The sequence below is a fragment of the Clostridium sp. DMHC 10 genome (assembly GCF_001270375.1).
GTDB lineage: Bacteria > Bacillota > Clostridia > Clostridiales > Clostridiaceae > Clostridium_S > Clostridium_S guangxiense.
The window spans coordinates 2,537,544-2,652,886 of sequence record NZ_LGVB01000015.1; the positions used below are offsets into that span (position 1 = coordinate 2,537,544).

Consider the following 115,343-nt stretch of genomic DNA (forward strand, 5'->3'; position numbering starts at 1 on the left):
TTTGGGAACCAAGGTGGTTGTAATGATATAAACAAAAGAGTTAAGGAATTAGGATAAACAGAATTAGTAGTTTTAGAAACTAAAAATATGTTCATGAACTACACTTTCCTAATGGAAGATGACACTTTTATACATTTTGAGTTCTAGACCAGTAATAAGGGAAAGGCAGATTTAAGAAGGTTTAGAGCCTATGAATTAATGCTGAGCCATCATAATGGAAAAAGGGAGGTAAAAGTAAGTCCTAAATGGACTTTTACGGATACTCTAGCGGGTGAGAGAACGCTGTTTTAGAGTACACTGTGTTTAGACGAAAGGAGAAATTGAAAATGACTTAACTCGGTAAGGAATTAATAGATGAAGGAAAAAATAAAAAAAACTATAGAAATAGTCAAGAAAGCAATAGAAAATGGTACGAATAATGAAACAATAAAGGAACTAACGGACTTAGATATTGATAAAATTGAGTTAATAAAAAAGTTTTAAAGTAAGATAAATTACGCTAGAGGAAAGTACAAAACTAGCTTATTATGGTTATAGTAAGTTAGTTTTTTTATTACACCCAATTAAATAGAAGTGAGGTAATAGAAATAATATGCATCTATGACAAGAAAATTACTAAAGGTAGTTTTGATAACAATGGTCTTGAAATTTTAAATGAAGCTATAAATTGATACATAACGGAAGAATTAAATGTACATTATTCCTTAGAGCTATAATCAATAATAGTGGCAATTCATAGATTGGTTTTACTGGTTCAAATGAGAAGCTTAGAATAAACAAAAGGGATGCAGGAGCAGATAATATTTACTATGCAAAACAAATGGTAAATGGCAGACTAACTTTTAGGATAAGATAGTAAGGTTGTACACCATTCAAGAAGATTTTTATATTCAAGCTAATATAAAAATACCTTATAGTAGACGGAAATAATATTAAACATTGAGATGCAAACACTTCAAGTTATTATGAATGTAGTAGTTACTTTAGAGAATACAGGAAGTGGAATCATAGTTTTTATAGTGAGTGCTGATTTGTTATATATTTACAAAATATGATATAATTAAACTATAATGGACAAAGGTGCAAAAATATTAGATTTAGATAAATAGTAAATTTGTAAAGTAACAATGCTTCGTCGCGTTAAAAAGATCCTATAAATCTAAGGTTCAAAAATCATAAAATACTAAGATATTTCAATAACTCGCTGGTGCTAGTATAATATTGTAGACACGAAAGACCGAACACATTAAAATATAGATAAGAGAAGGATGTGTTTATATGTTAATAGAGAAAAAGCAATATACGTAAATCTTAGAACTTAATAGTGTCAGCTACGCTGAGCACTATATTTTAAGCGCTTTGCGTGCATTAAGTTTAAGATTTTTGTAGCGACAGCGGAGAAAAATCATCCTTCACTGTACTCTGTCCTCTGTACTTTGTACTCTGAGTTAAATTCCAGTTTGTCGAGATAAACTTGGATTTGACAACTTTAAACTTTCAAGTTATCTATCCACACAACTTTATAAGGAGTATAAATATGAGAGCTTATTTATGTTTTTTTAAGATTCGCTTTATAAATGGTCTTCAATACAGAACCGCTGCCTATGCTGGAATTGTCACACAATTTGCCTGGGGCTTTATGTATATAATGCTGTATCAAGCTTTATATAAAAGTAATCCCTCAAAGGCACCAATGAATTTTTCTCAACTTTCCAGTTATATATGGCTTCAACAAGCATTTTTAGCACTTTTCATGACCTGGTTCTTAGACAATGATATTTTTAATTTAATAACAAGTGGAAATATAGCTTATGAATTATGCAGACCCTTTGATATATACAATACCTGGTTTGTTAAAAGCTGTGCTGTTAGACTTTCAAGAACACTTTTACGATGTTTTCCAATACTCATTATAGCTTTTTTCTTGCCAGCACCGTATAAATTTAACTTACCAAGCTCATTGGCTTCTGCTTTACTATTTTTAATTACAGCATTTTTAAGTTTTATAGTGGTTATTTCCTACTGTATGCTTGTTTATATATTTACCTTTTATACAGTATCACCTATTGGCGTACGACTTGCTCTTGTAATGACAGCAGATTTTCTTTCTGGAGGTCTTGTTCCGCTTCCATTTTTGCCCAACTGGCTCACAAAATATCTTTATCTTTCACCCTTTGCTGCAATGCAGAATGTTCCATTTAGAATTTACAGTGGCCAAATTCCAGTAAGTGAAGCACTTCTTCCAATAGTTTTGCAAGTTTTTTGGGCAGCAACTTTAATTATTATTGGTAAATTCATAATCTCTAAAGCATTAAAACGCGTAACGGTACAAGGGGGCTAACTATGAGACTATATTTAAAGTACTTTTCAATCCAACTAAAATCCGTAATGCAATATAAAATTTCATTCTTTCTTACAACTATTGGTCAATGCTTAACGACATTTTTCTCCTTCCTTAGCATGTATTTTTTATTTGAACGCTTTGGAAACATTAAAAATTACAGCTTTAATGAAGTTCTTTTATGTTTTAGTACAATTTTTATGTCCTTCTCACTAGCTGAATGCTTTGGAAGAGGTTTTGACAATTTTTCTTCAATAATATCAGATGGAGGTTTTGACAGAATACTTACAAGACCAAGAAACGAAGTGCTGCAAGTATTAGGTACAAAAATTGAGCTTACAAGAATAGGCAAACTTGTTCAAGCATTAATAATATTTATATATTCAATAAAAACCTGCGGAGTTCACTTTTCGCCCGATAAAATTCTTACACTTATATTAATGATAATAGGAGGAACCTTTTTATTCTTTGGCTTATTTATGATTTCCGCAGTCATATGCTTTTTTACCATAGAAAGTCTTGAAGTCATAAACATCTTTACAGATGGCGGAAGAGAACTTGCCCAGTATCCCTTAGATATATACAAAACTTCTGTACTAAGATTTTTTACATTTATCGTTCCACTAGCCTTTGTTAACTACTATCCTCTCCTATATATAATAGGGAGAAGTCACAATATTTTTTACATGTTTTCTCCATTGATTGCATGCTTATTTATTATTCCAAGCTATATTTTATGGAAATTTGGCGTAAGACACTACACAGGAACAGGATCTTAGAAGCAGAGTACAGTTGACAGAGGACAGTGATGGATGATTTGCCTTCCTTACGTCAGGTAAATCTTTAAACTTATAGCTTCAGCTTCGCTGAAAAAACATACCCAAAAGGCTTGGGCGCAAGCCCATTAAATTTAAAATTTTCTGCCACAGCAGAAAATCAACCTTCACTGTACTCTGTACTTTGTAATCTGTACTCTGAATTAAACGAGGTGATAAAATTGATAAAACATCCAGATTACAACTCCGAGCTTAAAAGACTCAACTACACACTTGACTATTTAAAAACATACAAAGAAGTTATTACTAAACAAAAATCCAGTTTAGACACACAAATAGATTCCCAGCTTAAATATTTTGATCCAGATAATAAAGAACAGTTTACTCAAGTTACTTTAAATACTTCTGTAAGAGACACACTTCATCAAAAAATTCAAAATTCTGAGCGTAGCCTTTTGAAACCATACTTTGCAAGAGTCGACTTTAAAGAAGAAGATAAGAATAAACTCCAGAATTTATATATAGGGAAAATGTCCCTTCTAAAGGAGGAAACTGGTGAATTTTTAATTATAGATTGGAGAGCTCCTATTTCTAACCTTTACTATGATGGCCGTATTGGGACAGCAAATTACACCTGCCCGGATGGAAATATTAAAGGAGAAATAAAGCTTAAACGTCAATATATGATTGAAAAAGGAAAACTTCAAGATTTCTTTGATATTGATATAACAACAAATGACGATTTTCTTCAAGCATGTCTGGGCTCAAGTAAGGACAACAGGCTTAAAGATATAGTTTCAACAATACAGGCTGAACAAAATAAGGTCATAAGAGCAAACATGTGGAGACCTCTAATTGTTCAAGGTGCTGCCGGCGGTGGTAAAACCACAATTGCCCTTCACAGGATTGCCTATTTAATATATACTTTTGAGAAAAAACTAAAGCCGAAAAACTTTATGATTATGGCTCCCAGTCATTTTTTCCTAAGTTATATATCTGACGTTTTGCCAGAACTCGGTGTAGAAAATGTCATGCAAACAACCTTTGAAGACTTTGCTCAAAAAATCATAGGTCGAAAACTAAAAATCATGCCAAGCACCAAAAAGCTTTCAGACCTTGTAAACTTAAGAGACAGCATAAACTGTGAAAATATAAAAAAGATATCCAATTTTAAAGCTTCCCTAGAATTTAAAACATCAATACAGAATTTCATTAAGCTAATAGAACAAAATTTCATTCTAGAGGAAGATTTTAAACTTCACACTTTTGTTCTTATTAGTTCAAAAAATATAAAAAAGTTGTTTCTTGAAGATTACAAAAGCTTGCCGCTTATGAAGCGAATCAATGAAATAAAAAAACATCTTACAAACAGTATTGAAAACAATAAAGCAAGAATTTTACAAAGAGTTGAGTCATCCTACGACGAAAAATTAAACAAGGTTAGAGATGAAGCTCCAGATTCACCTGAAAGACGCAAAATTATAATAAAAATAATAGATGAAAGAGATGCTCTGCTAAAAGGCATAAACAAAAATTCAAAAACACTTGTTAAAAATTATTTATCAAAGATTTCTGTTTTGTCTCCTCTTGAATATTATAAAAAACTGCTAAATGATAAAGCTTTATTTAATAAGCTAACTGAAAAATATATAAATCATGAGCTCTCAGAATTAATAAGAAAAACTTCAAGCGATATCTTAGACAAAAATGTCGTTGAGTTTGAAGATTTAGCTCCTTTAATGTATATAAAATATTTAACACAAGGTCTAGACGAAAAAATAAACGTAAGACACATAATCATAGACGAAGCTCAAGATTTTAGCCTTTTTCAATTTTCAGTATTAAAAGAAATAATAGACAGTCCTTCTTTTACAATCCTTGGAGACCTGTGTCAAGGAATATACAGTTTTAGAGGAGTTACAGATTGGAACAAAACTGCAGAACTTATCTTTGGCGGCAATGAGCCAGACTTACTAAAACTAGAACAAAGTTATAGAACCACAATCGAGATAATGGATGCAGCAAACTCAGTTATAAAATTTTTAAATAATAAGAGCCTTCCACTTGCAAAACCAGTAATACGCCACGGCGACCCTGTAACTGTAATGGAAAAAGGCTCTCTAGCTGAAGTAAAAAATGAAATTGAAAAAAATCTGTTAGCCTTACGTAAAAACAAATTAAAATCTGCTGCAATCATATGTAAGACTATGAAGGAGTGCAAGGAGCTTAAAAGCTTATTTAAAAATTCAAGCTATAAGGTACAAATAATAAGTGAAAAAGAAAATGATTATTCTAGTGGAATCTTAATAATCCCTTCTTATTTGGTAAAAGGACTTGAATTTGACATGGTTATAATAGCGAATGCATCAAAGGATCAATATACATCTGATGAACTTGATGTAAAACTGCTTTATATTGCAATGACGCGTCCACTGCATAAACTTTATATATATTCTGTGGGTGAAAAAGCAGAAATGTTAAAAGCAGTATCTCAGCAATAATAAAGGAGCAGGTATAGATCGTAATAAAATCTATACCTGCTTTTTTATTTATTAAACTATTGTTATAATTATTCTATAAAACAACAGCTTTACTAGGAGTGATTGTTATGGATAATGTTGATTATAAAATATTAGAATATTTAAAAGCCAATTCTAGAACTAAAGCATCAACAATAAGCAAAGAAATTCATTTATCAGTCTCCGCGGTCATTGAACGCATTCATAAGCTGGAGACAAGTGGGATAATAAAAAATTATACAGTAGTTTTAGATGAAAGCAAAATAGGAAATGATACAAGTGCCTTAATGGAGGTTAGCCTTGACCATCCAAAGTTTTATGAATCATTTACTAGGGCAATTAAGGAAAATAAAAATATAAATTTTTGCTATTATCTAACAGGTGATTTTGATTTTATGCTTAAAATACTTTGTAAATCATCAGAGGATTTAGAAAAGATTCACAACAATATAAAAAACTTAGAAAGGCGTGTCTAAAACAAAAACTTATTATATTTTAAAATCCGTGAAAGATTAAACGGATTTTATTTTTTGACTTCTGCATATCAAAATAATCATACCTCATAAAATTCGCTAGCCATAAATTTTTCGTATTATATAGCTAAAAACCGTAAATATTTTTGTAAAAAAGCATAATAAAAAAATAAAATTCCGCATAGTTCTCAGAAAGCATTGAAAAAAATTATTTATTAATATACCATATATTTAAATATCAATATGTTAATATAAAATATAATTTTATATTAATTGCATAATGTGTATCGCTTTTTAATATTATTTTTTAAATTTATAGGAGGTGCCTTTTTATGAAGAACTTAGGATATTATAACGGAGAATTTGATTTAATTGAAAATATGAAAATCCCTATGAATGATAGGGTATGTTATTTTGGTGATGGAGTCTATGATGCCACATATAGCAGAAATCATAAAATATTTGCCCTAGACGAACACATCGATCGTTTTTACAATAGTGCAGGTTTATTGAGGATCAAAATTCCATATACAAAGGAACAATTAAAAGAACTATTGGCTGATATGGTTACAAAAGTTGATTCTGGTGAACAGTTTGTATACTGGCAGGTTACAAGAGGGACAGGAATGCGCAATCATGCTTTTCCTCCAGATGAAGTAAAAGCAAATCTTTGGATAGTATTAAAACCAACAAATATAAAGGACATGTCTCATAAACTAAAGCTAATTACTTTAGAGGATACTAGATTTTTACACTGTAATATAAAAACTTTAAATTTACTTCCAAGTGTAAATTGCAGCACAAAAAACAGAAGAGGCTGGATGCAGGAAGCAGTATTCCATAGAGGAGATAGAGTAACTGAATGTGCTCACAGCAATGTATCTATTATAAAAGATGGAATTTTTAAAACAGCTCCAACAGATAATTTAATTTTGCCAGGTATAGCAAGAGCTCATATTATAAACATGTGTAAAAAATTTGATATTCCTGTGAATGAAACCGCATTTACTTTAAAAGAATTAATGGATGCAGACGAAGTTATAGTCACTAGTTCAGGTCAATTTTGTATGGCTGCATGCGAAATAGACGGAAAACCTGTAGGTGGGAAAGCCCCAGAACTTATCAAAAAACTCCAAGCTGCATTACTTAATGAATTCTTAGAAGCTACAAATTAAATTTAGGGGGAGATGTCTATATGAAGCAAGAAGAATTAACAATATTAAATATAGGCGAAAACTTGGATAATTTAATGAACTTAGATCCAAGAGGATATGGTGTCTGTAGAATTCTATACAGTGCCGCAAGAGAATACACTAAAGAACCTTTAACAATGAATAGTGCTAAAAAATTAGTAAAAACATTAAAAGAAGGCGACTTTGTTTATATAATGACAGGCTTTGTATTGCGCCCATTTAAGAAGGCAGAAATGGATGGGATTGTAAGCACAATGCTTTTGGCAAGAGCTTTAGTAAAAGGCTTCAATGTAAAACCTATAATTTTATGTCCTGAAGATAACATGCGAGCTGTAGAAAACTTGTCATATGTAATTGGACTTCATTTTCATGACAACATTGAAGGCTTAAAGGAATATCCTCTATCAATAGCAGGCATACCTTTCACAAAAAATGATAAAGATGCTGAAAATCAAGCAAATGAACTTATGTCAAAAGGTCTTCCAAGTGCAGTTATAAGTATAGAATGCCCAGGAGCTAATTCTCTTGGTGTTTACCACAATGCAGTTGGATTAGATGTAAGCGAATTAGAAGCAAAGCAGGATATTTTATTCACTAAATTAAAGAAAAAAGGTATTTTAAATATAGCCATAGGAGACCTAGGAAATGAACTCGGCATGGGAACTCTAAAAGAACATTTAGAAGAATATGTTCCATATGCTGCAAAAGGAAGCTGTAACTGTGGCTGTGGTGGTGGAATAATCGCAGATGTAGCAGCAGACAACATTATAACTGCAACAGTTTCAGATTGGGGTTGCTACGGACTTATAGCTGCATTAGCCTATTTAAAGAAAGATTTAAATATAATGCACACAAAAGAAATGGAAAAAGAAGCTATGATTACAGCATCTAGAAGTGGAATGATAGACATGTACGGAGATCTAATTCCTGCTATAGATGGCTGTAACCTAGAAATAAATGTTTCCATAGTTAGTTTAATGAGGGAAACCATAGAATCCTCTATGAAATTAGAAAAGACCTGCTCTACTTGGTTTAAAAAAGTAATTGAACTTGGATTTTATGACGATGATGCTTATAAATATGAAAAATTAAAAAATATAATTTAAGGTGTGGTAAAAATGAATTATTCAAGCATGAAGCCTTATGAGGTTCGTAAATTGATTCGTGAAGGAAAAGTTGTAACACCAACAGCTGGGATGTGTGCAGGGTATGCACAGGCTAATTTGGTTATTTTACCTAAGGAATTAGCCTATGATTTTTTGTTATTTACCCAAAGGAACCCTAAATCCTGCCCAATATTAGAAGTAAGTGACGTAGGTAACAGAAACCTTAAATATCTAGGTGAAGATATTGATATCACAAAGGATATTCCCAAATATAGAGTCTATGAAGATGGTATATTAACTGGCGAATACACAGATATATCAGATTTCTGGAGAGATGACTTTGTAAGCTTTTTAATTGGCTGCAGCTTTTCTTTTGAATCTGAGCTGATTGAGGCAAACATTCCTATAAGGCACATAGAGGAAAATTGTAATGTACCCATGTTTATTACAAATATAGACTGTACACCAGCTGGAATATTTAATGGAAAAATGGTTGTAAGCATGAGGCCGCTTTCTTATGAAAATATAGTAAAATCAGTTTTAGTAAGTGGTGAAATGCCTAAAGTGCATGGGGCACCAGTTCACATAGGCAATCCAGCTGTCATAGGAATAAAGGACATAAATAAACCTGATTTTGGAGATTCCGTAACTATAAAAGATAATGAAGTGCCTGTATTTTGGCCTTGTGGAGTCACTCCTCAAGCAGTGGTTATGAACGTCAAACCTAAGATAGTTATTACACATTCCCCTGGTCACATGTTAATAACAGATATAAAAAATATAGATTTGAAATATTAATCAAGATAAAATTTATTCAAGGAGTTGATAAAGGGGGACTAATACATGGAAGAATATCTTAGAACTTGCGCAATAATAGACTTAAAAGCTATAGAACATAATATAAATGAGGTAAGAAAAAAAATAGAAGACCATGTAAAGGTAATGGCAGTAATAAAGGCTGATGGATATGGTCATGGCGCTATAAAAATAGGCGACTTTCTTAAAGATAAAGTAGATTACTTTGGAGTTGCAACTATAGAAGAAGCTGTAGAACTCCGCAAAAACGGAATAGGTATACCAATATTAATTTTAGGTTATACCTCTCCAAAGCAATATGAAATTTTAGCTAACTATGATATAACTCAAACCATTTACAATCTTGAAATGGCAGAAGAAATATCAAAATGTGGAGTTAAACTTAAAAAGACAATAAAAGTTCATATTGCAGTAGAAACTGGAATGAACAGAATTGGATTTAAAGTAAGGCAAAAAAGCATCTCGGATATTGAAAAAATTATAAATATGGATAATTTAATTGTTGAAGGTATGTTTACCCACTTTTCTTGTGCAGATGAAAAAGACAAAAATTACACTAAACTGCAGGAAGAAAAATATGATGAATTTTTAAAAACTCTTGAAAAAAACAAGATTAATATTGCACTTAAACACATTTGCAATAGTGCAGGAATTATGGAACTTAATGATCACAGATTTGACATGGTTAGAAGCGGCATAATTACATATGGTTTGTATCCATCAGATGAAGTCAACAAGGCTTCTGTAAAATTGAAACCTGCCCTAACCTGGAAAGCTCATGTGATTAATATTTCTGAAGTTTATGAAGGTACTGGTATAAGCTATGGTAAAACTTACATTACAAAGATAAAAACTAAAATTGCAACTATTTCCGTAGGTTATGCAGATGGATATATGCGCGGACTTTCTTCAAAGGGAAGAGTTTTAATTCACGGACAATACGCACCTATACTAGGAAGAATCTGCATGGACCAAATGATGGTAGATATATCACATATAGATGGTGTTGAAATAGAAGATGAAGTAACTTTAGTTGGACAAGATGGTGAAAATACCATTACTGTTGAGGAATTAGCAAATATGGCTGGAAGCTTTAATTATGAATTTATCTGCGGAATAGGCAAAAGGGTAAAAAGGATTTATGTACCATAGCCTATTTTATTATAAATGTACTAACTAAAAGCTTAAGAATGCAAGTACCAAAACTATGCAAGTAATATTTGTTTAGTTCTCAGTTAAAAACAAAAGCAGACACGAATTTATGTCTGCTTTTAGTTTTATTAGGTAACGCGTATGGTTGAGCTTAATAACTCAATAAAAAAATTTCAACTATCTATTCATCAAAAGGAATTCTAACTAAATTATTATAAGATGCTTATATAAATACTAGTTATTTGTATTACAATTACTCTCATTTTTCTTTAAATCAAATCTATGTGAAACAAATCCATATAATGTCCATCCAGCAAAAGTAGCTATAGCACCATATGTCATTGCTTCAAGACCACAACCATAAAGAGCATATAAACTGTATATTGAAGCCACTAAAGCAATAATGTTAGTTGTCTTGATTTTCCCCTCTGGCACTCCCTCTGCTTTTTGTAGTACATTTAATGAACTCATAGATAACAAGTATGGAATAATATTCGTAACTACGGCCAAGTTAACTAGTACGTCAAATTGTTTACTAAGGCTTGGGCTAATTGTCATTAATGAAAGTAAAGTTTGCGCACAAGTAATAATTACCATTGCAACAATTGGAGTACCTGTTTTTGTAACTTTATTAAATATTTTAGGGAAATATCCTTCAACTGCAGAACTTCTAAATACATGTGCTATAGTGAATTGCCATCCAAGTAAAGAACCAAAGCATGACATAACCATAAGTGCAATAACTATTTTTCCTGCAATAGGTCCAAACATAGAAGCGAATGCTAATCCAAAAGGTGCATCAGATTTTAATAATGCTGAATTTGGAACTATACCAGCTATAACATTTGTTGAAATAATATATATAAGTGCGGCACCTATAGTTCCTCCTAAACATGCAATAGGAACATTCTTCTTAGGATTATCAACTGAATCCATGTTTGCAGAAGCTGATTCAAGACCTAAAAATGCCCATAAAGTTATTGCTATTGATTTTCCAATACCATTAAAAAATGAAAAATGATTAGGGTTCCATGCACTTGCATATTGCTTACCACTAAACCAGAACCATCCTATAGTACACATTACTAATACAGGCGCAATTACACCCCATACAGTAACTGATCCAATTTTACCTGTTATACTTGCTCCTCCAAAGTTAAGTACTGTAGCCAACCATAAAGTAAAAATTGTACATAATGCTACTTGAAGTGGTGAAAGTGTTATTCCTAGAAGCACAGCTGCATAACCTACAGCAGAAATTGCTATTGCTGCATTGGCTATTACAAGCGATAAACCATACGTGTAGTTACACATAAAGCTTCCTGCTTTTCCATAAGAATACTCTGCATATCCACCCATACCGCCAGCGTTTCTACTAAACATACCGCACTGAGCAAAAGCATAAGCTAACGCCATTGATCCAACTGCTGTAACTAACCATGAAAGAATTGACATTGTTCCAACTTGAGCTAATTTACTAGGAAGCATTATTATTCCAGAACCCATCATGTTTATAGCAGTTAAGATAGTTAATTGAAGAACGCTCATCTTATTCTTGGTTTTTTCCATAATTCATTTCCTCCCCCTATAACGTTTATTAATTTATTTACAAATCCAACACTTGCATATAGATGAACAACTTGGAACCTTAAAATTATAAATTCCAAGTTTATCCATGTACAGACTACAAAATTTATGTTACTTAGTTTTCTTATCTAACACGTATCCATAGGCATTAATAACGCCATTTTCTTCTTTCAAGTACACTCCTTGAATTTCCGGAGCGAATCCTGGGAACTGATTTATTCCGTCCTTTAATATCAAGAAATATTTTTGTGCTACTTCATTCCACTTTTCTCCTGGAACAACACAGAAAACTCCTGGTGGATATGGAAGTGCACCCTCTAATGCAACTTCACCCACAATATTTTCTAGCCTAACTAATTTAGCATTGTTTCTTACTAATTCCCAGTTAGCCTCTTGAGGGGTAATTGCTTGCTCTGGGAATGAAGCTGCTCTAAATAATTTCTTTTGATATGTTTTTGCATCGCTTTTCTTATAGAAATCATGCATTTCCTGGCATAACGTTCTAATTGTGTATCCGCTATAACGATTTCCATTTTTATTGTAAAGGTTTGGTAGTACTTCACTTAATGGTGCATCCTCTTTTACAAGGTGTTCAAATTTAACCAATAGTGATACAAGGTTACTCATCTTTGTCAAAGTTTCTGCTGGTGTTAATAGGAATAATATGGAATTCAAATCATTCTTTTCTGGTATAACTCCATGCTCTCTTAAATAATTTGCAAGAATGGTAGCTGGGATACCAAAATCTTCGTATTCGCCAGTTTCAGCATTAATTCCTGGTGTTGTTAACATGAATTTATTAGGATCAACAAAGTATTGATTTTCAGCATATCCTTCAAATGAATGCCATTTTTGTCCTGGATAAAACTTGAAGAATTCAATATTATTTGCAATTTCTTCTGTATCATGATCTTCCCACTTCTTTCCACCTACAACTGGTGGGATAAATGGTTTAAATAATGTGCAATTTTTTAGAACTAATTTTCTAGCTTCAATTCCTAGTTTTACACAGTCTGACCATAAACGCTTACCAGCTTCACCTTCCTGTATTCTCGCATTAACATCAAGTGCTGAGAATAGTGGATAAAATGGACTAGTAGAAGCATGTAACATATATGCATTGTTAAATCTTTTATGATCTACATAACGTTTTTGACCCTTGATATGCCTGTCTTTTTTATGAATTTGAGATGTTTGTGAGAATCCTGCCTGTTGTTTGTGAACGGATTGAGTTACAAATATTCCGGGATCGTCCTCATTTAAATCTAATAATAATGGAGAGCAATCTCTCATCATAGGTATAAACTGCTCATATCCAACCCATGCTGAATCAAACAGGATATAGTCACAAAGGTGTCCAATTTTATCAACTACTTGTCTAGCGTTATAGATAGTTCCATCATAAGTTCCAAGCTGGATTACAGCCAATCTAAATGGTCTTTGTGACTTAGCTCTTTCTGGATCAACTTTTGCTGCTAATTTTCTTAAGTATTCTTCATCGAAGCAGTGTGCATCAATACCACCAATAAAACCAAATGGATTACGTGCGGTTTCTAAATATACAGGTCGTCCACCAGATTGAACTAAAGCTGAATTGTATACGGATTTGTGATTGTTTCTATCGAATAAAACTAAATCTCCTGGTGCAACTACGGCATTTGTAACTACACAGTTAGAAATACTAGTTCCATTCATTACAAAATAAGTTTTATCAGCATTGTATACTTTAGCAGCATGTTTTTCAGCATCCATAGCTGGGCCTTCATGAATAAGCAAATCTCCTAATTCAACATCCGCATTACAAATATCTGATCTGAATACATTTTCTCCATAAAAATCATAAAAAAATCTACCTGCAGGATGTTTACGGAAATATTGACCGCCTTGATGTCCAGGACAATCAAATTGTATATTTCCCTTTTCGACATAATTGCTTAATGTTTTGAAAAAAGGTGGCAATACCTTTTCCTCATATTGGTTTGCAGCAGTCTCAATTTCCCTTGAGTAAAGTTTTTCATCAAATTTGTTTCCGTCCATTACATGATAAACTTTCTTAAGAAGTTCACCATCAAGTTTTTCTTTATCTTTTAGAATGACAAATACAGGAATACCAAACTTTGTATTATGTACATTGTTAATTAAGTCTATATCAGAATCAGTTAATACAACTGCTGATACATCTGTATAATCTGTGTTTTCAGCTAAAACTAAGTTTCTATCAGTTGAAAAATATTCTTTAGATTCTTCAGTACAAGCAATTTTTAAATGTTTCATAATTTTGTCCTCCTTTGAGATTTCAAATAAATTCGAAAACCTCTTTCCAATGAAATAAATTCATTCTAATCCAAATATGCCTATAATATACTTATTTTTACACAAAGAATGTATAAATGAATCAGGGGGTCACTATGTTAATCATTTTATTAACGACAGTAATCAAAGCAGTGCTTGTCAATCGCCGTCTAATTTTATTTAAATTTGTATTTTTCAGTTGAAATTAGTTTTCGCATTTATTTATTGTTTTCTTACATGCATATAATACACCTTAGGAGGATACTTCGGATTTGTAATAATTTAAATTGCAAAACGCATGCTTTTATAAAATTTACAAAGATATCTTTATCAAATTGTATATTCTAATGGCTACAGCTAGTTCTTCATAAAAGTGTTTGGTTTTACAATTTTCATTTAATATTTTATTTACTCGTTCTATTCTATATCTTATAGTGTTGCTATGCTGAAATAATTCTTCTCCAGTAGCTTTCATATCTCCATTATTCTCAACATACTTTACAGCAGTTTTTAATAATTCTGTTTCGTGATTTTTATCATAATCAATTAATGGTTCTATCATTTCCTTGTAATATTTCATTACCCATGGATTATCCAAAATTGGAATAATCATTTTATTTATGCCAATTTCACTAAAAAACGAAATTTGCTTTTTGTATATAATTGAATATTTAAAAGCATACAAGCTTTCCTGTATGGCCTTACTCAAACTACCCAAATTTTCATACAAACTGCTAATTCCTATAACATACTCCTTTTCACTAAATCCCCACCATTTAAGTCTTCTCAAAATAATTTTATCAATATCGTTTTGTTTTGCATCTTCAAAGGTATTAATGAGAATATATCCATCTTTATACGGTATAACCTTACTACAAGCTTCCTCCATTTCCTTATCAGAAAAGCTTTTTATGCCTACTAATTTGTTGTTCTTCTTCTTGCAAAACGCTACTATGTTTTGCTCTTTAAAATTTATATTTATCTTATGAGCAATTTTTTTTATGCTTATTTCATTTAAATTTTTATACAAAATATCGTCTATTTTTAGTGCTAGATTTTCATATTCCTTCTTCTCATCAATAGCTTTATTAACGATTACAATTACATCTTCAGTAAACGTATCTTTAAATGTCATAATAGGAAAATTATTTTTATCAGCAAGGTCAATTACTTCATCAGGAATATGATCAAAATAAATATTCTTAATCGCTAAACAGCTTATTCCTACTTTAATCATCATTTCAACAGCTCCATATAATTCATCGATCCTGTCTCTTATTGCAACTAGTGTAGTTAATGCAAAGTCTTCTGGACTAAAATTTTCCTCTATTAGTTTAGGCGTTTCATAATCCCAAACCGCTACATGATTTATTTTATTCGAAAGACCTTTTCTACCAGCAATAACCTCAAAGCCTTGCAATATATCAAGGCTTAAGGCTTCTTTTACAGTTATAGCCATAAAAATTCCTCCCTTAACTCCAATTTTTCATATTATCAAAGTAACAATTATAACAAAAATATGTTTCTGATAATATAAAAAATTTATTTCCTCATCATACGATTTGATATTATTCTTGTATTTAGTCTTTTTCAAATTAAGTTAAATTAAAATTTTTTAATAATTATTGGTTTTTTTTGATAATTGCATATTGTATGCTTAAAATATATGACTTTTTCGATTTTTTTTAGGTTATAAATCGAAATAAGTCATACTTTTAATTCACATTTATTCAAAATTAAAAATATTATTCATTTATTAGCTATATTTAATGACTTTCTCTTATCGTTTTACATTTTTTTTATAAATAATGAAATATCAAGCTCTAATTATTTATAATTTAGCAATTTAATAACGTTATTTGTACAAATACCGAATTAGTTTTTTATAAATTGTAAATAAATACCATAACTTATTAGAATATATTAAATACTACTTAATAAATTATGGTATTATTATAAATTTTTTGTTATTTTTATTCTATTATATTTGTTGACAGCATTTGCAACAAATATTTATTTATGCAATATACATTTTAAGTTATTTTACATTTTATATTTATGATTATAAATTTTTATAAAATGCTCCAATTTTATTTGAATTTATAAGTCCATATTTGTGACCATATACAAAATTTATTTGCCATGCTGTAAATTTGCAAAATAATGTTTGATCAAAGCTATGTATTTATATTCACATTTTTTATTGTTATATTTGCATCAAAAAATACTTAATGTATATTTTTTCATAATCCTTTTTACGGAATTTTTTACATAAGCAAGCCAAATTAATTCTGTTAAACTGGAATTTGTAAATCAGAGTAGGGAGTAGAGTGAAGGATATAATAATAACTAAGATAAGTAAAGTATTCATACCGTAATAATTAATAACATCATCAGGCCATACTATCCCTTTATCATTCTAAAAATAGTAGCTATTATACCCACGCCACACACAAACACAAGAATAATATATACATGTCTCATCCCATAAACAAAAACATCATCCCTTCCGAAAACATAATCCACTACTCTATGTCCCATTTTGATGCTCATGAAATTATATAAAATGGTTGTAGACAAAGTTATTCCAACCATTTGTCCTAAATTTCTTACCAATGAATTAATACTTCCTGCTATACCAAGCTTGTTTTTAGGAACTGTCGACATTATTAAGGAATTATTAGCTGGCTGAAAAAATCCCTGTCCTAAACCTATTAAAACTATACAAAACGCTGCGTCTATTAAAAGAGAATGCTCATTTAAAAATATCATAAATAGAAATCCAATCGTCATAAATATAATCCCTATAAAGGCCAGCAGTTCTGATCCTATTTTATCTGCTAAATCACCTGAAATTGGTGAAATTACAGCTATAATTAATGGCTGCACAATCATAAACATTCCTGCAGTTGAAGAAGACATTTTTAATGTATCCTGTAAATAAAAAGGGATTATAATTATCGAAGAAGCTATACATACAAATGATACAAGTGCACAAAACAAACTTAACAAAAACAGATTATTCTTAAAGATATCAAGCTGTAAAATTGGAAGTTCTATTTTTCTTTGTGATAAAACAAATATTATTAAACAAATTATTGATAAAACAAAGCTTACTATAATCATGGGGTTCTTATACCCAAATTGCTGCTCACCAATTAAAGAACCAAATAAAAATATAATTGCTATAAAATATAAAAAAGCTCCCTTTACATCAAGTTTTTCATCGATATTCTTGCCTTTTGGAAGCACCTGCAATCCTGCCACAAAAGCTATTATACCTATAGGTATATTTACAAAAAATATATAGTTCCAGCTTAAAAACCCTACAATAAGTCCACCCACTGGAGCTCCTATCATAGTCCCAAGTGCAACTCCTGATGCTAAAATTCCCAAAGCCTTTCCTCTTTCTTTTTGTGGGAAAATTTGAGTTATAATTCCTTGATTATTCGCCATATACGCACCTGCCCCTATTCCTTGAATTACTCTAAAAATTACAAGCATAATTAAGGAATTTGAAAGTCCACACATAAGCGATGCAAAAGTAAATATTATAGTGCCAATTTTAAATATCCTCGACTTCCCTTTTATATCCCCTAATCGTCCAAATATCAAAAGACTAGCGCAAATAATCATAACATAACTAGCGACAACCCACTCTATTTGAGCCATATTTACTGAAAGCTTTTTTGCCATTGTAGGCAATGCTACATTTACAATACTGCTGTCAACACAAGACATAAAAGACATTAATACTACTACAAACAAAATAATCCACTTGCTATGCTCCTTATTTTTTTCTGCCAAAATCATTATTAAACTCCCCTCTCTAAAGGATTATTAAGATAAAACCCAACTTATACATTTAGCATATTATTGATATATTAGGCTATAATTGCTATTATTATATTAGCAATATAGTGCTTGTATTTCATTAATTATATTGCTTAATATTAGCATTATTTTGCTATATTATAGAAAAGGAGAAATCCATGAAAAAAGTAATAAAAATTATTTTTATAAAAAAATGCCTGATGAAAATTTTTTTGTAGATATATTTGAAAAAAATCATTATAGCGTAGGAACAGATTTAAGGACACATTGGCATGAGCATATTCAATTTTTTTATTTTACTGAAGGAAAAGCGCTTCTTAGATGTGGCTCCAAAAAAATAGAAGCTTTTGCAAATGACATTGTTATCATAAACAGTACTGAGCTTCACTCTATAGAGAATTCATGTGTTAATTTAAAATACTATGTAATTAGAATTGATTTATCTTTTCTTTTTAGCAATCAAATTGACTCTTGCCAAATAAAGTTTATGACGCCGCTCGCAAACAATGTGATTTTATTTGAAAATTTAATTAGAAATGACACTGAATTTTTGAAGTATATTAATGAAATCATAAAAGAATATTTTTCAAAAGAGATAGGCTTTGAACTTTCCATAAAAGGTTGTACATTTAAATTAATTGCTTTATTATTACGTAATTATATTGCAAGAATTTATACGCCAAAGGAGCTTAACTCTAAAATAATTAAATTAAAACAATTTAGTGAAGCTTTAAATTATATAGAAAATAGCTATACCAAACAAATAACCTTAGATGAACTCGCCACTTTATCACATATTAGTACTTATCATTTTTGTAGACTTTTTAAAGAATCTACTGGGCAAACCGTAATTGAGTACATTAATAATCTTAGAATAAAAAAAGCTAAGGTGCTTTTAAAGGAAAGCAATCTTAATATGACAGAAATAGCTTTAAGCTGTGGATTTAACGATGCAAATTACTTTAGTCGAATCTTTAAAAAGAATACAAATATGACACCTTCAGAAATTAGAAAATATGGGCTTACAGCCAAGCCCCGCATACTTTAGTTTGTATTTACTCTCAGTTATTTGAATTTGCTAACAAAGAGGTTGTTTGAAGTTCTAGAAGGATAATGGGCTTACGCCAAACCCCGCGATTTTAGTTTGTATTTACTCTCAGTTATTTGAATTTGCTAACAAAGAGGTTATTTGAAGTTCTAGAAGGATAATGGGCTTACGCCCAAACAATGTCATCAACTTAAGTAAGCTTCCAATAAATTCAAGTAATATAAAATTTGATTTAAAAAATTATTTTATTAAAAAATAACAACACAAATAATCCATTAGATATTTCAATCTGTTTAAGCGTATGCGAGTATAAACATACGCGGGGTTTGGGCTTTGCCCATTATCCTTCTAGAACCCAAAGCAACCACTTTTTTTTTTAAATAACCACTTAGATTTATAGGATTTTTTTAACGTGACGAAGCATTGTTACTTCACAATTAATTATCTGTTGAATTTTGTTTTAATGCTTGTCCAATAATCGGTATTTTCAAGTCCAAGTCTCCAGATAGCTATGCCGGACAAATTATATGAATTTACTAAATTAAGCTTGTAATTTAAGCTTTGAGCGTTTTCAAACCATACACTATGGCTAATTCCAGTTGAGCTAATATAGTTGAAGTAAGGGGTTTGAGATATATAATCCCAATTTATTGTGCTACCAGTAGTTAAGGCTAAGTTATAGATTCCAGAGATGCCATAGGCTTTTGCTGTACTTGATGACCAATCATACCCATAAGCTGCAGTTCCAAGTAAGATTTTTCCTCTTGGTATAACTGAGGAAGCATATTTGATTACATTCTCTACCCATCCGATAGAAGCTATAGAACCATATGTTCCACCAGGATAATGTTCATCGTAAGTCATTAGTACGATTTGATCAGAAGCATTTGAAAGTGCAGCATAATCATAAGCGCCGCTCCAGGAAGCACTTGAACTATCACTGGTCTTTGCAGGAACTGCTATTGTTACATAAAAACCTTGAGTATGAAGAGTATTGTAAAGTTCATTCATAAAGGTTGTAAGGTAAGTTCTGTCATAGTAGTATATAGCTTCAAGATCTATGTTAACACCTTTATAACCATTGGTTTTTAATGCATTTGAGATGTTGGTTATAAGCCTTGTTCTATTTGAGGAACTTTCTAATAATGTTTTTCCTATTGCTCCATCAAAGTTATTTGTTATCATGGCAAAAGTTTTAATTCCGTAACTATTTGCATAGGTAATTTGATTTAACGGTACTAATCCTGAAATATTCCCATAACTATCTGTTGTATAGGTATTTGTTGCAACTTCATCCAAGGTTGAGGTATTTGATACCATTGAGTTATAAGAAGAAGTATCACCGGAATAATAATAAGTAGTATAGCCTAAAACTAGTTTTTCGAAGTAGATAGCCCAGAAGTTGTAAGGCTTATATGCTTAGAATCTAAAGAAGTACCATAAGAATTATAAGCCTTAACAAAATACCAGTAGGTTGTGTTTGGCTTTAAGGATACGTTTTTATAACTATTAGTAGTTAATGTGGCTATTAAAGTATAATTTGAATCATATGGGGTTGCTCTGTACAATTTATAGCCGACCGCACTATAGGAACTTGTCCAATTTAGCGTAGCTTCACTTGAAGTTAAGTTAGAATATGTAAGCAAAGTTGGAGCTATCGGAACAGAACTTGATTTGTTAGGAGACTTAGCTAAAATATAGTTCGGGTTTAAAATAAGTACAGCAATCACAACTAAAATCATAAAAAGTTTTTTGCAGCAGTTCATTGTAAATCACTCCTTTTTTATATATTAACAGATATATCGACTAAAAACGACAAAAAATTGCTGGAAAATAAGTGGTTATAAGCCTTAAATTTCATTAATAAAATTATTACTATGATAATTTATAAATTTAGTATAATATTATATATATAAGGTTAAGCGGGGGTTTTAAAAATGGGAATGAAAAAATTATTAGTCGTGGTTATTTTTGCTTTTTTAGTTCTTATGTCTAAAACTGTACAAGCAGTGGAAGTGGATACTTTTCCGACTAAAACAGAAGTTGACATGAATAAAGAATGGAAAATTACATTTAATAAACCGATAGATCCTGAATCAATTAATTCTAGCAATTTTAAGGTTATGGATAGTACTAGAGATGTTGGAGTAAAGGTAAAAACTGATAAAAGTGATTCAAGAGCAGTAATTGTTGAACTTCCAACACTTGGGTATGTACCTGGGAAAACTTACACTTTAAATGTAAGCCAAGATGTAAAATGTCAGGATGGAAAAGTTTTAAGCAAACCTATAAAAATGGATTTTACTGTGAGTTCAACTATGGTTGATGGTACAAAATACGATGGCGGTCCTGTGATTTATTCATGCAGTATCTTAAACAAAACGTTATCAGTAAATGACAAGCTTTTATTGAACATAAAATCTTCAGGGGATAAGGTAAAGTACAGAATATTTCTATATAAATTTAATTATGTGGGATATAGATTTGAAAATTACAGAGAGATTACAAATGGATATACAAATGCTGTTGATGCAGCTACCTTTAACTTTCAGTATGATAAACCAATTGATGAAGGAGATTATAAAGTTGTAGTATATGTTAAAAATCAAAACAATATGATTGGAACCCACGAGGATGGAAATACGGATTTTGATAATTACTACACAAATTACTTTAGATGTGTTTCAAACACGATGGTAAGCTCTGGCATGCAAAATATAACTAATAAAAATTACAGTATTGCTTTGGATAAAATAGTAAATGAACAGTTTACCTCAAATTCTTCTAAATATGAAATAAGAACTTACTGGACTTCTGCAAGCAAGAATATTATTTCATATTATATGAATCCAGATAATTTTATGGATGATGTTGGAAAGTATATGTTCATGAAAATCGATAAAACTTTGGATAATGTAACTGCTGATGATTTAAATGCAGTACTTAAAGGAAAAGGGACCTTGGAAGGAATGGGACAAACATTTATTGATGCCGCAAATAAATATAAGATTAATGTTGTATATCTGCTATATCATGCACTTCATGAGAGTAGCAATGGAACATCAAATCTTTCTTCTGGAAACATAAAAGTAAATGGTAAAAGCACATATAATTTTTTTGGGATAAGGGCTGATGACTCAGATCCTGAAAAGCATGGTTCCCAATATGCCTATGATAATGGATGGTTTACTCCAAAGGATGCCATAGAAGGCGGAATTAAATTTATAGCTGAAAATTATATTTATAGTGCAACCCCTGTGTATTCTGATAGAAAAACTCTCTATGCTATGAAATGGAATCCATCATATCCTGCATCTTATCAATATGCTACAGATGTAGAATGGGCTTACACTATTTCTAAATCAATGTATAATTCATTTAAGCAAATTTTGGATAAAAATGTAATAACTTATGAAATACCAAAGTTTCAATAATAATATATATAATAAAACATGGATATAAAGCTGCGTTATGAATAATTTCTTCCTTAAAAAATTTTAAAAATGTATTATATTTATCAATAATATGGGCAATATAAATATATTCTTAATATTTATTGATTTTTTAGGAGGGATTTTACTATGGCAGATAGTAACAATGACAATAAAAAAGTACAACGTTCAAGCGGTGGTGGCTTTGCACAATGGCTTGGAAGATTAGCTCTTACAGCTGTTATATTAGCTATAACTTCATTTTTGACACCTGGTTTTAGCATTAGAGGATTGTGGTCATTCCTGTTAGCAGCAGTTATTATAACAGTAGTAGATTATTTTGTTGAATCCTTTATGGGTGTTGATGCATCACCTTTTGGAAAAGGATTAAAAGGATTTGTAATTTCAGTTATAATAATATATTTAACTCAATTTTTAGTCCCTAACATGAGGGCATCAATATTAGGGGCAATATTAGCAGCTCTTGTTATTGGAATAATAGATGCAGTTATTCCAGGAAGGGCGATGTAGCAATTGTTAAAAGAAAGCTGTTACACTAAATATATGTAGTCAGAATTTAAAAAGAATACCAACTAACTTAATCAGAGTACAGAGGACAGAGTACGGAGTACAGTGAATGTTGATTTATCCTCCTCCCGTCAGATAAATCTAAAATTATATAAAAACACAGTATGATGCTTAGCCGACTGAATGAACGCAATAATGCATTATCTATAAATGGCATCAGCAATAAGTTTTAGACTTTCTGTAGCAAAGCGGAAGAAAATCATCCTTCACTGTACTTTGTGCTCTGTAATCTGTACTCTGGTTTAAGGTTCGCAATCTTTATAAATTATGGCTTATCAATTTTAGTGCAGCAGCCTTTTTTCTATGTTAAATCTACAAGTCTTGCATTTGGCACGTAATCCTCTACTATTTTTCGCGTAAGGTTAAACCAACTTTTACATTTGTCAAGTATTATTGAGTCAGAGGTTACAATTCTTCCCATATCACAAAGTATATTATCAGCATTTGGGACAAGATCAACACTTATATTGCAATTCCAGGAAATGGAGTGAAGGAGTATTCTTTCTTTAAGTCTGCCAGAATTTGAAACAGGGGAATCAAGAAAAAATTTGACATTTGTAGCTTTAAAATCGTCAAAAGCTTCACCTATTATTTCTAGAGCTCTATCTGTTTTATCTATTAGGTGATAGCTGCCTTGAATACCTGCAATATCTCTTACTGCTCCATCGTTTCCAACTACAAGTATACCACCTGAAAGGGCTACTTCAAGGGTTATTATGAGGTTAAAACCATCTATATAAATGTTATCATTTTTTATATTTTCACAGGAAATAATTTTTGAAATTCTTTTTTCTATATCTTTCTTTGAACCAGTAGAACGTTTCAATGCTTGACGCTGGCGAATAGAAAATTGATAATGTCCTCCAACAAAATTCATTATAGAATTTGTATTATAATTTCTATTGAGAAGCCAGAATATTTCCTCTTGAGCTTTCTTTAATCTTATGACTTCTTTTTCGGAGAACCATCTTGAATCCTGGAAATCAACTCCACGATTAGCTGTTCTCAATGAAAAAAATCGTTATCTTCATCCAATTTAAGACACCTCTTTGTCTTTTTCAAGTTCAATTATGGTCATTATGCTGTAATTTGCGAGATCCATAAGTGTGTCTATTATACTCTCATCCTTAACTTCAGCGTCGTTTTTTATAAGCTGCTTAAATCTTTGAAGTTTATCATCTAGTCTTATGGCGGACATTATTGGCCCATATTCATCAAAACCTTTACCAAAGCTATCACCATAGTCCTTATTTTTAGCAGCATAAAGCTTATTAAGTTTTTCACATATTTCCTTGTGTTTATCCACTTTATTCATATGTAAAACTCCTTTCCTTTAGCACTATTGCTATTTTAAAATATTATACAATAACTTTTTTCAATATGGTATAATAAATAATGAAATTTTAAAAAAAATTTTTATAAGTTGGAGGAGACAGTGTGGATAGCGATTTTAAAACCTTTACTTCAAAAAATGATTATAAATATTTGATAGCTGATGTCATCCTAATTATACTTTCAATAACTGTAATTTTAAAAAATAAGCAGTCAAAGGTTGCAATGATTTTTATAGTAGTAGTAATTGTATATGTATTATATGATGTTAGCTGTACTATATATAGATATAGAATGGTAAAAAATAAAAGCTTGCCAGATTTGGAGATTAACTGTGAAAAGGTAGTTATATATAGTGGTTTCCCCATAAGAAAAACGGAAATTAGGTTTAGTGAAGTTGAAAGCATACTTGTTCCAAAATGGGATAAGCTTATAGAAATCAAATTAAAGAATAATACTAAAGCTAATATAAATTTAAGCACGTACAGCGAAAAGGATATAAAAGAAATAAAAATGCATTTATCGAAATACAATCCACTGTTATTCTTAAGAATGTTGATGGAAAAGATAATGTTAAAACCTATCATAATGTAAATGGAAAATGTTACACAAAGTAACAATACTTCGTCACATACACTTATGCGGGGTTTGGGCGTAAGCCATTATCCTTCTAGAATAATATAAAAGCACTTTTAATAATAAATCCTATAAATCTAAAGTGAAAAAATCATAAAGTCCTAAGATATTTCAATAACTTGCTGTGAAAATGTTCAAGCAGATTGAAATATCTAAGTATTTATAATTTTTTACTAAGATTTATAGGATTTTTTTAAACTGTTCCTTCAGCATTGTTACTTTGCTTTTTTGCTTAAAATACTTTAAATTTTTATAAATTTGTATTATAATATTTACATCAATACGAATTATATTGTTTACTAATAAAAAAATGTTCGTAAAAGTTAAGGAGAATGTAGATTATGCTTGATAAAGAGATGGTTAGAAGAATATTTGTTGTTAAGAAGGACGGCTTTGATGTTGAAGCAAAAGGAATTCTTAAAGATCTTAAAGAAAATCTGGGCATAGATGGACTTGAAAAAGTATCCGTGTTTAACAGATATGATGTGTCTGGCATAACTGATAAGGAGTATGAAGCTGCGAAGAAAATAGTATTTTCAGAAAGCACAGTAGATGAAGCTTATGATGAAAAAATAAATGTGGAAAAGAATGAAAAGATATTTGCAGTGGAATTTTTACCAGGACAATATGATCAAAGGGCAGACTCGGCAGCGCAGTGTATGCAGATACTTACAGGCAAGGAAAATGTGACAATAATTTCTGCGAGAGTAATAGTATTAAAAGGAAATGTAAGCGAAAGTGATTTTGACAAAATAAAGAAATATTTAATTAATCCTGTAGATTCAAGAGAAGCATCCCTAGAAAAACCTTCTACATTAAAAGTTCAATATAATCTTCCAGATACTGTTGAAACAATTGAAAAATTCATGAATTTTAGTGAAAGCGAACTTGAAGCATTCTTAAAAGATAGAGGACTTGCAATGAGTCTTGATGATTTAAAGTTTACTCAAGAGTATTTCAAAAATATAGAAAAAAGAAATCCAACAATTACAGAAATAAAGGTTATAGATACGTATTGGTCAGATCATTGTAGACATACAACTTTCCAAACTAGATTAAATAATATAAAGTTTGAGGATGGAAAGTATACAAAGGTAGTTAAGGCTGCTTATGAAGATTATCTTGAAACAAGAAAAGAAGTTTATGGAGATAAAAAGAAAGAGTTATGCTTAATGGATATAGCTGTTATTGGCATGAAAGCTCTTAGAAAAAATGGATATCTTGATGACCTTGATGCATCTGATGAAATAAATGCCTGCAGCATTGTTGTTGATGCAGATATAAATGGTAAAGCTGAAAAATGGCTAGTTATGTTTAAAAATGAAACTCATAACCATCCAACAGAAATTGAGCCATTTGGTGGTGCTGCTACATGCCTTGGTGGGGCAATAAGAGATCCATTATCCGGAAGATCATATGTATATCAGGCTATGAGAGTTACAGGAAGTGGAGATCCTAGAACAAGAATAGAAGATACAACAAAGGGAAGACTTCCTCAAAAGAAAATAACTCTTGGGGCAGCTCATGGATACAGTTCTTATGGAAACCAAATAGGTCTTGCAACAGGGCAGGTTTCAGAATGTTATGATGAAGGCTTTATAGCAAAGAGAATGGAAGTTGGAGCTGTAATTGCTGCTGCACCTAAGGAAAATGTTGTAAGAGAAGAGCCAAAGCCTTCTGATGTAGTTGTTTTACTTGGTGGTAGAACTGGAAGAGATGGCTGCGGTGGAGCAACAGGTTCTTCAAAGGAACACACAGTAAGCTCACTTGAATCTTGTGGTGCTGAAGTTCAAAAGGGAAATGCGCCAACTGAAAGAAAACTTCAAAGATTATTTAGAAACAAAGCTGTAAGCACTATGATAAAAAGATGTAATGATTTTGGAGCTGGTGGAGTTTCTGTAGCTATTGGAGAACTTACAGATGGACTTGATATAAACCTAGATTTAGTTCCTAAAAAATATGAAGGTCTTGATGGAACAGAACTTGCAATTTCAGAATCTCAGGAAAGAATGGCAGTTGTAGTAACTAAAGAAAATGCTGAAAAGTTTGTAGAATATGCTGAAAAAGAAAACCTTGAAGCTGTAGTTGTGGCAAAGGTAACAGATAGTAAAAGACTTAAGCTTTTCTGGAAAGGAAATGCTATAGTTGATATTACAAGAGAATTCCTTGATACAAATGGTGTTAGGCAAAATACAGATGTATTTGTACAGGCGCCTTGCGAAAAGCAAAGCTATTTTGATAAGGAAGAAAATTCAATAGATATAAAGGAAAAATGGTTAAATACTCTTTCTGATTTAAATGTATGCAGTCAAAAAGGACTTTCTGAAAGATTCGACAGCACTATAGGAGCAGGAACAGTTTTAATGCCTTTTGGTGGAAAATATCAAGAAACACCTGCTGAAGGTATGGCAGCTAAACTTCCTGTACTTGAAGGGGATACTACAACAGGAAGCTTAATGACTTATGGATACAATCCTAAAATAGGAGAATGGAGTCCTTTCCACGGTGCCATGTTTGCTGTAGTTGAATCACTTACTAAAATTGTGTGTATGGGAGGAGATTACAAGAAATCAAGACTTACTTTCCAGGAGTATTTTGAAAGACTTAATAAAGATGAAGAAAAATGGGGAAAACCTTTTGCAGCACTTCTTGGTGCACTTTATGCTCAAAAAGAATTTAAAACTCCTGCAATTGGGGGAAAAGACAGTATGTCTGGAACTTTCATGGATTTAACTGTACCTCCAACTTTAGTTTCTTTTGCAGTTAATGTTTTAAATGTTAACAAGGTAATATCACCAGAATTCAAGAAAGTTGGAAATAGGGTAGTTTTAGTTAAAGCTTTAAGGGATGAAAATGAACTTCCTGTATTTGATAAACTTAAAGCAAATTTTGATAAGGTTCATGAACTTATGGAAAAAGGCTGTGTTCTTAGTGCTCAAAGTGTTAGAAATGGTGGTATTTGTGCAGCAGTAAGCAAAATGGCATTTGGTAATAGAATAGGCTTTAAATTAAATGAAGCTTCAAATGTAGATTTATTTACAGAAGATTATGGTTCAATAATACTTGAACTTTCTTCAGATTTAGATTTAAAAGAAGCTTTTGGAGAAACTAAGTATGTTGAACTTGGAACAACTGAAAGAGAATATGAAGTTGACCTTGGAAAAACTGTAATTGACTTAAAAGAAGCTTATGCAGCTTGGACAAATACTCTTGAAAAGATATTCCCTACAAAAGCTGAAGTAGAGGAAAGGATAGAAATAAATGTAGAGCCTAAGTATGATAATACAAAAGTAAGCATTTTAAACAAGATTGCAAAGCCAAAGGTATTTATACCCGTATTCCCTGGTACAAACTGCGAATATGATTCTAAAAAAGCTTTTGAAAAAGCTGGGGCAGAAGTCAGCACAGTTGTATTTAGAAACTTAAAGGAAAGTGATATTGAAGCTTCTATAGAGGAATTTGTAAAGGAAATAAAAAAATCTCAAATAATAATGCTTCCAGGTGGTTTTAGTGCTGGAGACGAACCAGATGGTTCTGGAAAGTTTATAGCAGCTGTATTTAGAAATGAAAGAATTAAAGATGAGGTTATGAAATTATTAAATGAACGTGACGGACTTATGCTAGGAATTTGTAATGGCTTCCAGGCACTTATAAAACTTGGTCTTGTTCCATACGGGGAGATAAGAGAAATAGATGATAAATGTCCTACTTTAACTTACAATACTATAGGAAGACATGTATCACAAATGGTATACACTAAAATTGTTTCAACAAAATCGCCTTGGTTCTCAAATGTAGAAAAAGGAGATATACATTGCATACCTGTTTCACATGGTGAAGGAAGGTTTGCTTGTAGCTTAGAACTTACGAAAAAGCTTATGGAAAGTGGTCAAGTTGCAACTCAATATGTTGATTTAGACGGAAACTTAAGTTATGATACTAAAATTAATCCTAATGGTTCTGTTTGCTCAATAGAAGGTATAACAAGTCCAGACGGAAGAATACTTGGGAAAATGGCCCATTCAGAAAGATTTTCAAGTAATACTTATAAAAATATATTTGGAAATCAAGATCAGAAGATATTTAAGAGCGGAGTAGAATACTTTAAATAAATTAAAAAATAGGGCTGTCGCACTAAATATAAAAAATTGCGAACTAACTAAAGTGAAGGGTTTTAACCTCACTTTGCTCGTTAAAACCCTTCACTATTATGATTGCTTCACAATTTTTTTTAGTGTGACAGCCCCATTTTTTTTATAGTATTACAAATATACCTTTATTACACTTTTGCAGAAATGGTGTATAATAATATAAATGTTTATGTTTTTACGTAAGAGGTTGATGGTATGAGTAAGTATAAAATACTTTTAGTTGAAGATGAAAAACAAATGGCAATGTTCATTGAGATGGAACTTGTTCACGAAGGTTATAATGTTGATACGGCGTATGATGGAAGAGAAGGACTTAAAAAGATTGAAAACGGAGAATATAGTTTAGTATTACTTGATATAATGCTTCCGGGTTTAAATGGTATGGAAATTTGTAAGAAGGTTAGGGAATTTTCAGATATACCTATTATAATGTTAACGGCTAGAGGAGATGTGGAGGATAAGGTAAAAGGGCTTGACACTGGAGCTGATGATTATCTTACTAAACCATTTGCGATTGAAGAACTGCTTGCAAGAATAAGAGTTATTAGAAGAAAAAATTCTCCTAAAACAAATAAAAATGAAATTAAGATTCGGGATATTGTAATGAATAGAGATACTCATGAAGTTACAAGAGCTGGCAAATTAATTGAGCTTACAAAAAAGGAATATGATCTTTTAGAAATTCTTTTAGTTAATAAAGATATAGTTTTAACTAGAGAACAGTTAATTGAAAAAATTTGGGGTTATGATTATATTGGTGGAGACAATGTTGTAGATGTATTTATAAGATATCTTCGCGGTAAAATAGATGATGGATATGAAGATAAGCTTATTACCACTGTAAGAGGAGTTGGCTATGTCATTAGGGGAGATAAAAAGTGAGATTAAATTTTATACGCAAAGCTAAAATATCTGTAAAAATAACTACTATTTACGCATTTACATTTTCATTTGTACTTTTAATATTGAGTGCAACTGTTCTCTATGGGATTAAGTACTATTTAAATAATCAAGCAACTAAGCAGGTAAATGACATTACAAATATTATTTTCCCTAAGTTAACATATAAGGCTGATTTAAAAGATAAAAATTTATTTTATGATGTACCAGCTAATGAAAATATGCATATAAGGATAATAGCTTCAGATGGTAAATTAATAAATGAGTCAAATAAATTTAATTATCAAGTAAAAATTAAAAAGCCTTACAACAAAGTACGCCACTTAGAAGAAAAGGATAAGCATCTTCAGTATAAAAATGTAGAATTTAAAAACAAAAGCTATGGAATAGTATTTTTACAAGTAGTTAAAAATATGGATAGCGAATATGACTTTTTAACGGTATTGTTTGTCTTTATGGCATTAGCAGATTTTGTTGGTATAGTTTTATCTGTTTTATTAGGATATATAACAAGCAGAAGAATGCTTAAGCCTATTGAAAACATAACAAAAACAGCAGAAGATATAAGTATTAACAATCTAAAAGAGCGCATAAACGCTGAAGGACCTAATGATGAACTTAAAAAACTTTCATGTACTTTAAATAATATGATTGATAGGCTTCAAGAATCCTTTGAAAAGCAAAATCAATTTGTATCAGATGCTTCTCATGAACTTAGAACTCCAATAGCGGTTATTCAAGGCTATGCGAATTTGCTTGATAGGTGGGGAAAAGATGATAGGGAAGCATTAGAAAAATCAATTAAAGCCATTAAATTAGAGACTGTAAATATGGCTGAATTAATTGAAAAGCTGCTTTTTCTTGCAAGAAATGACAACGGAATCTTAATGATGGAAAAAAATCAATTTAAGTTAAAACAGCTGATAGATGAAGTGGTGGAAGAAACTAAGGTAGCAGAAACAAAAAAAATAGCAATAACCAATGGTGAAAATGCAGATATTAAAGTTTTGGCAGATTACAGATTGTTAAAACAAATGCTCAGGATTTTTATTGATAATAGTATTAAGTTTACGCCACAATATGGGAAAATTGATATAAGCTCAGTAGTACAAGGAAATAACGTCAAGCTAATTGTAAGTGACAATGGGAGCGGTATACCGAAGAACGAAATTGGAAAGATATTTGATAGATTTTATACTGTAGATAAATCTAGATCGAGGGAGAGCAGCGGAACGGGGCTGGGTTTATCTATAGCTAAACATATAGCAGCTATGCATAATGGAACTATAGAGGTAGAAAGTAAAGATGGAATAGGCACAAAAATAATTGTAAATTTAAAGATATTATAAAGTGGATATACTTTTGTATGTTCGCTTTATTTTTTCTTTAATTTTAATGTGATTTTAATCTTTTGGATTGATAATATACATCATAGTGAATTTGAGGTTAAATGATTGTAAGGAAATTTTATTATGGAGAAGGTGTTTATATGTATTTGACTATAAAAAGAAGAGTAAACAGTTTTGATAATTATATTCTATTTTTTATTAAAAATCATATTCAGAATAAATACTTAGATAAATTAATGCCCATGATAACGAATATGGGGAATTTAGGTGTCATTTGGATAGTTATGGCTGCTGCTTTAATATTAAATGAACCATATGAGTTAATAGGCTACATGGTAATACTAACGTTGATTATAAGTTCAATTGTTGGTGAGGGTATTATTAAGCATATAGTAAGACGTGCTAGGCCCTATAATAAGCAAACTAGCATTAAATTGTTGATTGCAAAGCCAATATCTTATTCTTTTCCTTCTGGACATACATTATCCTCATTTGCTGTTGCAGAAGTGTTATCAATGTATTTTGTTAAATATAAATTGATATTTATGGCCATTGCATGTTTGATTGCATTGTCCAGAGTGTATTTGTTTGTGCACTATCCAACGGATGTTATAGCAGGGATTATACTTGGAGTATTATTTTCAAAAATAATTTTTGTAGTTCTACAAGATAATGGATATATGCAAAGATTTATTGCTCTATATAATAATATATTTTAGAAAGGATGTAAAAAATGAATATGACAATTTTTAGATTTATAAATAATATGGCAGGTAAAAATCATGCTTTAGATTTGACAATGATATTTTTTTCAAAATACGTACCCTATATATTTATGCTTGCTATTGTATTCGTATTTATTACTGGAATTAAAAATAATAGCTTAAATTATAGAAAAGCAGCTATTAGCACTTTAATTATTACTATAATTAATTTAATTATAAACTTTATAATTGGTGGAATATATTACGTTGATAGGCCATTTGTTCATAATAAAGTGAATTTATTATTTCCGCATGTAAAAGATGCATCGTTTCCTAGCGATCATGCGGCAGGCACAATGAGTATAGCTCTTGGGTTAAAGGGATATAGCAAAGCTTTTAGAATTATATTTATTGTATTATCGTTTATAGTTGGATTTTCAAGGGTGTATGTTGGACAGCATTATCCTTCAGATGTTATAGGGGCATATATAATTGTTTTTGTATCAACATATATTTATAATTTTAAATTGAAAGATAAAGTTGAAGAATTGTATGGCAAAATTGAAAGTAAGTTAATGGTGAGTTTTGGTAGCAAGTTATTGGAGAAAATAAGAAACAGTTAATGAAGTAAGGAACGATTTAAAAAAAGTTCAATAAATCTTGGTGGAAAAATTTGTAAAATGCTTAGATATTTCAATCTGTCTGAGTGATAACGAGTTATTGAAATATCTTAGTATTTTACAATTTTTTAACCTTAGATTTATGGATTTTTTTAATGCTATAGATAAACCGCTTCAACTATTGAAATTTATGTGCAACATAATGCCCAGAAGACGGTATTTTGTTACAAATAAATTTCAAGTTTCAAGGTGGATTATCTTTACAAAGCACTGTTAATTCACTACTCTCCATATATCTCTGGCGTATTTTCTGATGGTGTTGTCACTTGAAAATGCTCCTGAATGAGCTATATTAATAATGGACATCTCACGCCATTTGCTTTGATTTTTATAAAGTTCATTTATTTTATTTTGAGCATCTATATAGGAAGCAAAATCTTTAAGAACGAAGAATTGATCATTATTTGCAATAAGATATTTGTGTATATCTGAGAATTCAGAAGTAGGTACTCCTAAGGATCCATTTACCAAATTGTCAAGTATTTTCTTGAGTCTTGGATCTTTATTGTAGTACTCTGTTGAATTATAATTTTTCTTCTTCTCATATTCCATAACCTCATCTTTTCTCATGCCGAATATAACTATATTGTCATCACCAACTTGATCACGTATTTCAACATTTGCACCATCAAGAGTTGCAATGGTAATAGCTCCATTCATCATAAGTTTCATATTTCCAGTTCCAGAAGCTTCTTTAGTTGTGGTAGATATTTGCTCGCTTACGTCAGCAGCTGGTATTATTTTTTCAGCTAGAGATACAGAATAATTCTCCAAAAATATGACTTTGATTTTGCCATTTACTGCAGGGTCATTGTCCACAAGGTCAGCAACTGTATTAATAAGCTTTATTGTCTGTTTTGCAAGATAATATCCAGGAGCAGCCTTTGCACCAAAGAAAAATGTTCTTGGGACAATATCTAGATTAGGATTATCTTTGAGCCTATAGTAAAGATCAAGTATATTAAATATATTTAAAAGCTGCCTTTTGTATGCGTGGAGTCTTTTTACCTGTACATCAAAAATAGAATTAGGATCTATGGTAATATTGTGTTTGCTTTTAAAGTAATTTGCAAATTGAATTTTATTAGCTTGTTTTACTTCATAAATTTTATCCTGAAAATTTTTGTTTTTTGAATATGAAAGAAGGTTAATAAGTTTTATTGGTTCCTTTATCCAATTTTGACCTATATTTTTTGTTATTAAATTTGCAAGTTTAGGATTTGACTGTAAAAGCCATCTTCTATGAGTGATTCCATTGGTCTTATTATTAAACTTTTGAGGAAAGAAGTTATAGAACTTTGAAAGTTCTCTTTCTTTTAATATTTCAGTGTGCAGTTTTGCAACTCCATTTACAGAATGACTTCCTACAATGCAAGGTAAGCCATTTTTACATAACCATCGCATATAATAGCCATATCATGTACTATATTTAAGTCATCATATTTAGCATAAACATCTTTACAAAATCTTTCGTTTATTTCATTAATTATCATAAAAATTCTAGGAAGTAATTTTTTGAAAATACTAGTAGGCCATTTTTCAAGCGCTTCAGTGAGAATAGTGTGATTTGTGTAAGACATTATATTTGTAGTTATTCTCCAAGCTTCATCCCAGTCTAGCATTTCATCATCTACAAGTATTCTCATAAGCTCAGCTACTGCGACTGCAGGATGAGTATCATTTATTTGAATTTGAATGTATTCATCCAGTTTATTTATAGGCTTATGCATTTTTTTATAAGTTCTTATTATACTTTGTAGTCCTGCACTTACAAAAAAGTACTGCTGCTTTAGTCTAAGTATCTTTCCTTCAAGTCTTGTGTCATCAGGATAAAGTACTTGGGATATTGATTGAACAGAATATTTATGTTCAACTGCTTTGGTATATTCGCCTCTGCTGAAGGAGTCAAAATCAAAATCTTTATCAAGTGTTTCTGCACTCCATAATCTAAGTGTATTTACAGTATCATTTTTATATCCTACTATTGGAGTATCATAAGGAACAGCTAGAACAGGTTCAAAATTTTCATGCCTAAAAGTTAATCTATCATTCTCTAAAACAGGTGTAACTTCTCCTCCAAATTTTACAACCACTGCTTTATCTTCTCTTCTAACTTCCCATACATTTCCATTTTTTAGCCAATTATCAGGTATTTCAACTTGATATCCATTAACTATTTTCTGTTCAAAAAGTCCATAATCATATCTTATTCCACAGCCGTGACCTGGTATTCCTACAGAAGCCATTGAGTCTAAGAAACAAGCAGCAAGTCTTCCAAGTCCACCATTTCCAAGTCCAGCATCATGCTCAACTTCTAAAAGTTCATCTAAATTAATGCCAAGCTCTGCTAGAGCCTCCTTGCACATATCTTTTATTCCTAAATTTAAAAGGTTACTTCCAAGTAATCTTCCTATTAAAAATTCCATTGAAAAGTAGTAAACCTGTTTTTTCTCCTTGCGGCTATATCTATAATTACTATTCATCCATTTTTCAGAACTATAATCTTTTACTAAAGAACTAATAGCATAATATTTGTGAAAATCCGAAGCACTGGAAATATCTTCGGCATATAGAGCAGTAAGCTTCCTTTTAAAATCCTTCTTTAAGGTTTCCTTATCGATTTGCATATAAAATTACCTCCTTTAATCATAAATCCCCTTTGAATTTGAAGTGTAAAATGTAAGAAAAGATTAATTATTGATAATAGTTAAAATTATTTAAGTTTTTAAATAACTTATGATGTAATATTACAACTTTTGAGAATTTTAGTCAATGAAGTTTATCGAAGTATATAATACCTATATTTGTATTATATTTAATAAGTGGGAATACCAGAACCTGTCTGTATTATATTAAAGAAATGGGCTGTCGCGCTAAGAATTAATTCAATTGTAATATCTATATTTAGTGCAACAACCCCTTTAGCATAGTTTTACTAGAAATGAATTTTAACTAAAAAGGATTGTGCTACATCTTTTGAACGTTTGATGCTTGTAGTCCCTTTGAACCTTTTACAACATCATATTTTACTTCTTCACCTTGATCTAAGGTTTTTTAGGGCCATTTTCTTTTATGGATGAATAATGAACAAATACATCATCTTCTCCTTCAGAAGAAATAAATCCATAACCTTTTTCAGGATCAAACCATTTTACTGTTCCTATTTTCATTCTATACCTCCATTAAATTTAAAGATATACTTAGTATTAGCAAAAATGATTAAATTAATGTAAAATAATCTTAAGCAGAGTAGAGAGTAAAGAGTAGAGAGTAGAGTGATGGTTGATTTTTCTCCGTTATGCTTGGAAAAATCTAAATTTAATGCTTGCGCATGCCGTAAAAGATAGTGATCAGCGCAGCTGACAATATATAAGTTCAAAGATTTACCTGAGAGAAACGAAAGGTAAATCAACGCTTACTGTACTCTCTACTCTAAGATTTTTAAAATTACCTGTGAAATTATAGTATTTGTAATTTTAATATTTCAGGGACTACATTTAAAAGAAGGGTGGTGTTAGGTTGAAAATTGGATTGGCACAAATGGATATTGCTTGGGAAAATAAAGAGGAAACTAAAAAAAGGTGCATTAAATTTTTTGAAAAAGCATTAAAAGAAAAGGTAGATTTATTGATTTTTCCAGAAATGACGCTTACGGGGTTTTCTATGAATGTAAATAAAATTGGCCAGAAGAATTTGGAAACTGTAAAATGGTTCTCTGAAAAGTCAAAGGAATATAATATATGTGCGGGTTTTGGCTTTGTAGATATTAAGAATAACATGGGTAAAAATAATTTTTCAGTATGCACTCCTGATATAGGTGAAATATCAAGGTATACAAAAATTCATCCATTTTCATATGGAGAAGAAGATAAGTATTATATAAAAGGAGAAGAAATTAAATATTTTAATATAAATGATATAAATTTTTCTACATTTATATGTTATGATTTGCGCTTTCCGGAAATATTTACGGCAGCTTCTAAAAAGGCTGAAGTTATATTAGTAATTGCAAATTGGCCAGAGTCTAGGAGAGAACATTGGATAACACTTTTAAAAGCAAGAGCTATTGAAAATCAATGTTACATTGCTGCAGTAAACAGAGTTGGAGAAGGAGATGGGCTATATTATTCTGGTGATTCTATGGTTATAGATCCATATGGAAAGGTAATTTGCACCTGCAAAGATGAGGAAAAGCTTCTTACAGCTGATATTGATAAAGAAGAAGTTAGAAAGTGTAGAGAAAAGTTTAGATTTAAACAGGATAGAAGGGAAGAGCTGTATAAAAGGCTATTTTAGAGATGGACAACATGGAAGATTAAAACGGCTAATACACAATTCATGCTGACAAACTGGAATTTAGCTCAATGCACAATTCACAGTTCACAATGCACAATGAAGGTAGATTTACCTTTCGTTATTCTCAGGTAAATCTTAGAACTTAATAGTGTCAGCTACGCTGAGCACTATATTTTAAGCGCTTTGCGTGCATTAAGTTTAAGATTTTTTGTAGCGACAGCTTTCCCCTGTTTGTATTTCTTTAAAGACTAACATAATTCTCTCATGTTTTTTTACCATCAGAAGAAGCTCCTTTTTGCTTTAAATATAACATATAAAAAATATATTTAAAAAACAAATTTGGATTTTTATAAAATCCAAATTTTTTTCTTAAGTTGATGACATTGTACGCCCAAACCCCGCGTATGATTACTCTCCTTCGCAGATTAGGCATTGGGGAGTTAGTCTATAAATCATGTCTTTCCTTTCAACGATGATCTTTACTTTTTCTTTTAATATATTGTCTTCCATAACTTTACTTACAAGTTCCTTTGTTGGATTCATACATATTGGATTTCCAACTGCCTTAAGCATAGATAGATCCCCCGCTGTGTCACCGTATGCATAGCTTTTAGTTAAATCCAAATTATATTTCGTCTCCATTTCCTTTATAGCTTTGTCCTTACTTATACTATCCCACATAGGAATAACTTCTCCTGTATATATTCCATTTTTATCACCAAATATATATTCCGCTCCTTTATAATCATCAAACCCATATTTATTTGCCATCTGCTTTACAAGTTCAAGAGGACTTCCAGAAATAGTTATCACCTTATGACCATTCGCCTTATGCCATTTAATTCTATCTCTAGTATAAGTATATACCCTATCACCTTTTTGCCTAACTACTTGCCTTGCTATAAATTCTACCTGTGATCTATGGAGCCCCTTAACTGCATCGATATAAATTTCCGCCATTTTAAGGAGGTAATTATCATAATCCCCCTTCCTTGTATCCCATTTCTTAAATTCCGGCTGTACTTCCTCGTACCATTTTTTAGGATTTACAATTTCATATTTAATAAGTTTCTTAAAAACCTCCGTTATTAGCCCCTCTCTATACAAGGTCCCATCTATATCAAAAAAAGCTCCTATATTTTTCATTTGCACCCCACCAATTCAACTAACAAATTATTTTTTACTATATATAATATAACTTATTTGACAAAATTACCACTAAAATTTTTTATTCTTCAGTTAAACCGCTGCTTTTAAATTGCTTTACAAATCTTTCATTTATCTTATTTGCTCTTTCTTTAAATAAAATCCCGATGATCAAGAATACGACAAAATAAATAAGCAGCAATATTATATTATATAATAGTTCATAAAACACTATCCCGGCTACCAGTTCCCTCATACCTCCTATAGAATACGTGAACGGCAATAATGGATTTATATTTTTAAAAAATGGAGGTATTAATTCCACAGGAAATGTACCACCTGAAGCAGACACCTGAAGCACCATTAATATCATTACAATTGCCTTTCCTATATTATTAAGCACAGAAACTAAAGTATAAGTTATCATCGTAAATACAATACTCACATATACACTGAAAATCACAAATAAAATTGGAAACAATACATAAGTCTTAAGTAAAAGCATATCACCTATGCTAACTACAAGTGCCTGTGCAGTAGTAATTGTTGAAAAGGTCAAAAATCTACCTAAAAATTTTTCTCTTGAACTTAGTTTTGTGCCATTTTTTAATTCCATAGGTTCAACAGATAACAATGAAAGAAGTATAAATGCTCCTACCCATATTGCAAGCGTAGTATAAAAAGGTGACATAGCAGAACCGTAATTAGGAATAGGAAATATCCTATTTTCCTTAATATCTATTGGATTAGAAAGGAAGTCACTTTCTGCTATAGCATTTTTCTCAAGCATCCTTACAATTTCTTCGTATCGTCCGTCCGCATTAAGTTTTCTTAACCTATCAGCACTAGAATGTACATCACTTTCAATTGATGGAAATTTATTTTTTATATTTTGCAAAGCAATAATACCTGAAGAAGTTTGCCCACTTGCAATTCCAAGCAAATTGTTTAAAACTGGTAAATTATTTTGAGCTCCCTCTAAAATTGTTATTGTATTTTGAGATATTCCCGAGAAGCTATTCACAGCACTATTTATAGCAGGAGCTGTAACATTATCATATTGATTTATTAAACTATCTATTTGATTAGATATATTTTGAGCATCTTGAATTAAATCCTTAAGAGGTATATTTCCAACAGTGTTAGAACCATTCTGAAGTAACTTTACTGCATTGTCCGCATTATTAGCTTGGGAATCAATTTTATTTTTTATATTAGCTAAGCTTCCTTTAAATTGATTCAAAGTTCCTGATAGGCTTGATGCAGAAACATTAGGTCCGCTTGTCGATTGACTAAGACCTGTAATCATAGATTGAAGCATACTTATATCATTGCTTATCTTTGCTGAACTATTTACATAGTTAGTTTTTACAGTATTTAAAACCTGTATTAAACTAGGCATATCCAAAGTATTAATTTGCTGTGCCCCACTTAAAAGGCCTTTTATCGTATCCGATGAACCTCTGGCAATTTCCTCATCAGCCTTCACAACAGCAGCAATAACATTTGTAGACGCTCTAACCTGACTTAAATATTTATCATTGGTCTTTACAATACTTAAAGTTCTATTTAAAGTATCTGATATTACTGGTATGTTGCCTTGAACAGTCTTTATATAGCTTTTAAGAACTATTGCCCCTGAATAAGTATTATCTATATTTCTTGATATCTCAGGCATTTTATTATCAAGGTCAATGATTGTATCCGCTAATCTTTGAAGTGCAGGCTTATTTTTTTCCAGTTCTGTTCCAAATTTATTTAAAAAGTTAAAAATCATATTACTTGATGTTTTTATAAATTCCTTATTTATTTCATCTCTTAAGCTAGCTGCGCCCTTATCTGTAATTTTTGTCGCTATAGCATTTTTCTTCTCGTTTACCGAATAAATTAACTCTGCTCTTATTGGTTTTTCCTCAGTAACCACAGATATTAAATCCCTCGAAAAATTTTCAGGTATAGTTATCGTGGCATAATACTTTCCACTTCTTATTCCATTTAAAGCCTCCAAACCATCTGTAAACTTCCATCCTATTTTATTATTGCTTTTAAGCTGGCTTATAATTTCACTTCCTGCATTTATGCTTGTTTCTTTATAACTAGCTCCTCTATCTTTATTGACAACAGCTACAGATAACCCCTTGGTATTTGAATATGGATCCCAACAGGCTTTTATATTAAACCATGCATACAGTGATGGCAAAGCAATAAGGGCTAATATTATTCCGAATGTAACATAGTTAGTTAAGATAGTTCTAATATCTCTAAAATAAATTTTAATTATATTTCTAATTTCATCTTTTATCTTAAAATTCTTCATATGTACACCACCCTTTTAGACTTAGTATACACTTTTTAAATTAAAAGCTATGTTTAACTAAAACTCAAAAAATAAAACTTCGCAAAAAACCAAAATTTTGCGAAGTTTATCTTTTTTTCTACATTATATAGAAATTAAATTTATTTAATTTAAGATACAGCCAATATAATTAAAACTATAAATTCTTTTACCTGTACTCTTCCTGGTCTCCTGATACAAGTTCAGAATTTGATTTAATGTATTCTACAAGATCATCAATGGTAGTATAAGCAAGTGCAAGGAACGTATCTGCAGCTCCATAGTATATTGCAATTCTTCCAGTTTCAGCATCACAAAGTGTAGCACATGGAAATGTAACATTAGGAACAAATCCTCTAGTTTCATATTCTTTTTCAGGGGTTAAAAGATAATCTCTAGTTCTATATAAAACCTTAGATGGATTGTCTATATCCAAAATAGCTGCTCCAAAACTATATACAAAACCATTGCAAGTGCTTGAAACTCCATGATAAAATAAGAGCCATCCTTCTGAAGTTTCAATTGGTGCTGCTCCTGCACCTATTTTTACTGACTGCCACCAACTGCTTGCTCCACCTTTAGCCATAACTCTTCTGTGTTTTCCCCAATATTTCATGTCTGGACTTTCACTTAAAAATATGTCTCCAAATGGCGTATGCCGCTGTCACTTGGTCTGCTTAACAATAAATACTTATCATTAACTTTTCTCGGAAATAGGACGCCATTTCTATTAAATGGTATAAAAGGATTTTCAAGCCTTGTAAATTCCTTAAAATCTCTTGTTTTTCCTACTGCAAGCGATGCACCACCAAAATCCGTACACCAAATTATATAATAATCATCTTCTATCTTAACTAGACGTGGGTCATACGAATAATTCGGTTCATATGGATTTCCATTCTCATCCTTCCAGTGAATTTGCTCATCTTCTAAATCCCATTTTACTGCATCTTTACTTCTTCCAATATATAATTGTGGTTTCCCACTTTTTCCTTCAGCTCTAAAAATTCCTATAAAACCATCTTCCAAGGGAACAACTGCACTGTTAAAAACTCTTGCAAGCTTATTTGTAGGATTCCAATCTATTATTGGGTTTCCTTCATGTCTCCATACAACATGGTTACAATTTGCCGGCTTATCCTGCCATGGTATGTTTTTTAAATTATCTCCTATAATCTTCACTTTGCTCATAATAAAACCCTCCTATTATCAGTCCTTAACAGCTCCATCTGTAATTCCTGAGAAAATAAATTTTTGTAAGAATATATATACTACTAAAGTTGGAATCATAATTGCAATTATTGCCGCACTCATAAGATTATACTGAGTATTTTGATTAGTTGAAAATCTCATTAATGCTGTACTTACAACTGCTAATGATGGATCGTTCATATACAAGTTAGGTGCTAACATATCATTATAAACAGCTATGATTTTAAAAATAAGCATTGTAGCAATAGCTGGCTTCAACTGTGGTAGTATTATTGATCTGAATATCTTAAAATATGATGCTCCATCTAGAAATGCACTTTCATCTAAAGCTTTAGGTATTTTACTAATATATTGAACATACATATATAACTGCATTATATCTGCTCCTATATATGTTAAAATTCCTGCCCATCTAGTATTTAATACGTGAAGATCTTTCATTAAAACAAAAGATGGAACTTGTGTTAATACTACAGGAACTAATGTAGGTATAAAAAACATAACAAATACTACAGTTTTAAATTTAAAATTAAATCTAGCAATTGCATATGCAGCAGCTGCATTAAGTATAATACTTATAAAAGCTGAAACTACAATTAAAAAAATTGTATTACCATAAGCCAATAATAAATGTCCTGTACTAAAAACTGTTTTATAATTGTCAAAGTTTAAAAAACTTTTTGGAAGCTCAAAAGCTCCTGTATACATATACTCTCTGTTTGTCTTAAAAGATGCAATAACTATTATAGCAAGAGGAACAAGGATAAAAAGTACAAGGACAAACAATAATATCCAATTTAGAATTTTTCCTATTGGGCTTTGTATTTCAGTAGAGGTTTGTATAGGTCGCTTGTTCTTTTTTAACTTCACCATATCATTCCTCTTTAAATTTATCATATCATTCCTCATCCTTTCCTAATGCTAACTTTTGAATAGCTATTAAAATAATAACAAGAATTAATAACATAACGCTCATTGCTGATGCCTTACCATATTTATTATCGTTAAATGCCAAATATAAAGATTTAGTTACAAAAGTATCTGTTAATCCTGCTGGTCCTCCATTTGTCATTACATAAACCTGAAAATACGCTTGAAGTGAACCACTTATCCCTGTAAATAATAAGTATTCAAGAATACTTTTTATGTTAGGAATCGTAATATATATGGCTGTCTGCAAAAATCCTGCGCCATCAATACTTGCTGCTTCATAAACATCATTAGGTATTGACTGAAGTGCTCCTAATATTAAAACCATATTAAATCCTGTATACATCCACATGCTTATAAACGCTAATGAAAAATTTCCCATATAATTTGCAGGGAAAAAGGTTTTAACATGAACACCAAATATTGAAAGAAATTGATTTATAGGTCCTTTATTTGCATCATATAAATAACTAAACATAAATGCAACAGCAACGCCATTTAAAATATATGGTAAAAAAAGTACCGATTTAAAAAAATTCCTACCTCTTAATTTTCCATTTAATATTATTGCAAGATAAATAGCAAGTGCAGTTTGGATAAACATTACAATTAAATAAGCTCCATTGTTAAGCACTGCAGTTATCGCTTTGCTATCGTGAAATAAGTCCACATAGTTTTTAAATCCAACATAATGAAGTTTTGGATCAAGACCATCCCAATTTGTAAAACTATATTGAAAAAGTTTAAAAGCTGGATAATAGCAAAATACTATTAGCATAGCTATTGGAATTATTAGAAAGCTGACTATAACTATTTTTCTTTGTGTTTTAATGCTTGTACTACCAAACATATACTTCCTCCTTTTCTGATATTTTATAAATAGGGAATCTTTATGATTCCCTATTTATAAAAACAATCTTAGTCATTTCCAACGGTTTTTCTTGCCGCAGCAAATTTATCATTATCTTGTTTAATTACACTATTTGGATCATTTGTAATCATATATTTTTGTAAATCCTGTTCTAGATTAATTTCTGATTCCTTCCATGTTTTATCAACTTTGTCTTCTGTGGCTTTTTCTGTTATTATAGGCAAGTTAAATGAAAGTAATTCATCTAAACCTGGAACGCTTTGTTTTGCTCCTTTAATTGGAGAAGCAATATCTAATGCTTTTTGATATTTAGCGCCATCAAATAACCATTTTAAGAATGCTTTAGTTTCTGTTATATGCTTAGAGTTTTTAGCAATACCCAAGCACCAATCTCCACTCATTACCAATGCCTTTGATCCCGGGAATGGGAACATCCCTATATCTTCTGCTTTTGCACCATTTTGTACAACTTGTGGTGGAAACCAAGTTCCAAGATAAGTCATTGCTGTGGTTCCTTGAGCCATTGCTTTCTTTGAGTTATCCCAGCTAGTTGACATTAAGTCTTTTTCTAAGTAACCCTTTTCCTTCATTGTCCTCATAAATTTAAATCCATACAATAAACCATTAGGATCATCAAAGGGATTTTTTGTTGCGAAACTATTATTATAGTTTTCATCACCTGTTTGTGCACATGCAAGATCATGATTATTTGAGAATGGATCTAAAGGCCACCCATCTTTATAGTTACTTGCAAATGGCACCATACCAGCTGCTTTTAATTTTTCGCAATCAGCATAAAATTCATCCATTGTTTTTGGAGGAGTAGTTATTCCTGCTTTTTTAAATGATTGCTTATTATAGAAAACACCTGTATAACTTACAGTAGTATTTAAACCATACAATTTTCCATCATATTCACCTTTATCATAAACGTTTAAATTATCTTTGGTATATCCTATATCTGATATATCAGCATAATATTTTGGATAATCAGGTTTCTTCATTGTACCAATTACACAAGACAAATCTGGAAGTTCACCACCTGCTGCTTTTGTCTTCATAACTCCATCACTGTCTTTTTCAGATTCAATCTTTATTATTATATTGGGATGTGCTTTGTGATACTTATCAGCTAAATCCTTAAGAGTTGTACCTGCCATATCGGTTCTATTTGTTTCCCAAGTTAAAGTTACTTTTGCATCACTTGAGCCACTACTACTTGTACCACAACCTGCCAAGACCGATGTCATCATCACTGCACTAACAATAATTGAAAATATTTCTTTTTTTCTTTAACACTTTTATTCCCCCTTTTAGCGTTAATATATCATTTTCTAAAATGCAAAATGATAAAACACTAATCCTTTTAATTAATTATGTTATTTTCATCTGATACTTATATTATAATTTTATATATTGACCATTTAAATTACATCTATTCAGTTTTGTTAACATAAATTCAGCTCTTGAAAACGTTTTTCATTACATTTTCCATGACAACAGAAATTTTTATAAATAAAAAGAGGCATGTATCACAATTTTAAAAATTGCTAATGCAAAAGCCTCTTTAAATAATTTTAGTAAACTTTTTACAAATTATAAAATTTCTAAATTTCTTTTTATTAGTTCCTTTCTTTGTTTTACACAATCACTTGAACGAAGTGGATCAGAAGGAGTATTAAATGCGTAATCTAAAAGTCTATCAACAGTTGATACTGCCACATGAGTTCTTGTGTCTGATGAAGCATAATAAATGTATACATCACCATTTTCTTTAACTATTGCACCATTTGTAAACACAACATTTGAAACATCTCCAACTCTTTCTTCACCTTGTGGTGCTATAAAAAATCCACCTGGAGCTGCTATAACCTTTGTAAGATCTTTCAAGTCTGTTACAAAAACATATATTACATATCTAAGTCCTGCTGCTGTATTCCTTACTCCATGTGCAATGTGAAGCCACCCTTTTTCTGTCTTTATTGGAACACAACCTGCTCCATTCTTAACTTCCGTTATAGTGTGATATTGCCTTGGGCTTATTACAATTTCCTTGTCTACCACAGCATGTTCTATATCGTCGCACAAGCCGAAGCATATTCCACTTCCGCTTCCTGCATCTATGAAATCATCCATAGGCCTAGTATAAAAAGCATACTTTCCATCAACGAATTCAGGATGAAGAACTACATTTCTTTGCTGTGGAGATACTGTCTTTAAGTTAGGAAGTCTTTCCCATGTTTTAAGATCTTTAGTTCTAACTATTGCTGCTGATGCAACAGCTGATGATAAATCTCCTGCTGGTGCATTTGGATCTTTCTTTTCTGAACAGAACACTCCATATATCCATCCATCTTCATGTTTAGTAAGTCTCATATCATATACATTTGTTTCATCAGGATCTGTATCCGGAAGTTCTATTGGATAATCCCAAAATCTAAAGTTATCAACCCCTGTATCACTTTCAGCTACTGCAAAGAAAGATTTTCTGTCATTCCCTTCAACTCTTGCAACTAAATAAAATTTGCCATTAAGCTCAATTGCTCCTGCATTAAATACACAGTTAACACCAATTCTCTCCATTAGATATGGATTTGTCTTTTCATTTAAATCATATTTCCATATAAGAGGTGCATGTGCTCCTGTAAGAACAGGATATTTAAATCTGTTATATATACCATTTCCATCTTTTATTTCTACATTTTTTCTAGTAATCAATGCTTCATAACTGTCCGTTAACTTTTTTAATCTCTCTTTAAATAATTCCTTTTCCATTATTGATTCCTCCATTTTACTTTTTTACATAATAAAGATAGCCCTACTCTAAATCAAGTCTTTTTATAACCTCCAAACAAGCTCTACTATTATGGTATGGGCATTTCCATGGATCAACTTTCATCAATTTATCGTGGTCGTTGTTTTTACCCCTTGCCATCCAGAACCACTCTCCATTTTTTTTATCAATAATATGTTCATCTATAAAATTCCACATATTATAGGATGCTTCAAGAAAGTATTCCTTTCCCGTAAGCTGATATGCATTTAAATATCCTATAACTGCTTCTGCCTGCGGCCACCAATGCTTGTCTCTATCGAAATCTCCATTTTCATGTTTTTCATTCAAAAGGCCACCATCACTGTCCACAGCTTCTTTATAAGACACTTCTGCCATATTAATGGAAACTTTTTTAACTCTTTCTAAAATCTCCTTATCGCCAAGAACTTCTGCTGCTTCGAATAAAAGCCAGCTTCCTTCTATATCATGTCCATATGATACCGTTCCTGTTTTAGAGTTCCACTTTTCATCAAAAAACAATTTAAAATGCCAAGTGTTATTGTCTATAATATACTTAATTGTGTCATCTATAAGTTCTCTAAATTTATTTTCAAAATTTTTATCTCTCCATACTCTGTATAAGTTTGTATACGCCTCTAAAATATGTAAATGAGTATTCATAGATTTCTTCTCGTTCATATCTTTATCACTTAAACGAAGATCGTCTTCAAGCTTCCATCCTCTCGTATAAGCTTCAAAATATCCACCGTTTTCTCTATCATAGCTATACTTCTCTATTAATTCATAAATTTTTTTTTTGCCTTCTTTAATGCATCTTCTTCCTTAGTCGCCTTATAATATTCTGTCAAAGCATATATTGCAAAAGCCTCTGCGTATATCTGTTTTCTAGTTGCAATAGGATTTCCTTTATAATCTACCATCCAATACACACCTAAATACTCTTTATCCCAAAAATTATTTATAATATACTCATATGCTCTATTAGCTATTTTTAAATACTTTTTATCTTTGAATTTAATGTATGACGCAGAATATGCCCACAAAATTCTTGAACACAATATGGACCCCTTAGGTGCCTTCTTATGTATTTCAAGTTCATTAGTTATTTCACCATAAAAGCCTCCAAATTCATTATCTACATCGTATTTGATCCAAAATGGAAGTATGTCCTTTAAAAGCTCATCTTCAACCTTTCTGTTAAATATCCCTTTTAAGTTATCTGTATCCATTTATTTCAACTCCCTCGTGTAATTTTATTAGAAATCGTATTCATACTTAGTAAATCTAACTTATCATCTTTAGTATATTAAATAACTTTTTCTTTTAAAATTACAATAATTCAGTTTTGTTAACATAAATTCAGACCATTAACTTTATAACTTAAATTTCACATGTAAAAAAGATTTTATAAGCTTTCGGTGCTATGCTCTTTTTTGTAACTCGTTTATATTTCAACTTTTCTAATTAGCTATATTCAATTTAATAGTTGAATATATTCCTTGGGTGATACCCCAACTACTTTTTTAAATGCTCTGCTAAAAGATACTGGCTCCTTATATCCAACCATCTCTGCTATTTCATATATCTTCAATTTATTTTCTTTTAATAACTCCCTTGATGCATTTATTCTAGTTTCAATCAAGTACTCTATAAAATTTTCTCCAACTTCATTTTTAAAAAGCTCACTAAAATAGTTAGAATTTAAATACACATGATTCGCAACTTCTTTTAGAGTTATTTCTTCTTTATAATTATCTTGTATATATTTTTTAGCCTTCTCTATTATTTTTGTTCCACGTTCATGCCTAAGCTTGTCTATTTCCTCAGCTGCATATTGAAGTTTGGTAATAAAATAATCTTTTAATTCATCATAAGTATTTATTTCCTGTATATAATAAATTATATTTTTATCAGCGCCTTCAATTTTATCTGAAATATATTGAAAATCACTAATATTGCTGCTAATTCTTACTATAACATTTAGTAATAACTTTCTAAACTTATCTGGATCTAATTTTTTTTCATAAACAAATTTCATAAACTTTTCAACTGAAATCTTTACTTTAATTTTATTGCATAGCTCAACTTCACTTAATATAGAGCTTACAAGCATTTCCACCATTTTATAGTCAAATTCATGTAAAAAAATCGTTTCTTTACTGTAAACATATGTATGATTCTTTCCATAATAAAATCTACTTTTTAAAGCAGTCTCTGCTTGAATATATCCATCTCCAACTTTATGTAGATCATCGAATTTTTTACTTATTCCTATAGATATGGTGCTGTCAATCTTCTTGCTCACTTTGTCCCTAATTTCATTTAAAGCATTATCAAGCATTAAATAATTGAAATAAGCATTGCTATCGTACGAAGAAAATAAAACTACAATTCTATCATCTATTTTGCAAACTATAATGTGAATTTTCTCTAAATCTTTAAGCAAATTGTATACCACGGATTTTGCATTATTTAAATATATAATTTCATTTTTTTCATCTTGATGTTTCTTAAAAAAATCATCAACATCTATTATCACAAGATAGAAGCTACCTTTAGTTAAAATATTTAACTCACTAGCCCTCTCATTGAAATACTTATCACTAATATATTCATCCTTTAAAATTTCATTCAAAAACTTTTTCTTTTAGAAAACTTGTACTTTCCTTTATCCTATTTTTATATTTTTCTTCCTTTTCCTTTTCATACGTTTCATTCTCTATATCTTCTTTAATTTTCTCAAGTAATTGGAACAATATCTTATTATCTATCGGCTTTAATATATAATCTACAGCTCCATTTTTAAAAGTTTCCCTTATAAACTTATAGTCATCAAACCCACTTAAAACTATAGATCTTGTTTTTAGTGATAACTTTTTTATATTATTTATAAGTTCAATTCCATCCATAACTGGCATTTTAATGTCTGTGACGAGTATGTCCGGCTTAAGTTCTTTAATTTTTTCAAGTGCTGCTGAACCATTAGCTGCTTCCCCAACAATCTTAAACTCTTTCATATTGTTGTCAATAATCTTTACAAGCCCTTTACGTATTATTCTATCATCATCAGCTATAAAAACACTAAGCATTTAATCAATTCCCCCCATAATTACTTAATTTTTCAACTGAGTAATATATTTTTTATCATTTTGCACTGTGTTATAATTAATTATAAACATTAATTTTAAGAGGTCATGTCATGCAAAATTATTTTTTAAAATTTATTTACACATTAAAACACACTAAATTTAAAGATTTACCTATAGTTTATAAATTAGGCATATGTTTTTTGTGCGTATTTACATTTATGTTTGCATTATCCATAGTTAATTTTATTTATTACAAAAATGATAAAAACAACACAACTCTCTCAACTGTTAGCCAAATGAATTCTCAAACTACATCAGAAATTGATTCGGATTTACGAAACATGATAGATGTAACCAAATTACCTATTTTTTATTATAATTCATTGCAATCATATTCATCAAATAACTATGGTAATCCTCCATCTAATAAAAATGGTACTTACATTAACACTTATAGTCCCATATACAACATGATAGATAATATTTTCTTTTTAAAGGAAAATTTGCATTCTGTTTTTATATTTAATTCTAATGGAGAAAATTACTATAAACTTAGAAGTTCATCCTTATATGCTCCATTTGATCCTAGTAAAAAAAATATGGTACTCAAAAACTATAAAGAATTTTGGTTCTCCTGTAATAATTCCTACATATATTCTATCAAATGTATCTGAAGTTAAGGGAAATAAATCTTACATATATGGAGTTTCACGGGCAATAATAGATATTGATAATTCAAAAATGGTAGGAATAGTTTTAGTTAACGGAAACATCGAAACTTTGCAAAACATATTAAAAAAATCAATTATATATAAAAATCAAAGAATTATTCTCACTAATAGTAAAGGCTACATAATATGTGACACAAAATCATCTGAAATAACAAAAAGTTTAACCAAAAATCAATACAACAATTTAATATCTTCATCAAAAAATAATTCTAATCACTCAAAGCTTAATGGTGTAGATTGTTTAATAACTTCTTCCTCATCAACTCTTTCTGATTGGAAAATAATAAATATTATACCTGTAAATGAACTAAACAGAAACATAAATTTAATGAAATGTAGAACTTATTTTATAACATTTACTTTTATTTCTATTGCATTAATTTTAATTGCAATTATTGCAAAACAAATTGTTAATCCCATAAAAAAACTTTCTAGCGCAATGAAAGTGGTTGAAAATGGGCATTTTGATGTAAAGATAAATGTTACTACTAAAGATGAAATAGGTAATTTGTCTAAATCCTTTAACTCAATGACCCAAAAAATAAAAAATTTGATTAAAGAAGTTTATACAAACAAATTAGCTCAAAAAGATTTAGAATTAAAAATGCTTCAAAATCAAATAAATCCTCATTTTATATACAACACCATAGAATCAATACATATGATGGCAGAAATAAATGATGACAATGAAACAGCAAAAATGGCTATAAATTTAGGAAAAATATTGCGATACGGCTTAAGTAATAGCAATAAAAAAGTTACCGTTTTAGATGAAATAAATAATTTAAAATCTTATATAATGCTTCAAGAAATGCGTTACGATAATATAGAAAAAATAGATATTGATATAGAACCAATACTATTTTCTGCCGAAATAATGAAATTAACCTTTCAGCCTATAGTTGAAAATTCATTATACCACGGTTTAAACTCATGTGAAAGTGGAGGAATAATAAAAGTAATTGGAAGAAAATTTCAAAATAACATGGAGTTTGAAATAGCCGATAATGGAATTGGCATGAATATTGATCAACTTGATTCATTAAATGGTTATATAAATAATCTAAATAATGATTTTACAAGTATAGGATTAAAAAATGTAAATCAGCGAATAAAACTCCACTATGGCAATAACTATGGTATTAAAATATCGAGCAATCCCAAATGTCGGTACTACCGTAAAAATATCCCTTCCCTTCAAAAAAAGCAGCAAAACAGAATAACTTATATAAATTCATGCTACCAAACCATAATTTCTCTTATCGCATTTTCAAGTTTTTTAGCCATAATTTCATGAGTTTTTATGCTTGGATGCCCACTTACCCCGCATCCATCTCTTTCCTTATTCTGCATTTCAAATTCAAGAAAAGATACAAAATCTTGATTTCTAGCATAAAAATATCTTAAAATTTTATTATTTATACACTTCTTTATAACTCTTAATGCCTCGCCTTCCATTAAAGGTCCAACAGTACATATTACTTTTGCCTTCCTATAATTAGAGTGAATTCTTTTTATAAAGTTTATATAAGCTTCATTAAACTTATCTATATTAGGTATAGAACCAAATCTAAAATCATTTGTGCCTAAATTAATTACCACTACCTGGGGGATCCAACTTGTAAAATCCCATTTTATATCCTTTTTAGGTACAACCATGGAATATCTTGATGGTACAGTCTGTGAGGTATCTCCATCATAACTTTGCATAACTCCAAACCCTGAGCATCCAATTATTATTGTTTCAGCATCTAGGTTTCTTCCTAGCATAGCGCCATATGATAAATATCCATTGTCCATGCTTGGAATATATTCAACGCTTTCATCTTTTCCTTCATTGCCAAATCCACAAGTTATAGAATCTCCTATTATTTCTATTCTCCTCTCTAAATGCTCTGACACGGGAAGAAGTTTTCCATCATCAAAATCAAATCCCAAAAACTTTACATAACCAATATTAAACTCATTTCTTTTTATTATTTTTATTTCATGAACTCCCTTAGATAAATTAGTTGCCAAAGCAAACACTCCACCTTTGCTCACATCAAGCGAATTCATTATAACTTTATTATCTAATACGACAGTAAAATAATTTGGACCAAAAGACTGAAATTTTGCCAAAAACTTTTGTCCCTATAAATTTAGCAACTATAGTAGAACATGACCAACCAAAAACAGGTCCATCCGACTCTGAAAAATCAAATCTTCCAATATACTCCATGCCCGGTTCCCCATCACTTACCATAGGATTGTTAACAAAATTATTCATACTGAAAGCACTTCCTTATCTTATATCATATATACTTTTTATGCATAATTCACTTTTCAACATATTGACCGATATTTTATTAGATAAAGTATCCTTATTTAAAATAATACTCTTAATTTCTTCACCTGAAATATCAAAATAATTATCACTAAATCTACAATCCGTATCTCTCAAATTTAAGCATACATATTTTACAAAATTTTCACTTTTAATATTAATTATAAAATACTTATCCTTTTCTAATATTGAAAATTCAATTTGTGGTTTTAAAAATATAAAATATTTGGGCTTTGTAAATAATATGTTTTCTGAGCTTAATACTTCTCCATCCGAAACAACTTCACATTCAAGATAATTTCTCCTAATATCTACATTTTCATTTATGTTTAAAGTTTTAACTAATACTGAGGTAAGTGGAGAAACTTGAATTTCCTCACTGCCTTCATTTAAAATCCTCCTTCCATTATCTCTTATTTTCCAATTAACTTTAGCATTTAATGCACTTCTCTTTTCATTTACAACATATATCTGTGCCTTATCTTCACAAATATCAGCAGATATCAAAACAGGATTAAAAAACTTTTTAGCAAAATAATGCAGTGCTTTCCATCTTCCATAATAATCTATGCTTGACCAAGATGCAGTTGGCCAGCAATCATTTAACTGCCAATATATAGTTCCCATACACTGACCTCTGTTTCTTCTCCAATGCTCAACTCCAAATTTTATTGCCTCTGCCTGCATTATTTGAGATTCATACACAAAATTCTCCAAAGTCCATGGATATTTTAAATATTCAGATATATAATAAACCATCTTTCCATTTCCACCATCGCATTTCTGATGACTCTCCATAACATAAGAAAATGGATTTCTATCCTCTTTAAGAGTATAGCTTTCAACAGTTTTTATATCAGGCATAGCTTCAAATCCAAATTCAGATACAAATCTAAAATAATACTTTTTAAAATCTATAAATGGTTTAAGACCATGCCATACGTCCCAATAATGATTATCTCCCATATTATCTTTATCAAGGTTCTCAAAGTTTCCACCTTTAGAAGGGGATGAAGGCCAATAAAATGTATCTGGATCAAATCTGCTTACAACCCCTGGAATAACCTTTTCATACTGTTTTATGTATTCTTCAAAGGTTGTTTTTCTAACCTCTATTCCCCAAAACTTTATGGCACTTTCATTTTCATTATTTCCACACCATATTCCAAGACATGCATGATGTCTTATCCTTTTAACATTGTCTTCAACTTCTTTAGCTATATTTTCTTCAAACTCACTGCTCATCTCATAGTCAGCACAAGCAAACATAAAATCTTGCCAAACTACAAGTCCATACTCATCACAAAGCTCATAAAAATAATTATCTGGATATATTCCGCCTCCCCAAACTCTTATACAGTTCATATTTGCTTCTATACAATCTTCTATGAGTTTTCGAGTTTTTTCCTTGCTGCATCTTGCAAGTATATTATCTTCTGGTATATAGTCAGCTCCCATTGCAAATATTGATACGCCATTTACATTAAATTCAAAAGACTCACCCCATTTATCTTTTTCTTTTCTTATTTTTATCTTTCTAAGTCCTATTTTATACTCTTTGAAGTCCTCTTCTGAATTTAAAATTACTTGAACCTTATAAAGCGGTTGATTTCCATAACCTGACGGCCACCAAAGCTGCGGATTTTCAACGCATATATTAATATTGCTCTCTACTCCACTCACATTTTCCAATTTTTCAATAACCTTATTATCAGGTGAAATTATTTTAATCTTGAGTTTGCTGTTTTCTTGAAGTTCTTGAGATGTTTGTATACTTATTTTTAAATCTACCTTTCCATCATGATGCTGCTGCCTTATATATACATCTTCTATTCTTCCAGTTTTAATTCCTATTAAATAAATATCTCTCCATATTCCCATATCAGGAACCTGAGGACCCCAATCCCAGCCAAACATATAATGACCTTTTCTTATGTATGGGAATCCCTTCATTGCATTTGCTCCCCATATACGTTTTTCATTATATTTTTTAGCTATATAATTTACAGGTGAATAAAATATTATCTTTATTTTATTATTTCCTTCCACAAGTAAATCTTTAACATTAAACTCAAATATTCTGTGCATATTATTAGTGTTTGCTAAAAACTTATCATTTATTAATATCTTTGCCATAGTATCAATGCCATCACAATGAAGTAAAATTTTATTACATTTTAAAAACTCATTATTTACTTGAAACTCTCTTTCATATTCATAATCACACTTAAATGCTTCAAGAACTTTCTTTTCATTATCACGATAATACGGATCTTCTATCCGTCCATTATTACTTAAATCACTATATACAGAACCAGGTACAACTGCATTTAGCCATTTTTCTTCCGTAGTTTTCTTCATTCTCCATTTTCCGTTTAAATTTAAATTCTTCATAATTTCCTCCAAATATCAGAATTCGCCTATTTTATGACACCTGCAAATATAAGCCTAAAGTTTGTTCCTTTAGAAAAGCATAAAATGCAGAGTTCCTATTAAAGATACAGCAGTGTATGACTATATAATAAAAAAAGAATCAGAGGGTAAGGCAAAGAAACAAGCTAAAATAGCAGGACTAAATAAATTTTTGAGAATATATTATGCTAGGGTTTTAGAAGTTTTAAAAAACTAAAAGACATAAAAATAGGGCACTTTAAAAAATCTTCTGTAAGAAGGTTTTATTAAAGTTACCCTATTTTCTTAAAAAATTTCTTTGAAATTTTTTAAGAAAAACACTTGACTTTGCTTAGCAGGTTTGAGCATTTTTTCAGCGAGTTATTGAAATATCTTAGGATTTTATGATTTTTGAGCCTTAGATTTATAGGAGTTATTATTAAAAGTACTTTTATTTTATTCTAGAAGGATAATGGGATTACATCCCAAACCTCGCGTATGTGTATGTGACGAAGCATTGTTACTTCGCAATATTTTTAAATTATAAATGTGAACCTGTCTCCTATGCAGAGCTGCTGACAGAGGTTAGTGATAGTGTTGTCTGCATTGTGTATGACACTATTAATTCGTAAAAGTGGATATCCCCTAGAAATTCCTAATGTTTTAGCTTCTTTAGTATCTGCAAATACAATGTCTAGTGTTTTCCGGGAATGATCTAAAATTATATTGTGTTGTTCCAAAATCCCATATAAAGATGTATCGGTTAAATTTTCTCCAAATAAAAATGAAAAGGATTCGGGAAATTTATTCAATTCTAATAATACTGGTTTGCCATTTGCATAACGTACACGCTCTAATACCAGTATTTTTTCATCTTTATTAAGTGACATTTGCTGTATATCTTTTTCAGACGGCTCTTCAAGGGCAATCTTTATAATTTTAGCGCCCGGAATTGCATTCATCATTTTACACATTTCAGAAAAACCTAAAACACCGTTTGTTATGCCACGCTGAAGTTTTTTTCAGCAACAAAGGTACCTTTTCCTGACTTGCGCTCCAAATATCCTGATTCGGATAGTTCGGCAAGAGCCTTGCGGACGGTAACGCGGCTTACATTATAAGCTTTGCTTAATTCATTTTCTGTTGGAAGACGACTTCCAGCAGGTCTTTTACCACTATCTATTTCTTGCTGCAGCTTTTTTTCTAATTGTTTGTACAAAAGGTGTAGCAATTGTATTATTTAGTTCCATATATGACCTCCATACGAATACCTAATTGCAATTATGTATTTATTATAATACAAAGACAAAGCAATGTATATACCGTATACTAATAAAAAATAAAATTTTCCATTGACACAATGTATTACATTGTATTATAGTTTATATAGAGACAAATAAATACAATAACGTAAAGGAGAATGAGTAAAATGGATTATTCTAGCAAAGATATTAAAAATATTATTTCTGAAATTCTTGAGAAAAAGAAAGCAAAGGGCGGAGTAAAAAGTATTTATTTTGTAGGATGTGGAGGATCTTTGGGAGCTCTTTATCCAGCAAAAACTTTTATGGAAAAAGAATGTACTTCAATTAGATCTGCATGGATTAGCAGTAATGAATTCGTTCACAGTACACCAAAAGATTTTGGAGAAAATTCAATAATATGTTTAGCATGTCATAAGGGAAATACACCAGAAACAATTGCGGCTGCAAAGCTTGGTAAAGAAATGGGAGCGGCTGTTATTATTCTAACATGGCTTAAGGAATCAGAAATCATCGAATTTGGTGATTATATTATTCGTTATACCTTTGATGCTAGTCCAGATCATCTTAAAGGAGATATTGACTATTCAGGTGAAAAGACAATATGTGCCCTTTTGGTTGCAGTAGAGCTTTTAGCTCAGACAGAAGGATATGGAAATTATGATAAATTCTATGAAGGCATTGGAATGATTAGCAATATCATAAAAAAGTGCTCGTAAGCATGTTGGAGAGAGAGCAGAGGAATTCGCTGAGAAATATAAAGATGATTCAGTTATTTATACTATGGGAAGTGGTGCAGGTTATGGAGCTGCCTACATGGAAAGTATATGCATTTTCATGGAAATGCAATGGCTTGATTCTAGCAGCATCCATACTGGTGAATATTTCCACGGGCCTTTTGAAATTACCGATGCAAACCGTCCGTTTATGATTCAGATTTCTGAGGGTTCAACACGTGATTTAGATGAAAGAGCTCTTAAATTCTTAAATGCTTATGCAAAACGTATAGAAGTATTAGATGCTAAAGAACTTGGTCTTTCTACAATTGATGCAGCTGTTGTTGATTATTTTAATCATTCATTGTTCAATAATGTGTATCCTATATACAACCATGCACTTGCAACAAAACGTGAGCATCCTTTAGCAACACGTCGTTATATGTGGAAAGTGGAATATTAATATTAAAGCGGTAAATATTTACTTGAGACAATTGTGAAATCACTATGCGTATAAATAAAAGTATTATTCAAAATACTTTTATTTATACTGTGAAAATATGAAGGTTCTAGTTACGGTACAGTTTTTTATTTAGAGATGTTAAAAACGATTGCATGCGAATAGGGAGCAATAAGTAATGGCTTTAATGTATGCATTAAGTAAACGTTAAAATACAATTGACAAAAACACATATAGGGTATACTATTGTATTAGATACAAAACAATACATTATAATACAAATCAATACACAAGAAAGCTGAATTGATTTTGTACTACTAGGAATGTGCGCACCATTCTTAAATAATAATATTTTGTTATAACAAAGGATAAGAAAATAAGATTAACATTGAGGAGGATAAATCTATGTTTTGGGTAGAGTTAGTAATCGTTCTTGCTATTATTTTTATAGGTGTACGAATAGGGGGTACATTTTTGGCAATGGCTGGTGGACTTGGAATGTTAATTATGACATTTGGTTTACATGTAGCACCAGCTGATCCGCCTATTACAGTAATTTTGATTATGATTGCAGTTATTTGTGCGGCAGCTACAATGCAGGCATGCGGAGGATTGGATTTTTTAGTTAAGATAGCAGAGAAGATACTTCGTAAAAATCCTAAGATGCTTACAATTTTAGCACCAGTTATTGCTTACATTTTTACGTTTATGAGTGGAACAGGTCATATTGTATACAGCTTGCTTCCAGTTATTAATGAAATTGCTATTGATACAGGAATTCGTCCAGAACGTCCAATTTCAGCATCTATTGTTTCATCACAGCAGGCTATCACAGCATGTCCAATTTCAGCAGCTACTGTAGCGGTATTGGCATTTATGTCTAAATCACACTACACTTCGGTTAATATTTTTACGTTACTTATTGTCTGCATTCCAGCAACTTTAGTTGGAACCGTTTTATGTGCATTATCAGTGTTAAAGAAAGGAAAAGAATTAGCAGATGATCCTGAATTTCAAGCTCGTGTAGCTGAAGGAAAGATTCAAGATTTTTCCAAAGTAGAAAGAGATGAAAAACCTGCTACTAAAGAAGCAAAGATTTCTGTAGCAATCTTTTTAATTGCAATGGTTAGCATTGTATTTTTAGGAGCAGAAAGTAAGCTTCTTCCAGTATTCGCACATAATACAAAATTACCACTTACAACTGTAATTCAAATTTTCATGCTTACAGCTGCAGCTGTTACAGTTCTTTTAACTAAACTTGATAGCGGAAAAGTTTTAGAACAGCCAGTATTCACCACAGGAATGTTTGCAGTAGTATTAGCCTTTGGTCTTTGTTGGTTAGTAAATACCTTTATTGGTGATCAAGCTTCTTTTATTACTAAGAATATGTCTGTATTAACAAATAAATATCCATGGATTTATATAATAGCAGTTTTTGTAGTTGGTGCAATTACTACCAGTCAATCTTCTACAACAATGATTATGGTACCGATTGGTATTGCATTAGGTCTTCCAGTTAATATCATTATCGCAGGTTGGCTTGCTTGCAGTTCAAATTACTTTATTCCAGCATCTGGACAGTGTGTTGCAGCAATCGCATTTGATTCTGCTGGAACTACAAAAATCGGTAAATATGTATTGAATCATAGTTATATGCTTCCGGGATTGGTATGTACAATAGCATCTGTAGTAGTGGCTTTGGCACTTGGTGCAATCGTTTTTTAGTGTAGTATAAATATAATTTAATTATATCATAAAATTTAAGATATGGTATAAGAAGATAGAGGAGGCTATGTATATGAAATTTGTGCCTATGAGTTATCATTATTTGCGTTACCCAATAGAAAAATTTCTTGATAAGGTAGAAAGATCTCCATTTGATAGTATTGATCTTTATTGTTCAGCGCCGCAATTAAATATTTTTGACTATTCACTTGGAAAACTAATTGAACTAGATAGAAATATTAGAAGAAGAAAACTAAATGTAATGGCAATTACACCTGAAAACTGCACATATCCTGTTAACTTTTGTACACCAGATATTATTACAAGAGAATCAAGTATTCGTTATTATCAGAGAGCAATAGATACAGCTGAATTTTTAGGATGCAGCAATGTTCAAATTAGTACAGGTTTTGGATATTTTGATCAGCCAAGAGATGAAGCGTGGAAGTATTGTCAGGAGTCATTAGCTCAGGTTATAGCTTACTGTGAAAGAAAAAACATTAGATTAATCCTTGAGGAATTAAAAGCAACAACGACTAATGTGTTGATTTCAAGTAAGGATATTGCAAATATGATTCGTGAAATCGATTCCCAGAATATTGTAGGATGATAGATTTAGATCAGATGACATATGCAGGGAGACAGTTGACGATTATTTTGATAATCTTGGCGAAAAAGTTCAGCATATTCATTTTAATGATAGAGGGCATACGGTACCAGGAGATGGAGATTTTCCAATGAAAGAATATTATAGCGCACTCAAAAGAAGAGGTTATACAGGAAATGTTTCTTTTGAAATTTGTGACAGAAGATATTATTGTGATCCTGATAAGGCTATTGATGATATTGTTTCTTGGATGAAAGAGAATACAAATGAATTAGAGTAGATTTACTAGTTTCTCTTTTGAATAATTTAAATACTGCTATAGAAGGAGAAGAAAAATGAAGAATTATAAAATTGTTGCTATTGGCGATAACGTCTGTGATAAATACCTTTCAAGAGGAAAGATGTATCCGGGAGGACAGTGTGTTAATACTTGTGTATATGGAAAAATGAATGGAGCGGAGACAGCATACCTTGGAAAGTATGGAAATGATGAAGTGGCAGAATGTGTACAAAGTACATTGAAACAGATAGGAATTGATGATAGCCATTGCCGTCATTATGAAGGAGAAAATGGATTTGCTTTAGTTACTTTGAAAAATGCTGATCGTGTCTTCCTTGGTTCCAACAAAGGTGGTATTGCTAAAGAGCATTCTTATAATTTTGATGAAAACGATTTTCAATACATTAAAAAATTTAACTTGATTTATACAAATTTAAATAGTTATATTGAAAATAATTTGAAGGAGCTTCATGCAACAGGAGTACCAATTGCGTATGATTTTTCTATGAGATGGACAGATGAATATCTTTTGAAAGTATGTCCATATATTGATGTGGCAATCCTATCATGTGCTCATTTGACAGCGGAAGAACGAGAAAAAGAGATGAAGAAAGTTCAGAATTATGGAGTGAAAATAGTCCTTGGAACAATAGGTGAAGATGGATCATATGTACTTTATGATGGTGAGTTCTTGTATACCTCTGCTGTTATGGCTGCGAATATTATTGATACAATGGGTGCAGGAGATTCATATTTTTCAGCTTTTCTTTGCTCGCTTTTACAGACCTCCGAAACAGGAAAATTAGTTGAAGGGACAAAAGAAAACATGAAGATAAGATTAGAAAGTGCTATGAAAAGCGGAGCAATATTTGCAGCTAATGTGTGCGGCATGGAAGGTGCATTTGGCTACGGAGTTCCAATCCAAGGAAAAACTGAAATATAAAAATATAGATTTAGAAAAGGAGAAGTGAAAAATGAAACCAAATATATATGAGAATAATGAAGAAGGAATACTTTGTGTATACAAAAATGAAAAATGGCTTGTTTCTATTAAAAATTGGAAGCCAGATAATGATATTGAGGGAATAGCTCATTTGGAAATACATCACTCAACGGATGAACAGTTTATTTTGTCAGCTGGAAAAGCAATATTAATTACTGCAGAAAGAGAAAATGATAAATTTAAGATTGAACTAACTTTAATGGAAAAAGGAAAAGTGTATAATGTTCCTGCAGAGTGCTGGTTCTACTCTATCACACAGAAAGATACAAAAATGATGTATGTGCAAGATTCAAATTGCTCTATGGATAATAGTGACTTTTGTGACTTGTCTAAAAAAGAAATTGAATATATTCAAACTAATGCTCGTAAACTTTTTGAGAAATAGGCGAGGGGATTATGAACAAGAGATTTGTTTTGTTTGATTTTGATGGGGTGATTGTAAATACAGAGGAAAGTAATGCAAGATACTTTGAAAAGGCATTAGCTTCATTTGGTATTTACCTATCAGAAGAGGACAAGCATAAACTAATTGGAACAAAGGATAGTGAAAATGTAATCCGATTGCTTTCAAGAGCTCCTAAAAAGGTTACATTTGAAGAATTGCAACTAAAGAGAAAAGAAGTAGGAAACACGTATGAAAATGGTGATATTTCTCCTATGCCAGGTTTAATATCGTTAATTGAAAATTTCCGAGAAAAAGGCTTGAAAATAGGAATTGTATCTTCTACTTCTACACGACTAATTATTATTGCATTAAATCGTATGAAAATGATGAATTTATTTGATGTTATTATCTGCGGTGATATGTGTACAAAAGGCAAGCCAGATCCAGAAGGCTATAAAAAAGCAATGTCGCTATTAAAAGCAAAGCCAGAAGAATGTATTGTATTTGAAGATTCTAAAGTGGGAATCCATGCTGGAAAAATAGCAGGGGCTCAGGTTGTTGCATATAAGGGATCAGGAATTCCACAAAATGTTGAGGAAGCAGATTTTGCAATTGATTCCTATGAAGATTGTAAAAAAATTTTGGATGAAATAACTATATAGATAAATGTATTTTACAGACCTTTTGGAAAGTAACCAAGAGGTCTGTTTATTTTTGCGTTGATACCAAATTGAAAGTTTGAATTAATGATGTTAGGATAATATGCATATGCGAAAAACAGAGTATATGATTTTATAGACAGACAACCTGAAAGGTTAAAATAGTCAATGTTATAATTTTACAAGTAATATTTTAGATGCCTTAATCAGTTGACAATGGACAGAGGACAATTGACAGTTAAGGATGATTTACCTTTCGCTTTTCTCAGATAAATCTTTAATTATAACTAATGATGTTCAGCTTTGCTGAACTAAATAAATAGGAAGTTTTAAAAAATTGGCGTCAGCATTAAGTTTAAGACTTTCTGTAGCAAAGTGGAAGAAGGTCAACCTTCACTGTCCTCTGTGAATTGTACTCTGTACTCTCAGTAAAATACTAGATTTGAAAGATAACCTTGGTATTAGTCATTTCAAAACTTCCAAGTTGTCTATCTATAAGTAACATCTATAATGTGAAAAGTGTGGATAACCTTTGATTAAAAATGAGAAGCTGTGAATATTTATTGCGAAAAGCATGGAGGGATATAAATGCTAACATAAGATTGTAGGAAAATGATCATATAAGAATGTATGAAAAATAGCCTAGATAAGTTATAATTACCAAAAAGACAAAGGAAAAATTGTGAGGTAATTATGATTATAAAAACAAATGTTTATTCAGAAATTGAAATTAGTACTTTAGAAGATCTTCATAAGTTAAATCCAATTATGGAGGTAAATAATTTGAAAGTTAATAAGAGTGAAATTGCAAGAGAGCTTGGTGTAGATCCTCGAACCGTAGGAAAATACTTAAATGGATATATAAAACCTACAACTAGAAATAGAAAATCTAAAATTGATGAATTTGAACCTATAATTAAGGAACTTCTTAGTGATAAGTCCCCTCAAGTATTCTATTACAAGCGCGTTTTATGGCAATATTTAACCGATAATCATAATCTAGATTGCGCTCAATCTTCTTTCAGAAGATATATATCGGGGAAGCCAGAATTTAATAATTATTTTAAAGATAGAAAGAATGGACACATTTCAAATAGTTCTAATATGAGATATGAAACAGCAAAAGGGCATCAAGCACAATTGGATTGGAAGGAAAGTATTGATTTTCTATTATCTACTGGTGAGACGATCACAATTAACATTTTTGTTTTGTTAATGTCATATTCAAGATTTAGGATTTATAGACTTTCTATTGATAAGACACAAGATATTTTGTTATCGTTTCTTAATGAATCTTTTGAAATATTGGGTGGTGTACCTAATGAATTATTAACAGATAATATGAAAACTGTAATGGACGCACCTAGAACACAATATTCTAAGGGAAAGGTAAACAATAAATTTCAACAGTTTGCAGATGATTACGGTTTTGTTGTCCGTCCCTGCATAGCAGGAAGACCGAACACAAAAGCTAAAGTAGAAGCACCAATGAAATTACTTGATGAAATTAGAGCTTACAATGGCACATTAAATTTTGAAGAATTGCATGAACTTGTAGCAAAACTTAACAATAGAGTTAATAGTTCATGTCATACAACTACAGGGAAAATTCCTATATTACACTTGGAAAAAGAAAAAGATTTCCTATTTGAGCTTCCTAAAGAGCAAATAAGAAATCACTACAATATTATCACAACAAGTGTTAAAGTTAATCTCCAAAGCATGATTTCATACAAATCAAATCAATATTCTGTACCACCAGAATATATAGGGAAAAAACTTAAACTACAAGTATATGATAATCAACTACATTTGCATTATAACACAAAATTAGTTACTATTCACGAAATAAAAAATCAAAAGTTGAATTATCATTATGAACATTATTTGGGTATTAGCTCATTAACATTTACTAATTCTAAATTAGATATGAATGAGATTGCTAAAAACAACTTAAATTTGATTGGAGAGATATATAATAATGAATAGTACTTATACACAACTTATTAAAAATTTAGAATATTTAAAAATGAAGCAGATGATAAACCATCTAGATGAGGTTATTGATTTTACTACAAAGAATAATCTATCGTTTGTAGATAGTCTGATAAAACTGTCAACACATGAAATAGATTTTAAGGAAGCAAATATGATTCGTTCAATGGTTAAAGTAGGGGCATTCCCTCATACTAAGGAAATCAAAGATTTTGATTTTACATTTCAACCAAGTATAAATAAAGACCAAATATTAGATTTTGCTTCATTGAGATTTCTTGAATCTCAAGAAAACATTGTATTTTTAGGTCCCAGTGGTGTTGGTAAAACACATTTAGCTACATCTATAGGAATCGCTGCCGCGAAGCGAAGATACAGTACATACTTTATTAAGTGTAACGACCTTATACAGCAATTGAAAAGGGCTAATTTGGAGAATAGGCTTGATGCCAGGCTTAGGCATTTCAGTAAATATAAAGTCTTAATAATAGACGAATTAGGATATCTCCCAATAGACAAAGAAGATTCAAAGTTATTTTTTCAACTTATTGATATGAGATATGAAAAAAAAGAGTACAATATTGACTACAAATATAAATTTTAATTCTTGGGATGAAATCTTTTATGATTCTGTTATTGCAAATGCAATTTTAGATAGAGTTCTTCATCATGCTCATGTAGTTTCTATTGTCGGAAATTCATACAGGCTTAAAGATCATATAAAGCAGGAAGAACACTAAAACCTACAGCCTTAAATGATCAAAAAGTTACATTTTAATCTTGACATTTATAGAGGGATATTATGATATTTAAAAGCCTAGAAACAGAAAGACTAATTCTTAAAAATATAGCTGTGGAGGATAGAGAGTTTATATTCAGCCAGTTTTCAGACCCTGTAGTGACTAAATATTTATTTGACAGGGAGCCTTTAACTGATATAGGGGGAGCAGACGAAATACTTGAACTTTACTTATCACAGCCGGAACCACATTTACATCACAGATGGATTTTGGTGAGAAAAACCGATGGAATAAAAATGGGTACATGTGGAATTCACAGATGGGATCAAAAAACTGGTACTGCTGAAGTGGGGTACGACCTTAAAGAGGAATTTTGGGGAAAAGGTTATATGCAGGAGGCCATTAAAGAAATCATTGAATTTGCTATAGAGAATATGAATATAAAAGCGATAAGCGCATGTATTTATGTAGATAACGAAAAATCAAAACATCTTGCAGAAAAGCTTGGTTTTGTTTTGTCTGGTTCAACTTATGAAGCATTTAGAGACAAGGAATATCCACATAATGTATACACGCTTTATGTAGGAAAATAACAGGCTGTGGATATTTTTAAAAATTGAATTATTATATAAGTAAATTAATATTATATTTTAGAAAGGTAGTAACGTTAAGCTTAAAAATGAAAAAATAGAATGACTATTATGAAAAACAATTCACAAATTAATAGCGCAGTATCATATAAATGAATTGAGAAATTAAATTTATTTCTAAAGATAAAATTTGCAAAGGAGTAATTGTTATGGCTATAATTGTTCCTCCTATAATTCATAGAGGAAATCCTGTTGGAGTTTTATATAGAAATCCCGGATTAGGTCATAGCACATGTAACCAAAGTGATAGATGCCTATATTCAAACAATCAAGGTGCGTGCTATTGTGTTCATAATGGAGTTTTTTATGCTGCTTTGTATAGGAGAAATGGAGTATACCATTATTATAGCAGCATAAATCCAGCACATGGTACTCTTGTTCAGGTGATTTTAAGGCATTGGAGATTTAGAACAGGAACAACCACACCTTGTCTTGAAAACCTTGCAATTGGAATGATTGCAGAAGTAAGAAGAACTCAGCCTATACCATCTCCTTCTAATTTAGGTTGTGTTATGCATCCGGCTTCTGGTTCCCTTATTGCTAGGACTGGTACCCCGGTAGGTGTTTATTTTAACGAAGGAGCAGGGCGCGATATTAAAAATGGAGTTTTCCTGTACTGGACAAATGGAGTTAATAGATATTGTAGACTTTATAGTAATGACAAGCCAGTTAGCGTTAGATATGCCCATTGGATTATAGTTGCAAGTGGTAATGGAGTAGCTATGCGGCTTACTGGAAGAACAAGAACAGGCATAATAAGAGTGCTGCGAGTTTCTACAAGCCAAACTATTCCTACACCATGTAGTTAAAATAACTTTTATAAGGGGTAGAGTGAAGAAAGCTCTACTCCTTTAATTCAACCAAATACTTTATATCTAAATTATATATTTTTAAAAAGAGTTTTTTATAGCAATTACTAGGTTTAACTATAACTTTAATGGATGGCGATATTAAAATATTAAATTGGAGGTTTTTATATTGTTTTAATTGATATAATATAAAGATAAACCATTTGCAAGTGAGTGATTATATGAACATTAGTATTAAAAGGAATAGTAAAATTTCTGTATATATTCAAATTAAAAATCAAATAAGGGATATGATTTATTCTAAAATGCTGCCCAAAGCTTATGTGCTGCCATCAGAAAGAGAACTTGCAAAAACCTTGGAGGTCAATAGAAGCACAGTAGTTAAAGCCTATCAAGAGCTTAAGGCAGACGGACTTATTGCTTCGGAAATTAAAAAGTTAATGATAAACAGAGAAGTTAGGGTATCAACCGAGAATATAATGGTTACATCAGGCTCTCAGCAGGGGTTAGATTTGATTGTAAGAACTTTTGTAAATCCTGATGATGTAATTTTAGTGGAAGAGCCTACTTTCTTTGGAGCACTTCAATTATTTCAAATGTTAAAAGCCAAAGTTATAGGTGTTCCTCTTGATGAAAATGGAATCAGGCTTGATGTACTAGAATATTTAATAAAAAAATTTAATCCTAAATTCATATATACCATTCCAAACTTTCAAAATTCAACTGGAATTACTATGAGTTTGAAAAGAAGATATGAGCTTATAAAAGCTATTGAAAAGTATGGTATCCCTGTAATTGAAGATGATCCTTATGGAGAAATAAGATATGAGGGTGAAGAACTGCCACCGTTAAAAGCACTGGATAAAAATAATTATGTTATATATTTAAGTACATTTTCAAAGACTATATCACTAGGTTTGAGAGTTGGATGGATAGCTGCGCCGGAGAGGGTAATAAATAAATTAAGTTTATTTAAATAGCTAACTGATTTACATGTAAATACCTTAAGTCAGTACATGGTGTGCGAGTTTTTGAGACAAGGCTACTATGAAAAACATATTAAAAAAATAAGAAGTGAATACAGGTTAAAAAGGGATTTAATGATTAAAGAATTGAATAATAATTTTGAAAAAATACAATTCTATAAGCCTCAAGGTGGATTTTACTTATCCACAAAATGAAGAGATAACTTTAGGTATGAAGCGATTAAGCGATAGTTTAAAGGAGATGTTTTAATTGAAGACAATTGGACTAATTGGGGGAATGAGCTGGGAATCCTCACTTGAATATTATAAAATCATAAATGAAACTGTTAAGTTAAAGTTAGGTGACCTTCACTCTGCAAAGTGCATAATGTATTCCGTAGATTTTGAAGAAATAGAATTATTGCAACATCAAGGTAAGTGGAAGGAACTAACTGATATTATGGTTGCTGCGGCTAAAGCTCTTAAAAGTGCAGGAGCAGATTTTATTGTAATATGTACTAATACTATGCATAAAATGGCAGAAGATATAGAAATAGAAGCTGGAACAAAGGTTCTACATATAGCAGAAGTAACAGGAGAAAAAATAATTGAAAAGGGACTTAAAAAGGTTGGGCTTCTTGGAACTAAATTTACCATGGAGCAGGATTTTTATAAAAAAGGTGCTAAAGGACAAGTTCAATATTGATGTAATTATTCCAGAGGAAACCGATAGGGAAATTGTCCATAAAATTATTTATGAAGAACTTTGCAAAGGTATATTAAAGGATACTTCAAGAGAGAAATATAAAGAAATAATAGGCAAATTGCAAGTAAAAGGTGCTGAAGGAGTAGTGCTTGGATGCACAGAAATACCGTTATTAATAAAGCAAAAGGATGTTTTAATTCCGGTTTTTGATACGACAACAATACACGGGGTTTCTGCAGTAGAATTTGCGATTGCAAAGTAATAGTGTTTCGGAATGTTAAATAAAAGTTATAAATCTAAAGAGACTATTTTTTAAAATGTTAAGAACTTTCAAGATTTTCGCCCTATATTCATTGTTTTTATTAAAAAAGTTTTACTGCAATATAGTATATAGTTGCACTATATGGACCTTATTGGAAAATTATTGTGATGAGGAAGTTAAATTGAAAATACTTAGGAGAGCAATTATTATCATTTGCAGTATTTTATTAATACCTTGTATTAAAGGAAGCCTTTCCAGACGTTACTCTTTCATTTGACTTCTTGTGTGTTTAGTTCACTCCTTATTTTAAGAAGTGCCTAGGCTTTTCACTTAGGAACATGTCGCACCAGTTTTTGGATATGTAAATGATTCCAATATAAAATCAGTAAGTTTACAATTTCAAGATAATAAAAAAAGAATACAATGAAATATAAAATTACTTCAGATAAAATGTTTATATTTTGTTTGGAAAATAATTTACATAAGTACAAAATAATTTCATTAAAAGGATTGGACAAGGATGGAAAAGTTATATACGAAAATAATTATAAATAAATTTTGAAAAACTTATAGAATTGTAGTTGAATTTGAATATCCTGAGCATAAGTCATAAGGAGTGGTGAAAACGAGAATTGTACAAATTGATCTGCATATATCAGATGCGTTAAAGCTTATCAATAATGGTATTTTAAAATGTTAAAGGAAGATTTAATAGTTAGAAAATCATTTTCTATAGCTCATAATAACGGATATATTTGGATAAAAAATTTGGATTCACTTTATGATTTTACTGATGTTGTTGAAAGTAAATTTTTAGATGATATGAAAACAATAAAAAAACATTCATCTCCATCAGCTATAGCAATCAATTTAAATCAAACGCAAATAACAAAAGTTCTAGGAATCTTAATTATTGAAAATTTGATTGATGCAAGTTTTACTGGTAGTGTTAGAAAAGTTTCTTTTGTTGGAGCTGATAGAAAATCCTTAAAGATTATGAAAAAGATATTTTGTAATTATAAAGTAAAATTTGAATAGAATTTTTTTAATGATTTTGTTAAGGCTAAGGACTGGCTGATATAGATAAACTGAGTCAACTTCCAGTTTGTATGGATAAGCTTGGTATTAGCAATTTTAATCTTTCAGCTTGTCTATCTATATATGGGTATAGGACATCTTTTTTCAATGAAAAATCAAGATACTTGGGATACAGCGCAAAAGTATGGTGGATACAGCATGATAATACTTAGAATTGCTAACGGTATTTTTGGCATTTGGGCAGCTCTTCAGCCGCTAATTGTTAATGGTTTAGTTGCGCAAATGATATTTTTATTAATAGGTGTTGTAATTATGCTTGTTACCGACGAAAAACATTTATTTAAAATTTTTAATAAAGATGGCAGTAGAAAAAAGTGATTTGTAAATGATATATATATCTTAGTATTTTTAACACTGTACTTCTGGGATTATACAGTCCTAAGCATTGAAAACATTATTATTTTTATAATTTTATATATAATTGCACACTTGTTATTTTTAGCTGCAGAAAAAGGAAAGAGGAAAAATTAGGGTATATTTCTAATCTCTCATGTAGATTAAAATTAAGGACCTTTGACGTATTATAAAATACACCAAAAGTCTTGTTTCATATTTTGTAGTGTTAATTAGAATTGCATTTTATTGGAATTTCTATTGAAAATAATGCTCCTGTTTCTCCATTCCCAGCAGTAATAGTACCATGAAGTTTTTCAATAATGTTTTTGCTTATAGATAAACCAAGACCAAATTTACCTTTCTTACCTTTATAGAACCTATCAAATATATGAGGTAGGTCTTTTTCATCAAATCCTGGACCATCATCAGAAATTGTTATGTCAAGTTTATTATCAAAGTTGATGTTTGAGACTACAGTAATACTTGAACTTGCGTACCTTATGGAGTTACTTATTATATTAGTAAGTGCTCTTGAAAGTTTTTCTTCATCAGAATATATAATAATATCCTTATTTAGATTATTGACCGAAATTTTTATGTTGCTTTTAAGGGCAATAGCATTTAAACGTTCTGCACAGCTGTTTATGAGCTCTATAAAATCAATTTCAGTATAATTGTAATTTTCTTCTATAGAGTCAAGTCTTGACAGATAAAGCAAATCCTCAACAAGATGAGTTAGGCGCTTTGATTCACCTATTATAATATCTGCAGCAGAATTTCCATCAACTACCTCGTATTTTATTCCTTCAGCATAGCTTTGGATAGACATGAGAGGCGTTCTAAATTCATGGGACACATTTTGAAGAAAAGTTTTTTGAGCTTTATCATAAATTTCTAGTTTTTCGGACATTATATTTATACCGTTAACAAGTTCACTAAGTTCATAATCTACAGGTAAATCAATTTTTTCACCAAAGTTTCTTTCTGCAATAGAGCGTATATGTTCATTTAAAGAAGAAAATGGCTCTGATATTTTTTTTGCTATACGAGAAGAAAATATAACTGTAATTAAGGCTGAAATAATTAAAATGATTAAAAGTATAATATTTATCCAAAATTGAAGCTGATTTATCTTTTGAACGCTTGAATAAATAATTATCCATCCAAGACCAAAGGTATTTTTATCGGACACTGGTCTTACTATAGCAACATAGTCTGTTCCAGATACAGAAAATCTTATTGAGCTTTTGTAGCTTTTACTTGATGAAGTATCAATTTCACTTTTAAGCTTAGAAAGTAAATCGCTAGGTATTTTATTACTTTCCTCGGTAGATGGATTTATTGCATTTTTATTTTTATCAATCAGTATAAAGTCAGCGCTTAAAACAGAAAGAGGTTTTCTTAAAGATCTGTCAAGCATAAAATAATATCTAAAAAGATCATTATTTTTGGTAGAGGTAGAATTTTTAGTGACTTCAGAAGAAGTTTCTGGTATAGTAGCATGCCTAGGTAAAAGGTTTGGTGGTGTGTGATTGTTATCATCTGGTTTAAAAAAATCTGGACCATGTTCAAGAGCTGCTCCTTCTACACTGGTTGCTAATTTGTTTAATTGACCAATAATTTCTTTTTGAATATACAAACGAATAGCAACGTTAAAGGTTATAGTTGTAATGGTAATTAGAAGTAATATTACAGCAAGGTTGTATTTGAAAATTCTTCCCTTTATTGTATTTCTGCTTATTCTTGCTAGAAGATTATAATCACAAATTTTTTTATTAATTGTACGTCTTTTCATTTGTATCACCCCTTGTCTTGAATTTTAAAGCCAAATCCCCAAACTGTTTCAATTTTTAAATTGGATCCTGCATCAGAAAGTTTCTTTCTTATTCTCTTTATAGCATCATCGGTGGCTCTAGTTTCAACTTCATTTTCAAATCCCCATATTTTGTCTAAAAGTTCACTTCTGCTCACGGCTCTGTTTTTATTGATTGTAAGATAGTATACAACCTCAAACTCCATTTTTGTAAGACCGATATCGGCACCGTTAAATTCAACTTGTTTTAAGTCTGGATTTATCGTAACATCTGAAATACTTAAATTTTTAGTTTCGGTACTGTTAGAATTGTCAAGTTCTATTCTTCTAAAAATACTTTTAATTCTTGCTATGAGTTCCATTGGGCTAAATGGTTTTGTAAGATAGTCATCGCTTCCAAGAGTAAGTCCTGCTATTTTGTCTGGTTCAGTATCTTTTGCAGATACTATTATTATTGGTACCGAACTTTTTTTGACGTACAAGTGAACAAAGAGAATATCCATCCATATTGGGCATCATTATATCTATTACAAGCATATCTGCTGGTTTCCTATTGAAAGCTTCAAATAAAGCACTTCCATCATCAAAGGTTTCTACTTCAAAGCCTTCTTTTAAGAGAAAGGACTTTATAATATTTCGAATGTTAGTTTCATCATCAGCAATATAAATTAGTTTCTTATCCACATTAACACTCCCTAAAGTTAGAGTAGAGAGTAAAGAGTAGAGAGTAGAGTGAAGGTTAATTTTCTACTGTGGCAGAAAAAATTTTAGAATTTAAGGCTGACGCTAAATCTTTAAAAATCATCATTCACTCTATTCTGTACTTTATACTCTGCACTCTTAGTTTTTTTATTACTTGTAAGCCTACAAAAAAATTGTAGATTAAAAAATTCAGGTGGTTTCGTACTACTAGTTATAGTTTACCATGAACAAATTAAACTATCATTTAAAAAATGATTATACCTCAATTTTGCCACAATTCTGCGGAGATTTGTAGAGAGCGTTTATTATAGAATAAAAGCATGAAAGAGATGCAGGCATAAATTATGGCAGAGCCAGTTTAATATAGGTATAGACCAGCTAGTAAAAGTCAATAAGTTTTTATAAAAAAAATTATTAATAAAAATAGGTATCATAAAAAATCCATTGAAAAATACGAACAATGGAAAATAATTCCTAATTATTTTAGCTGTTAAGCTACTTGCTAATAAAATTGAAGAGGGCATACTTATCCCTCTTCAATTTAAACGTACTATTAAAGACTTTACCCAAAAATGTTAATATTATATGCCAAATTTCATTAACGACATAAATCTTTATCAGCATTCCCTTAAAATCTAGCCTTATAAATATCATAATATAATTGTAAAGCCCCCATAATATTGACTTTTTAAACATCTCTGGTATAGCTTTGCACTCTGGTAATGTTTCACGTGAAACATCTTAAACAAAACAGATGCAATTAAACTTTTTTTGATATTACTACTGTTACTTCTATTTTATCATCCAATTCTTTTGATCTGTATTTTGCATCAATTCCGTATTTATCAAAAACTTGCTTTATAGTATTAATATAAATTTTAGGACTAAAAACCCCCTTAATTCTCTTTTTACCGTCTTCTCCTATATTGTTTTCCTTATCATGAATTTCTTCCAATTTATTTTTTACTAATTCTTCAGTCTTTTTTACATTTAAGCCCTTTTTTATAACGATTTTAACTATATCTAACTGCATACTTTCATCATTTAGTTTCAGCAATGCTCTTGCATGTCTTTCAGTTAAGTTATTTTTTAGAAGAAGTTCTACAACTTTTGCACTTAATTTTAGCAATCTTAATTTATTAGCTATAGTTGACTGCTTCTTTCCTATCCCTTCTGCAAGCTTTTCTTGAGTATATCCGTGTTCTTTAATTAGATTATAATAAGCTTCAGCTTCTTCCATGTAATTTAAATCTTCTCTTTGTAAATTTTCAAGCAAAGCAATTGCTGCCGATTGCTTGTTTGTTATATCTATAACTATCGATGGTACTTCTCTTAATCCAATAATTCTTGCAGCCTTTAATCTTCTTTCACCAGCAACAAGTTCATACCTATCATCTGGTGCTTTTCTAACCGTAATCGGTTGTATTATTCCATAAGCTTTTATTGATTGTGCTAATTCATTTAATGCATTTTCGTTAAAATACTTTCTTGGTTGATATGCATTTGAATATATACTATCGGTTGATATGTATACAATATTATCCATAATAAAAATCATTCCTTTAACGCTAATTTATATAAAAAATCAGTTTAGCATCATACAGTAAAACTAATTCAACTAATATCACATAGCCTTGTCTACGCTTTTTAATTATTGACGCATAAACCTATACTGGTTTCACCATAGTTAGTTTTATCACTGGCTTATATTTTTGAATGTATAATCTACTTTATTTAATTGGCTTTTTATTTACTGTTCCCGCACGCCTAGGATATTGTTTTGGTGTACATTTAATCTTTTTAATTATAACTAAATTATGCTTTAGGTCGCTATCTTGAAAACTAACCTGAATGATATCTTCTATTTTTCCTCCAAGTACACTAATTGCCTTCTTTGCTTCACTTATTTCTTCTTCAACAGCAGGTCCTTTTAATGCAATAAAATATCCATTCTTTTTTACAAATGGCATGCAAAACTCAGCTAATACTGCCATATTTGCTACTGCTCTTGAGATTGCAACATCAAATTTCTCTCTATAATTTAAATCAGCTCCAAAGTCTTCTGCTCTACCATGAATTGTTTTTATTCCATCTAATTTAAGCTGATCTATAATTTCATTTAAGAAATTAATTCTTTTTTGAAGTGAATCCAAAAGCACAACTTCTGCTTTATCATTCATAATTTTGATAGGGATACCAGGAAGTCCAGCTCCTGTACCAACATCTATAATTTTAATAGAAGCATCTAAACCTTTAAACTCAAAAGCCTTTATTGAATCAACAAAATGTTTAATTATAATCTCTTTATCGTCAGTAATAGCAGTGAGATTTACTTTTTCATTCCATTCTTTCATTAAATCCTTATATTTAATAAATTTATTATACTTTTCTTCATTTATTTCTAAGCCAATATTTTCACATTCCATTTTTATTATATCAAAATATTGCATATTTTTCCTCCATATATTTTAAATTTAGGCTTTATTTAAATAAGTGTCGATTCTTACACTTATTTAAATAAAGCTTCCTTTTTCTTATCAATATTCCTTTAAATAATAGCTTAAACTTACCTTTTTCTTGAAAGTTGTTCTACATATATCATAAGCACAGAAATATCAGATGGAGAAACACCAGAAATTCTAGATGCTTGACCTAAGTTAACCGGTCTAGCTTTGGATAACTTTTGAATAGCTTCTGTTCTCAAGTTTTTAACATCATTATAGTCTATTTCTGAAGGTATTAACCTTTTTTCAAACTTTTTAAATTGTTCTACTTGTTCCATCTGCTTTTCTATATATCCTTCATATTTTACCATTATATCAATTTCATCTATAACATCATCTAATAATTTATTTCTTTCTGTATCTAAGTTAAACACTTTTCTATAGTCAAGTTCTGGTCTCTTAATTAATTCATATAAAGAAATTGGCTTTTTTAGGGTAGTAGAACTTAAACTTTCAAGAAACTCATTTACTTCCCTTTTATTTGTAATCTGAATAGATTTTAATCTTTCAATTTCATTCTCTATTTGGTTTTTCCTATTTAAAAACTTATTATACCTGTCATCTTTAACAAGTCCTATTTTTCTTCCTATTTCAGTAAGCCTTAAATCAGCATTATCCTGTCTTAAAATAAGTCTATACTCAGCCCTTGAAGTCATCATCCTATAAGGTTCATTTGTTCCCTTCGTAACTAAGTCATCTATTAGAACGCCTATATATGCATCAGCTCTACTTAATATTAAAGGCTTCTTACCTTCTACCTTTAATGCTGCATTTATACCTGCATTATACCTTGTGCAGCTGCTTCCTCATATCCTGAGCTTCCATTAAATTGTCCAGCTCCAAACAAACCATCAACATTTTTAAATTCTAATGAAAGTCTCAATTGCATAGGATCAATTGAATCATATTCTATAGCATATGCTGTTTTGAGAATTTCGACATTTTCTAGCCCTGAAACAGTTCTTAACATTCTGATTTGTACTTCCTCTGGAAGTGAACTCGACATTCCACCTACATATAACTCATTGATATTTTCACCTTCTGGTTCTATAAACACCTGATGCTGCTTCTTGTCTGGAAATCTCATAACCTTATCTTCTATTGATGGGCAATACCTAGGGCCAACACTTTTTATTGATCCATTATATAAAGGAGATCTATCTATATTGTCTCTTATAACTTTGTGGGTATTATCATTTGTGTATGTCAAGTAGCATGATATTTGATCTCTTTCAAGCTTTTCATTCATAAATGAAAATGGAGTTATTCTTTCATCGCCTTTTTGTTCTGACATTTTAGAAAAATCCACACTTCTTTTATTTATTCTTGCTGGTGTTCCAGTTTTAAATCTTCTTAATTTTATTCCAGCTTTAATCAAAGAATCAGATAATTCATTTGCAGGGAATAAGCCACTTGGTCCTCCGCTATAATTTACCTCTCCAATTATAATTCTTGCCTTCAAGTAAGTACCAGTAGCAAGAATTACAGTCTTTGTAGAAAAGTACGCGCCATTTTTAGTAAGTACTCCCTTAACCTTACCATTTTCTATATCTATACTCACAACTTCTATTTGCCTTAAATATAAATTTTCTTGCCCTTCAATTGTTTGTCTCATAGTTATTGAATATTTTTCCTTATCAGCTTGAGCTCTTAATGAATGAACTGCAGGTCCCTTTGATAAATTAAGCATTCTTGATTGAATAAAAGTCTTATCTATATTCCTTGCCATCTCACCACCAAGAGCATCTAGTTCTCTTACAAGATGCCCTTTAGCTGTTCCTCCTACATTCGGATTGCATGGCATCATAGCAACACTATCAAGATTCATAGTGCACATTAATGTTTTGCATCCCATTCTTGCCGCAGCAAGTCCTGCCTCGCATCCTGCATGTCCGGCACCTATTACTATAACATCATATTCATCAGAAAAGTATTTTACCATATTATCACCTATTTTCCTAAACAAAAATTTTTAAATATCTTATCTATTAAATCTTCTTCCAAAGTATCTCCAGTAATTTCTCCAAGATATGTCCAAGCATTTCTAATGTCAATAGACGCTAAATCTATTGCATCTGTATTTTTCAATGCATTTAAAGCAGCCTCGCAACTTTCCCTTGCATTTATTAAGGCTTCTTTATGTCTTGAATTTGTAATTATAAGTTCCTTCGAACTTATATCTCCCTTAAAAAATAATTCTTTGATTAAGTTTTTAAGTGCATCTAATCCTTGACCTGTTTTAGTGGAAAATTCTATAATATATTCTCTATTCAAATCTTTGAATATATTTTTATCCATTTTTTCATTTAAATCACATTTATTTAGTAAAACAATATATTTTTTGTATTTAATCTCATTAATTATTTTTATATCCTCAGAATCAATTTCTTTACTAGAATCCACCATAAAGATTATTAAATCTGCATCTTCTATTTTTTCTTTAGATTTTTCAACTCCTATTTTTTCAACTTCATCATCAGTTTCTCTTATGCCTGCAGTATCGACTATTTTTATGGGTACACCTGAAATATTTATATATTCTTCAATAACATCACGTGTAGTACCGGGTATATCTGTAACTATTGCCCTTTTTTCTTTTAACAACAAATTAAGAAGCGATGACTTACCCACATTAGGCTTACCTACAATTACTGTGTTAAGTCCTTCTCTTAAAATCTTGCCTTCATCAGCTGTATCTATTAATCTATTTATTTCACTTAAAATATCCCTTAGTTCTTTTGAAACTTTTTCCCCCGTCATCTCTTCAAGGTCATCTTCTGGATAATCCACCGTAGCCTCTATATGGGCTATCATTTCTAATAAATTATCTCTTAATTTAGTTATTTCCGAGGAAATCTTTCCCTTAGACTGTTCAACTGCCGATTTCATACTTATTTCAGTTTTTGAATTTATGATATCCATAATAGCTTCTGCTTGACTTAAGTCAACTCTTCCATTTAAAAAAGCTCTTTTAGAAAATTCCCCAGGTTCTGCAATTCTAGCTCCGCTCTTTAATACCTCTTCTAATACACTTTTTGTAGGATATGCTCCTCCATGGCAATTTATTTCAACTACATCCTCTGCTGTAAAACTCTTAGGTCCCTTCATGTAGCTAACTATAACTTCGTCTATTATACTTCTATCTTCCAAGCTTACTATACTTCCATACCTCATTGTATAAGAATTCATATCCTTTATACTTCTATTACTTTTAGACATAAATATCTTATCAACTATATTTAATGCTTTGTCTCCTGAAACTCTTATTATAGAAATACCACTACTTCCTACTGCTGTGGATATTGCCGCTATAGTATCAAATTCTTTCATATATTTAAAAGGCCATTAATAAACTTTAACAATTTAAGTTTATCTTTATTAAAGTTTAAATTGATAAACTTTATATCAGCCCTTATTCCTCCCTTCTATATTTGTAATAAAATCACTTTAATTAAAAAGAAAGCCTTAAAAGGCTTTCCCTGTCAAAACTCTAAGATTTCTCCAAATCAACTACAACTCTTCTGAACGGTTCTTCCCCTTCACTATAAGTAGTTATATCTTTATCATTCTGTAATTCAGCATGAATAATTCTTCTTTCATAGGGGTTCATAGGTTCAAGTACAAAAGATCTTTTTTCTACTTTAACTTTATGAGCAATTTTATTAGCTAACCTTCTTAAAGTTTCCTCTCTCTTTGCTCTATAATTTTCAGTATCAACTATAACTCTTTTATATTCGCCATCATTACCTTTATTTATAACTAAGCTAACAAGATATTGAATTGAATCAAGAGTTTCTCCTCTATACCCTATAATTAATCCCATATTGTGTCCAGAAAGATTGATTTTTAAACAGTTATCTGTTTCCTTAATTCTTGTTTCAACCATCATGCCCATATCACTAAATATGTTTTTTAAGAACTTCCTAGCTTCTGAAGTATAATCTTTTTTTAAGGTAACCTTAACTTTAGCTTCTCTCTTACCTATTATATTTAAAATTCCTTTACTTCCTTCATCTAATACTTCTATTTTAACTCTATCTTCTGTTGTCTTAAGCTCTAATAAAGCATTTTTAACTGCCTCATCAATATTCTTTCCCACAGATTCAATACTCTTCATAATTCAACATCCCCCCTTGCATACAAAACTATTTTTTATCCTGTTTTTTATTCTTACTTTTTTTCTTTGGACTTTCAATTGAATCAACACCTACAGCCTTATCCACTCCACTTTCAGTAATTATATTAGACTCTTCAGGTTTCTTAGAAACTAATGCCATTATTACCTTAGTTTGAGCAAACTGAAATATGTTACTTACAACCCAATATAGAACGAGAGCTGCACTAAAATTCCAACTCATCCAAAGAAGCATTATAGACATACCAATATTCATAGTTGTTGACTGCTTAACTTGTGCCGCATCAGCATTTTTAGGTGTTAATAATATTCCAGAAAAATATGTTGTTGCACCAGATAATATAGGTAATATCCATGTAGTCCAATTACTAAATGTAGCCTTTTGAGATAAATCAGAAATCCATAAGAAACCTATGCCCTTTATATGTAAACTATAAAATACATAATAAAGTGCTACTAATATAGGCCATTGTATAAGCATAGGCAAGCATCCACCAAAAGGACTTACATTTTTTTCTTTATAAAGTTTCATAGTTTCTTGTTGAAGCTTTTGAGGATCATTTTTATATTTCTTTTGTAATTCCTTAACTATTGGCTGCAACTCAGTCATACCAACATTGGATTTGATCATTTTTATATTCAATGGAATAAGCACTATTTTTATTAATATTGTAAGTGTAATAATTGCTAGACCATATGAATAATTTTTATCAGGAACAACACTAAAAATCACATTATTTATGCTATTAAAAAATTGAACAAACAAATTGTTCAAAAACTCTATTTTCATTAAATTAAAAGCCTCCTAATATTATTTGACGGGATCATATCCTCCTTTAGAAAAAGGATTACATTTTAAAATTCTTTTTATAGCCATTAAGCTACCTTTTAATGCTCCGTACTTTTCTACAGCTTCTATAGCATACTCAGAACATGTTGGCGAATATTTGCAAACATGCTGTCCTCTTATAAAAAAAGCTGAGGATAGTCCTCTAAACATTGGGAAGAAGAACATTTTCTATAAAATTCTATGAATTTAATTATAATTTTTTCATCATTAATTATCAAGCCTGCCTTATTAAACAACTCCAAAAGTGAACTATTAACATCTTTATAAGTTTTATTATTGCAAGCCACTCTAGCTATAATTACATAATCATAACCAATTTTAAATTTATCACTATTCAAACGATAACTTTCACTAATCAATCTCTTAACCCTACTTCTAACTACACTTTTACCTACTTTTTTACTGACAGATATTCCAATTCTACTTATATTTTTATTATCGTTGTTTTTGTACATATATAATACTAATAATTTATTAGAAAAAGATCTTCCTTTTTTATATACTTTTCTAAATTCAGCATTTTTTTTTTATACCATTTTGTTTCATTTAAAATAATAACTCCTTTTTTTTCCGCAAATTGCAGAAAAAGGCCACAAAAGCGGCCCTTATGCTGTCAATCTTTTTCTTCCTTTATTTCTTCTTCTTTTAAGAACTTTTCTTCCTGATAAAGTACTCATTCTTTTTCTGAAACCATGTTCTCTTTTTCTCTGTTTTTTCTTAGGCTGATATGTCATAAACATTACTATGCACCCCCTTTAAAGGTATACTATTATCTTATTTATAAAAAATACGATATTTCAAAATTAAAGTTTTACTTTATAATTATATATTCACCTTTATTCAATGTCAAGACAAAGGATTTTGTTAATAATTTTTTGTACTACCATAATATTTTTGTGGATAACTTCTTGAATAGCTTATTCCGTTCTGTTATTATTATTGATGAACTGTTAATAACTTATTTAATAATAAAGTTATACACAATTTGTGGATAACCTTGTTGATAACTTATTTTTTTTCTTTATTTTACATATACAATATTATTTTTGCACATATAATGCCATTTTATTCATTGCTTATATGTTAATATATATATATTTTTTTATTGTTAATAACTTTTATACTTAAAATATTAATAACATAATTATACACATGTGAATATTTTATAATATATTTGTCAACAACCTACAATAGACTATATTTTCTGTTTATATGTGTGTTAATAATTTAATTATGCTTAATTAATTATGTTTAAAATTTTTTAGACTGGAGGATTACTATGGGACCCCAATTGAAAGAATTATGGGAAAAAACCCTAAAAATAATAAAAGGAGAGTTAACCGAAGTTAGTTTCAACACATGGATAAAAAGTATTACTCCTATATCTATAAGCAAAGATATTATACGCTTTGGTGTTCCTAATCAATTTACTAAAGAAATTTTAGAAAATAGATATAAAGATCTTATAATTAACTCACTAAAAATAATAACAACTAAAAAATATGATTTAATATTTTCTGTTGTTTCAGAGGAAACTATTGATATTGAAGAAAATAATGAAAATATCAAGTCTAAAGATTCTTCTAATAATTCAGAGGATACTTCAACTATGCTTAATCCAAAATATAAGTTTGATTCTTTTGTCATTGGAAATAGCAATAGATTCGCCCATGCCGCTTGTTTAGCAGTTGCCGAAGCCCCTGCTAAAGCTTATAATCCCTTATTTATATATGGAGGAGTTGGACTTGGCAAAACCCATTTAATGCATGCCATTGGACACTATATACTTGAAAATAATCCTAAAGCTAAAGTTGTTTATGTTTCATCTGAAAAATTTACAAATGAACTTGTAAATTCAATAAAAGATGATAAAAATGTTGAATTTAGAACCAAATATAGAAATGTCGACGTTTTATTAATTGATGATGTTCAATTTATTGCGGGTAAAGAACGTACTCAAGAAGAATTTTTCCATACTTTTAATGAACTTCATGAAAATAATAAGCAAATAATCCTATCAAGTGATAGACCTCCTAAGGAAATTCCTACGCTTGAGGATAGACTGCGTTCGAGATTTGAATGGGGCCTTATAGCTGATATACAACCACCTGATTTTGAAACTAGAATAGCAATATTAAAAAAGAAAGCTGACGTTGAAAAATTAGACATCCCAAACGAGGTAATGGTATACATAGCAACAAATATAAAGTCAAATATAAGAGAACTTGAAGGTGCTCTTATAAGAATAGTAGCCTTTTCATCATTAACAAATAAAGAAATAAGCATAGATTTAGCTTCTGAAGCTCTAAAGGATATTATTTCAAACAAACAAAATAAGCAAATAACAATAGAATTAATTCAAGATGTTGTCGCAAGTTACTTTAATATAAAAATAGATGATTTTAAATCTTCAAGACGTACAAGAAATATAACTTACCCAAGACAAATTGCAATGTATCTATGTAGAAAATTAACTGATATGTCCCTACCAAGAATAGGTGAGGAATTTGGTGGTAGAGATCACACAACTGTAATTCATGCATATGAAAAAATATCCGGTGCATTAAAAGATGATGAGGAACTAAAGCATACTATAAAAGAAATAACTAAACGATTTTCTCAAAAATAATAACATATGTTTATTATTTGCTATGAACAAATTGTGGATACTTTTATTTTTTACTTTTCGTGTTAATTATGTTGATAACGTTAAGTACTTATTATTAAATTATCCACAGTTATTTTTTACTGAATTTATTGATTATCAACAGCTACATAAGTTATCAACAAATTCACAGCCCCTACTACTATTACTACTATATATTATTTATATATCTAACCTATTATAAAAAGATTTATGTTAATAAGGAGGTTTATTTTAAATGAAATTTACATGCCAAAAAAATATATTACAAGAAGCAATATCAATAGTGCAAAAAGCTGTTACTGGAAAATCAACTATGCCTATATTACAAGGTATATTAATAAATGCTAAGAATGATACCTTAGTACTTACAGGATCAGATATAGATTTAAGCATAGAAACAAAAATAAATGTGGATATAGAAGAAAATGGAAGTATAGTTGTAGATGCAAAATTATTTGGTGAAATAATAAGAAAACTTCCTAATGCTGCTGTAGAAGTAAAAACTACTGAAAATAATTGTATAGAAATTATATGCAGTAAGAGTAAATTTACTCTTGTTCATCTACAATCAGAGGATTTTCCAAGTTTGCCTGAAATAAGCGAAGATAAAATTTTTACTATAAATCAAAAAACTTTAAAAAGTATGATAAAAGGAACCATATTTGCTATAGCTCAAGATGAAACAAGACCTATACTTACTGGTGTATTATTTGAGATAAAAAATAAAAAACTAAATTTAGTTGCAATAGATGGATATAGGTTAGCTTTAAAAAGTGATTTTTTAGATAGTGAGGATGTTATTAGTGCAGTAATTCCAGGGAAAACGCTTAATGAAGTGATAAAAATATTGGAAGATGATGGAGATGTCAATATCACATTTACTACTAATCATATATTAATCAATTTAGGTTCAACTAAAATAATATCAAGATTGCTCGAAGGAGAGTTTATAAAATATAATTCTATAATACCAGAAGAGTTCAATCTAAAGGTTATAGCAAAACGTGAAGAATTACTGGAATCCATAGAGAGGGCCTCTCTAGTTGCTAAGGATGGAAATACAAACCTTATTAAATTGAATATAGAAGAAGATGTAATGGTAATAACTTCTAATTCTCAATTGGGAAACGTAAGAGAGGAGATAAATATAATTTTGCAAGGACAGCCTCTTCAAATTGCATTTAACTCAAAATATTTAATTGATGTTCTTAAAATAATGGATGAAGAAGAAATTATCATACAATTTTCAAGCAGCATAAGCCCTTGTATAATGAAAAATAAGGAAAATGATAATTGTATATATTTAGTTTTACCTGTAAGATTAGCTAATAGCTAAAATTTGTTAATAGGAGAATATTAAATAAAATGGAAGAAGTAAGTATAAATTCAGAATTTATAAAATTAGATTCTTTTCTTAAATGGTGCGGAGCAGTTTCACTTGGCTCGGAAGCAAAACTTTATATTTTGAATGAAAAAGTAAAAGTCAATAATGAAATAGAGACAAGAAGAGGCAAAAAACTGTATAAGGGTGATACTGTAGAGTTTGATAATAAAATTTATAAAATTATATAGTGTTAAATTACTTTATGATATAATATAGGTGTTATCATGTATATAAAAAATTTAAAATTAGTTAATTTTAGAAATTATGATATTTTAGATATAGATTTTAATAGCAATGTCAATATTATAACTGGAGATAATGCACAGGGAAAAACTAATATACTTGAAAGCATATATTATTGCAGCCTAGGAAAATCCCATCGTACTAGTAAAGATAAAGAACTTATAAAATGGGATAAGGATGAATCGTATATTAGTCTATACGTGTGTAAAAAACGCCTTGATAAAAAAATAGAAATAAAAATATTCAAAGGCGGAAAAAAAGGAATTAATATAAATTCAATAAAATTAAAAAAAATCTCAGAGCTTTTTGGGATTTTTAATGTTGTTATGTTTTCTCCAGAAGATTTAAAAATAGTGAAGGATTCTCCAAGTTACAGAAGACGCTTTTTAGATATAGAATTATCTAGATTAAACTCTAATTACTATTACAACCTTGTTCAATATCATAAAGTTTTGGAACAAAGAAATATTTCATTAAAAAACAGAAATCTTATCAAAAGTGGCATTATTGAAGTTTACGATAATCAATTAAGTAAATTGGGAGCATATATAATAAAACAAAGGTATAATTACTTAAAAGATTTAAATGCAAGGGGAAAGTTAATTCATATGGATATCACTGATAAGAAAGAAGAAATAGAGTTTCAGTATCTTACTAGTATTAAGAATGCATTAAATGCTTCAGAAGAACTGCAAAGTGAGTTCGAAAAAAATAGACAAAAGGATATTGAAAAAGGAAGCACTTCTGTTGGTCCCCATAGAGATGATTTCAATATAAAAATTAATGGTATTGATACCAGAAGTTTTGGATCACAAGGTCAACAAAGAACGGCTATTTTAACCATAAAGTTTGCATCAATTGAAATAATTAAAAGTATAACAGGAGAAGCACCAGTACTTCTTCTTGACGACGTTTTGTCTGAACTTGATATTAAAAGGCAACAATATATACTGAATGCTTTAGATGAAATACAGACTTTAATTACATGTACTGGAATAGAAGATATAAAAAGTTATATAAAAAAAGACTTTAAAATTTTCGAGATATCAAATGGTAAGTTAGTTTAATTAGTTTTTAAGGAGGCCTTTTTATGTTTTTGCATTTAGGGGAAAATGTTGTGGTTCCTATAAAAGATATAATAGGAATATTTGATATTGAAACAACTATGTATAGCGCAGATACAAGCCAATTTTTAAGGATGGCTGAAGAAGATGGTTTCGTGGAAAGAATAACAAAGGAACCACCAAAGTCTTTTGTTATTGCAGAGGTGGATAAAAAAAGTAAAATATTTTTATCTCCGATTTCTTCATCAACATTGAGTAAAAGGTCTCAAGTCATTTATTTAGAGCCATAAAACTTTAGAATAGGAGGATTTTAATGTCACAAAATAATGAAGTGTACGATGAAAGTCAAATACAGGTATTAGAAGGTCTTGAAGCGGTAAGAAAAAGACCAGGTATGTATATAGGCAGTACTAGCAGCAGAGGGTTACATCATCTTGTATATGAAATAGTAGACAACAGTATAGATGAAGCCCTAGCTGGATATTGTAAGAATATAGATGTTGTTATACATAAGGATAATTCAGTAAGTGTAGCGGATGACGGAAGAGGAATGCCTGTAGGTATTCATCATAAAATGAATAAACCTACAGTAGAGGTAATAATGACAGTGCTTCACGCAGGAGGAAAGTTTGGTGGAGGAGCGTATAAGGTTTCGGGTGGACTTCATGGAGTTGGTGCATCTGTTGTTAATGCTCTTTCAGAAACTTGTGAAGTTGAAGTAAAGTCAGAAGGACATATCTGGAAACAAATCTACCATAGAGGAAAAGTAGCTTCACCTTTTGAGAAGATAGGTGATAGTGATGAACATGGTACTAAAGTATATTTTAAACCAGACAGTGAGATATTCGAGGAAACAGAATTTGATTATGATGTATTAGCACAAAGATTAAGAGAATTAGCATTTTTAAATAAGGGAATAAAGATAAACCTTTCTGATGAAAGAAGCGATAAAGCAGATAATTTTCATTATGAAGGTGGAATAAAATCCTTTGTATCTTATCTTAATAGAAATAAAGAACCAATATTTAGCGAGCCAATTTATGTAGAAGGCAGCAAAGAAGGAAAATGTTCTGTTGAAGTTGCCATTCAGTACAATGATGGATACACTGAAAATATTTTTGCTTTTGCCAATAACATAGACACTGTTGAGGGTGGTACTCATTTAGCAGGATTTAAATCTGCTCTCACAAGGGTATTTAATGATTATGCTAAAAAGTATGGTTTTATAAAAGAAAATGACAAAAATTTATCTGGAGATGACATAAGAGAAGGGCTTACCGCTGTAATTTCCGTAAAACTTACAGATCCACAGTTTGAAGGTCAAACCAAAACAAAACTTGGAAATAGTGAGGTTAGGGGAATTGTAGATAGTGTTGTTGCTGAAAAAGTGAGTACATTTTTAGAAGAAAATCCTCAAATAGGTAAAATTATTATAGATAAATCTATGGTAGCTGCAAGAGCGAGGGAAGCTGCTAAAAAAGCAAGAGAACTCACAAGAAGAAAATCTGTACTTGAGAGCACAGCTCTTCCTGGTAAATTAGCAGATTGTGCGTCGAGAGATCCTTCAGAATGTGAAATATATATAGTCGAGGGGGATTCAGCCGGAGGTTCAGCTAAACAGGGAAGAGATAGAAAGTTTCAAGCTATTCTGCCTTTAAGAGGAAAAATATTAAACGTTGAAAAACAAAGAATTGATAGAATACTTAATTCAGAGGAAATAAGAGCTATGATTACTGCTTTTGGAGGGGGCATAGGAAAGGACTTTGACGTATCCAAAATAAGATATCATAGAATTATAATAATGACCGATGCCGATGTAGACGGTGCTCACATAAGAACACTTATTCTTACATTCTTTTACAGGTATATGAAACAACTAATAGAAGAGGGGCATGTATATATAGCACAGCCACCACTTTATAGAGTTGCTAAGGGAAAAAATGAAGTTTATTCCTATAGTGATAAGGAACTTGACAATGTTTTAAACGAACTTGGTGGAAAGGATAGCAATATTGATATACAGAGGTATAAGGGTCTTGGAGAAATGAACCCAGAGCAGCTGTGGGAGACAACAATGAATCCAGAGCATAGAATTTTAAAGAAAGTAAACATAGAAGATGCTATGGCTGCAGATGAAACATTTACAATTTTGATGGGGGATAAAGTTGCTCCAAGAAGACAATTTATACAAGATAATGCTTCTAAGGTTGAAAATTTAGATATTTAGTTATTTATTATTGGTTACATAAAAAAGAGGTGTAAGTATGCAAAATGAAGGTAAGATTGAACTAGTAGATATAAACAAAGAAATGAAAAGTTGTTATATAGATTATGCAATGAGTGTTATAGCTAGTCGTGCACTTCCTGATGTAAGGGATGGTTTAAAGCCAGTACATAGAAGAATTATATATTCTATGTATAATTTAGGCATAACACCTGATAAGGGATATAGAAAGTGTGCAAGAATAGTAGGAGATGTTTTAGGTAAATATCATCCTCACGGAGATACAGCTGTTTATGATGCTTTAGTAAGAATGGCTCAGGATTTTAACCTAAGATATACACTTGTGGACGGTCATGGAAATTTTGGATCTATTGATGGAGATTCTGCGGCTGCTATGAGGTATACTGAAGCAAGACTTGATAAAATAGCTTTGGAAATGGTAAGAGATATTAACAAAAATACTGTAGATTTTGTACCAAATTTTGATGGCGAAGAAAAAGAACCTTCGGTGCTTCCATCAAGATTTCCAAATCTACTTGTAAGTGGTTCTGCGGGTATAGCTGTTGGTATGGCAACTAATATACCACCACATAACTTGTGTGAGGTAATTGATGGTATAATTGATCTTATTGGCAATCCTGAAATTACTATTTTGGACTTAATGGGGAAGATTAAAGGGCCAGATTTTCCTACAGCAGGCATAATAATTGGAAAGTCAGGAATAAGAGAAGCTTATGAAACAGGAAGAGGCAAGGTAACAGTAAGAGCTAAATCTGAAATTGAAGTTGATAACAATGGAAGACAGAAAATTATAGTTACTGAGATTCCTTATCAAGTAAATAAAGCAAGATTAATTGAAAATATGGCAGACCTCGTAAAGGATAAAAAGATAAATGGAATAAGTGATCTTAGAGATGAATCTGATAGAGAGGGAATGCGAATTGTAATTGAAATTAAAAGAGATGCAAATGCAAACATCGTTTTAAATCAATTATACAAACACACAAGACTTCAAGATACTTTTGGAATAAATATGCTTGCATTAGTTGATAACAAGCCAGAAACACTGAATTTAAAGCAAATTCTGGAACATTACGTTACATTCCAAAAAGAAGTAATAAGAAGAAGGACTCAATTTGATTTAGATAAAGCTTTAGCAAGAGCGCATATTTTAGAGGGATTAATAATAGCATTAGATCATATTGATGAAGTTATAAAACTCATAAGATCATCAAAGACAACCCAAGAAGCTAAAAAAGGCTTGATGGATAATTTTTCACTTTCAGAGAAACAGGCTCAAGCAATACTCGACATGAGGCTACAAAGGTTAACAGGACTGGAAAGAGAAAAAATAGATTCAGAGTACAACGAACTCATGAAAACAATAGAATCTCTAAAAGCGATATTAATGGATGAAGCTAAAGTATTAAATATAATTAAAGAAGAGCTTATAGATATAAAATCAAAATACGGTGATGAAAGAAGAACAAGCATAGAAAAAGCAGAAAATGAAATAGATTATGAAGACCTTATACAAGAACAGGATGTCGTTATAACCCTTACCCATGCTGGATATATAAAGAGAATAAGTGCAGATACATATACAGCTCAAAAAAGAGGAGGTAGAGGTATACAGGCAATGTCTACAAAAGAGGATGATTTTGTAGAACATATATTTATAACTTCAACTCATAATCATATTTTATTCTTCTCAAATCAAGGAAGAGTTTATAGGCTAAAAGGATATGAGGTTCCAGAAGCAGGAAGAACAGCTAAGGGTACTAACTTAGTAAACCTTCTTCAGCTTAATCCAGATGAAAAGATACAGACATCAATATATTTTAAGGAATTTGATGAAGATAAATTTTTAGTTATGTGTACTAAAAATGGAACTATAAAGAAGACTTCTTTAAACCAGTATAGCAATATAAGGAAGAGTGGATTAATAGCCATAAACCTAAATGATGATGACGAATTAGTTTCTGTTAGAATGACTAGTGGAAATGATGATATTTTTATAGCTACTAGAAATGGAATGGCAATAAGATTTAGTGAAAAGGATGCTAGACCACTTGGAAGAAATGCCAGTGGTGTTAGAGGTATATCTCTTAATGAAGATGATTTTGTTGTTGGAATGGAAATAGTAGATGAAGAACAAAGCGTACTTGTTGTAAGCGAAAATGGCTTTGGTAAAAAAACAGCTGTAAAAGAATATAAGTGTCAGTATAGAGGTGGAAAGGGACTTATAACATATAAAGTTACAGAAAAGACAGGACCTTTGGTTGGAGCTAGAATGGTTAAAGAGACAGATGAAATGATGCTTATTAACAGTGAAGATATTGCTATAAGAATAAGTGTAGCGGATATTTCAACTACTAGCAGAAATGCAATGGGAGTTACTCTTATGAAAAATAAGGGTGATCAAAAGATACTCGCTATAGCTAAAATAGACAGTGATAATAGTGAAGAAGAGGAATCAGAATTATAAAATAAAAAAAGAACTTATTTTTAAGTTCTTTTTTTATTTTATAAAATACTTATTTCAATGTTAAAATCACGCTAACTTTAATATTATTGAAATAAACTTAGCCTAGAGTATCAATACAAGATATTCAAAGAAAAATATAGAAATAAGTAAGTAATATTAGAATATTTAAACAAGATGGTGTGCCATAATATATTCTTAAATAAAAAAAGTGTTATTATATTAAACGTCGTCGCAAGATGACAGTGATTAATGAGTTCTGAAAAAACATTTTAAAAAGTGTTGACAGAGCAAATTAAACATGATATTATAAATAAGCTGTCTCGTGCAGCACATTGAACTTTGAAAATTAAACAGAGAAGAATTAAGTAAACCAGCAATTCTTTTGAATAGAAGAAATTCTATTTAATATATAAAGCGATGAGCTTAAATCAAACTTTTAAATTGAGAGTTTGATCCTGGCTCAGGACGAACGCTGGCGGCGTGCTTAACACATGCAAGTCGAGCGGAAACTTCGGTTTCCAGCGGCGGAACATATCTATTTTTATATAATATTTCTAATTCTTTTTTTGTAAATATTTTATTACTCATTTGCATTCTCCTAATGTTATTTATCTTATTATACACAAAAATACCCCATAGAGTAGACTTTTTATAATGTCTACCCTATAGTACATTTTAATCTAAGATTTATTAGGACTTTTTTAAATCATTCCTTCAGCATTGCTACTTCGCTTCCACGGTAGTACAAGGAAAAAAATCATCCTTCATTGTGAACTGTGAATTAACAAAAGTGACTTAAGTAATTTTATTAATTACTTATAGTACTATGAATAAACTATATTATTTAATAAAATATAGATATAAAGTTTCCTAAGGGGTAACAAAATGGTAGAAGTAATAGGAATCACTAAGCAATTCAAGAAAGTTAAGGCTGTAGATGAAGTGAGCTTTAATGTAAATAATGGAGAAATAGTTGGACTTTTAGGTGAAAATGGAGCTGGTAAAACAACTACTTTAAGAATGCTTGCTACAATGCTGAAAATTTCATCGGGAAAGGCCATTGTAAATGGATATGATATTGCAAAAGAACCCGATAAGGCAAGAGGTGAGATTGGCATACTTTTTGGAGGAGATGTAGGACTTTATGATAGGCTTACTGCAAGAGAAAACATGATGTATTTTGCAAAGCTTAATGGAATGTCAGATGAAGAAGCTAAAAGTAGTATAGAAAATCTTGCAGGTCAATTGGAAATGGAAGAATATATAGATAAAAGAGTTGGAAAGTTCTCAAGAGGAATGAAGCAAAAAGTGTCTATAGCTAGGTCTATTGTTCACAATCCATCTGTTGTATTATTTGATGAACCAACTACAGGCTTAGACGTAAGTGCTGCAAGGATAGTTCAAGATTTTATTTTAAACTGCAAAAAGGAAAATAAAGCTGTAATTTTTTCTAGTCACAGTATGGCTGAGGTTGAAAAACTTTGTGACAGAGTAATTATAATACATAAAGGAAAATTAATAGAACAAGGAACTATAGATGATTTAAAGCGAAGATATAATAACAGTGACCTTGAAGAAGTATTTGTAAGTCTTATAAATAGAGGTGAAAGATATGAAGGTTAATACAACGATTTTGGTTTTTAAAAAAGAAATTACGGATATGTTCAGAGATAGAAAAACAATAATAATGAGTGTACTTATTCCAATTATATTATTACCACTTTTATCCCTCCTATTAGGTACATTTACCAATAGAGAGAAAAATATAAAGAATAATGTTAAAGTAGCTATAGTAGATAAGGGAAACAGCAATTTTGGAAGGTTATTAAAAGCTCAAAAGAATATAAAGATAGTTCAATCCAGTAATATTAAAAAAGATATAAAAGATGGGAAAATATTAGTTGCGGTTACTATTCCAAGTGATTTTGATGAAAAACTAGAGAGTGATTTAAATACAAAAGTAACTTTAAGCTATGATAATTCAAGTACAGATGCGCAGGTAGCCTCTGACGTTGTAAATTCTTATGTTGATGCTTATTCAAAGCAAATAGTGGCTTCAAGACTTTCAAAGAAAGATATAAATCCACAAATACTTACACCTATTAATATAGTAAAAGATGAAACACAAAAGGACGGTGGAATTGCTGCTCTATATGTAACTATGCTTATACCACTTTTGTTAATGCTTTATAGTGCGACAAGCACAATTGCACCTTCTGTAGATTTGGGTGCAGGGGAAAAAGAAAGAGGAACACTTGAACCACTTCTTACTACCAAAGCAAGCAGAATGTCAATTTTATGGGGTAAACTTATAGCAATTAGTACTATGGGAATAATAATGTCACTGGCATCACTTCTTGGAGTTTATATTACAATGAAGCAGAAAAATGGAATGTTTGGTGATGGTAAAGATTTAAGTTTATCGGCAGGAACCTTTATTCTTATAATGATTTTACCAGTACTTACAACAGTGGTTTTTGGAGCAATAGAGCTTGCACTCAGCATATATGCAAGATCCTTTAAAGAAGCTCAAACTTATTTAAGTCCTATAACTATTATAGCAATGGTTTTAGTTTATGCTGTTATGATGAAAGATCCTAAGAGTATAGAAACATTTTATTTTATCATACCAATTACTAACGCAACCTGCCTTATGAAAGAATTTTTAGTTGGAATTCATAATTATACGCATATTGCAATAACCTTTGGATGGATGATAGTATATATAGTAGGAGCTCTTTTGTTTGCGAGATATATGTTTAGCAAAGAAGAGGTTATATTTAGATCCTAAAATTTGTTTCTAAAGAAGGGATTTTAATGGTTCTACTAAATGCAGTACAGGGTGTTTTAACTATTGTAATAATGATATCTATAGGATATGTGCTAACTGGAAAAGGATGGTTTAACGAAGAAATTTCAAAAAGTTTTGCAAAGCTTGTAACTAATGTATCATTGCCAGCTCTTATGCTTTCTGATATTATGGGAAATTTTACGAAAGACAAGCTTGTAAGTTTATCGAAGGGGCTTATAGCTCCTTTTTGTCTATAGCCATATGCTACGTAATTGCAATTGCAGTATCAAAAATTTTTAAGGTTGAAAAGTCAAGACAGGGGACGTTTCAGTCTATGTTTTTTAACTCAAATACTATATTTATTGGACTTCCAGTAAACATAGCATTGTTTGGAGGAAAGAGTGTTCCATATGTTCTCTTATATTACATAGCAAATACAACTTTTTTCTGGACACTTGGAGTTTACTGTATAAGCAAAGATGCTCCGGGAGAACATGGAAGCATACTCAGCAAATCTACTATAAAAAGAATTATATCTCCACCGCTTTTGGGATTTATAACTGCTGTGATTTTACTACTCTTAAGAATACAACTTCCATCTTTTATTATGAGCACATGTAAATATCTTGGGAATTTAACCACGCCTCTTTCAATGATCTTTATAGGAATAAGTATTCATTCAGTAAAACTTAAGGAATTAAAAATTGATAAAGATGTAATAGGCGTATTACTTGGAAGATTCTTAGTATGTCCACTTATAATGGTTATGATGGTTTTGCTAGTACCAGTTCCAACGCTGATGAAAGAAGTATTTATAATGCAATCTGCTATGCCGGTTATGACTAATGCGCCTATAATTGCTAAGGTTTATGGCGCAGATAGTAGATACGCAGCAGTTATGGTTACTTTAAGCACAGTTCTTTCAATGATTACAATACCAATATTTATGGTTATCATGTCGAAGTAACAATGCTTGACAATATTTTTTAGTGCGTCAGATTAATTTTGAAGATGGGCTATAATAAAAATGATAGCCCCTGAGGGTTTAAAGCTCAAGGGCAGTATTTAGACAAGTAAACAACCATGGTTATCTACTTGATTGCGAAATTGTTTTAAATGCAATTTCGTTTACTAAACGTGACAGCTAATAAAGAAGTTTCTTTTTCACTGCCACTTATAATATGTGCTATTTTTAATTTTTTATACATCAATTATTAACTAAATTTTTATATTGCAAGGTTTAGTTATCAAAAAACAAATCTTTAAAATCTATGCATCCATATCCTTGCTGCCACTTTGGGACATTTAATAATTTACATGAAGTTTTTATCATGGAAACTGCATCTTTATATTTCAAATCGGGATTTTTTTCAAAAAGCAGCGCGAGTATGCCAGTTGTAAATGCAGCAGCACATGAGGTTCCAGTATAAGTGGTATAAGCTTCCTTTAGTTCGCGAGGATATAATTTTATTCCGTTTCTTTCAGATACAAAGGAAGTATCACAATTAAGAGAAGTTAAATCCGTACATGCTGCACAAAGATCAGGTTTTTCAGGTTTTCCGCAAGGACCTGATGAAGAATAAGTATAAATTTTTTTTGGTATACTGGAAGTTACTCCAGATACAGTTACACAATTGCTTAAGGTTGATATTCCAATCATTGAATTTTTATCATTTTTATTGCTTCCAGAAGGAACTACGACAGCAAGGTTATTTTTATTTGCAAGGGTAAACAACCTTGAAAACATTGAATCAATAAATGAGTCTTGAAAAAAAGTTTCAAAAGGAAGACATATAATTCTAATATTATTTTCAGCACTTTCTTTTATTAGAATGTTTAAAGCTGCTAGTATTGATGATACATATGCTTTACCAGTTGCCTCAAAGGCTTTTATCATATATATTGAGGTTTCTGGTGCTATACCCATATATTTTCCTTTAGAACTTGAACCACTTGCAGCAATTAATCCGCTCATAAAAGTTCCATGACCGTTGTCATCATATGGGTAATTTAGCCCATTTATAAGGTCTAAAAATTTGTGTATTTTTGGAGTAGGATATTTTAAATCTTTATGAGGGTAAACACCAGTGTCTATAATTCCTATGCGTATTCCTCTACCTGTTAATTTTGAATTGTTTGCAAGGGCAGTTGAAACGTTGTTTGCTGAATGTACATTGTGGGCACATATACTTGCAAAGTTATCCAATGTTATATAATCAATCTCAGGATATTCAGTAAGTCTATTTATCATAAAAGAAGAAGCTGAAGCACAAATACAATTTAATGTATCTATAGTGTAATAAACAGTGCACTTATGGGATTTTAACCTTGAGGCAATTCTATTTATGAAATTTTTGCAATGTATAAGTATTCTAAAGCTTCTATGTTCATTTTTAACTGTTAAATTATAAAGGTTTGAATCAATTTTACTTTTTAGAAAAAACACTATATACTCATTCCTTGTAAATAAAACTTTCAATAACAGTATATTATTTGTTAGAAGAAAATGTCCGTATTGTGTATAATAAAATTAAGTCACATTAGTAAAATAATATTAACTAATAAATTATATTTTAAGGAGAGGTAAGGATGAAATATTATGTTGTTGATGCTTTTGCTGATGAAGTATTCAAAGGAAACCCAGCAGGTGTATGTGTTTTAGATAATCCAATAGATGACAGCACAATGCAAAAAATTGCAGGAGAAAACAACTTATCAGAAACAGCTTTTGTAGTTAAAAATGGGAATAGTTATAATCTAAGATGGTTTACTCCAAGGGCTGAAATAGATTTATGTGGACACGCTACTTTGGGGACTTCTTATGTTATTTCTAATTATGTTGATATAGGAATTGAAAATATGACATTTAATACTGCAAGTGGAACACTTAAGGTTAAACGGAATGGCGATTTATACGAAATGGATCTCCCTTTGAGAGAACCAAAAAAAATAGAATTATCACATGAAATAATTTCGGAGGCTATTGGAGTCGGTCCTATTGAAATATATTTATCAAGAGATTTATTTGTAGTATTAGAAACGGAAAAGCAAGTAGAAGAATTAACCCCCAATTTTTCTAAAATGATAAAATTAGAAAACGGATTGGGTGTTATTGTTACAGCTAGAGGGATTGATGTAGATTTTGTATCTCGCTGTTTTTATCCAAAACTTGATGTGAATGAAGACCCCGTAACTGGTTCAGCACATAGTAATTTAATACCATTTTGGTCACAAAGGCTAAATAAAGATGTAATGGTGGCTAAACAGTTGTCAGCACGTGGGGGAAAATTATACTGTAAAGTAGCTGGAGATAGAGTTAAAATAAGTGGAAAAGCTGTACTATATATGATGGGAAATATTAATATATAATTTATGTAATCTTATTTTGAACTTTTCAGCAGCACATATATATATAGTGAAACTAGTTCCAAACTAAAAGAATTAAAAACAATATAACCTGTCATAATAATTATGAAGATAGGAAAACAAAAAGGAGAAAATTATTATGGGAAGAGCAGCTACGAGAGTTACTGATTTAAAAGATGCCTCACTAGATCAATTAAGAAATCTTGAAAAAAATTCAACAAATAAGTATTCACAAAATATTTTAAAAACCATTATTATGAGCTATTTAGGTGTACATATCTCTAAAATAGAAGAAATTGTAGGAGTTTGTAGGGCATCTATTTTGAGCTATATACACAAATGGAACGAATTTGGTCTTGAAGCAATTAAAGATTAACGTGGAGGTTCTATTAGTTCCTTCACTGATGAAATACTTTCTTATATTGAAGATACTTTTATAAATAAAGATCCAAGAGAATTTGGCTTTAATGCTTCAACTTGGAGTATTGACAGAATGAGAGAACACATTCGAGATAAATATGGCCGACTTTACTCATATGAAAGAATGAGACAAATCATTAAGTCTCTTAATAATTCTTATAAACGTGCTGAATATCATCCTACTCTAGCAAATGCTGAAGCGCAAAAGTGCTTTAAAAAAATCGCGAAATTGATAACCCTTGTAGAAAATTCTTCTGATAAAGTTATATATGTTTGTGATGAAACTGCCACGAAAGACGAATCTACAAATAGAAAAACATGGAGTCCAGTAGGACATCCCCCTGTAATTGAGAGGAATGCTTCTTCTGTTGGCTTAAAGCTAATAGGCGCTACTGAAATAACCACAGATTTTCAATCTGTTATTGATGCATATCCGTATAAAGAGACCATAAATTCAGATAAATTTATCGAATTTCTACAACGCTTAATAGATATAAACGCAGGTAAGAAGGTCTTTGTTATTTTAGATAATGCAAAAATACATAAATCTAGTTCAATAGAAAATTTTGAACTTAGAAATATTGGGAAATTAGAATTAATATATCTTCCGCCATATTCTCCTGAGCTAAATCCTCAAGAAAATGTTTGGAATCTATACAAGGCCAGTATTTTCACTTATAAAGCTAAACATTCTATTGAAAATCTATATAAAGATACCCTATATTTCTATCAAAATTTTAATAAAAACATAGAAAATATTAAGAGGTTAGTGGCACCCCGTAAGTATTACTCATAATAGTTTTAGTTTCGCAGTAGTTTCACCATACATACAGCTTGTAGAATGTGGTAAAATAACAATAATGATAAAATTTCTTAAAGTAGGAAGTGATTTAATTGCCTTTAATAGATTACAAATGTAAAAAATGTGGAAATGAATTTTTTGAAATAGTAACTAATGATAATGAAAAAATTGTATGCCCAAAATGTAAGGCTGAAGAAGTTGAAAGGCTTTATAAGGGAAAGTTTTACGGCAAAAATGGAGCTGGCTGCACTGGACATTGTTCAACTTGCGGAGGCTGCCACTAAAGCAATAATTAGAGGAAATTACATACAAAATTTAAATTGACTAGAATTTATTTGTTGTCATTTAAGTTTTATATAGAGTAGAGAGTACAGAGTACAGTAAAGGTTGATTTAATAATAGATAATTCCCAGTTCATAAATTACAGTTGGGATTTTAGATGTATATATTGTAGATTTTTGGTAGCGTTAGTGGAGAAAAATCTACAATAACTGTACTCTGGTTTTAGATTTTTAATTTAAATACTATTATTCCAGCAATCATTAAGATCACGCCTATGTATTCATTAACCCCAAATGTTATTTTCTTAGAATCGAACATGCCAAAGGCATCTATTATAGCTGCTGAAGTTAGTTGAGCCACTAAAATAACAGAAATAGAGCAAGTTGGACCAAGAGTTGAAATTCCCTTCATTACTGTAAAGATTATTATTGCACCTAAAATTCCACCGGTTAGATAAAGTTTATTTACATTAAAAATATTTTTTATATGACCATTTCCAAATATTAAAGATACTATTAAAGTTATTACGAATGCGGAACCTTGAACCCAAGCATTTGTTTCCCATAGTCCTATTTTATCACTGAGTTTTGTATTAAACACGCCTTGAAAGGTCATACATATTCCTGCTACTATAGAAAATATTATACCAAGCATAAATTTCACCTCAGGAGTAGTTTAACCATATATAATAAAATTACGCTAAAAAGGTGCAGGAAATTTTCCTACACCTAAATTTTATTCTTAAAAATTAGAACTTTGCCTTTCGTGATTGAACTCATTTTTGCGTATGTATTCATTCTCAACTTCTAAATCTGAAAATCCTAAGTTTTTTCCAAGACTTAAAAAATCCTCTAAGAGAGTTATATAATGATCTTGTGATGAACAAATTACAAAATCATTAATATCTACATACAGGTCTAAAAACTGTTCTGTTATATTATAGTTAAATTTGGCTAGAGATGGATTAATATCATCAAAATTTTTATCAATACCTATACTAAGTATAAAATTTAAGCAGTCTATATATTCCTCAAGTATTATTTCTCTTTTAGCAGGTGATTTGTTGCTCCAATATTTAAAACATCTAGTTTCATCAGCCAATTTTCCCATTTGAACTTGTAATGCAAGAGATTTTTGAGAAAATAAAACCTCGTTTTTAAGATTGTGTTCTTCTATGATTTGTGCATCTAAATCCTTCTGTAAACGAAATAGTTTTTTAAAATCCATAGAAATGTGCCGCCTTTCTTTAACTTTGGTATATATATATTTTATATTAAAGTTAAAAATAAAGAAAGTTCCACTAAACGATTACATTAAAATTTATTAAAAAAATTTACTCAAAATTAATTATGTTATATAACAGAATCCAAAACTTAAATAAAAAAGGAAAATCACTAAGGATTTTCCTTTTTATTTATGTTATGATTTGTAAATGACATTGAATTAATAATCCTTTAAAGGATAGCTTTTAATTACAGATATTTTTTTATATCCTGTCAATTTGCATAATTTAAATCCCTGTATCTTAAAAAATGACGTTCCAACCGATTTCTCTAGTACATCAGCAGCAACTTGATCATTTTGCTGAAAAAAATTTTTTGTTTGATAATTACCATTTGCAATAGGAATATACAAATTGTAAAGATCTTCTGGATACTTACAGTGAAGTTTGAAACCATTATAGCTTAGTTTTTCGCATAAGTTTCTAATAATTCTTATTATGTACCCTTGTTGTTCTACTTTTAAAGCCACAGCTTTTTGGTCATTATCATACACAAGATTAGGTTCAACCTTTACCTTAAATTTTTTATATGGTTTTATTTGCTCAAGCATTATTTTATCTAATTTATCTAAATTAGGTTCATCCATGGTTTCTAGCATTATGTGAAGGTTTTGAAGTCTTTTATATAATTTATATTTTTTGCAGGCATAACGCTGTACATCTTCTATATTTGAATATGATTCTTTTGTAAATTCTGCGATTAGACAATATTTCATATTTACCCTCCACAAATTTAAATGTTTAACAATAGTTTTATTATATCATATAAATAAGTTTAGTGTTAGAATAATATTCTTATATTTTGCAATAATAAATTCGTAAGATAAAATTAAGGAGGGATCATTATGAATCATAATGACAGTATAGGTTGCACTGTAAGCGAATGTAAATTTCACTGTAAAGATGATAACTTTTGTACTTTAGAAAATATTATGGTTGTAAAGCATAACACAGAAGCACATGATGTTGAAGCTACAGATTGCGGAAGCTTTAAACATGAAGGACAACAATAATTAAAGAAACTGCGTATTTATTACGCGGTTTTTTTAGTTATTAGAGTAACAATTTAATAAATTTATAAATATAAAATTTAAATCATATATTTGAAAATTTAGTGTCAAAATGTATTCTACTTATGTTATAATATTATTTGTGATTATTATAAATGAATTTAACAAAAAGTTTACATATATATAAAATAATTGGTAAGGATGGGTACGTTAATGGACAAGTTAGTTGTAAGAGGAGATAGAACTCTTAATGGAAGTATAGAAATTGGTGGAGCAAAGAATGCAGCTGTAGCTATATTACCTGCAGCTATAATGGCAAGTTCGGGAGTAAATATTATTGATAATATACCTGAGATAGAAGATGTTCAATGTTCAGAAAGAATAATAACAAGCTTAGGATGCAAAGTGAAAAGAAATGGAAATTCCGTTGAAATAGATAGTACAGAACTTAAAAGTACAGGTGCACAGACAGATGATTTTAGAAAAATGAGAGCTTCGTATTACTTTTTAGGGGCACTTTTGGGCAGATTTGGAAAAGCAAGAGTAGAACTTCCGGGTGGATGCCCTATAGGAGTTAGACCTATAGATCAGCACATAAAGGGATTTGAGGCTCTTGGTGCAAAGGTTAATATTAAACATGGTTCAATAGAGGCTATAGCTGATAAACTTATTGGAACAAATATATATTTCGATGTAGTGAGTGTTGGCGCAACTATAAATGTAATGTTAGCAGCAGTTTTAGCAGAAGGTACAACAATACTTGAAAATGCGGCTAAGGAACCTCATATAGTTGATTTGGCTAATTTTCTTAATACAATGGGTGCAAATGTAAAGGGAGCAGGCACTGATGTAATAAGAATAGTAGGTGTAAAGGAATTAAAAGGTTGTAATTACAGTGTTATTCCAGATCAAATAGAAGCTGCAACTTATATGATTGCTACTGCGGCTTGTGGTGGAAAAGTAATGATAAAAAATGTAATTACAAAGCATTTAGAGTCAGTTTCAGCTAAGTTAGTTGAAATGGGTGCAAAAGTTAAAGAAGGCGATGATTTTATAGAAATTGAATCGGATAGAAACCTTAAGGGTGTAAATATTAAAACATTACCTTATCCAGGGTTTCCAACAGATGCTCAGCAGCCAATGAGTACTCTTTTATGCACTGCTAAGGGAAGAAGCATAATAAATGAAAGTATATGGGAAAGTAGATTGAAGCATGTTGATGAGCTTAAGAAAATGGGAGCAAATATAAAAGTAGAAGGCAGAATTGCAATAATTGATGGTGTTGAAAAGCTAACTGGTGCAAGTGTAAAAGCTACTGATTTGAGAGCTGGTGCAGCAATGGTAATAGCAGCTCTTTCAGCAGATGGTGTTAGTGAAATATCATGTATAGAACATATAGATAGGGGATATCCTCATATTGAAGAGAAGTTTAGAAAATTAGGTGCGGATATAAAAAGGGTAAAGGCTTAATGTAAAGGAGTTAGTATGAAGTTTTGTTCGCTTTATAGTGGAAGTAGTGGAAATAGTATTTTTGTTGGTTCTGATAAATCAAGCATATTAGTTGATGCGGGATTATCCGGCAAAAGTATAGATAGTGCTATGTTATGTATTAATGAGGATCCTTCAAAAATTGACGGTATTTTTGTTACGCATGAACATTTGGATCATATAAAGGGAGTTGGAATTTTATCAAGAAAGTACAATATACCTATATATGCAAATGAACTTACCTGGAAGGCAATGATGGGAAACTTGGGTAAGATTAAAAACGAGAATGTGAAAATATTGCCATATAATGAGTGTGTAAGCATAAAAGATTTAGATATAATATCTTACAAAATACCTCATGATGCAGCTGCTCCATGTGGATATAAGGTTATAAATAAGAATAAATCTGTTTGTATAGCTACTGACTTAGGATATTTTTCAGATGAAGTAAAGAGTTCAATAAAGGATGCAGATGTAATACTTCTAGAAAGCAATCATGATGTTGAAATGTTGAAGTTTGGACCATATCCATATCCTTTAAAGTGCAGAATACTTAGCAATGTAGGACATTTATCTAATGAAGATTGTGGTAAGGCTATTGTAGATATAGTAGGATCAGGAAAACAAAAAAAGATTATTTTGGGACATTTAAGTAAAACTAATAATTATCCGGATTTAGCATATAAGACAGTTGAAAATGTATTAGTAGAAAGCGGTGTAAAAGTTAATAGTGATGTCTTTATTAGCATGGCAAAACGTGGGGAACCGAGTAATTATATGGAGATATAACCGATTTGTATTTATTTAAAGTAAAATGCAAGGAGAGGTTAATATGAAAAGGCTTATTGCTTTAGTTTTGGGGATTTCAATTGTTACTGCTTCGTCTATGACTTTTTCGGGCTGTGAAAAGAAGGATAAGTCAAGCATAAATACTACTGAAAAAATTAAGGAGTTAAAACTTTACAAAGAAAATAGCAATGTTGTAGATTTTAATTTGTATTTTGACTCTTCTAAAAATGAGCAGAAGGCTGAAGAGGCTAAAGAAGAGAGAATGATAAGCAAGAATGAGATAATTGGAGAGATAATAATTAATGAACTAATTAAGGGGCCGGCTGTAAACAGTAAGCTAAAGCCAGTACTTCCAACAAACACGAAATTGCTTAGTTTTTCTATAAAAGATGGAATTGCTTATGTAAGTTTAAGCGATGAAGCTAAAGTTAAAATGACACCTGCTAAAGAAGAAGCTACTTTAAAAAGTATAGTTAAATCTTTAGGTCAATTGGAAGCTATAAAATCGGTCAAGATACTTATAGATAATAATGTTATTGATACTTTAGGTGGAAATTACGATATATCAAAGCCTATAAATAAGAATAGTCTTGAAAATTTGAAAAAAATTACAAAGTAGTATATTGTAATTAAAAATATATTATTTCTCATGTTGAAAATAGAGAAAAATATAGCTATAATATTATAGGTAAATATTTATTTAAAAGGAGAATAAGGAATTATGAGTCTATATAAAGATTGGACAGACATGATTGTAGACTATGTAAAGCATAGGGGAGAAGCAGCATTCTGGAAAGATTATGGTGAAATTGAAACTTCAATTTATACTAAGCTTCTAGCAAATCACAAAAAGGAATTAAAGGGCAAAGTAGAAGATTTAGCAAAAGAGTATAGTACATCTACAGTTTTTTATATGGGCTTCTTGGATGGTATAAATGATAGTTTAAAACAGCCTTTAGATCTTGAAAAAATTGAAGCTGATTCTGAAATAGAATTGGATATCGACTTTGAAAAGCTCTATTTTAATATGTTAGAAGCAAAAGCTGATTATTTATATAGTTTGCCTCAATGGGATGGTATTTTTCTCACAAGAAAAGAGAAAAGAAATAAAGAAAAACTGGGGTGCTTCAAAAACTTATGTAAATAAGAACAAGGTAGGAAGAAATGATCTTTGTCCTTGTGGAAGCGGTAAAAAGTATAAAAACTGTTGTGGAAAAAAATAATACATAGTATTAAAACTCCTCGTCACTTAGATGGGGAGTTTTTGTATAAAGAAAAAACAGAGTAGAGAGTAAGGAGTAGAGAGTAGAGTGAAGGATGATTTATCTTCCTTGTATCAGATAAATGTTTGAACTTATAAAATAGAAACAAATCATAAACTTAAGAAGATTAAACTTTATTTTACTTTTCACCCATGTTTTTTACTCTCATTAAAAGGAGTTAATAAAATGAATATAACGCTTATAACAGTTGGAAAACTTAAGGAGAAGTACTTAAAAGAAGCAATTGGGGAGTATTCAAAGCGTCTTAATAGGTACTGTAAGCTAGATATAATTGAACTTCAAGATGAAAAAACTCCAGATAATGCATCTGAGAAAGAGGAAAATTTGATTAAAGAAAAAGAGGGAGAAAAGATACTATCTGTAATTAAGGATAACATGTATGTTGTGGCCTTAGATTTGAATGGTAAAATGCTTTCCTCAGAGGAATTTTCAAACTTTATAGATGATTTAGGACTTTCAGGCAGCAGTAATATTGCTTTTGTTATTGGCGGCTCGCTTGGACTTTCAAAGTCGGTTTTAAATAGGGCAGATTATAAACTTTGCTTTTCAAAAATGACCTTTCCACATCAGCTCTTTAGGGTTATGCTTTTGGAGCAGATTTATAGAGGGTTTAGGATTAGTAGGGGTGAACCTTACCATAAATAACAGCGTCACTTTGGAAAATGAAATGGGTGAACTAAACATAAACATCATAAGCTTTTGTAAAAAAAAAAAAAAAAAGTTACAATTTTTTAGTTCAAACTATGAAACAAATCATAAATTTCATGATTTTCTGTATTTATTAAAAAATTACAGTTGTATTTGTCAAATTATAATATAAAAAATGTAATATTATAAAAGCTTATGAAAATCAATTTTGATTGTTTGCTTTTATAATGGATTATTATCTAGTTTCTAATCTATATTATAACCAATTATAGTTAGGTAATATGGAAAACTATTGAAAGAACTTTAATTTCAAATTATTTTTGATTTAAAGTTCTTTTTTATTATACTTTTTAACCAAGATCTTACTAAAAACTATATTAATCGATATTTGAAGAAATTTAATTATAATTACAGAAGAGTTTCGTTAATTCTATACCGTTATTTATACAAGTAAATGTTAAAAATGTAAAAGTTAAAATTTTGTAATTTATAAAATAAGAAGTTGGGTATTACATAGTTATATAGTTTGTCATATTAAGTTATAGTAATTGTATATAAAATATGGATAAATATATATTTAATATATATTATGTTAAAAATTAAGAAAAAATTAGGAATTTACATAAAACAATTAATTTATGATAGATAATTAGTAGAAATGGAAAATATTTAATGTTTTAATTTATGAGTATTTGAAGTAATATTAATACAAATAATGGGGAAGATGGAATTTGATGGCTGCAATTATTTTTAAGTTAAAAGATAATAAGTATAATATTATAGATCCCTACTATGGTGGAATTTGGGAATTTGAAGAGAAAGAACTTGAAATTTACTTGGAATTATTGAAACTCTTGGAAGAGAAAAATGTCAATGAAATATTAAAAGAAATTAATAGTGACAAATTAAAAGAAGTTATTAATTTTATTATAAAAGAGTCTATTCCCGTAGATACAACTTTTTTTCCAGAATTAATATTAAAAAAATTACATAAGTATAATATTGGCATAATTGTTCCTCCTGAAATAATATTGGAAGTAAGTCGTATGTGTAATTATAATTGTCCATGGTGTTATATACCATCTATGAAGCAAGAAGAAAAATTATTAGATGTTTCTGAAATAAGTAAAAAAATTATAGAACCATTTGTTTTACAAGGAGCGCGATGTTGGACTATAACAGGTGGAGAACCTTCATTAACAATTGACCGCACAATAAGCATAATTACTAAAATTAAAGAAACAACTAAAGACTTATTAAATAGGAAACCTAAAATAAGCCTTTTAACAAATGGATTTAAATTTTCTGAGTATGCAAATGATTATTATAATGCAGGAGTAAATACTGTTCAGATACAATTGTCTTCGCCAAAAGAAAAACAAGAATTACAGTTAAGAAATCCTAATAATAAAATAAATTCATATAAGTATGCTATTGATGGTATAAGAAGTGCAAAGAAACTTGGCATGTATACTGCTATAAATATGGTAATTGAACCTAAAGAAAATATAAATTCAATTTGTGAGATGATTGAGCTTGCAGATAAATTAGATGTTGATCTTTTGAGAATTACACCAGTAGTAACTTCGGGAAAAGCTAAGCAAAATAGTATAGATTTAAATATTAAAAACTATAAAAAGATTAAGGACATGGTAGATGATGGGAAAAAACGCTTAAAAAAAGATTCTAGAGTTAAGCTTTATTTGCCAGATTATGATTTGGAAAATGGAAGACCTATGCGCTGTGGTTTGGGATTTGTAGATTTTTATATTGATTACAGCGGTAAGGTGTATCCATGCAATAATTTAATTGATGAAAGTTTAGTATGCTCTGATGGTAAAAATAGTGACTATGTTGATATTTGGTATAATTCTAGTTGCTTTAAGATGTTTAGAAATTATAATGAGACTAATATAGGAGAAGAATGCGGGAAATGTGAATATAGAGGAATGTGTGTTGGAAATTGTATAGCTAGATGTTGGCAGAGATATGGCAAGTTTGATTTATTAAAAAAACCATATAAATGTTTTAAGGATTAAAAGGAGAATGATTAAAATGGCATTATCAATTTTTAAAAAAAACAATAATGAATTTCATATTGTTGATCCGTATTATGGTGGTATATGGAAAGCAAGTAGATATGAAATTGAATTGCTTTTAAATATAATTAAAGTTTTACAAACTAAAAATATAAATAACATTGATAACTTTCAAAATAGAGATCTTTATTTTAAATATAATGATGAAGAAATAAAAAATATGATTGATTTTATAAGAAATGAAAATATTTCCATGACTAGTACTTTTATTGCCGAATCAATATTAAAAAACATTGATACTTATCATGAGGGTATTATAACTACGCCAACTATTATTATGGAGGTTAACAGAATATGCAATTACAGGTGTCCATGGTGCTATCTGGAGTACATGGGCGAAAACAGAGGAAAATCATTAAATATTGAAGAGTATGAAAAAAAAATAATAGATCCTATGCTTCAATCGGGGACTAAAAATTGGGGATTAACAGGAGGAGAGCCTTCACTAACTTTAGATAAGACAACAGAATTAGCAAAGATCATAAATGATAAGACAATATCGATGTATGGTGTGCATCCATATATATTGTTGTTTACAAATGGTCATATGTTATCAAAATATGCTGAATATTATAAGAAATCTGGAATTACAGCTGTTCAGGTGAGCTTATCTTCTGCAGATCCAGAGCAAGAAAAAATTTTAAGAAGAGCACCGTTAGAAATAAATTCATATAATGAAGTTGTTAATGGAATAAAAGAATGCAAAAAATAGGATTAAAAGTAATATTAAATTCTGTAATTACGTCTGATATTGGATATGGTTCTAATATTGAGAATATTCCATTATTATATGAACTAGTAAATGACTTAAACATAGATGAATTAGATATAAATTTAGCATGTCCATCTGGACAAGCTAAAAATAATAAAATAATATTTAGTAAGCAAGATTACAGTAGAATAACTACATTAATTAGCGAGTATTCTAAGAAAATTAAAATTGATAAAAAATATTATCCTCCAGCAGATGAATTGGAAAATAACAGAGATATTAGGTGTGGAGCTGGATTACTTGAATTTTATGTTGATTACAGAGGATACACTTATCCATGTAATAATTTAATTGATGAAAGATTAAGATGTAGTAATAATCCAGTTACAAAAGACAATATAAGTAATATATGGTTTGAGTCATCTGTATTATCTAATTTTAGAGATTATGAGTGCAATAATATTAATTCTGAATGTGCTAATTGTCACTATAGAGGATTTTGTATTGGTAGCTGTTTTGCAAGAATATGGCATCAATATGGTAAATTGAAAATGGATAAAAAGCCAACTAGCTGCTTTAAAGAATTAGCATAGATTATTATTAATAGATAGTTTATTTCCTTATCAAATAATAATTTGTATATATGTATATTTTTAATGTGCATTATAAATTTATGATTAAGAATTAATAAATAAAAAATTGGCATTAATTAATATTATATAATAATAAATTAATGAAAGTGAAGGGTTTGACGATGCTTTGCACGTCAAAGGTGAACTTTTTCGGCAAAGCCAAAAGTTAAGGTGATTTTTTTCTTCCGCTCCGCTGCTGAAAATTATTGATTTAAATTAAAGATTTTTCCGTAGAGAAACGTAGGAAAATCATCATTAGCTTTTTACTGAAGGTAAAAAAGTTCACCTTTTAACAAGCAGCGCAAGTTAAAACCCTTCACCCTTAGCTTTTTCGCCTTATTTTTAGGCGAAAAAAGTTAGTTATTACTTCGCATTATTTTTAAATTACGAAAGTTAAGCAAATAAATTTAGGGAGTGAATTGAAATGAAAGTACTGTATTACGATTGTTTTTGCGGTATAAGTGGAGATATGAATTTATCAGCATTAATGGATTTAGGGGTTCCTAAGGAATATATATTAAGCGAACTTTCAAAGCTCAATTTGGATTCTGAATATGAAATGAAGATTGAAAAGTCAGAAAAATTAGGGATAACGGGAACAAGGGTAGATGTTATATTGAAGCACGATCATCATCACGACCATGAACATGAACAACACCATCATCATAGAAATTTAAAGGATGTAGAAAACATAATAAATTCAAGCTCGCTAGGAGATGCAGTTAAAAAATTAAGCTTAGATATATTTATGAAGGTGGCAGAGGCAGAAGCAAAGGTACACGGAAAAACTTTATATGAAGTTCACTTTCATGAGGTAGGAGCTGTTGATTCAATTGTGGATATTGTGGGAGCAGCCATAGCAATAAGTTACTTAAATGTGGATAAAATTATTGCTTCTCCTGTTCAAGTTGGAGGAGGTTTTGTTAAATGCGCTCATGGGGTTATGCCGGTCCCTGCTCCAGCAACTGTTGAAATATTAAAAGATATACCAATTAATACTGGAATAGTACCTTTCGAGACAACTACACCTACAGGAGCAGCCATTTTAGCCGCTAATGTTAAAGAGTTTACAGCTAAAGTGGATTTTTCTGTAGATAAGATTGGATATGGAATAGGTCATAGAGATTTAGAAATTCCCAATGTTTTAAGAGTGTACTTGGGAACGGCAGGAGCTGGAAAGGAAATAGAAGAACAGTATATAATAGAAACTAACATAGATGACATGAATCCAGAGTTATATGGATATGTAGAAGAAAAGCTTTTTGAGGTGGGTGCCTTAGATGTATTTAAAACACCTATAATTATGAAAAAGGGAAGACCAGCAATAAAGTTAAGCGTACTTGTTAATGAAAAAAGTGAAGATAATATTTTGGATATTATTTTTGAAGAAACTACTTCAATAGGTGTAAGAAAATATAAGGTTGAAAAGACGATGTTACATAGAGAATTCTCGAGGGTAAAAACCAAATATGGAGATATCACGATCAAGAAATGCTATTATAAAGGAAGACTAATTAAATACAAACCAGAGTATGAAGAATGCAGAAGTGTAGCAAGGGAAAATGGAATAACTATTGCAGAAGTTTATAGAGAAACGCTAAAACAGAGTAAAGAGTGATTTTCGGTTAATAAATAGGAGAAGTGTTTTTAAATATGCATCATTGGTCTACAAGGATATAGAATGATAAACTTTAATGAAAAAAAGTAATGTTGGGGAGGAAAGCAAATATGCTATTACAAGAGAAATTTCAATTATTAAAAGATAATATAAAAAGAAGGGGCAGTGCAGCAATCGCTTTTTCAGGTGGAGTGGATAGTACATTTTTAGTTAAGGTTTCACATGAGGTATTAGGTGATAAAATGATAGCAGTTACAGCTACATCATCAACTTATCCTGAGAGAGAATTAAATGAGGCAATTAAATATGCTAAGAATATGGGAGTAAAGCATTTAATTATATCTTCAGAAGAGTTAGATATAGAGGGATTTGCTAGCAATCCTAAAAATAGGTGTTACTATTGCAAAAAAGAACTTTTTACAAAGATAGGTAAAGTAGCAAAGGAAAATGGGGTGGAGTATATTTTTGATGGCTCAAACCTTGATGATAACGGTGATTACAGACCAGGAATGCAAGCAGCTAGAGAGTTAGGAGTAATAAGTCCACTTAAAGAAGCGAATCTTACTAAAGCAGATATAAGAGAACTTTCAAAAGAGTTGGAACTTCCAACTTGGAATAAACCATCCTTTGCATGTCTATCTTCTAGATTTCCTTATGGAAAGAAAATAACTATTCCAAAGCTTAAAATGGTAGAGGAAGCAGAACAGTTTTTAATTGATATGGGCATAAAACAAGTGAGAGTAAGACATCATGGTGAAATAGCTAGAATTGAAGTCTCTCCTGAGGAAAGGGCTAAATTTTTTGATGTTCACGTAATGGATAAGATAGGAGAGAAGTTTAAAAAGATAGGATTTACTTATGTTACTTTAGATATCCTAGGATATAGAACTGGTAGTATGAATGAAGTTCTTTCTGCAGAAGAAAAGAAATAATTAGATAAAGTATCGGTAAAGATGAAAATTTTAGAAAAGCAAGTAGAAATCTTAGGAGGGAAAGCTAGTGAATAAAAAAGAAATTAAAGTTTTATTGGAAGGTGTTAAAAATAATAAAATAAATGTAGAAGAAGCTCTCGAGCAGCTAGAAGATTTACCTTTTAAAGATTTAGGTTTTGCTAAAATAGATAACCATAGAGAAATGAGGGTTGGTTATCCAGAAGTAATATATTGTGCTGGAAAAACGGTAGACCAGGTTAGAGATATTGTTAAGTTTATGCTTGCAAAGAACAATAACATATTAGGAACTAGAGCTACCAAAGAAATGTATGAAGCAGTAAAAGAAATATGTGAGGAAGCAGAGTATAATGAACTTGGGAGGACAATAACCATAAAGAAAAAGGAACAAGCATTAACAGATAGTTATATTGCAATCGTGGCTGCTGGTACTTCGGATTTGCCAGTTGTGGAGGAGGCCTATGAAACTGCTAAAATACTAGGGAATGAAGCTATTAAGGTTGTGGATGTAGGAGTCGCAGGCATCCATAGACTTTTTTGCAAGATTGGATGTTATTAGGGGAGCTAAAGTTGTAATAGTTATTGCAGGAATGGAAGGGGCGCTGGCCAGCGTTGTGGGAGGCCTTGTGGATAAGCCAGTTATTGCAGTCCCAACTAGTGTTGGTTACGGAACAAGCCTTGGAGGAGTTACAGCTCTATTATCAATGTTAAATAGCTGTGCAAGTGGTGTAAGTGTGGTTAATATTGATAATGGCTTTGGTGCAGCATATACTGCTAGTATGATAAATAAGTTATAAAAAAACGGATTTCCCGGTAAGCTAATTTTAGTGAAATCGCCAAACTATAAAGCCCGGCGATTTTTTGATTATCACTTTAAATGGTTTATATAAAAGTGATAATAATAAATTTTGTTAAAGGTTATTATCATCTAATAATGAATCATTTATATCTATGTCACATATATTATATTTTAGTTTGTATCCAAAAAAATTATTTTTGTATGCCCAATCACATAGTTTATCAAGAATGGGAATTATTTCTTTGCCATTTTTAGTAATAGAATACTCAACCTTTGGTGGAACTTCTGGGTATACTTTTCTTTCTATAAGCGCATTTTCTTCAAGTTCCCTTAGTTGCTTTGTTAGTATTTTATGGGTTATATCAGGTATTAAGTGTTGTAGTTGACTAAATCTTAAAGTATGAAATTTCCATAAGAACCATAGAATTAAGGGCTTCCATTTGCCGCCCATAACACCAAAGCTTACTTCAAGTTCACATATAGCTTCCTTTGGCTTTTCATTTTTATTGCTCATAAGTTATTTTTAGTGAAAGTGTGTAATAAGTATTAGCTCTTCACTAAAACTGCCTTCCTTTCTTTTTTAGATGTACGTGGTATCATACATGATACAATGTATCAATAAAGTGCATTCTTGATAGTAATTATATAACTTATTATACTATATATGTACTTGCATAAAAGGTTAAAATTATATTTTTACAAATAATATTATTATATTGGAGGTACTTTGCTATGAATTTTAATTATTTTATTCCTACAAAAATTTTATTTGGACCTGGCAAATTAAATGAATTAACGAAAGAAGAACTTCCAGGTAAGAAGGCACTAATAGTTATTAGTTCAGGAAATTCTGTGAAGAGAAATGGATATCTAGATCGTTTAGAAAAAATTTTAACTGATAAATCGATTAAATATGTTTTGTTTGATAAAATTTTACCTAATCCTATAAAATCACATGTTATGGAGGGAGCAGAACTTGCTAAGAAGGAAAAGTGCGATTTTGTAATAGGACTTGGTGGTGGCAGTAGTATTGATTCTGCAAAGAGTATTGCTGTTATGGCAATAAATCCTGGTGATTATTGGGATTATGTAGTTGGTGGATCAGGAAAGGCAAAGTCTTTAGAAAATGGAGCTCTCCCTATTGTTGCAATAACTACGACAGCAGGGACAGGTACAGAAGCTGATCCATGGACAGTTATAACAAAAGAGGATACTAATGAGAAAATAGGTTTTGGCTGTGAACATACATTTCCAGTGCTTTCTGTAGTTGATCCAGAGCTTATGCTAACTGTTCCCCAAAATTTAACAGCTTATCAAGGCTTTGATGCACTTTTTCATTCAACTGAAGGTTATATTGCAAAAATAGCAACGCCAATTAGTGATGCCTATGCTCTTAAAAGTATTGAGTTAATAGCTAAATATTTGCCTATCTGCGTAAAAGACGGCAGCAATATAGAGGCACGTACTAAGGTGGCTTTAGCGAATACTCTTTCTGGGCTTGTTGAATCTACATCAAGCTGTACCTCTGAACATTCAATGGAACATGCTCTTAGCGCTAATCATAATAAGCTTCCACATGGTGCTGGACTAATTATGCTGTCAGAAGAATACTATACGTTCTTTGCATCCAAGGCACCTGATAAATTTATAGATATGGCCAAGGCTATGGGGATAGATGTTTCTTCTCTTCCAGAAGAAAAAAGACCTATGGCATTTGTAAAAGCACTTGTTAAACTTGAAGAAGAGTGCGGCGTACGTGAGCTTAAAATGTCCGACTACGGAATTACGAAAGAGGAAATTCCAGCACTTGCAAAAAATGCCCGTACAACAATGGGTGGATTGTTTGAGGTAGATCCATATTCATTATCACTTGAAGAAACAATAGATATTATGAATAAAGCTTATAAGTAAAAATAAAATCGCCAAGCACAAAATTTGGCGATTTTATATTATTTTTGGAACATAAACTTCTTAATGTGTTTTAATAGTCCAATCTTCACAATTCCATACATTTGCCACAATATCTTCGTAAAATTCTGGTTCATGGCATACTAAAATTATACTGCCTTCATACTCTTTTAAAGCACGCTTAAGTTCATCTTTGGCATAGATATCTAAGTGATTAGTAGGCTCATCTAATACTAATATATTAGTAGGTCTATTGATAAGTTTGCATAATCTAACCTTGGCTTGCTCTCCTCCACTCAATATATTAATTGGGCTATCTATGTGTTGGCGTGTTAATCCGCATTTAGCAAGATCGCTTCTAACTTCAGTTTGGGTTAAGTCAGGAAAGGTATTCCAAACGTCATATAAAACTGTGTTGGTATTATTTTCTGCAATTTCTTGCTCAAAGTATCCTACTTTTTTATATTCGCTTAAAGTTACCTGACCATCTATAGGTTCTAATAGCCCAAGCAGACTTTTTAAGAGAGTTGTTTTTCCTAAACCATTAGCTCCGGTTATTGCAATTTTTTCTCCTCTTTTCATTTTTAGATTTAGAGGTTTGCTTAAGGGAGTGATGTATCCGATAACTAGATTGTTAGTCCTAAAAATTATGCTTTCTGGCATCTTAGCACATTTAAAGTTAAAATGAGGTTTTATTGTATTCTTTTTTATTTCTATTCTTTCAATTTTATTTAGCTTTTTTTCTCTTGCTTTTGCCTGTTTTGCAGTTGCAGTTCTTACTTTATTTTTTCTTATATAATCTTCAAGCTTTGCAATCTCATTTTGCTGTTCTTTGTATTCAATTTGAAGCTGCTGCTTTCTTATTTCATAAAGCTTTAGAAAATAATCGTAATTTCCAGCATATCTTGTTAAGATTTTATGCTCAAGATGATAAACTATATTTACTACGTCGTTTAAAAAGCTATTATCATGTGATATTAATATAAATGCATTTTCATAATTTATTAGATAATTTTTTAACCATTCTATGTGCTCTTCATCAAGATGATTAGTAGGTTCATCTAATAACAAAATATCTGGTGTTTCTAGTAGAAGCTTAGCAAGTAAAACTTTAGTCCTTTGGCCTCCGCTTAAAGCCGAAACATCTTTATCTAAAAGTTCCCTAATTCCAAGGCCTGCAGCAGTTGACTGTATTTTTGTATTTATGCTGTAAAAGTCGTTTTTGTCTAAAATTTCTTGCAGGTTTGAGAGTTTATCAATGGCTTTTGCAAGTTCATTTTTATCCATAGTACCGAGCTCATTACACAAGTTATTGATTTTTTTCTCTATATCAAATAATTTTGAAAATGCACCTTTTAAAGTAGTAAGGGTAGTGTTTCCACTTTTTAAATCGACGTGCTGATCCATATAACCTATGCTAAACTTTTTATTCCATTCAATTGTGCCGTCATCTGGCAGGAGTTCACCTGTAATAATCTTCATAAAAGTCGATTTGCCTTCTCCATTGGCGCCAATTAGACCAATGTGCTCTCCTCTTAAGAGTCTAAAAGCTGCGTTTTTAAATATTACTCTATCACCAAATGAGTGGCTCATATTTTCAACTGTTAAAATACTCATGTTATCTACTTCCTTTGCTTATTAAAATCATATCATAAGTTTTTTTTAGCTCTCAAGTCTATAAACATTTCTGTAACGTTTTGGGTCGTGTATAGGGGGATTGGCTAGAAATCTATCTATTATAAGTAGGTAGTACACTTTTTACACCATAATTGCTGCTGAATTTAGTTGTGTGAATAATTTTAACTATATTAACCATACTAAATTTGTAACTATATTCTAAAGGAGGGGTTGCTGTGTCATTTTTAAAACATTTCAACAATGCGGAGAAAGATAGAGCTTTAAAACAAGATAAAAAATCTGAAAAAGAAGTACCGCAGGAAATAAAACTCTCCTTAGATTTAACTTCTAATATTGAAACAATAAAAGAAATAATGGGTTTTGCCAGTGATATAGTAGTTAGGGAGTTTACCATTATTACAGAGAATCAAATAATAAAAGCAGCGGTTATTTTGATTAAAGGCTTGGCTGAAAGAGAGCTCATTAATGAACAAGTTATAGGTTCATTGATGTCGAATGGAAGGTTTAGCAGGGTCAAAGACAATGCTGAGCTTTTTCAAGGGATAGAAGGATATGGTATACCTAATATCTGTGTAAGTGAAGAATCTGATGTTAATAATATAGTAAATGAATTAATTAGTGGAAATACAATTTTTCTTTTGGACAAAATAGATAAGACACTTATAATAGGAAGTTCTGGATGGAAAGATAGAGCTATTTCTGAACCCACCAGTGAAAATTCAGTGAGAGGAGCAAAGGATAGTTTTACAGAAAACATTGAAAATAATACTGCTTTAATAAGACGTCGTATTAAAAGTTCCGATTTAAGAATGGAAGCATTTAAAATAGGTGCAAAAACCAAAACAAAGGTATTAGTAGTCTATCTCGAAGGTATAGCAAAGAAGGAGATAATAAATGAAGTTAAAAGTCGATTGGAGAGGATTAAAATTGACGGTATACTTGAGAGCGGTTATGTTGAAGAACTAATAGAAGATACTCCTTTATCTCCATTTCCTCAGATAGAACACAGCGAACGACCTGACAAGGTTTCTGCAGCTCTTTTAGAGGGACGCGTGGCCATTCTTGTAGATACAACTCCTTAT

Annotated in this window: 100 protein-coding genes and 12 pseudogenes (2 of these 112 cut by a window edge); 68 read left to right on the forward strand and 44 right to left on the reverse strand. The window is 30.5% G+C overall.

What is annotated here, in order from left to right; all coding sequences use genetic code 11:
- The 10 genes and pseudogenes from AGR56_RS22100 to alr all read left to right on the forward strand — a co-directional run.
- Positions 1-210 (forward strand): annotated as a pseudogene (locus AGR56_RS22100) (hypothetical protein) (its annotated part extends 15 nt beyond the left edge of the window); the annotation flags it as partial.
- A 144-nt stretch (positions 211-354) separates the two neighbouring features.
- A complete protein-coding gene (locus AGR56_RS22935; protein WP_269144194.1) occupies positions 355-483 on the forward strand; it encodes a hypothetical protein in 129 nt (42 codons plus the stop codon).
- Positions 484-1,537: 1,054 nt separating this feature from the next.
- On the forward strand, positions 1,538-2,341 hold the full coding sequence (locus AGR56_RS14300) for an ABC transporter permease (protein WP_053242797.1): 804 nt from the start codon (positions 1,538-1,540) through the stop codon (positions 2,339-2,341).
- Positions 2,342-2,388: 47 nt separating this feature from the next.
- Positions 2,389-3,120 (forward strand): ABC-2 family transporter protein, encoded by a 732-nt coding sequence (locus AGR56_RS14305; RefSeq protein ID WP_347460543.1) that lies wholly within the window; start codon positions 2,389-2,391, stop codon positions 3,118-3,120.
- Positions 3,121-3,329: 209 nt separating this feature from the next.
- Positions 3,330-5,618: an RNA polymerase recycling motor HelD gene (helD, locus tag AGR56_RS14310; RefSeq protein WP_242851573.1), complete on the forward strand. Its 2,289-nt coding sequence runs from the start codon at positions 3,330-3,332 to the stop codon at positions 5,616-5,618.
- 107 nt (positions 5,619-5,725) lie between these two features.
- A pseudogene (locus AGR56_RS14315) lies at positions 5,726-6,152 on the forward strand (Lrp/AsnC family transcriptional regulator).
- Between the two features lie 289 nt (positions 6,153-6,441).
- Entirely contained in the window at positions 6,442-7,284 is an 843-nt protein-coding gene (locus AGR56_RS14320) for a D-amino acid aminotransferase (RefSeq protein WP_053242799.1), read from the forward strand.
- A gap of 20 nt (positions 7,285-7,304) precedes the next feature.
- A complete protein-coding gene (locus AGR56_RS14325; protein WP_053242800.1) occupies positions 7,305-8,408 on the forward strand; it encodes a DUF4392 domain-containing protein in 1,104 nt (367 codons plus the stop codon).
- Positions 8,409-8,420: 12 nt separating this feature from the next.
- Positions 8,421-9,206, forward strand: coding sequence for a putative hydro-lyase (locus tag AGR56_RS14330; protein WP_053242801.1), 786 nt, complete (start codon positions 8,421-8,423; stop codon positions 9,204-9,206).
- A gap of 45 nt (positions 9,207-9,251) precedes the next feature.
- Complete coding sequence (alr, locus tag AGR56_RS14335; RefSeq protein WP_053242802.1) at positions 9,252-10,376, forward strand: alanine racemase; 1,125 nt, start codon at positions 9,252-9,254, stop codon at positions 10,374-10,376.
- Between the two features lie 234 nt (positions 10,377-10,610).
- Here the strand turns inward: alr and potE are convergent, their stop codons facing one another.
- The 4 genes from potE to AGR56_RS14355 all read right to left on the reverse strand — a co-directional run bounded on the left by potE (position 10,611) and on the right by AGR56_RS14355 (position 18,068).
- The gene (gene potE, locus AGR56_RS14340; RefSeq protein ID WP_053242803.1) at positions 10,611-11,945 is read right to left on the reverse strand and encodes a putrescine-ornithine antiporter; all 1,335 of its coding nucleotides are present in this window, start codon (positions 11,943-11,945) and stop codon (positions 10,611-10,613) included.
- A 129-nt stretch (positions 11,946-12,074) separates the two neighbouring features.
- Entirely contained in the window at positions 12,075-14,237 is a 2,163-nt protein-coding gene (locus AGR56_RS14345; protein ID WP_053242804.1) for an ornithine decarboxylase, read from the reverse strand.
- Positions 14,238-14,568: 331 nt separating this feature from the next.
- Entirely contained in the window at positions 14,569-15,714 is a 1,146-nt protein-coding gene (locus AGR56_RS14350) for a PucR family transcriptional regulator (protein ID WP_053242805.1), read from the reverse strand.
- 944 nt (positions 15,715-16,658) lie between these two features.
- Positions 16,659-18,068 (reverse strand): MFS transporter, encoded by a 1,410-nt coding sequence (locus AGR56_RS14355; RefSeq protein ID WP_053242806.1) that lies wholly within the window; start codon positions 18,066-18,068, stop codon positions 16,659-16,661.
- A 214-nt stretch (positions 18,069-18,282) separates the two neighbouring features.
- Here AGR56_RS14355 and AGR56_RS14360 point away from each other — a divergent pair, with 214 nt between their 5' ends.
- Positions 18,283-19,137 (forward strand): AraC family transcriptional regulator, encoded by an 855-nt coding sequence (locus tag AGR56_RS14360; RefSeq protein ID WP_053243345.1) that lies wholly within the window; start codon positions 18,283-18,285, stop codon positions 19,135-19,137.
- A 441-nt stretch (positions 19,138-19,578) separates the two neighbouring features.
- Here AGR56_RS14360 and AGR56_RS14365 read toward each other — a convergent pair whose 3' ends face one another.
- The gene (locus tag AGR56_RS14365; protein WP_242851465.1) at positions 19,579-20,457 is read right to left on the reverse strand and encodes a glycosyl hydrolase family 18 protein; all 879 of its coding nucleotides are present in this window, start codon (positions 20,455-20,457) and stop codon (positions 19,579-19,581) included.
- Positions 20,458-20,510: 53 nt separating this feature from the next.
- A complete protein-coding gene (locus tag AGR56_RS22105; protein ID WP_242851466.1) occupies positions 20,511-20,903 on the reverse strand; it encodes a fibronectin type III domain-containing protein in 393 nt (130 codons plus the stop codon).
- Positions 20,904-21,074: 171 nt separating this feature from the next.
- On the opposite strand from AGR56_RS22105, the gene AGR56_RS14370 reads away from it, so the two are divergent.
- Together AGR56_RS14370 and AGR56_RS14375 are read left to right on the forward strand one after the other, a co-directional pair.
- Positions 21,075-22,571, forward strand: coding sequence for a glucosaminidase domain-containing protein (locus tag AGR56_RS14370; RefSeq protein WP_053242807.1), 1,497 nt, complete (start codon positions 21,075-21,077; stop codon positions 22,569-22,571).
- A gap of 147 nt (positions 22,572-22,718) precedes the next feature.
- Positions 22,719-23,099 (forward strand): phage holin family protein, encoded by a 381-nt coding sequence (locus tag AGR56_RS14375; RefSeq protein ID WP_053242808.1) that lies wholly within the window; start codon positions 22,719-22,721, stop codon positions 23,097-23,099.
- 358 nt (positions 23,100-23,457) lie between these two features.
- Here the strand turns inward: AGR56_RS14375 and AGR56_RS14380 are convergent, their stop codons facing one another.
- Positions 23,458-24,165: a DUF434 domain-containing protein gene (locus tag AGR56_RS14380; protein WP_053242809.1), complete on the reverse strand. Its 708-nt coding sequence runs from the start codon at positions 24,163-24,165 to the stop codon at positions 23,458-23,460.
- Between the two features lie 27 nt (positions 24,166-24,192).
- Positions 24,193-24,471: a DUF1599 domain-containing protein gene (locus AGR56_RS14385; RefSeq protein WP_053242810.1), complete on the reverse strand. Its 279-nt coding sequence runs from the start codon at positions 24,469-24,471 to the stop codon at positions 24,193-24,195.
- A gap of 122 nt (positions 24,472-24,593) precedes the next feature.
- Here AGR56_RS14385 and AGR56_RS14390 point away from each other — a divergent pair, with 122 nt between their 5' ends.
- From AGR56_RS14390 to AGR56_RS14415, 6 genes are all read left to right on the forward strand, one after another.
- Positions 24,594-25,082 (forward strand): hypothetical protein, encoded by a 489-nt coding sequence (locus AGR56_RS14390; RefSeq protein WP_053242811.1) that lies wholly within the window; start codon positions 24,594-24,596, stop codon positions 25,080-25,082.
- 398 nt (positions 25,083-25,480) lie between these two features.
- Positions 25,481-29,236, forward strand: a complete 3,756-nt coding sequence (locus tag AGR56_RS14395; RefSeq protein ID WP_053243346.1) for a phosphoribosylformylglycinamidine synthase — start codon at positions 25,481-25,483, stop codon at positions 29,234-29,236.
- 234 nt (positions 29,237-29,470) lie between these two features.
- Positions 29,471-30,157: a response regulator transcription factor gene (locus AGR56_RS14400; protein ID WP_053242812.1), complete on the forward strand. Its 687-nt coding sequence runs from the start codon at positions 29,471-29,473 to the stop codon at positions 30,155-30,157.
- Positions 30,154-31,524: an ATP-binding protein gene (locus AGR56_RS14405; RefSeq protein WP_053242813.1), complete on the forward strand. Its 1,371-nt coding sequence runs from the start codon at positions 30,154-30,156 to the stop codon at positions 31,522-31,524. Before AGR56_RS14400 ends, AGR56_RS14405 begins: the two co-directional genes overlap by 4 nt.
- Before the next feature lie 140 nt (positions 31,525-31,664).
- The gene (locus AGR56_RS14410; protein WP_053243347.1) at positions 31,665-32,243 is read left to right on the forward strand and encodes a phosphatase PAP2 family protein; all 579 of its coding nucleotides are present in this window, start codon (positions 31,665-31,667) and stop codon (positions 32,241-32,243) included.
- Positions 32,244-32,257: 14 nt separating this feature from the next.
- Positions 32,258-32,851 (forward strand): phosphatase PAP2 family protein, encoded by a 594-nt coding sequence (locus tag AGR56_RS14415; protein WP_053242814.1) that lies wholly within the window; start codon positions 32,258-32,260, stop codon positions 32,849-32,851.
- A gap of 270 nt (positions 32,852-33,121) precedes the next feature.
- Here the strand turns inward: AGR56_RS14415 and AGR56_RS14420 are convergent.
- Both AGR56_RS14420 and AGR56_RS14425 read right to left on the reverse strand, forming a co-directional pair.
- Positions 33,122-35,535 (reverse strand): annotated as a pseudogene (locus tag AGR56_RS14420) (glycogen/starch/alpha-glucan phosphorylase).
- A 340-nt stretch (positions 35,536-35,875) separates the two neighbouring features.
- A pseudogene (locus AGR56_RS14425) lies at positions 35,876-36,078 on the reverse strand (cold shock domain-containing protein).
- Between the two features lie 349 nt (positions 36,079-36,427).
- Between AGR56_RS14425 and AGR56_RS14430 the strand changes: the two are divergent.
- Entirely contained in the window at positions 36,428-37,204 is a 777-nt protein-coding gene (locus AGR56_RS14430) for a carbon-nitrogen family hydrolase (protein WP_053242815.1), read from the forward strand.
- A gap of 408 nt (positions 37,205-37,612) precedes the next feature.
- Here the strand turns inward: AGR56_RS14430 and AGR56_RS14435 are convergent, their stop codons facing one another.
- The 11 genes and pseudogenes from AGR56_RS14435 to AGR56_RS14480 form a co-directional block, all read right to left on the reverse strand.
- Positions 37,613-38,350, reverse strand: coding sequence for an HAD-IB family hydrolase (locus tag AGR56_RS14435; RefSeq protein ID WP_053242816.1), 738 nt, complete (start codon positions 38,348-38,350; stop codon positions 37,613-37,615).
- 82 nt (positions 38,351-38,432) lie between these two features.
- A complete protein-coding gene (locus AGR56_RS14440) occupies positions 38,433-40,667 on the reverse strand; it encodes a YhgE/Pip domain-containing protein (RefSeq protein WP_053242817.1) in 2,235 nt (744 codons plus the stop codon).
- Between the two features lie 187 nt (positions 40,668-40,854).
- Positions 40,855-41,876 (reverse strand): annotated as a pseudogene (locus AGR56_RS14445) (glycoside hydrolase family 130 protein).
- A gap of 18 nt (positions 41,877-41,894) precedes the next feature.
- Positions 41,895-42,794, reverse strand: coding sequence for a carbohydrate ABC transporter permease (locus AGR56_RS14450; RefSeq protein ID WP_242851467.1), 900 nt, complete (start codon positions 42,792-42,794; stop codon positions 41,895-41,897).
- Between the two features lies 1 nt (position 42,795).
- On the reverse strand, positions 42,796-43,677 hold the full coding sequence (locus tag AGR56_RS14455; protein ID WP_053242818.1) for a sugar ABC transporter permease: 882 nt from the start codon (positions 43,675-43,677) through the stop codon (positions 42,796-42,798).
- Positions 43,678-43,745: 68 nt separating this feature from the next.
- Positions 43,746-44,951 carry an extracellular solute-binding protein gene (locus AGR56_RS14460; protein ID WP_053242819.1) on the reverse strand — a complete coding sequence of 402 codons (1,206 nt, stop codon included), beginning with the start codon at positions 44,949-44,951 and terminating at the stop codon, positions 43,746-43,748.
- Between the two features lie 343 nt (positions 44,952-45,294).
- Positions 45,295-46,473 carry a glycoside hydrolase family 130 protein gene (locus tag AGR56_RS14465; RefSeq protein WP_053242820.1) on the reverse strand — a complete coding sequence of 393 codons (1,179 nt, stop codon included), beginning with the start codon at positions 46,471-46,473 and terminating at the stop codon, positions 45,295-45,297.
- Between the two features lie 43 nt (positions 46,474-46,516).
- Entirely contained in the window at positions 46,517-47,173 is a 657-nt protein-coding gene (locus AGR56_RS22940; protein WP_278279646.1) for an AGE family epimerase/isomerase, read from the reverse strand.
- Positions 47,174-47,271: 98 nt separating this feature from the next.
- A complete protein-coding gene (locus AGR56_RS22945; RefSeq protein WP_278279647.1) occupies positions 47,272-47,724 on the reverse strand; it encodes an AGE family epimerase/isomerase in 453 nt (150 codons plus the stop codon).
- A gap of 245 nt (positions 47,725-47,969) precedes the next feature.
- Positions 47,970-49,130: a helix-turn-helix domain-containing protein gene (locus tag AGR56_RS14475; protein ID WP_053242821.1), complete on the reverse strand. Its 1,161-nt coding sequence runs from the start codon at positions 49,128-49,130 to the stop codon at positions 47,970-47,972.
- Positions 49,123-49,584 carry a response regulator gene (locus AGR56_RS14480; protein WP_053242822.1) on the reverse strand — a complete coding sequence of 154 codons (462 nt, stop codon included), beginning with the start codon at positions 49,582-49,584 and terminating at the stop codon, positions 49,123-49,125. The genes AGR56_RS14475 and AGR56_RS14480 overlap by 8 nt, the downstream gene beginning before the upstream one ends.
- 531 nt (positions 49,585-50,115) lie before the next feature.
- Here AGR56_RS14480 and AGR56_RS14490 point away from each other — a divergent pair.
- Positions 50,116-51,612 (forward strand): histidine kinase, encoded by a 1,497-nt coding sequence (locus AGR56_RS14490; RefSeq protein ID WP_084757049.1) that lies wholly within the window; start codon positions 50,116-50,118, stop codon positions 51,610-51,612.
- On the opposite strand, the gene AGR56_RS14495 is transcribed toward AGR56_RS14490, so the two are convergent.
- Genes AGR56_RS14495 through AGR56_RS14505 form a run of 3 tightly spaced genes read right to left on the reverse strand, consistent with a single transcriptional unit; the run spans position 51,555 to position 55,035 of the window.
- The gene (locus tag AGR56_RS14495) at positions 51,555-52,436 is read right to left on the reverse strand and encodes an SGNH/GDSL hydrolase family protein (protein ID WP_084757050.1); all 882 of its coding nucleotides are present in this window, start codon (positions 52,434-52,436) and stop codon (positions 51,555-51,557) included. The genes AGR56_RS14490 and AGR56_RS14495 overlap by 58 nt on opposite strands.
- Positions 52,384-52,584, reverse strand: a complete 201-nt coding sequence (locus tag AGR56_RS22950; RefSeq protein WP_053242826.1) for a hypothetical protein — start codon at positions 52,582-52,584, stop codon at positions 52,384-52,386. The genes AGR56_RS14495 and AGR56_RS22950 overlap by 53 nt, the downstream gene beginning before the upstream one ends.
- Positions 52,585-52,599: 15 nt before the next feature.
- Positions 52,600-55,035 carry a glycoside hydrolase family 2 protein gene (locus AGR56_RS14505; protein ID WP_053242827.1) on the reverse strand — a complete coding sequence of 812 codons (2,436 nt, stop codon included), beginning with the start codon at positions 55,033-55,035 and terminating at the stop codon, positions 52,600-52,602.
- Positions 55,036-55,147: 112 nt separating this feature from the next.
- Between AGR56_RS14505 and AGR56_RS20395 the strand changes: the two genes are divergently transcribed.
- Positions 55,148-55,270, forward strand: coding sequence for a hypothetical protein (locus tag AGR56_RS20395; RefSeq protein ID WP_347460485.1), 123 nt, complete (start codon positions 55,148-55,150; stop codon positions 55,268-55,270).
- 298 nt (positions 55,271-55,568) lie between these two features.
- On the opposite strand, the gene AGR56_RS22115 is transcribed toward AGR56_RS20395, so the two are convergent.
- The gene (locus AGR56_RS22115) at positions 55,569-55,997 is read right to left on the reverse strand and encodes a UTRA domain-containing protein (RefSeq protein ID WP_242851468.1); all 429 of its coding nucleotides are present in this window, start codon (positions 55,995-55,997) and stop codon (positions 55,569-55,571) included.
- A 35-nt stretch (positions 55,998-56,032) separates the two neighbouring features.
- Complete coding sequence (locus tag AGR56_RS22120; RefSeq protein WP_053242829.1) at positions 56,033-56,263, reverse strand: GntR family transcriptional regulator; 231 nt, start codon at positions 56,261-56,263, stop codon at positions 56,033-56,035.
- A gap of 198 nt (positions 56,264-56,461) precedes the next feature.
- On the opposite strand from AGR56_RS22120, the gene AGR56_RS22955 reads away from it, so the two are divergent.
- The 17 genes and pseudogenes from AGR56_RS22955 (at position 56,462) to AGR56_RS14590 (ending at position 69,672) form a co-directional block, all read left to right on the forward strand.
- Positions 56,462-57,013 carry an SIS domain-containing protein gene (locus tag AGR56_RS22955; RefSeq protein ID WP_278279648.1) on the forward strand — a complete coding sequence of 184 codons (552 nt, stop codon included), beginning with the start codon at positions 56,462-56,464 and terminating at the stop codon, positions 57,011-57,013.
- 64 nt (positions 57,014-57,077) lie between these two features.
- Complete coding sequence (locus AGR56_RS22960) at positions 57,078-57,473, forward strand: hypothetical protein (protein ID WP_278279649.1); 396 nt, start codon at positions 57,078-57,080, stop codon at positions 57,471-57,473.
- 402 nt (positions 57,474-57,875) lie between these two features.
- A complete protein-coding gene (locus AGR56_RS14530) occupies positions 57,876-59,195 on the forward strand; it encodes an anaerobic C4-dicarboxylate transporter family protein (protein ID WP_053242830.1) in 1,320 nt (439 codons plus the stop codon).
- Between the two features lie 73 nt (positions 59,196-59,268).
- Positions 59,269-59,805 (forward strand): sugar phosphate isomerase/epimerase family protein, encoded by a 537-nt coding sequence (locus tag AGR56_RS14535; RefSeq protein WP_278279650.1) that lies wholly within the window; start codon positions 59,269-59,271, stop codon positions 59,803-59,805.
- Positions 59,806-59,881: 76 nt separating this feature from the next.
- Positions 59,882-60,082, forward strand: coding sequence for a TIM barrel protein (locus AGR56_RS22965; RefSeq protein WP_278279706.1), 201 nt, complete (start codon positions 59,882-59,884; stop codon positions 60,080-60,082).
- Between the two features lie 55 nt (positions 60,083-60,137).
- The gene (locus AGR56_RS14540) at positions 60,138-61,025 is read left to right on the forward strand and encodes a fructoselysine 6-kinase (protein ID WP_053242831.1); all 888 of its coding nucleotides are present in this window, start codon (positions 60,138-60,140) and stop codon (positions 61,023-61,025) included.
- 31 nt (positions 61,026-61,056) lie between these two features.
- Complete coding sequence (locus AGR56_RS14545) at positions 61,057-61,470, forward strand: hypothetical protein (RefSeq protein WP_053242832.1); 414 nt, start codon at positions 61,057-61,059, stop codon at positions 61,468-61,470.
- 11 nt (positions 61,471-61,481) lie between these two features.
- Positions 61,482-62,132 carry an HAD family phosphatase gene (locus tag AGR56_RS14550; protein WP_053242833.1) on the forward strand — a complete coding sequence of 217 codons (651 nt, stop codon included), beginning with the start codon at positions 61,482-61,484 and terminating at the stop codon, positions 62,130-62,132.
- A gap of 690 nt (positions 62,133-62,822) precedes the next feature.
- Entirely contained in the window at positions 62,823-64,118 is a 1,296-nt protein-coding gene (gene istA, locus AGR56_RS14555; protein WP_053242834.1) for an IS21 family transposase, read from the forward strand.
- A pseudogene (istB, locus tag AGR56_RS14560) lies at positions 64,111-64,864 on the forward strand (IS21-like element helper ATPase IstB). The gene istA and the pseudogene istB overlap by 8 nt, the downstream one beginning before the upstream one ends.
- Positions 64,865-64,926: 62 nt before the next feature.
- Positions 64,927-65,457, forward strand: coding sequence for a GNAT family N-acetyltransferase (locus tag AGR56_RS14565; protein WP_053242835.1), 531 nt, complete (start codon positions 64,927-64,929; stop codon positions 65,455-65,457).
- Positions 65,458-65,663: 206 nt separating this feature from the next.
- Positions 65,664-66,323 (forward strand): hypothetical protein, encoded by a 660-nt coding sequence (locus AGR56_RS14570; protein ID WP_053242836.1) that lies wholly within the window; start codon positions 65,664-65,666, stop codon positions 66,321-66,323.
- A 221-nt stretch (positions 66,324-66,544) separates the two neighbouring features.
- Positions 66,545-67,303, forward strand: a complete 759-nt coding sequence (locus AGR56_RS14575; RefSeq protein ID WP_053242837.1) for a PLP-dependent aminotransferase family protein — start codon at positions 66,545-66,547, stop codon at positions 67,301-67,303.
- Positions 67,304-67,559: 256 nt separating this feature from the next.
- Positions 67,560-67,994: an amino acid racemase gene (locus AGR56_RS23505; protein WP_347460486.1), complete on the forward strand. Its 435-nt coding sequence runs from the start codon at positions 67,560-67,562 to the stop codon at positions 67,992-67,994.
- A complete protein-coding gene (locus tag AGR56_RS23510; RefSeq protein WP_347460487.1) occupies positions 67,969-68,256 on the forward strand; it encodes an aspartate/glutamate racemase family protein in 288 nt (95 codons plus the stop codon). The genes AGR56_RS23505 and AGR56_RS23510 overlap by 26 nt, the downstream gene beginning before the upstream one ends.
- A 693-nt stretch (positions 68,257-68,949) precedes the next feature.
- Positions 68,950-69,294: a hypothetical protein gene (locus AGR56_RS14585; RefSeq protein WP_053242838.1), complete on the forward strand. Its 345-nt coding sequence runs from the start codon at positions 68,950-68,952 to the stop codon at positions 69,292-69,294.
- Between the two features lie 147 nt (positions 69,295-69,441).
- Positions 69,442-69,672 carry an SdpI family protein gene (locus tag AGR56_RS14590; protein ID WP_053242839.1) on the forward strand — a complete coding sequence of 77 codons (231 nt, stop codon included), beginning with the start codon at positions 69,442-69,444 and terminating at the stop codon, positions 69,670-69,672.
- 244 nt (positions 69,673-69,916) lie between these two features.
- Here the strand turns inward: AGR56_RS14590 and AGR56_RS14595 are convergent, their stop codons facing one another.
- The 11 genes and pseudogenes from AGR56_RS14595 to rpmH form a co-directional block, all read right to left on the reverse strand.
- Positions 69,917-71,485 carry a HAMP domain-containing sensor histidine kinase gene (locus AGR56_RS14595; protein ID WP_242851469.1) on the reverse strand — a complete coding sequence of 523 codons (1,569 nt, stop codon included), beginning with the start codon at positions 71,483-71,485 and terminating at the stop codon, positions 69,917-69,919.
- A gap of 5 nt (positions 71,486-71,490) precedes the next feature.
- A pseudogene (locus AGR56_RS14600) lies at positions 71,491-72,187 on the reverse strand (response regulator transcription factor).
- A 778-nt stretch (positions 72,188-72,965) separates the two neighbouring features.
- Complete coding sequence (locus tag AGR56_RS14605) at positions 72,966-73,754, reverse strand: ParB/RepB/Spo0J family partition protein (protein WP_198150094.1); 789 nt, start codon at positions 73,752-73,754, stop codon at positions 72,966-72,968.
- Between the two features lie 181 nt (positions 73,755-73,935).
- Positions 73,936-74,655 (reverse strand): 16S rRNA (guanine(527)-N(7))-methyltransferase RsmG, encoded by a 720-nt coding sequence (gene rsmG / locus AGR56_RS14610; RefSeq protein WP_053242841.1) that lies wholly within the window; start codon positions 74,653-74,655, stop codon positions 73,936-73,938.
- Positions 74,656-74,771: 116 nt separating this feature from the next.
- Positions 74,772-76,651, reverse strand: a pseudogene (gene mnmG / locus AGR56_RS14615) (tRNA uridine-5-carboxymethylaminomethyl(34) synthesis enzyme MnmG).
- A gap of 8 nt (positions 76,652-76,659) precedes the next feature.
- Positions 76,660-78,039 (reverse strand): tRNA uridine-5-carboxymethylaminomethyl(34) synthesis GTPase MnmE, encoded by a 1,380-nt coding sequence (mnmE, locus tag AGR56_RS14620; protein WP_053242842.1) that lies wholly within the window; start codon positions 78,037-78,039, stop codon positions 76,660-76,662.
- Positions 78,040-78,199: 160 nt separating this feature from the next.
- Positions 78,200-78,826 (reverse strand): RNA-binding cell elongation regulator Jag/EloR, encoded by a 627-nt coding sequence (gene jag, locus AGR56_RS14625; RefSeq protein WP_053242843.1) that lies wholly within the window; start codon positions 78,824-78,826, stop codon positions 78,200-78,202.
- A 28-nt stretch (positions 78,827-78,854) separates the two neighbouring features.
- Positions 78,855-79,634, reverse strand: a complete 780-nt coding sequence (gene yidC, locus AGR56_RS14630) for a membrane protein insertase YidC (protein WP_053242844.1) — start codon at positions 79,632-79,634, stop codon at positions 78,855-78,857.
- Positions 79,635-79,655: 21 nt separating this feature from the next.
- Positions 79,656-79,844: a membrane protein insertion efficiency factor YidD gene (gene yidD, locus AGR56_RS14635; RefSeq protein WP_053242845.1), complete on the reverse strand. Its 189-nt coding sequence runs from the start codon at positions 79,842-79,844 to the stop codon at positions 79,656-79,658.
- A pseudogene (gene rnpA, locus AGR56_RS14640) lies at positions 79,811-80,230 on the reverse strand (ribonuclease P protein component). The gene yidD and the pseudogene rnpA overlap by 34 nt, the downstream one beginning before the upstream one ends.
- 69 nt (positions 80,231-80,299) lie before the next feature.
- Positions 80,300-80,434: a 50S ribosomal protein L34 gene (gene rpmH, locus AGR56_RS14645; protein ID WP_053242846.1), complete on the reverse strand. Its 135-nt coding sequence runs from the start codon at positions 80,432-80,434 to the stop codon at positions 80,300-80,302.
- 539 nt (positions 80,435-80,973) lie between these two features.
- Here rpmH and dnaA point away from each other — a divergent pair.
- From dnaA to gyrA, 7 genes are all read left to right on the forward strand, one after another.
- On the forward strand, positions 80,974-82,323 hold the full coding sequence (dnaA, locus tag AGR56_RS14650) for a chromosomal replication initiator protein DnaA (protein ID WP_053242847.1): 1,350 nt from the start codon (positions 80,974-80,976) through the stop codon (positions 82,321-82,323).
- 253 nt (positions 82,324-82,576) lie between these two features.
- Positions 82,577-83,677 (forward strand): DNA polymerase III subunit beta, encoded by a 1,101-nt coding sequence (dnaN, locus tag AGR56_RS14655; RefSeq protein ID WP_053242848.1) that lies wholly within the window; start codon positions 82,577-82,579, stop codon positions 83,675-83,677.
- Between the two features lie 29 nt (positions 83,678-83,706).
- Positions 83,707-83,913: a S4 domain-containing protein YaaA gene (yaaA, locus tag AGR56_RS14660; protein WP_053242849.1), complete on the forward strand. Its 207-nt coding sequence runs from the start codon at positions 83,707-83,709 to the stop codon at positions 83,911-83,913.
- A gap of 36 nt (positions 83,914-83,949) precedes the next feature.
- A complete protein-coding gene (gene recF / locus AGR56_RS14665; RefSeq protein WP_053242850.1) occupies positions 83,950-85,035 on the forward strand; it encodes a DNA replication/repair protein RecF in 1,086 nt (361 codons plus the stop codon).
- Between the two features lie 23 nt (positions 85,036-85,058).
- The gene (locus AGR56_RS14670) at positions 85,059-85,322 is read left to right on the forward strand and encodes an extracellular matrix/biofilm biosynthesis regulator RemA family protein (RefSeq protein WP_053242851.1); all 264 of its coding nucleotides are present in this window, start codon (positions 85,059-85,061) and stop codon (positions 85,320-85,322) included.
- 23 nt (positions 85,323-85,345) lie between these two features.
- Entirely contained in the window at positions 85,346-87,259 is a 1,914-nt protein-coding gene (gene gyrB, locus AGR56_RS14675) for a DNA topoisomerase (ATP-hydrolyzing) subunit B (protein WP_053242852.1), read from the forward strand.
- A gap of 37 nt (positions 87,260-87,296) precedes the next feature.
- Positions 87,297-89,744: a DNA gyrase subunit A gene (gene gyrA, locus AGR56_RS14680; RefSeq protein WP_053242853.1), complete on the forward strand. Its 2,448-nt coding sequence runs from the start codon at positions 87,297-87,299 to the stop codon at positions 89,742-89,744.
- Between the two features lie 423 nt (positions 89,745-90,167).
- On the opposite strand, the gene AGR56_RS20825 is transcribed toward gyrA, so the two are convergent.
- A complete protein-coding gene (locus AGR56_RS20825) occupies positions 90,168-90,332 on the reverse strand; it encodes a hypothetical protein (protein WP_198150062.1) in 165 nt (54 codons plus the stop codon).
- A 297-nt stretch (positions 90,333-90,629) separates the two neighbouring features.
- On the opposite strand from AGR56_RS20825, the gene AGR56_RS14685 reads away from it, so the two are divergent.
- From AGR56_RS14685 to AGR56_RS14695, 4 genes are read left to right on the forward strand one after another with little or no spacing between them, the layout of a single operon-like run.
- Entirely contained in the window at positions 90,630-91,367 is a 738-nt protein-coding gene (locus AGR56_RS14685; RefSeq protein ID WP_053242854.1) for an ATP-binding cassette domain-containing protein, read from the forward strand.
- Positions 91,357-92,535 (forward strand): ABC transporter permease, encoded by a 1,179-nt coding sequence (locus tag AGR56_RS14690; protein ID WP_053242855.1) that lies wholly within the window; start codon positions 91,357-91,359, stop codon positions 92,533-92,535. Before AGR56_RS14685 ends, AGR56_RS14690 begins: the two co-directional genes overlap by 11 nt.
- 26 nt (positions 92,536-92,561) lie before the next feature.
- Positions 92,562-92,792: an AEC family transporter gene (locus AGR56_RS23515; RefSeq protein ID WP_347460488.1), complete on the forward strand. Its 231-nt coding sequence runs from the start codon at positions 92,562-92,564 to the stop codon at positions 92,790-92,792.
- A complete protein-coding gene (locus AGR56_RS14695) occupies positions 92,783-93,502 on the forward strand; it encodes an AEC family transporter (RefSeq protein ID WP_347460489.1) in 720 nt (239 codons plus the stop codon). Before AGR56_RS23515 ends, AGR56_RS14695 begins: the two co-directional genes overlap by 10 nt.
- 273 nt (positions 93,503-93,775) lie before the next feature.
- Here the strand turns inward: AGR56_RS14695 and AGR56_RS14700 are convergent, their stop codons facing one another.
- On the reverse strand, positions 93,776-95,014 hold the full coding sequence (locus AGR56_RS14700; RefSeq protein WP_347460490.1) for a S8 family serine peptidase: 1,239 nt from the start codon (positions 95,012-95,014) through the stop codon (positions 93,776-93,778).
- Positions 95,015-95,124: 110 nt separating this feature from the next.
- Between AGR56_RS14700 and AGR56_RS14705 the strand changes: the two genes are divergently transcribed.
- The 4 genes from AGR56_RS14705 to AGR56_RS14720 all read left to right on the forward strand — a co-directional run bounded on the left by AGR56_RS14705 (position 95,125) and on the right by AGR56_RS14720 (position 97,407).
- A complete protein-coding gene (locus tag AGR56_RS14705) occupies positions 95,125-95,904 on the forward strand; it encodes a PhzF family phenazine biosynthesis protein (protein ID WP_053242857.1) in 780 nt (259 codons plus the stop codon).
- Between the two features lie 136 nt (positions 95,905-96,040).
- Positions 96,041-96,277, forward strand: coding sequence for a helix-turn-helix domain-containing protein (locus tag AGR56_RS14710; RefSeq protein WP_053242858.1), 237 nt, complete (start codon positions 96,041-96,043; stop codon positions 96,275-96,277).
- Positions 96,278-96,337: 60 nt separating this feature from the next.
- Positions 96,338-97,117, forward strand: coding sequence for an IS630 family transposase (locus AGR56_RS14715; protein WP_278279707.1), 780 nt, complete (start codon positions 96,338-96,340; stop codon positions 97,115-97,117).
- A 98-nt stretch (positions 97,118-97,215) separates the two neighbouring features.
- Positions 97,216-97,407, forward strand: coding sequence for an FmdB family zinc ribbon protein (locus AGR56_RS14720; protein WP_053242860.1), 192 nt, complete (start codon positions 97,216-97,218; stop codon positions 97,405-97,407).
- Positions 97,408-97,627: 220 nt separating this feature from the next.
- Here the strand turns inward: AGR56_RS14720 and AGR56_RS14725 are convergent, their stop codons facing one another.
- From AGR56_RS14725 to AGR56_RS14735, 3 genes are all read right to left on the reverse strand, one after another.
- Positions 97,628-98,059 (reverse strand): DMT family transporter, encoded by a 432-nt coding sequence (locus AGR56_RS14725; RefSeq protein ID WP_053242861.1) that lies wholly within the window; start codon positions 98,057-98,059, stop codon positions 97,628-97,630.
- A gap of 87 nt (positions 98,060-98,146) precedes the next feature.
- Positions 98,147-98,632 (reverse strand): dUTP diphosphatase, encoded by a 486-nt coding sequence (locus tag AGR56_RS14730; RefSeq protein ID WP_053242862.1) that lies wholly within the window; start codon positions 98,630-98,632, stop codon positions 98,147-98,149.
- Between the two features lie 216 nt (positions 98,633-98,848).
- A complete protein-coding gene (locus AGR56_RS14735; protein WP_053242863.1) occupies positions 98,849-99,403 on the reverse strand; it encodes a hypothetical protein in 555 nt (184 codons plus the stop codon).
- A gap of 129 nt (positions 99,404-99,532) precedes the next feature.
- On the opposite strand from AGR56_RS14735, the gene AGR56_RS19710 reads away from it, so the two are divergent.
- From AGR56_RS19710 to larB, 12 genes and pseudogenes are all read left to right on the forward strand, one after another.
- Positions 99,533-99,700 (forward strand): DUF1540 domain-containing protein, encoded by a 168-nt coding sequence (locus AGR56_RS19710; RefSeq protein WP_084757053.1) that lies wholly within the window; start codon positions 99,533-99,535, stop codon positions 99,698-99,700.
- A 210-nt stretch (positions 99,701-99,910) separates the two neighbouring features.
- Positions 99,911-101,167 carry a UDP-N-acetylglucosamine 1-carboxyvinyltransferase gene (locus tag AGR56_RS14740; protein WP_053242864.1) on the forward strand — a complete coding sequence of 419 codons (1,257 nt, stop codon included), beginning with the start codon at positions 99,911-99,913 and terminating at the stop codon, positions 101,165-101,167.
- A gap of 15 nt (positions 101,168-101,182) precedes the next feature.
- On the forward strand, positions 101,183-101,974 hold the full coding sequence (locus AGR56_RS14745; RefSeq protein ID WP_053242865.1) for an MBL fold metallo-hydrolase: 792 nt from the start codon (positions 101,183-101,185) through the stop codon (positions 101,972-101,974).
- 43 nt (positions 101,975-102,017) lie between these two features.
- Positions 102,018-102,593, forward strand: a complete 576-nt coding sequence (locus tag AGR56_RS14750; protein WP_053242866.1) for a GerMN domain-containing protein — start codon at positions 102,018-102,020, stop codon at positions 102,591-102,593.
- A gap of 102 nt (positions 102,594-102,695) precedes the next feature.
- A pseudogene (locus AGR56_RS14755) lies at positions 102,696-103,197 on the forward strand (SEC-C metal-binding domain-containing protein).
- Between the two features lie 225 nt (positions 103,198-103,422).
- On the forward strand, positions 103,423-103,902 hold the full coding sequence (gene rlmH, locus AGR56_RS14760; protein ID WP_053242867.1) for a 23S rRNA (pseudouridine(1915)-N(3))-methyltransferase RlmH: 480 nt from the start codon (positions 103,423-103,425) through the stop codon (positions 103,900-103,902).
- Positions 103,903-104,639: 737 nt separating this feature from the next.
- Positions 104,640-105,944 (forward strand): radical SAM protein, encoded by a 1,305-nt coding sequence (locus AGR56_RS14765; protein WP_053242868.1) that lies wholly within the window; start codon positions 104,640-104,642, stop codon positions 105,942-105,944.
- Positions 105,945-105,960: 16 nt separating this feature from the next.
- Positions 105,961-106,716 carry a radical SAM protein gene (locus tag AGR56_RS14770; protein ID WP_053242869.1) on the forward strand — a complete coding sequence of 252 codons (756 nt, stop codon included), beginning with the start codon at positions 105,961-105,963 and terminating at the stop codon, positions 106,714-106,716.
- On the forward strand, positions 106,704-107,309 hold the full coding sequence (locus AGR56_RS14775; protein ID WP_053242870.1) for an SPASM domain-containing protein: 606 nt from the start codon (positions 106,704-106,706) through the stop codon (positions 107,307-107,309). Before AGR56_RS14770 ends, AGR56_RS14775 begins: the two co-directional genes overlap by 13 nt.
- 463 nt (positions 107,310-107,772) lie before the next feature.
- Entirely contained in the window at positions 107,773-108,966 is a 1,194-nt protein-coding gene (gene larC, locus AGR56_RS14780) for a nickel pincer cofactor biosynthesis protein LarC (protein ID WP_053242871.1), read from the forward strand.
- A gap of 110 nt (positions 108,967-109,076) precedes the next feature.
- Complete coding sequence (gene larE, locus AGR56_RS14785; protein ID WP_053242872.1) at positions 109,077-109,898, forward strand: ATP-dependent sacrificial sulfur transferase LarE; 822 nt, start codon at positions 109,077-109,079, stop codon at positions 109,896-109,898.
- Positions 109,899-109,965: 67 nt separating this feature from the next.
- Positions 109,966-110,713 (forward strand): annotated as a pseudogene (larB, locus tag AGR56_RS14790) (nickel pincer cofactor biosynthesis protein LarB).
- Between the two features lie 114 nt (positions 110,714-110,827).
- Here the strand turns inward: larB and AGR56_RS14795 are convergent.
- A complete protein-coding gene (locus AGR56_RS14795) occupies positions 110,828-111,229 on the reverse strand; it encodes a helix-turn-helix domain-containing protein (protein ID WP_053242873.1) in 402 nt (133 codons plus the stop codon).
- A gap of 218 nt (positions 111,230-111,447) precedes the next feature.
- Here AGR56_RS14795 and AGR56_RS14800 point away from each other — a divergent pair, with 218 nt between their 5' ends.
- Positions 111,448-112,626: an iron-containing alcohol dehydrogenase gene (locus AGR56_RS14800; RefSeq protein ID WP_053242874.1), complete on the forward strand. Its 1,179-nt coding sequence runs from the start codon at positions 111,448-111,450 to the stop codon at positions 112,624-112,626.
- A gap of 60 nt (positions 112,627-112,686) precedes the next feature.
- Here the strand turns inward: AGR56_RS14800 and AGR56_RS14805 are convergent, their stop codons facing one another.
- Positions 112,687-114,240 (reverse strand): ABC-F family ATP-binding cassette domain-containing protein, encoded by a 1,554-nt coding sequence (locus AGR56_RS14805; protein WP_053242875.1) that lies wholly within the window; start codon positions 114,238-114,240, stop codon positions 112,687-112,689.
- A 374-nt stretch (positions 114,241-114,614) separates the two neighbouring features.
- On the opposite strand from AGR56_RS14805, the pseudogene AGR56_RS19715 reads away from it, so the two are divergent.
- Positions 114,615-115,343: pseudogene (locus AGR56_RS19715) on the forward strand (spore germination protein); it runs 746 nt beyond the window's last position.

What these genes read in the sequence shown, in the direction of transcription:
- AGR56_RS14740 (WP_053242864.1), top strand. Translation starts at nt 99,911, where the DNA reads ATGGACAAGTTAGTTGTAAGAGGAGATAGAACTCTTAATGGAAGTATA.
- AGR56_RS14710 (WP_053242858.1), top strand. Translation starts at nt 96,041, where the DNA reads ATGGGAAGAGCAGCTACGAGAGTTACTGATTTAAAAGATGCCTCACTA.
- AGR56_RS14590 (WP_053242839.1), top strand. Translation starts at nt 69,442, where the DNA reads ATGAAAAATCAAGATACTTGGGATACAGCGCAAAAGTATGGTGGATAC.
- AGR56_RS14415 (WP_053242814.1), top strand. Translation starts at nt 32,258, where the DNA reads ATGAATATGACAATTTTTAGATTTATAAATAATATGGCAGGTAAAAAT.
- AGR56_RS14725 (WP_053242861.1), bottom strand. Translation starts at nt 98,059, where the DNA reads ATGCTTGGTATAATATTTTCTATAGTAGCAGGAATATGTATGACCTTT.
- AGR56_RS14690 (WP_053242855.1), top strand. Translation starts at nt 91,357, where the DNA reads ATGAAGGTTAATACAACGATTTTGGTTTTTAAAAAAGAAATTACGGAT.
- rsmG (WP_053242841.1), bottom strand. Translation starts at nt 74,655, where the DNA reads ATGCAATATTTTGATATAATAAAAATGGAATGTGAAAATATTGGCTTA.
- dnaN (WP_053242848.1), top strand. Translation starts at nt 82,577, where the DNA reads ATGAAATTTACATGCCAAAAAAATATATTACAAGAAGCAATATCAATA.
- AGR56_RS14800 (WP_053242874.1), top strand. Translation starts at nt 111,448, where the DNA reads ATGAATTTTAATTATTTTATTCCTACAAAAATTTTATTTGGACCTGGC.
- AGR56_RS14540 (WP_053242831.1), top strand. Translation starts at nt 60,138, where the DNA reads ATGAAGAATTATAAAATTGTTGCTATTGGCGATAACGTCTGTGATAAA.
- AGR56_RS14685 (WP_053242854.1), top strand. Translation starts at nt 90,630, where the DNA reads ATGGTAGAAGTAATAGGAATCACTAAGCAATTCAAGAAAGTTAAGGCT.
- AGR56_RS14410 (WP_053243347.1), top strand. Translation starts at nt 31,665, where the DNA reads ATGTATTTGACTATAAAAAGAAGAGTAAACAGTTTTGATAATTATATT.
- AGR56_RS23515 (WP_347460488.1), top strand. Translation starts at nt 92,562, where the DNA reads ATGGTTCTACTAAATGCAGTACAGGGTGTTTTAACTATTGTAATAATG.
- jag (WP_053242843.1), bottom strand. Translation starts at nt 78,826, where the DNA reads ATGAAGAGTATTGAATCTGTGGGAAAGAATATTGATGAGGCAGTTAAA.
- AGR56_RS14730 (WP_053242862.1), bottom strand. Translation starts at nt 98,632, where the DNA reads ATGGATTTTAAAAAACTATTTCGTTTACAGAAGGATTTAGATGCACAA.
- AGR56_RS14450 (WP_242851467.1), bottom strand. Translation starts at nt 42,794, where the DNA reads ATGATAAATTTAAAGAGGAATGATATGGTGAAGTTAAAAAAGAACAAG.
- AGR56_RS14490 (WP_084757049.1), top strand. Translation starts at nt 50,116, where the DNA reads ATGGAGAAAATTACTATAAACTTAGAAGTTCATCCTTATATGCTCCAT.
- AGR56_RS14735 (WP_053242863.1), bottom strand. Translation starts at nt 99,403, where the DNA reads ATGAAATATTGTCTAATCGCAGAATTTACAAAAGAATCATATTCAAAT.
- AGR56_RS22115 (WP_242851468.1), bottom strand. Translation starts at nt 55,997, where the DNA reads ATGATGAATGCAATTCCGGGCGCTAAAATTATAAAGATTGCCCTTGAA.
- AGR56_RS22955 (WP_278279648.1), top strand. Translation starts at nt 56,462, where the DNA reads ATGGATTATTCTAGCAAAGATATTAAAAATATTATTTCTGAAATTCTT.
- gyrA (WP_053242853.1), top strand. Translation starts at nt 87,297, where the DNA reads ATGCAAAATGAAGGTAAGATTGAACTAGTAGATATAAACAAAGAAATG.
- AGR56_RS14705 (WP_053242857.1), top strand. Translation starts at nt 95,125, where the DNA reads ATGAAATATTATGTTGTTGATGCTTTTGCTGATGAAGTATTCAAAGGA.
- AGR56_RS14385 (WP_053242810.1), bottom strand. Translation starts at nt 24,471, where the DNA reads ATGAATAAAGTGGATAAACACAAGGAAATATGTGAAAAACTTAATAAG.
- AGR56_RS14505 (WP_053242827.1), bottom strand. Translation starts at nt 55,035, where the DNA reads ATGAAGAATTTAAATTTAAACGGAAAATGGAGAATGAAGAAAACTACG.
- AGR56_RS14465 (WP_053242820.1), bottom strand. Translation starts at nt 46,473, where the DNA reads ATGGAAAAGGAATTATTTAAAGAGAGATTAAAAAAGTTAACGGACAGT.
- AGR56_RS14570 (WP_053242836.1), top strand. Translation starts at nt 65,664, where the DNA reads ATGGCTATAATTGTTCCTCCTATAATTCATAGAGGAAATCCTGTTGGA.
- AGR56_RS14545 (WP_053242832.1), top strand. Translation starts at nt 61,057, where the DNA reads ATGAAACCAAATATATATGAGAATAATGAAGAAGGAATACTTTGTGTA.
- AGR56_RS14585 (WP_053242838.1), top strand. Translation starts at nt 68,950, where the DNA reads ATGTTAAAGGAAGATTTAATAGTTAGAAAATCATTTTCTATAGCTCAT.
- mnmE (WP_053242842.1), bottom strand. Translation starts at nt 78,039, where the DNA reads ATGAAAGAATTTGATACTATAGCGGCAATATCCACAGCAGTAGGAAGT.
- AGR56_RS22960 (WP_278279649.1), top strand. Translation starts at nt 57,078, where the DNA reads ATGGGAAGTGGTGCAGGTTATGGAGCTGCCTACATGGAAAGTATATGC.
- istA (WP_053242834.1), top strand. Translation starts at nt 62,823, where the DNA reads ATGATTATAAAAACAAATGTTTATTCAGAAATTGAAATTAGTACTTTA.
- AGR56_RS14435 (WP_053242816.1), bottom strand. Translation starts at nt 38,350, where the DNA reads ATGAAAAATATAGGAGCTTTTTTTGATATAGATGGGACCTTGTATAGA.
- dnaA (WP_053242847.1), top strand. Translation starts at nt 80,974, where the DNA reads ATGGGACCCCAATTGAAAGAATTATGGGAAAAAACCCTAAAAATAATA.
- AGR56_RS14575 (WP_053242837.1), top strand. Translation starts at nt 66,545, where the DNA reads ATGAACATTAGTATTAAAAGGAATAGTAAAATTTCTGTATATATTCAA.
- AGR56_RS14400 (WP_053242812.1), top strand. Translation starts at nt 29,471, where the DNA reads ATGAGTAAGTATAAAATACTTTTAGTTGAAGATGAAAAACAAATGGCA.
- larC (WP_053242871.1), top strand. Translation starts at nt 107,773, where the DNA reads ATGAAAGTACTGTATTACGATTGTTTTTGCGGTATAAGTGGAGATATG.
- AGR56_RS14595 (WP_242851469.1), bottom strand. Translation starts at nt 71,485, where the DNA reads ATGAAAAGACGTACAATTAATAAAAAAATTTGTGATTATAATCTTCTA.
- AGR56_RS14305 (WP_347460543.1), top strand. Translation starts at nt 2,389, where the DNA reads ATGCAATATAAAATTTCATTCTTTCTTACAACTATTGGTCAATGCTTA.
- AGR56_RS14565 (WP_053242835.1), top strand. Translation starts at nt 64,927, where the DNA reads ATGATATTTAAAAGCCTAGAAACAGAAAGACTAATTCTTAAAAATATA.
- AGR56_RS14320 (WP_053242799.1), top strand. Translation starts at nt 6,442, where the DNA reads ATGAAGAACTTAGGATATTATAACGGAGAATTTGATTTAATTGAAAAT.
- rpmH (WP_053242846.1), bottom strand. Translation starts at nt 80,434, where the DNA reads ATGTTTATGACATATCAGCCTAAGAAAAAACAGAGAAAAAGAGAACAT.
- AGR56_RS14360 (WP_053243345.1), top strand. Translation starts at nt 18,283, where the DNA reads ATGCCTGATGAAAATTTTTTTGTAGATATATTTGAAAAAAATCATTAT.
- AGR56_RS22950 (WP_053242826.1), bottom strand. Translation starts at nt 52,584, where the DNA reads ATGAATAATTTTGTTAACAATCCTATGGTAAGTGATGGGGAACCGGGC.
- AGR56_RS14770 (WP_053242869.1), top strand. Translation starts at nt 105,961, where the DNA reads ATGGCATTATCAATTTTTAAAAAAAACAATAATGAATTTCATATTGTT.
- AGR56_RS14535 (WP_278279650.1), top strand. Translation starts at nt 59,269, where the DNA reads ATGAAATTTGTGCCTATGAGTTATCATTATTTGCGTTACCCAATAGAA.
- AGR56_RS14765 (WP_053242868.1), top strand. Translation starts at nt 104,640, where the DNA reads ATGGCTGCAATTATTTTTAAGTTAAAAGATAATAAGTATAATATTATA.
- AGR56_RS14375 (WP_053242808.1), top strand. Translation starts at nt 22,719, where the DNA reads ATGGCAGATAGTAACAATGACAATAAAAAAGTACAACGTTCAAGCGGT.
- AGR56_RS14480 (WP_053242822.1), bottom strand. Translation starts at nt 49,584, where the DNA reads ATGCTTAGTGTTTTTATAGCTGATGATGATAGAATAATACGTAAAGGG.
- AGR56_RS22105 (WP_242851466.1), bottom strand. Translation starts at nt 20,903, where the DNA reads ATGAACTGCTGCAAAAAACTTTTTATGATTTTAGTTGTGATTGCTGTA.
- AGR56_RS14370 (WP_053242807.1), top strand. Translation starts at nt 21,075, where the DNA reads ATGGGAATGAAAAAATTATTAGTCGTGGTTATTTTTGCTTTTTTAGTT.
- yidC (WP_053242844.1), bottom strand. Translation starts at nt 79,634, where the DNA reads ATGAAAATAGAGTTTTTGAACAATTTGTTTGTTCAATTTTTTAATAGC.
- AGR56_RS22940 (WP_278279646.1), bottom strand. Translation starts at nt 47,173, where the DNA reads ATGAACGAGAAGAAATCTATGAATACTCATTTACATATTTTAGAGGCG.
- recF (WP_053242850.1), top strand. Translation starts at nt 83,950, where the DNA reads ATGTATATAAAAAATTTAAAATTAGTTAATTTTAGAAATTATGATATT.
- AGR56_RS14440 (WP_053242817.1), bottom strand. Translation starts at nt 40,667, where the DNA reads ATGAAGAATTTTAAGATAAAAGATGAAATTAGAAATATAATTAAAATT.
- AGR56_RS14750 (WP_053242866.1), top strand. Translation starts at nt 102,018, where the DNA reads ATGAAAAGGCTTATTGCTTTAGTTTTGGGGATTTCAATTGTTACTGCT.
- AGR56_RS14795 (WP_053242873.1), bottom strand. Translation starts at nt 111,229, where the DNA reads ATGAGCAATAAAAATGAAAAGCCAAAGGAAGCTATATGTGAACTTGAA.
- AGR56_RS14745 (WP_053242865.1), top strand. Translation starts at nt 101,183, where the DNA reads ATGAAGTTTTGTTCGCTTTATAGTGGAAGTAGTGGAAATAGTATTTTT.
- AGR56_RS20825 (WP_198150062.1), bottom strand. Translation starts at nt 90,332, where the DNA reads ATGAGTAATAAAATATTTACAAAAAAAGAATTAGAAATATTATATAAA.
- AGR56_RS14550 (WP_053242833.1), top strand. Translation starts at nt 61,482, where the DNA reads ATGAACAAGAGATTTGTTTTGTTTGATTTTGATGGGGTGATTGTAAAT.
- AGR56_RS14455 (WP_053242818.1), bottom strand. Translation starts at nt 43,677, where the DNA reads ATGTTTGGTAGTACAAGCATTAAAACACAAAGAAAAATAGTTATAGTC.
- yidD (WP_053242845.1), bottom strand. Translation starts at nt 79,844, where the DNA reads ATGTTTAGAGGACTATCCTCAGCTTTTTTTATAAGAGGACAGCATGTT.
- AGR56_RS14325 (WP_053242800.1), top strand. Translation starts at nt 7,305, where the DNA reads ATGAAGCAAGAAGAATTAACAATATTAAATATAGGCGAAAACTTGGAT.
- larE (WP_053242872.1), top strand. Translation starts at nt 109,077, where the DNA reads ATGCTATTACAAGAGAAATTTCAATTATTAAAAGATAATATAAAAAGA.
- AGR56_RS14350 (WP_053242805.1), bottom strand. Translation starts at nt 15,714, where the DNA reads ATGGCTATAACTGTAAAAGAAGCCTTAAGCCTTGATATATTGCAAGGC.
- AGR56_RS19710 (WP_084757053.1), top strand. Translation starts at nt 99,533, where the DNA reads ATGAATCATAATGACAGTATAGGTTGCACTGTAAGCGAATGTAAATTT.
- AGR56_RS14395 (WP_053243346.1), top strand. Translation starts at nt 25,481, where the DNA reads ATGGTTAGAAGAATATTTGTTGTTAAGAAGGACGGCTTTGATGTTGAA.
- AGR56_RS14460 (WP_053242819.1), bottom strand. Translation starts at nt 44,951, where the DNA reads ATGATGACATCGGTCTTGGCAGGTTGTGGTACAAGTAGTAGTGGCTCA.
- gyrB (WP_053242852.1), top strand. Translation starts at nt 85,346, where the DNA reads ATGTCACAAAATAATGAAGTGTACGATGAAAGTCAAATACAGGTATTA.
- AGR56_RS14365 (WP_242851465.1), bottom strand. Translation starts at nt 20,457, where the DNA reads ATGGTATCAAATACCTCAACCTTGGATGAAGTTGCAACAAATACCTAT.
- AGR56_RS14775 (WP_053242870.1), top strand. Translation starts at nt 106,704, where the DNA reads ATGCAAAAAATAGGATTAAAAGTAATATTAAATTCTGTAATTACGTCT.
- AGR56_RS14670 (WP_053242851.1), top strand. Translation starts at nt 85,059, where the DNA reads ATGTTTTTGCATTTAGGGGAAAATGTTGTGGTTCCTATAAAAGATATA.
- AGR56_RS22935 (WP_269144194.1), top strand. Translation starts at nt 355, where the DNA reads ATGAAGGAAAAAATAAAAAAAACTATAGAAATAGTCAAGAAAGCAATA.
- AGR56_RS14330 (WP_053242801.1), top strand. Translation starts at nt 8,421, where the DNA reads ATGAATTATTCAAGCATGAAGCCTTATGAGGTTCGTAAATTGATTCGT.
- AGR56_RS14530 (WP_053242830.1), top strand. Translation starts at nt 57,876, where the DNA reads ATGTTTTGGGTAGAGTTAGTAATCGTTCTTGCTATTATTTTTATAGGT.
- AGR56_RS14345 (WP_053242804.1), bottom strand. Translation starts at nt 14,237, where the DNA reads ATGAAACATTTAAAAATTGCTTGTACTGAAGAATCTAAAGAATATTTT.
- alr (WP_053242802.1), top strand. Translation starts at nt 9,252, where the DNA reads ATGGAAGAATATCTTAGAACTTGCGCAATAATAGACTTAAAAGCTATA.
- AGR56_RS14355 (WP_053242806.1), bottom strand. Translation starts at nt 18,068, where the DNA reads ATGATTTTGGCAGAAAAAAATAAGGAGCATAGCAAGTGGATTATTTTG.
- potE (WP_053242803.1), bottom strand. Translation starts at nt 11,945, where the DNA reads ATGGAAAAAACCAAGAATAAGATGAGCGTTCTTCAATTAACTATCTTA.
- AGR56_RS14805 (WP_053242875.1), bottom strand. Translation starts at nt 114,240, where the DNA reads ATGAGTATTTTAACAGTTGAAAATATGAGCCACTCATTTGGTGATAGA.
- AGR56_RS14300 (WP_053242797.1), top strand. Translation starts at nt 1,538, where the DNA reads ATGAGAGCTTATTTATGTTTTTTTAAGATTCGCTTTATAAATGGTCTT.
- AGR56_RS22945 (WP_278279647.1), bottom strand. Translation starts at nt 47,724, where the DNA reads ATGGATACAGATAACTTAAAAGGGATATTTAACAGAAAGGTTGAAGAT.
- yaaA (WP_053242849.1), top strand. Translation starts at nt 83,707, where the DNA reads ATGGAAGAAGTAAGTATAAATTCAGAATTTATAAAATTAGATTCTTTT.
- rlmH (WP_053242867.1), top strand. Translation starts at nt 103,423, where the DNA reads ATGAATATAACGCTTATAACAGTTGGAAAACTTAAGGAGAAGTACTTA.